107 protein-coding genes and 2 pseudogenes (2 of these 109 only partly in view) are annotated in these 113,828 nt (G+C 67.4%); 48 read left to right on the top strand and 61 right to left on the bottom strand.

Annotation, left to right across the window (positions count from 1 at the left end):
• The 3 genes from J8I35_RS01055 to J8I35_RS01045 all read right to left on the bottom strand — a co-directional run.
• Window positions 1-3,351 carry the 5' portion of a type I polyketide synthase gene (locus tag J8I35_RS01055; protein WP_209924238.1) on the bottom strand. The gene continues 528 nt to the left of window position 1, outside the view, so only the first 3,351 of its 3,879 coding nucleotides appear in the window; its start codon is at window positions 3,349-3,351; its stop codon lies beyond the left edge, outside the window.
• 32 nt (window positions 3,352-3,383) lie between these two features.
• A complete protein-coding gene (gene ccrA / locus J8I35_RS01050) occupies window positions 3,384-4,661 on the bottom strand; it encodes a crotonyl-CoA carboxylase/reductase (RefSeq protein ID WP_209924237.1) in 1,278 nt (425 codons plus the stop codon).
• A 74-nt stretch (window positions 4,662-4,735) separates the two neighbouring features.
• A complete protein-coding gene (locus tag J8I35_RS01045; protein ID WP_124555198.1) occupies window positions 4,736-5,494 on the bottom strand; it encodes a glucose 1-dehydrogenase in 759 nt (252 codons plus the stop codon).
• Between the two features lie 253 nt (window positions 5,495-5,747).
• On the opposite strand from J8I35_RS01045, the gene J8I35_RS01040 reads away from it, so the two are divergent.
• On the top strand, window positions 5,748-6,839 hold the full coding sequence (locus J8I35_RS01040) for a carboxymuconolactone decarboxylase family protein (RefSeq protein WP_209924236.1): 1,092 nt from the start codon (window positions 5,748-5,750) through the stop codon (window positions 6,837-6,839).
• Window positions 6,840-6,897: 58 nt separating this feature from the next.
• The gene (locus J8I35_RS01035) at window positions 6,898-7,368 is read left to right on the top strand and encodes a MaoC family dehydratase (protein WP_124555073.1); all 471 of its coding nucleotides are present in this window, start codon (window positions 6,898-6,900) and stop codon (window positions 7,366-7,368) included.
• Between the two features lie 251 nt (window positions 7,369-7,619).
• On the opposite strand, the gene J8I35_RS01030 is transcribed toward J8I35_RS01035, so the two are convergent.
• From J8I35_RS01030 to J8I35_RS00990, 9 genes are all read right to left on the bottom strand, one after another.
• On the bottom strand, window positions 7,620-7,934 hold the full coding sequence (locus J8I35_RS01030) for a high-potential iron-sulfur protein (protein ID WP_124630074.1): 315 nt from the start codon (window positions 7,932-7,934) through the stop codon (window positions 7,620-7,622).
• A 56-nt stretch (window positions 7,935-7,990) separates the two neighbouring features.
• On the bottom strand, window positions 7,991-8,332 hold the full coding sequence (locus J8I35_RS01025) for a cytochrome C oxidase subunit IV family protein (RefSeq protein WP_209924235.1): 342 nt from the start codon (window positions 8,330-8,332) through the stop codon (window positions 7,991-7,993).
• 8 nt (window positions 8,333-8,340) lie between these two features.
• Complete coding sequence (locus J8I35_RS01020; RefSeq protein ID WP_050013532.1) at window positions 8,341-9,060, bottom strand: heme-copper oxidase subunit III family protein; 720 nt, start codon at window positions 9,058-9,060, stop codon at window positions 8,341-8,343.
• The gene (locus J8I35_RS01015; protein WP_209924234.1) at window positions 9,057-9,668 is read right to left on the bottom strand and encodes a cytochrome c oxidase subunit 3; all 612 of its coding nucleotides are present in this window, start codon (window positions 9,666-9,668) and stop codon (window positions 9,057-9,059) included. The genes J8I35_RS01020 and J8I35_RS01015 overlap by 4 nt, the downstream gene beginning before the upstream one ends.
• Entirely contained in the window at window positions 9,665-11,419 is a 1,755-nt protein-coding gene (ctaD, locus tag J8I35_RS01010) for a cytochrome c oxidase subunit I (protein ID WP_209924233.1), read from the bottom strand. The genes J8I35_RS01015 and ctaD overlap by 4 nt, the downstream gene beginning before the upstream one ends.
• A 13-nt stretch (window positions 11,420-11,432) precedes the next feature.
• The gene (locus tag J8I35_RS01005) at window positions 11,433-12,584 is read right to left on the bottom strand and encodes a c-type cytochrome (protein WP_124592620.1); all 1,152 of its coding nucleotides are present in this window, start codon (window positions 12,582-12,584) and stop codon (window positions 11,433-11,435) included.
• A 104-nt stretch (window positions 12,585-12,688) separates the two neighbouring features.
• Window positions 12,689-13,204, bottom strand: a complete 516-nt coding sequence (locus J8I35_RS01000; protein ID WP_089490082.1) for a hypothetical protein — start codon at window positions 13,202-13,204, stop codon at window positions 12,689-12,691.
• Window positions 13,205-13,420: 216 nt separating this feature from the next.
• Complete coding sequence (locus tag J8I35_RS00995; RefSeq protein ID WP_124555199.1) at window positions 13,421-13,930, bottom strand: DUF1269 domain-containing protein; 510 nt, start codon at window positions 13,928-13,930, stop codon at window positions 13,421-13,423.
• Between the two features lie 148 nt (window positions 13,931-14,078).
• Window positions 14,079-14,294 carry a DUF3820 family protein gene (locus tag J8I35_RS00990; protein WP_050013538.1) on the bottom strand — a complete coding sequence of 72 codons (216 nt, stop codon included), beginning with the start codon at window positions 14,292-14,294 and terminating at the stop codon, window positions 14,079-14,081.
• 311 nt (window positions 14,295-14,605) lie between these two features.
• Between J8I35_RS00990 and J8I35_RS00985 the strand changes: the two genes are divergently transcribed.
• The gene (locus tag J8I35_RS00985; RefSeq protein WP_050013539.1) at window positions 14,606-14,794 is read left to right on the top strand and encodes a hypothetical protein; all 189 of its coding nucleotides are present in this window, start codon (window positions 14,606-14,608) and stop codon (window positions 14,792-14,794) included.
• 266 nt (window positions 14,795-15,060) lie between these two features.
• On the opposite strand, the gene J8I35_RS00980 is transcribed toward J8I35_RS00985, so the two are convergent.
• The 3 genes from J8I35_RS00980 to J8I35_RS00970 all read right to left on the bottom strand — a co-directional run bounded on the left by J8I35_RS00980 (window position 15,061) and on the right by J8I35_RS00970 (window position 20,715).
• On the bottom strand, window positions 15,061-15,378 hold the full coding sequence (locus J8I35_RS00980; protein ID WP_050013540.1) for a hypothetical protein: 318 nt from the start codon (window positions 15,376-15,378) through the stop codon (window positions 15,061-15,063).
• Window positions 15,379-15,694: 316 nt separating this feature from the next.
• Window positions 15,695-16,357, bottom strand: coding sequence for an OmpA family protein (locus J8I35_RS00975; protein ID WP_089490186.1), 663 nt, complete (start codon window positions 16,355-16,357; stop codon window positions 15,695-15,697).
• A gap of 131 nt (window positions 16,358-16,488) precedes the next feature.
• Complete coding sequence (locus J8I35_RS00970; RefSeq protein ID WP_209924232.1) at window positions 16,489-20,715, bottom strand: YadA-like family protein; 4,227 nt, start codon at window positions 20,713-20,715, stop codon at window positions 16,489-16,491.
• Window positions 20,716-22,184: 1,469 nt separating this feature from the next.
• On the opposite strand from J8I35_RS00970, the gene J8I35_RS00965 reads away from it, so the two are divergent.
• Both J8I35_RS00965 and J8I35_RS00960 read left to right on the top strand, forming a co-directional pair.
• Window positions 22,185-23,018 carry a response regulator gene (locus J8I35_RS00965; RefSeq protein WP_209924231.1) on the top strand — a complete coding sequence of 278 codons (834 nt, stop codon included), beginning with the start codon at window positions 22,185-22,187 and terminating at the stop codon, window positions 23,016-23,018.
• Window positions 23,011-25,362 (top strand): sensor histidine kinase, encoded by a 2,352-nt coding sequence (locus J8I35_RS00960; RefSeq protein WP_209924230.1) that lies wholly within the window; start codon window positions 23,011-23,013, stop codon window positions 25,360-25,362. The genes J8I35_RS00965 and J8I35_RS00960 overlap by 8 nt, the downstream gene beginning before the upstream one ends.
• Before the next feature lie 34 nt (window positions 25,363-25,396).
• On the opposite strand, the gene J8I35_RS00955 is transcribed toward J8I35_RS00960, so the two are convergent.
• The 5 genes from J8I35_RS00955 to J8I35_RS00935 are packed head-to-tail and all read right to left on the bottom strand — an operon-like array spanning window position 25,397 to window position 30,380.
• Window positions 25,397-25,702: a hypothetical protein gene (locus tag J8I35_RS00955; protein ID WP_348522246.1), complete on the bottom strand. Its 306-nt coding sequence runs from the start codon at window positions 25,700-25,702 to the stop codon at window positions 25,397-25,399.
• Between the two features lie 15 nt (window positions 25,703-25,717).
• A complete protein-coding gene (yjfF, locus tag J8I35_RS00950; RefSeq protein ID WP_209924229.1) occupies window positions 25,718-26,806 on the bottom strand; it encodes a galactofuranose ABC transporter, permease protein YjfF in 1,089 nt (362 codons plus the stop codon).
• Window positions 26,803-27,846, bottom strand: coding sequence for an ABC transporter permease (locus J8I35_RS00945; RefSeq protein ID WP_209924228.1), 1,044 nt, complete (start codon window positions 27,844-27,846; stop codon window positions 26,803-26,805). Before J8I35_RS00945 ends, yjfF begins: the two co-directional genes overlap by 4 nt.
• Window positions 27,843-29,357, bottom strand: a complete 1,515-nt coding sequence (locus J8I35_RS00940; protein ID WP_209924227.1) for a sugar ABC transporter ATP-binding protein — start codon at window positions 29,355-29,357, stop codon at window positions 27,843-27,845. Before J8I35_RS00940 ends, J8I35_RS00945 begins: the two co-directional genes overlap by 4 nt.
• 60 nt (window positions 29,358-29,417) lie before the next feature.
• A complete protein-coding gene (locus J8I35_RS00935) occupies window positions 29,418-30,380 on the bottom strand; it encodes an ABC transporter substrate-binding protein (protein ID WP_006481192.1) in 963 nt (320 codons plus the stop codon).
• 373 nt (window positions 30,381-30,753) lie between these two features.
• Between J8I35_RS00935 and J8I35_RS00930 the strand changes: the two genes are divergently transcribed.
• Together J8I35_RS00930 and proP are read left to right on the top strand one after the other, a co-directional pair.
• On the top strand, window positions 30,754-31,782 hold the full coding sequence (locus tag J8I35_RS00930) for a DNA topoisomerase IB (protein ID WP_209924226.1): 1,029 nt from the start codon (window positions 30,754-30,756) through the stop codon (window positions 31,780-31,782).
• Window positions 31,783-32,059: 277 nt separating this feature from the next.
• The gene (proP, locus tag J8I35_RS00925) at window positions 32,060-33,529 is read left to right on the top strand and encodes a glycine betaine/L-proline transporter ProP (protein ID WP_209924225.1); all 1,470 of its coding nucleotides are present in this window, start codon (window positions 32,060-32,062) and stop codon (window positions 33,527-33,529) included.
• Window positions 33,530-33,676: 147 nt separating this feature from the next.
• On the opposite strand, the gene J8I35_RS00920 is transcribed toward proP, so the two are convergent.
• Window positions 33,677-33,910 (bottom strand): flagellar transcriptional regulator FlhD, encoded by a 234-nt coding sequence (locus J8I35_RS00920; protein WP_050013549.1) that lies wholly within the window; start codon window positions 33,908-33,910, stop codon window positions 33,677-33,679.
• A 367-nt stretch (window positions 33,911-34,277) separates the two neighbouring features.
• Here J8I35_RS00920 and galU point away from each other — a divergent pair, with 367 nt between their 5' ends.
• The 4 genes from galU to J8I35_RS00900 all read left to right on the top strand — a co-directional run bounded on the left by galU (window position 34,278) and on the right by J8I35_RS00900 (window position 38,491).
• On the top strand, window positions 34,278-35,162 hold the full coding sequence (gene galU / locus J8I35_RS00915) for a UTP--glucose-1-phosphate uridylyltransferase GalU (RefSeq protein ID WP_050013550.1): 885 nt from the start codon (window positions 34,278-34,280) through the stop codon (window positions 35,160-35,162).
• Between the two features lie 23 nt (window positions 35,163-35,185).
• Window positions 35,186-35,773: a phosphatase PAP2 family protein gene (locus tag J8I35_RS00910; protein ID WP_050013551.1), complete on the top strand. Its 588-nt coding sequence runs from the start codon at window positions 35,186-35,188 to the stop codon at window positions 35,771-35,773.
• A gap of 325 nt (window positions 35,774-36,098) precedes the next feature.
• Window positions 36,099-37,292, top strand: a complete 1,194-nt coding sequence (locus tag J8I35_RS00905) for a hypothetical protein (RefSeq protein WP_089490090.1) — start codon at window positions 36,099-36,101, stop codon at window positions 37,290-37,292.
• Window positions 37,293-37,354: 62 nt separating this feature from the next.
• Window positions 37,355-38,491, top strand: coding sequence for a sialidase family protein (locus J8I35_RS00900; protein ID WP_209924482.1), 1,137 nt, complete (start codon window positions 37,355-37,357; stop codon window positions 38,489-38,491).
• Window positions 38,492-38,514: 23 nt separating this feature from the next.
• On the opposite strand, the gene J8I35_RS00895 is transcribed toward J8I35_RS00900, so the two are convergent.
• From J8I35_RS00895 to J8I35_RS00805, 19 genes are all read right to left on the bottom strand, one after another.
• Window positions 38,515-39,450 (bottom strand): KpsF/GutQ family sugar-phosphate isomerase, encoded by a 936-nt coding sequence (locus J8I35_RS00895; protein ID WP_124630067.1) that lies wholly within the window; start codon window positions 39,448-39,450, stop codon window positions 38,515-38,517.
• Window positions 39,428-40,234: a 3-deoxy-manno-octulosonate cytidylyltransferase gene (gene kdsB, locus J8I35_RS00890; protein ID WP_124630066.1), complete on the bottom strand. Its 807-nt coding sequence runs from the start codon at window positions 40,232-40,234 to the stop codon at window positions 39,428-39,430. The genes J8I35_RS00895 and kdsB overlap by 23 nt, the downstream gene beginning before the upstream one ends.
• On the bottom strand, window positions 40,218-40,757 hold the full coding sequence (locus J8I35_RS00885; RefSeq protein ID WP_175976062.1) for an HAD-IIIA family hydrolase: 540 nt from the start codon (window positions 40,755-40,757) through the stop codon (window positions 40,218-40,220). Before J8I35_RS00885 ends, kdsB begins: the two co-directional genes overlap by 17 nt.
• 8 nt (window positions 40,758-40,765) lie before the next feature.
• Entirely contained in the window at window positions 40,766-41,611 is an 846-nt protein-coding gene (gene kdsA, locus J8I35_RS00880; protein WP_050013557.1) for a 3-deoxy-8-phosphooctulonate synthase, read from the bottom strand.
• A gap of 101 nt (window positions 41,612-41,712) precedes the next feature.
• Window positions 41,713-42,795 (bottom strand): glycosyltransferase, encoded by a 1,083-nt coding sequence (locus tag J8I35_RS00875; RefSeq protein WP_050013558.1) that lies wholly within the window; start codon window positions 42,793-42,795, stop codon window positions 41,713-41,715.
• Between the two features lie 51 nt (window positions 42,796-42,846).
• A complete protein-coding gene (locus J8I35_RS00870; protein ID WP_209924224.1) occupies window positions 42,847-43,827 on the bottom strand; it encodes a glycosyltransferase in 981 nt (326 codons plus the stop codon).
• A complete protein-coding gene (locus J8I35_RS00865; protein WP_124651706.1) occupies window positions 43,824-44,354 on the bottom strand; it encodes a DapH/DapD/GlmU-related protein in 531 nt (176 codons plus the stop codon). The genes J8I35_RS00870 and J8I35_RS00865 overlap by 4 nt, the downstream gene beginning before the upstream one ends.
• A gap of 1 nt (window position 44,355) precedes the next feature.
• Window positions 44,356-45,555 (bottom strand): capsular biosynthesis protein, encoded by a 1,200-nt coding sequence (locus J8I35_RS00860; RefSeq protein ID WP_124651708.1) that lies wholly within the window; start codon window positions 45,553-45,555, stop codon window positions 44,356-44,358.
• A gap of 28 nt (window positions 45,556-45,583) precedes the next feature.
• Entirely contained in the window at window positions 45,584-46,816 is a 1,233-nt protein-coding gene (locus tag J8I35_RS00855) for an oligosaccharide flippase family protein (RefSeq protein ID WP_209924223.1), read from the bottom strand.
• A 63-nt stretch (window positions 46,817-46,879) separates the two neighbouring features.
• Complete coding sequence (locus J8I35_RS00850) at window positions 46,880-49,117, bottom strand: polysaccharide biosynthesis tyrosine autokinase (RefSeq protein WP_209924222.1); 2,238 nt, start codon at window positions 49,115-49,117, stop codon at window positions 46,880-46,882.
• 52 nt (window positions 49,118-49,169) lie between these two features.
• The gene (locus J8I35_RS00845) at window positions 49,170-49,604 is read right to left on the bottom strand and encodes a low molecular weight protein-tyrosine-phosphatase (protein ID WP_209924221.1); all 435 of its coding nucleotides are present in this window, start codon (window positions 49,602-49,604) and stop codon (window positions 49,170-49,172) included.
• Entirely contained in the window at window positions 49,601-50,770 is a 1,170-nt protein-coding gene (locus tag J8I35_RS00840; protein WP_245170042.1) for a polysaccharide biosynthesis/export family protein, read from the bottom strand. The genes J8I35_RS00845 and J8I35_RS00840 overlap by 4 nt, the downstream gene beginning before the upstream one ends.
• 167 nt (window positions 50,771-50,937) lie before the next feature.
• Window positions 50,938-52,014 carry a sugar transferase gene (locus tag J8I35_RS00835; protein ID WP_209924220.1) on the bottom strand — a complete coding sequence of 359 codons (1,077 nt, stop codon included), beginning with the start codon at window positions 52,012-52,014 and terminating at the stop codon, window positions 50,938-50,940.
• A 732-nt stretch (window positions 52,015-52,746) separates the two neighbouring features.
• A complete protein-coding gene (locus tag J8I35_RS00830; protein WP_209924480.1) occupies window positions 52,747-53,700 on the bottom strand; it encodes a helix-turn-helix domain-containing protein in 954 nt (317 codons plus the stop codon).
• 279 nt (window positions 53,701-53,979) lie between these two features.
• Window positions 53,980-54,219, bottom strand: a complete 240-nt coding sequence (locus J8I35_RS00825) for a hypothetical protein (RefSeq protein WP_124637467.1) — start codon at window positions 54,217-54,219, stop codon at window positions 53,980-53,982.
• 715 nt (window positions 54,220-54,934) lie between these two features.
• On the bottom strand, window positions 54,935-55,759 hold the full coding sequence (locus J8I35_RS00820; protein ID WP_124637466.1) for an alpha/beta fold hydrolase: 825 nt from the start codon (window positions 55,757-55,759) through the stop codon (window positions 54,935-54,937).
• Between the two features lie 142 nt (window positions 55,760-55,901).
• The gene (locus tag J8I35_RS00815) at window positions 55,902-56,891 is read right to left on the bottom strand and encodes a LysR substrate-binding domain-containing protein (protein WP_209924219.1); all 990 of its coding nucleotides are present in this window, start codon (window positions 56,889-56,891) and stop codon (window positions 55,902-55,904) included.
• Window positions 56,892-57,511: 620 nt separating this feature from the next.
• A complete protein-coding gene (locus J8I35_RS00810) occupies window positions 57,512-58,363 on the bottom strand; it encodes a ferritin-like domain-containing protein (protein ID WP_209924479.1) in 852 nt (283 codons plus the stop codon).
• A 29-nt stretch (window positions 58,364-58,392) separates the two neighbouring features.
• Window positions 58,393-59,328: a fatty acid desaturase gene (locus J8I35_RS00805; protein ID WP_209924478.1), complete on the bottom strand. Its 936-nt coding sequence runs from the start codon at window positions 59,326-59,328 to the stop codon at window positions 58,393-58,395.
• Window positions 59,329-59,755: 427 nt separating this feature from the next.
• On the opposite strand from J8I35_RS00805, the gene J8I35_RS00800 reads away from it, so the two are divergent.
• Genes J8I35_RS00800 through J8I35_RS00690 form a run of 23 tightly spaced genes read left to right on the top strand, consistent with a single transcriptional unit; the run spans window position 59,756 to window position 83,487 of the window.
• Complete coding sequence (locus tag J8I35_RS00800) at window positions 59,756-61,519, top strand: fatty acyl-AMP ligase (RefSeq protein WP_348522245.1); 1,764 nt, start codon at window positions 59,756-59,758, stop codon at window positions 61,517-61,519.
• A complete protein-coding gene (locus tag J8I35_RS00795) occupies window positions 61,516-62,226 on the top strand; it encodes an ABC transporter ATP-binding protein (RefSeq protein WP_209924217.1) in 711 nt (236 codons plus the stop codon). The genes J8I35_RS00800 and J8I35_RS00795 overlap by 4 nt, the downstream gene beginning before the upstream one ends.
• Entirely contained in the window at window positions 62,198-63,415 is a 1,218-nt protein-coding gene (locus J8I35_RS00790) for an ABC transporter permease (protein WP_209924216.1), read from the top strand. Before J8I35_RS00795 ends, J8I35_RS00790 begins: the two co-directional genes overlap by 29 nt.
• A complete protein-coding gene (locus J8I35_RS00785; protein WP_124555088.1) occupies window positions 63,412-64,155 on the top strand; it encodes an outer membrane lipoprotein-sorting protein in 744 nt (247 codons plus the stop codon). The genes J8I35_RS00790 and J8I35_RS00785 overlap by 4 nt, the downstream gene beginning before the upstream one ends.
• The gene (locus J8I35_RS00780) at window positions 64,145-65,482 is read left to right on the top strand and encodes a hypothetical protein (protein ID WP_209924215.1); all 1,338 of its coding nucleotides are present in this window, start codon (window positions 64,145-64,147) and stop codon (window positions 65,480-65,482) included. Before J8I35_RS00785 ends, J8I35_RS00780 begins: the two co-directional genes overlap by 11 nt.
• A 13-nt stretch (window positions 65,483-65,495) precedes the next feature.
• Window positions 65,496-66,578, top strand: a complete 1,083-nt coding sequence (locus tag J8I35_RS00775; protein ID WP_209924214.1) for a hypothetical protein — start codon at window positions 65,496-65,498, stop codon at window positions 66,576-66,578.
• A 58-nt stretch (window positions 66,579-66,636) separates the two neighbouring features.
• Window positions 66,637-66,891 carry an acyl carrier protein gene (locus J8I35_RS00770; RefSeq protein ID WP_006481176.1) on the top strand — a complete coding sequence of 85 codons (255 nt, stop codon included), beginning with the start codon at window positions 66,637-66,639 and terminating at the stop codon, window positions 66,889-66,891.
• Window positions 66,892-66,898: 7 nt separating this feature from the next.
• The gene (locus J8I35_RS00765) at window positions 66,899-67,774 is read left to right on the top strand and encodes a hypothetical protein (protein ID WP_209924213.1); all 876 of its coding nucleotides are present in this window, start codon (window positions 66,899-66,901) and stop codon (window positions 67,772-67,774) included.
• A 1-nt stretch (window position 67,775) separates the two neighbouring features.
• Window positions 67,776-68,402 (top strand): hypothetical protein, encoded by a 627-nt coding sequence (locus J8I35_RS00760; RefSeq protein ID WP_050013575.1) that lies wholly within the window; start codon window positions 67,776-67,778, stop codon window positions 68,400-68,402.
• Window positions 68,402-69,385, top strand: a complete 984-nt coding sequence (locus J8I35_RS00755) for a ferritin-like domain-containing protein (protein WP_050013576.1) — start codon at window positions 68,402-68,404, stop codon at window positions 69,383-69,385. Before J8I35_RS00760 ends, J8I35_RS00755 begins: the two co-directional genes overlap by 1 nt.
• Window position 69,386: 1 nt before the next feature.
• Complete coding sequence (locus tag J8I35_RS00750; protein WP_124592607.1) at window positions 69,387-70,376, top strand: 3-oxoacyl-ACP synthase; 990 nt, start codon at window positions 69,387-69,389, stop codon at window positions 70,374-70,376.
• The gene (locus J8I35_RS00745; protein WP_209924212.1) at window positions 70,366-71,541 is read left to right on the top strand and encodes a PLP-dependent decarboxylase; all 1,176 of its coding nucleotides are present in this window, start codon (window positions 70,366-70,368) and stop codon (window positions 71,539-71,541) included. The genes J8I35_RS00750 and J8I35_RS00745 overlap by 11 nt, the downstream gene beginning before the upstream one ends.
• A 16-nt stretch (window positions 71,542-71,557) precedes the next feature.
• Window positions 71,558-73,147, top strand: coding sequence for an acyl-CoA ligase (AMP-forming), exosortase A system-associated (locus tag J8I35_RS00740; RefSeq protein ID WP_209924211.1), 1,590 nt, complete (start codon window positions 71,558-71,560; stop codon window positions 73,145-73,147).
• Complete coding sequence (locus tag J8I35_RS00735; protein WP_209924210.1) at window positions 73,144-74,238, top strand: hypothetical protein; 1,095 nt, start codon at window positions 73,144-73,146, stop codon at window positions 74,236-74,238. The genes J8I35_RS00740 and J8I35_RS00735 overlap by 4 nt, the downstream gene beginning before the upstream one ends.
• Window positions 74,238-76,088: an acyl-CoA dehydrogenase gene (locus J8I35_RS00730; protein WP_050013581.1), complete on the top strand. Its 1,851-nt coding sequence runs from the start codon at window positions 74,238-74,240 to the stop codon at window positions 76,086-76,088. Before J8I35_RS00735 ends, J8I35_RS00730 begins: the two co-directional genes overlap by 1 nt.
• A 1-nt stretch (window position 76,089) precedes the next feature.
• Window positions 76,090-77,337: a citrate/2-methylcitrate synthase gene (locus J8I35_RS00725; RefSeq protein WP_050013582.1), complete on the top strand. Its 1,248-nt coding sequence runs from the start codon at window positions 76,090-76,092 to the stop codon at window positions 77,335-77,337.
• Between the two features lie 28 nt (window positions 77,338-77,365).
• Window positions 77,366-78,028: a class I SAM-dependent methyltransferase gene (locus tag J8I35_RS00720; protein ID WP_050013583.1), complete on the top strand. Its 663-nt coding sequence runs from the start codon at window positions 77,366-77,368 to the stop codon at window positions 78,026-78,028.
• Window positions 78,029-78,031: 3 nt separating this feature from the next.
• Window positions 78,032-79,105 carry a TauD/TfdA family dioxygenase gene (locus J8I35_RS00715; protein ID WP_050013584.1) on the top strand — a complete coding sequence of 358 codons (1,074 nt, stop codon included), beginning with the start codon at window positions 78,032-78,034 and terminating at the stop codon, window positions 79,103-79,105.
• Between the two features lie 11 nt (window positions 79,106-79,116).
• Window positions 79,117-80,130 (top strand): ABC transporter ATP-binding protein, encoded by a 1,014-nt coding sequence (locus J8I35_RS00710; protein WP_050013653.1) that lies wholly within the window; start codon window positions 79,117-79,119, stop codon window positions 80,128-80,130.
• Entirely contained in the window at window positions 80,123-81,202 is a 1,080-nt protein-coding gene (locus tag J8I35_RS00705) for an ABC transporter permease (RefSeq protein WP_209924209.1), read from the top strand. The genes J8I35_RS00710 and J8I35_RS00705 overlap by 8 nt, the downstream gene beginning before the upstream one ends.
• A 37-nt stretch (window positions 81,203-81,239) precedes the next feature.
• Window positions 81,240-81,782 carry a permease gene (locus J8I35_RS00700; protein WP_124555100.1) on the top strand — a complete coding sequence of 181 codons (543 nt, stop codon included), beginning with the start codon at window positions 81,240-81,242 and terminating at the stop codon, window positions 81,780-81,782.
• Window positions 81,783-81,784: 2 nt separating this feature from the next.
• Window positions 81,785-83,203, top strand: a complete 1,419-nt coding sequence (locus J8I35_RS00695; protein ID WP_209924208.1) for an FAD-binding oxidoreductase — start codon at window positions 81,785-81,787, stop codon at window positions 83,201-83,203.
• A 32-nt stretch (window positions 83,204-83,235) separates the two neighbouring features.
• Window positions 83,236-83,487, top strand: a complete 252-nt coding sequence (locus J8I35_RS00690) for a hypothetical protein (RefSeq protein WP_176015874.1) — start codon at window positions 83,236-83,238, stop codon at window positions 83,485-83,487.
• A 180-nt stretch (window positions 83,488-83,667) separates the two neighbouring features.
• On the opposite strand, the gene J8I35_RS00685 is transcribed toward J8I35_RS00690, so the two are convergent.
• The 5 genes from J8I35_RS00685 to J8I35_RS00665 form a co-directional block, all read right to left on the bottom strand.
• Window positions 83,668-85,227 carry a methyl-accepting chemotaxis protein gene (locus J8I35_RS00685; RefSeq protein ID WP_209924207.1) on the bottom strand — a complete coding sequence of 520 codons (1,560 nt, stop codon included), beginning with the start codon at window positions 85,225-85,227 and terminating at the stop codon, window positions 83,668-83,670.
• A 182-nt stretch (window positions 85,228-85,409) separates the two neighbouring features.
• Entirely contained in the window at window positions 85,410-86,501 is a 1,092-nt protein-coding gene (locus J8I35_RS00680; protein ID WP_209924206.1) for a lactonase family protein, read from the bottom strand.
• Between the two features lie 94 nt (window positions 86,502-86,595).
• Window positions 86,596-87,948 carry a TRAP transporter large permease gene (locus J8I35_RS00675; RefSeq protein ID WP_006481162.1) on the bottom strand — a complete coding sequence of 451 codons (1,353 nt, stop codon included), beginning with the start codon at window positions 87,946-87,948 and terminating at the stop codon, window positions 86,596-86,598.
• 4 nt (window positions 87,949-87,952) lie between these two features.
• On the bottom strand, window positions 87,953-88,531 hold the full coding sequence (locus tag J8I35_RS00670; RefSeq protein ID WP_050013591.1) for a TRAP transporter small permease: 579 nt from the start codon (window positions 88,529-88,531) through the stop codon (window positions 87,953-87,955).
• Window positions 88,528-89,514, bottom strand: a complete 987-nt coding sequence (locus J8I35_RS00665) for a TRAP transporter substrate-binding protein (RefSeq protein ID WP_050013592.1) — start codon at window positions 89,512-89,514, stop codon at window positions 88,528-88,530. Before J8I35_RS00665 ends, J8I35_RS00670 begins: the two co-directional genes overlap by 4 nt.
• A gap of 456 nt (window positions 89,515-89,970) precedes the next feature.
• Here J8I35_RS00665 and J8I35_RS00660 point away from each other — a divergent pair, with 456 nt between their 5' ends.
• Window positions 89,971-90,165 carry a hypothetical protein gene (locus tag J8I35_RS00660; RefSeq protein ID WP_050013593.1) on the top strand — a complete coding sequence of 65 codons (195 nt, stop codon included), beginning with the start codon at window positions 89,971-89,973 and terminating at the stop codon, window positions 90,163-90,165.
• A 35-nt stretch (window positions 90,166-90,200) separates the two neighbouring features.
• Here the strand turns inward: J8I35_RS00660 and J8I35_RS00655 are convergent, their stop codons facing one another.
• The 3 genes from J8I35_RS00655 to J8I35_RS00645 form a co-directional block, all read right to left on the bottom strand.
• The gene (locus J8I35_RS00655) at window positions 90,201-91,292 is read right to left on the bottom strand and encodes a helix-turn-helix transcriptional regulator (protein WP_050013594.1); all 1,092 of its coding nucleotides are present in this window, start codon (window positions 91,290-91,292) and stop codon (window positions 90,201-90,203) included.
• Between the two features lie 193 nt (window positions 91,293-91,485).
• Entirely contained in the window at window positions 91,486-91,737 is a 252-nt protein-coding gene (locus tag J8I35_RS00650) for a hypothetical protein (protein ID WP_089490112.1), read from the bottom strand.
• A 269-nt stretch (window positions 91,738-92,006) separates the two neighbouring features.
• Window positions 92,007-92,333, bottom strand: coding sequence for a hypothetical protein (locus J8I35_RS00645; RefSeq protein ID WP_209924205.1), 327 nt, complete (start codon window positions 92,331-92,333; stop codon window positions 92,007-92,009).
• Between J8I35_RS00645 and J8I35_RS00640 the strand changes: the two genes are divergently transcribed.
• Together J8I35_RS00640 and J8I35_RS34940 are read left to right on the top strand one after the other, a co-directional pair.
• Window positions 92,332-93,069, top strand: coding sequence for an NAD-dependent epimerase/dehydratase family protein (locus J8I35_RS00640; protein WP_245170039.1), 738 nt, complete (start codon window positions 92,332-92,334; stop codon window positions 93,067-93,069). The genes J8I35_RS00645 and J8I35_RS00640 overlap by 2 nt on opposite strands.
• Window positions 93,014-93,529, top strand: coding sequence for a helix-turn-helix transcriptional regulator (locus tag J8I35_RS34940; protein ID WP_348522248.1), 516 nt, complete (start codon window positions 93,014-93,016; stop codon window positions 93,527-93,529). The genes J8I35_RS00640 and J8I35_RS34940 overlap by 56 nt, the downstream gene beginning before the upstream one ends.
• A gap of 45 nt (window positions 93,530-93,574) precedes the next feature.
• On the opposite strand, the gene J8I35_RS00630 is transcribed toward J8I35_RS34940, so the two are convergent.
• Window positions 93,575-94,063: a RidA family protein gene (locus J8I35_RS00630; protein WP_050013597.1), complete on the bottom strand. Its 489-nt coding sequence runs from the start codon at window positions 94,061-94,063 to the stop codon at window positions 93,575-93,577.
• Window positions 94,064-94,289: 226 nt separating this feature from the next.
• Between J8I35_RS00630 and J8I35_RS00625 the strand changes: the two genes are divergently transcribed.
• Window positions 94,290-94,589, top strand: coding sequence for an H-NS histone family protein (locus tag J8I35_RS00625; RefSeq protein ID WP_050013598.1), 300 nt, complete (start codon window positions 94,290-94,292; stop codon window positions 94,587-94,589).
• A gap of 173 nt (window positions 94,590-94,762) precedes the next feature.
• Here the strand turns inward: J8I35_RS00625 and J8I35_RS00620 are convergent, their stop codons facing one another.
• Window positions 94,763-95,095, bottom strand: coding sequence for a cupin domain-containing protein (locus J8I35_RS00620; RefSeq protein ID WP_050013599.1), 333 nt, complete (start codon window positions 95,093-95,095; stop codon window positions 94,763-94,765).
• A 464-nt stretch (window positions 95,096-95,559) separates the two neighbouring features.
• Window positions 95,560-96,483, bottom strand: coding sequence for a LysR family transcriptional regulator (locus tag J8I35_RS00615; RefSeq protein ID WP_209924204.1), 924 nt, complete (start codon window positions 96,481-96,483; stop codon window positions 95,560-95,562).
• Between the two features lie 67 nt (window positions 96,484-96,550).
• Between J8I35_RS00615 and J8I35_RS00610 the strand changes: the two genes are divergently transcribed.
• Window positions 96,551-97,168 (top strand): LysE family transporter, encoded by a 618-nt coding sequence (locus J8I35_RS00610; RefSeq protein ID WP_050013601.1) that lies wholly within the window; start codon window positions 96,551-96,553, stop codon window positions 97,166-97,168.
• Window positions 97,169-97,204: 36 nt separating this feature from the next.
• Here J8I35_RS00610 and J8I35_RS00605 read toward each other — a convergent pair whose 3' ends face one another.
• Complete coding sequence (locus tag J8I35_RS00605; protein ID WP_050013602.1) at window positions 97,205-97,837, bottom strand: NAD(P)H-dependent oxidoreductase; 633 nt, start codon at window positions 97,835-97,837, stop codon at window positions 97,205-97,207.
• Between the two features lie 132 nt (window positions 97,838-97,969).
• On the opposite strand from J8I35_RS00605, the gene J8I35_RS00600 reads away from it, so the two are divergent.
• Window positions 97,970-98,848 carry a LysR substrate-binding domain-containing protein gene (locus J8I35_RS00600; RefSeq protein WP_175975996.1) on the top strand — a complete coding sequence of 293 codons (879 nt, stop codon included), beginning with the start codon at window positions 97,970-97,972 and terminating at the stop codon, window positions 98,846-98,848.
• 76 nt (window positions 98,849-98,924) lie between these two features.
• Here the strand turns inward: J8I35_RS00600 and J8I35_RS00595 are convergent, their stop codons facing one another.
• Both J8I35_RS00595 and J8I35_RS00590 read right to left on the bottom strand, forming a co-directional pair.
• The gene (locus J8I35_RS00595; protein ID WP_209924203.1) at window positions 98,925-100,175 is read right to left on the bottom strand and encodes a saccharopine dehydrogenase NADP-binding domain-containing protein; all 1,251 of its coding nucleotides are present in this window, start codon (window positions 100,173-100,175) and stop codon (window positions 98,925-98,927) included.
• A 43-nt stretch (window positions 100,176-100,218) separates the two neighbouring features.
• Window positions 100,219-100,599 (bottom strand): annotated as a pseudogene (locus J8I35_RS00590) (acetoacetate decarboxylase); the annotation flags it as partial.
• A gap of 343 nt (window positions 100,600-100,942) precedes the next feature.
• Between J8I35_RS00590 and J8I35_RS00585 the strand changes: the two are divergent.
• Window positions 100,943-101,350 (top strand): DUF3224 domain-containing protein, encoded by a 408-nt coding sequence (locus tag J8I35_RS00585; protein ID WP_209924202.1) that lies wholly within the window; start codon window positions 100,943-100,945, stop codon window positions 101,348-101,350.
• A 9-nt stretch (window positions 101,351-101,359) separates the two neighbouring features.
• Here the strand turns inward: J8I35_RS00585 and J8I35_RS00580 are convergent, their stop codons facing one another.
• The 4 genes from J8I35_RS00580 to J8I35_RS00565 all read right to left on the bottom strand — a co-directional run bounded on the left by J8I35_RS00580 (window position 101,360) and on the right by J8I35_RS00565 (window position 104,984).
• Window positions 101,360-102,925 (bottom strand): methyl-accepting chemotaxis protein, encoded by a 1,566-nt coding sequence (locus J8I35_RS00580; RefSeq protein WP_209924201.1) that lies wholly within the window; start codon window positions 102,923-102,925, stop codon window positions 101,360-101,362.
• 345 nt (window positions 102,926-103,270) lie between these two features.
• A complete protein-coding gene (locus tag J8I35_RS00575; protein WP_209924477.1) occupies window positions 103,271-104,116 on the bottom strand; it encodes an MBL fold metallo-hydrolase in 846 nt (281 codons plus the stop codon).
• An 18-nt stretch (window positions 104,117-104,134) separates the two neighbouring features.
• Window positions 104,135-104,461 (bottom strand): hypothetical protein, encoded by a 327-nt coding sequence (locus J8I35_RS00570; protein WP_124592592.1) that lies wholly within the window; start codon window positions 104,459-104,461, stop codon window positions 104,135-104,137.
• Complete coding sequence (locus J8I35_RS00565; RefSeq protein WP_050013608.1) at window positions 104,454-104,984, bottom strand: hypothetical protein; 531 nt, start codon at window positions 104,982-104,984, stop codon at window positions 104,454-104,456. The genes J8I35_RS00570 and J8I35_RS00565 overlap by 8 nt, the downstream gene beginning before the upstream one ends.
• 149 nt (window positions 104,985-105,133) lie before the next feature.
• On the opposite strand from J8I35_RS00565, the gene J8I35_RS00560 reads away from it, so the two are divergent.
• Window positions 105,134-106,027, top strand: a complete 894-nt coding sequence (locus J8I35_RS00560) for a LysR substrate-binding domain-containing protein (RefSeq protein ID WP_209924476.1) — start codon at window positions 105,134-105,136, stop codon at window positions 106,025-106,027.
• 57 nt (window positions 106,028-106,084) lie between these two features.
• On the opposite strand, the gene J8I35_RS00555 is transcribed toward J8I35_RS00560, so the two are convergent.
• Window positions 106,085-106,990: a LysR family transcriptional regulator gene (locus J8I35_RS00555; RefSeq protein WP_050013609.1), complete on the bottom strand. Its 906-nt coding sequence runs from the start codon at window positions 106,988-106,990 to the stop codon at window positions 106,085-106,087.
• Between the two features lie 116 nt (window positions 106,991-107,106).
• Here J8I35_RS00555 and J8I35_RS00550 point away from each other — a divergent pair, with 116 nt between their 5' ends.
• Together J8I35_RS00550 and J8I35_RS34935 are read left to right on the top strand one after the other, a co-directional pair.
• The gene (locus J8I35_RS00550; protein WP_209924200.1) at window positions 107,107-107,697 is read left to right on the top strand and encodes a flavodoxin family protein; all 591 of its coding nucleotides are present in this window, start codon (window positions 107,107-107,109) and stop codon (window positions 107,695-107,697) included.
• Window positions 107,698-107,869: 172 nt separating this feature from the next.
• A pseudogene (locus J8I35_RS34935) lies at window positions 107,870-108,118 on the top strand (aldo/keto reductase); the annotation flags it as partial.
• A gap of 16 nt (window positions 108,119-108,134) precedes the next feature.
• Here J8I35_RS34935 and J8I35_RS00540 read toward each other — a convergent pair.
• Complete coding sequence (locus J8I35_RS00540) at window positions 108,135-108,818, bottom strand: TetR/AcrR family transcriptional regulator (RefSeq protein WP_089490122.1); 684 nt, start codon at window positions 108,816-108,818, stop codon at window positions 108,135-108,137.
• Between the two features lie 53 nt (window positions 108,819-108,871).
• Here J8I35_RS00540 and shc point away from each other — a divergent pair, with 53 nt between their 5' ends.
• Complete coding sequence (gene shc, locus J8I35_RS00535) at window positions 108,872-110,932, top strand: squalene--hopene cyclase (RefSeq protein ID WP_209924199.1); 2,061 nt, start codon at window positions 108,872-108,874, stop codon at window positions 110,930-110,932.
• Window positions 110,933-110,996: 64 nt separating this feature from the next.
• On the opposite strand, the gene J8I35_RS00530 is transcribed toward shc, so the two are convergent.
• Complete coding sequence (locus tag J8I35_RS00530) at window positions 110,997-111,911, bottom strand: LysR substrate-binding domain-containing protein (protein ID WP_124637444.1); 915 nt, start codon at window positions 111,909-111,911, stop codon at window positions 110,997-110,999.
• Between the two features lie 149 nt (window positions 111,912-112,060).
• Here J8I35_RS00530 and J8I35_RS00525 point away from each other — a divergent pair, with 149 nt between their 5' ends.
• The 3 genes in view from J8I35_RS00525 to J8I35_RS00515 are tightly spaced (each overlapping or abutting the next) and all read left to right on the top strand, a layout consistent with a single transcriptional unit that may run on beyond the window.
• Window positions 112,061-113,185: an FAD-dependent oxidoreductase gene (locus J8I35_RS00525; RefSeq protein ID WP_209924198.1), complete on the top strand. Its 1,125-nt coding sequence runs from the start codon at window positions 112,061-112,063 to the stop codon at window positions 113,183-113,185.
• Window positions 113,178-113,477 (top strand): (2Fe-2S)-binding protein, encoded by a 300-nt coding sequence (locus J8I35_RS00520; protein ID WP_050013615.1) that lies wholly within the window; start codon window positions 113,178-113,180, stop codon window positions 113,475-113,477. Before J8I35_RS00525 ends, J8I35_RS00520 begins: the two co-directional genes overlap by 8 nt.
• A protein-coding gene (locus J8I35_RS00515; protein WP_209924197.1) for a (2Fe-2S)-binding protein crosses the window boundary here: on the top strand, window positions 113,474-113,828 show its start. 1,082 nt of this gene lie beyond the right edge of the window; only the first 355 of its 1,437 coding nucleotides appear in the window; its start codon is at window positions 113,474-113,476; its stop codon lies beyond the right edge, outside the window. Before J8I35_RS00520 ends, J8I35_RS00515 begins: the two co-directional genes overlap by 4 nt.

Below are 113,828 nucleotides of genomic sequence, written 5' to 3'. Positions count from 1 at the left end.
CTGCGCGGCCATTTCGTGCGCGACGATCCCGCCGAACGACCAGCCGCCGAGCAGATCGGGCTGCCTGCCGTGCGTCGCGAGCAGCGCCGCGCGATAGCGCGACGCCAGTTGCGCGATCGAAAGATACGCGGGCGCATGGCCCTGGTCCGCGTACGGATGACGGATCGCGACGACCGTCGGATCCCCCGGCCATGAGGCGGCCAGTTCCTGATAACACAGCACGTTTCCACCGACCGGATGCACGAGCGCCACGAGCGGCCCGCCCCCCTCGCGCAGCGTCACGACGAGGCCGACGTCACCGCCCGCTCCGGCCGGTCGTCGCGGATCGGTCGCGAGGACTTCGCGAGCAGGCGCGTCACCGTCCGTCGCGGCGAACCACGCCGCCAGCGTCTGGAGCGATGCGCCGCGCGCCAGCATGGCGATCGGCGGCATCTTGCCGAGCCGTTGATGCAGGCGGACCCGCAGCTCCGTCAGCGCCAGCGAGTCGAGCCCCTGGCCGACGAGCGAAAGCCCGTCGTCGAGCACGACGGTATCCGGGGCGACCGCTGCCGCGATCGTGCGCAGCGTCGCGACCATCTGCGCCGCGCCCGCCGGTGCCGCGTCGGCGCAATCGGCCGCGCTCGAATGCGGCGGCCGGGCCGCCTCGCTCGATGCGACGCCACTTCGTCGGCGCACCGGGCCGCGCCCCGCTTCGGCGAGATCGGGGAACGGCAGCTCGAAACGCTCGGTGTCGAACGCGTAACCCGGCGCTTCGGCCGGCGCAGGCGCATTGCCGTACAGCTTGTGCCATGCGATCTTCTGCCCTTCGCCGTAAAGACGTGCGCAGCCATGGGCAAAGCCGGTCGCTTCGGTTTCCTCATCGCCTTCCGGGCCGTCCGCGAGCGACGCGATCGCGCATTGCCATTCGCCGCCCGCGGCGGCGCGCGCGAGCTTCGACAGCGCCGCGCCGGGTCCCACTTCGACGAAGAGCGTCTTGCCGTCCGAGGCCGCGAGCAACGCGTCATGAAAACGCACCGGCTGTTCGACGAGATCGAGCCAGTGCTCGACGCCGGCGATCGCATCGGTCGCGACGGCGCCCGTGAGGGTGGAGACGAGCGGAATCGACGGCGGCGCGAACGTCAGCGGTTCGAGCGCACGCCGGAACGCTTCGCGCATCGAACGCAGCATCGGCGAATGGCCCGGCGTGTCGTAGGTCTTCAGCAGCGACACGCGTTTGCCCGCCGCGACCATCGCGTCGTGCACGCGCGCCACCGCTTCCTGCGTACCGCTCACGACGGTCTGCCCCGGCCCGTTGATGCCGGCGACGAACAGATCCGTCCCGAACGCGAAGCGCGTGGAGAGTTCGTCGGCCGCGGCAGCCACCGCGAGCATCGCGCCGGCCGGCGTCGCGGTGTCGAACAGTCGGCCACGTGCCTCCACGGCGGCGAGGCCGTCGGCGAGCGACATCACGCCGCCGATCACGGCGGCCACGTGCTCGCCGAGCGAATGCCCGATCAGCAGGTCGGGCTGTACGCCGAGTTCCATCCAGGTACGCGCGAGCGCATAGCACACGACGAAGTGGGCCAATTGCCCCGGATGATGACGCACCGCTTGCGCGCTGCGGCCGACGATCGCATCGAGCACGTCGCGCGCCGTCTCGCCGCCCAGCAGGCGCAGGCACGCGTCCGCGTGTTTGCGGAACAGGCCGTTGCCGTGGTAGAGATTCCCGCCGACGCCCGGCTGCCATGCGCCCTGACCGGGCACGAGAAACGCGACGCGGGGCTTGCGCGGCGGTTCGCCCGCATGCCAGTTCCCGGACGGATCGCCCGCGAGGAAGGCGTCGAGCGCGTCGATGAAATCCGCTTTCGTCGTGCCGACCAGCGCGACGCGATGATCGAAATGATCGCGCCGGACGTTCGACGTGTGACACGCATCGCGCAGCGGGACGGACGTGCCCGCAAGCCACGCCCGCCATGCCGCCGCGACACGCCGCCGCGCGTCCGGCGAGCGCCCGGAAAGCGTCAATACGCGTTCGCGCTCGATCGGCGCACCGGCGTCCGATACGAGCGCCGGCGCGGACAGAATCAGGTGGACGTTGGTCCCGGTGATGCCGAAACCGCTCACGCCGACCAGCGTCTCGCCTTCGCCGAGCGGCGTGCCTTCGCGCGGAATGGCGAGCTGCGCGCCTTCCCAGTGAAACCGCGGGTTCGGCGTCTCGAAGTTCACCTGCGCGGGCACGTGCCGGTGCCGCAGGATCAGCATCGCCTTGATGAAGCCGGCCATGCCCGCGGCGCCCTCCAGATGCCCGAGCTGCGACTTCACGGAGCCGACGAGGATCGGCTTGTCGCGTGCGACGGCACGCGCATAGACGTTACGCAGCGCGGAAAGCTCGATCGGATCGCCAAGCGCCGTGCCCGTACCATGCGCTTCCACGTACGCAACCGCTTCCGGCCGAACGCCCGCCCGCATCATCGCCCGGCGAATGACGGCTTCCTGGGCCGCGCCGTTCGGCGCGGTGAGACCGTTGCTCGCTCCGTCGCTGTTGACGGCCGACCCGATCAGCACCGCATCGATGCGGTCGCCATGCGCGAGCGCGTCGTCATGCCGCTTCATCACGATCACGCCGCCGCCTTCGCCGCGAATATAACCGTCGGCGCTCGCGTCGAACGGACGACATTGCCCGGAGATGGACATCGCCTGGAGCCGCGCGATGCCGATCGTTTCCTCCGGCCCGAGGATCAGGTTCACGCCGCCGGCGATCGCGACGTCGCATTCGCCGCCCTGCAGGCTCTGCGCGGCGAGATGGATCGCGACCAGCGACGACGAACAGGTCGTATCGACGAAGATCGCGGGCCCGCTCAAGCCCAGTATGTGCGCGACGCGCCCGGGGGCCATCGCGCGCAGGTTGCCGAGCTTCGAATAGGTGGTGATGCGCGATGGATCGCCGGACCAGACGGTGCGCCGGCCATAGTCGGCCTCGCCGATCGTCATGAAGACCCCGACGTTCCTGCCGCGCAGCCGGCCCGGCGCGATGCCCGCGTTCTCGAGCGCCGCCCATGCGAGTTCGAGCATCCAGCGCTGCTGCGGATCCATCTCCATCGCCTCGGCCGCCGAGGTGCGGAACAACTTACGGTCGAAGCGGAACGGATCGTCGACATAGCCGGCCACGCGCGAATACGTGGTACCGGGCTCGTCCGTATCCGGCGAATAGAACGCATCGACATCGAAGCGTTCGCGCGGCGTTTCGCGGATCGCCGTGCGTCCGGAATTCAGCAGCGTCCAATAGCTCGACGCACAGGACGCGCCGCCCGGAAAACGGCACGACATGCCGATGATGGCGACCCGTTGCGCTTGCGTGTTTGACTGGTTCATACCGTCCTCTCGGCGGGAAGGGTTCATCCGGCCTAGTGGCGGTTCGCCGCGGCGAGATCGTCGCTGCTGCTCGCCTGGACGAGCACGGCCATGTTGCCGGGCAGGTGCCGGTTCTCGCGGATCTTCGCGTGCGCGTCCGGCAGGCGGCTCCATGGAAACACTTCCGACAGGCACGGGTCGATCTTGCCGCTCATCACGAGCCGGTTGGCCTGCGACGCTTCCTTGAGGTTCGCGAAGTGGCTGCCCTGAATGCGTTTCTGGCGCATCCACACGTAGCGCGCATCGCAGGTCAGGTCGTAGCCGCTCGTCGCCGCGCAGAACACGACCATGCCGCCGCGTTTCACGACGTAGCAGGACGGGGCGAACGTATTGCGGCCCGGGTGCTCGAACACCATGTCGACGTCGCGCTTTTCGCCGAGTGCAACCCAGATCGCCTTTCCGAACTTCTTGACTTCATCGACATAGGCCGCGTACTCGGCCTTCGCATCGACGGGCGGCGGCGCGCCCCAGCACGAAAAATCCGAACGGTTGATCACGCCCACCGCGCCGAGCCGCTTGACGAACTCGGCCTTCGACGCATCGGAGACCACGGCGACGGGGCGTGCACCTGCCAGCGCCGCGAGCTGGATCGCCATCGTTCCGAGCCCGCCCGCCGCGCCCCACACGAGCACCGATTGCCCCGCGGAAAGCACGTGCGGCTTGTGACCGAACAGCATCCGGTATGCAGTCGCGAGCGTGAGCATATAGCAGGCGCTGGCGGCCCACGTGAGGTGTTTCGGGCGCGGCATCAGCTGCGTCGACTGCACGCGCGCGAACTGCGCGAACGAACCATGCGAGGTTTCGTAACCCCAGATGCGTTGCGACGGGGACAGCATCGGATCGCCGCCGTTGCATTCCTCGTCGTCGCCATCGACCTGGGAGCAGTGCGCGACCACCTCGTCGCCGACCTTCCACTTCTTCACGTTCGACCCGACGGCCCATACGATGCCCGCCGCATCCGAGCCGGTGATGTGATACGGATCGTCATGCAGGTCCAGCACCGAGAACGGCTGGCCGAGCGCCGCCCACACGCCGTTGTAGTTGACGCCGGCCGCCATCACGAGCACCAGCACGTCGTTCGGGCCGAGCGATGGCACGTCGACGATTTCGTTCGTGAATGCGTGCTGCGGCTCCCCGTGGTTCTCACGGCGAATCGTCCACGCGTGCATTTTCTTCGGCACGATGCCCAGCGGAATCGCGCTGCCGATGTCGAACAGTTCCGGCGCGTTCCTTCTCGTTTCGACAACCAGATCTATCGTTTTGGTATCCATAACAATATTCATGAAAGAGTTGATCCGATAAGCGTTGTACTCGCGCTAGGCCGCCCGTGACGCGGTCGTGCGCATCACGTCGCGGCCATCCCGCCGTCCACCGACAGCGCGGTGCCGGTCATGAACGAGGACGCGTCGCTCGCGAGGAACGTGACCGCCTCCGCGATTTCCTGTTCGGTCCCCAGCCGGCCGACCGGATGAAACGCCTTGATCTGGTCGGTCATGCCGGTTTCATCGAGAAACTTCTCCACCATCGCCGTCGCCACGAACGCCGGGCAGATCGCGTTGACACGGATATTCTGCTTCGCATATTCGAGCGCGGCCGCTTTCGTCAGCCCGAGGATGCCGGCCTTCGACGCGTGATAACTGCAACCACCGAATGCCGATGCCACGAGGCCATACGTGGACGACATATTGACGATCGCGCCGCCGCCCGCTTTCAGCATTTCCGGAATTTCGTATTTCATCGAAAGGAACATCCCTTTCAGATTGATATCCATCACGTAATCCCAGCTCGCCTCGTCGGTATCGGCCACGGCTTTGCCGAATGCCTCCACGCCAGCGTTATTGAACGCGATATCGAGCCGGCCGAATTCACGTACGGTCTGCGCGACCATGTGCGCGCAATCCTCCGCGCTGGACACGTCGGTCTTCACGAACAGCGCCTCGCCGCCCGCGCGGCGGATCTCTTCGACGACGGCCAGACCTTCGTCGATGCGGCGCGACGCGATCGCGACCCGCGCGCCTTCGCCGGCGAACAGCAATGCCGTGGTCCGGCCGATACCCGAACTTCCCCCGGTCACGAGGGCAACCTTTTGATGAAGCTTCAGCATCGTATTCTCCAGTCGCGTTGATATGCAGGCCCCGTCATCACCACCCCAATCTTTTTCAGATCGAATCGCAAATGAATCGTCGGTTCTTGACGGGATGGATTCTAGACGGCGAAAACCCTGCGCCGATGAAAAGTGAAAAAAGTTCAAATTTGATTGTCGGACGGACGAATATCATCGCTGACGTCACGACACTTCACCTTCAATTCATCGGCCTCCTATGCGCGCGAATACGATCACCCGGCATGAACTCGGCATGTCCGTCATTCACGCGATCGGCGACGAAGGCTTCGTCGACCTGAGCGCGGCGCTCGAGCGTCTCGACCCCGATTTCAAGCGATTGCTCATCGAGGGCGCTTATGCCGACATCATCGCGCGCCCCAACCTCTCGCTGAAGCATCGGGAACTCGTCACGGTCGCGGTGCTCGCGACGATGGGCAATACGGATGGTGCCCTGAAATACCACGCGGGCGGCATGCTGAATACCGGCTGGGCGCCGCATGCGGTGTTCGACGCGGCGTTCGAGACGCTCCATTACGCAGGCGTGCCGGTGGCCATGGCCGCGATGCGCCACATCGTCGCGTTGTTGCGCGAGCGTGACATCGATATCGGCCTCGACGTCGATCTTTTCAAGGATTCCGAAGCGGCGATCGCCACGCTGTTGCAACGCCGGCCACGGCCATTCAATGCGCTGACGCCGAAGGAGCGCCGCCTCACCGCGCTCGCGATCGTCATCGCGTGCGAAAACCGGCACGACGCGGTTCGTGCACATGTGAACGCCTGTTTGCACGCTGGCTGGACGCGCAGCGAGCTGACGGAGGTATTGATTCAACTGACCGGCTATATCGGCTGGCCGCTCATCCTGCCCGTGTCCCGCATCGTGCTCGACGTGTTCGATGCGTTCGGTGCGCTCAACGCCGCGCAGGGCGGCTCGGCGGAGATCCAGGCGAACGCGCCGGCCGAGCAGCATGCGCTGCAACGCGACCTGTGTCCGCCGCCAGCGGTAGGCGGCTTCGCGGACATGTCGTCTGCCATCGCGCGTGGCGTCGACCGGCTGGCCAGTGCGGCATCGGGCGACGAGCCGGTCGAGCATGCGAAAGCGCGCCACCTCACGTCAATCGCGTGCCTGACCTGCCTCGCGCGCAATGCCGATGCCCACTCGCTTACCACGCACATCGGCGACGCACGCCGGTCGGGCGCATCGCGGCACGAGATCGTCGAGACCATCGTCGGCGCACTGCCGCATGCCGGCGTGCTGGCCGTGCAATGGGCGCTCGCCGTGGCGCACCAGTCGTTCGCCTCGGCGGATCGGCACGCGGCGCGCGAGCACGGCAACGTGCTGGCCTGAAGACGAAGGCGCTCCGCCTCCCCCATACCATTCGGCACGAACGACACAGGAAACGACGATGAACGATGAAGGCGGATACGATCTCGAGGATCTCATGCCCGGCATGAACGCGTGCTTTTCGAAGACCCTTTCCGAGCACGACGTGCAGCTGTTCGCGAACGCGACCGGCGACCGGAACCCCGTGCATCTCGACGAGGCCTATGCGCAGCGAACGTTTTTCGGCGGCCGCATCGCGCACGGCATGTTGTCCGCCTCCGTGATATCGGCGGCGATCGCGACGCATCTGCCGGGGCCCGGCTCGATCTACCTGTCGCAGGATCTGCAATTCCGCCGCCCGGTCAAGCTGGGCGAAACGGTTCTCGCGACGGTGACGGTCAAGGAGATTCTCGCGAGCCGGCGTCGGGTCGTGCTGGAAACCCGTTGCGAAGTCGACGGCCTCGTCGTCGTGGAAGGCACGGCGGTGGTAATGCCCACGAATGCGGCGGCGCGCAGGAAGGACGCGGCGAGCGTGCAGGATCAGGCGGTTTGACGGCCGATCGAAGCGGGACTGCCGGCGTCGTCGCGCGCGCGACCCGCGATCACGCGAGCCCGCTTCGTCGCCGATGATCGACGCCTGACGTGCGACATGGGTACGCGCTCGGCCGGCCGCAGCGATCGCATGGGCGACGCACCGGCGGGCCAGCACGTCGCTCGGCATCGTCGTCGACGAGACGATGTTCGCCGGCGCCCCCGTCGACCACGACGATTCAGCCGCACGGCCGCCACGCCGTCCCTGCCGCGCTACGCCTTTTTCGAATAGGCGCTGCACCAGCCTTTAGCATTGACCTGCTTGCCGCCGAAAATGGCGCACGGCCCCATCCCGGCGCCGGCCTTGCCCTGGAAGAACTGGCAGTTCGAGCAGGTCTCGCCCGCCTGGAGTTTCGGGAACTTCGCATGGTCGACCCGGCTGGCATCCGTCTTGTAGCCGAGCGTCTGGGCATTTGCATCGGACTCCTTCACGGCACCGGCATCCGCCGCCGCCGCGCGGCGTCCCAAGGCCAGTGCGGATGCCAGAACGGTGGTGGTTGCGATAAAACGTCGGCGTGAAAACTTCATGGCGTCCTCCTCCGTGTTTGCGTGAACGGATGTCCGCGAATCGGCCGTCGAATGAATCAGTGGAAGAACAGCGCCCGCATCCCGAACGTGTGATGCGCTTCCGCCGCCATCAGCACCATGAGCACCAGCAGGCACAACGGCGGGATCAGGATCGCATACACGAGTGCCAGCCGCTCCCACATCATGTGCATGAAGATCGACACGATCAGCCCGGCCTTCGCGATCATCAGCACGACGATCAGCACCCAGCGCGGCAGGCCCTGCACGTTGAAGTAGTCGACCAGGTACGACAACGTGCTCAGCACGAACAGCAGGCCCCAGATCTTCAGGTAGAGGCCGATCGGATGCTGCTGGCCGTGTGGGGCGTCGGGTCGATCGGCGGGATCGGTGTGCTCCATGGCCTGCCTCACCACAAATAGAACAGCGCGAAGATGAACACCCACACCAGGTCGACGAAGTGCCAGTACAGGCCGGCGATTTCGACGATCTGGAAGTTGCCGTGTTCGGCGAAACCCGGCTGCCGGATCTTGCGTGCGATCAGCAGCAGGTAGATCACGCCGCAGGTCACGTGAAAGCCGTGGAAGCCGGTGATCGTGAAGAAGCACGCGCCGAACTGCGCCGCGCCCAGCGGGTTGCCCCAGGGCCGGATACCTTCGTGGACGATCAGCTTGGTCCATTCGAGGGCCTGCATCGACACGAAGCTCGCGCCCAGCAGCGCGGTCGCGAGCAGCAACGCGCCGGCGCGCCTGGCGTTGCGCCGGTAGCCGAAGTTGACCGCCATCGCCATGGTGCCGCTGCTGGTGATCAGGATGAACGTCATGATGGCAATCAGAAGCAACGGCACATCCAGGCCGCCCACCGTGAGCCCGAACACCTTGGACGTGTCGGGCCACGGCGCCGTGGTCGACATGCGCACCGACATGTAGCCGATCAGGAAGCTGCTGAAGACGAACGTGTCCGACAGCAGGAAGATCCACATCATCGCCTTGCCCCACGGCACCTTGAAGGCTTCGCGGTCGGCCGACCAGTCGGTGACGATGCCGCGCCAGCCGTCGGGCCGGGCGTCGGCGGGCCGGGCCGCCGGCGATTCGGCAGCGGATTCGGTGTGCACCGTGGGCGAGGTCATGGCGCGGCTCCATACAGCGGCCCGCAGATCGCGGCGACGATCCCGGGTGTAAGCCACCACATCGCCGCCAGCAGCACGAGCCAGACCGCAAGCAGGAAATGCCAGTAAAGCGCGCACAGCGCGATGGCGCGCCGGGCCCGGAATGGATCCGCGCGCCGGAGCTGCGCGATCGTCACGGCCCACGCCACGAGCCCGCCCAGCACATGCAACCCGTGCAGGCCCGTGAGCAGGTAAAGGAAGCTGTTGGACGGATTGACGGTGACGGTCTGCCCGGCCGCCGCCAGCATGTGCCAGGCGGTCAGTTGCCCGATCACGAACACGGCCGCCAGCACGCCGCCGCCCACCAGCCACGCCATGCGGTGCACGGCCGGTTGCCGGGCACGCTGCATCGCGACGCTTGCGAGCACCAACGCACCGGTGTTCCACCACAGCAGCGCCGGATGCGGGATCGGCTGCCAGTCGGGTTCGCGCATGCGCATCGCATAGGCGAGCAGCAGCAGCGAAAACAACGTCGTGGCGACCGCCATGAACACGATCAGACCGATGCGGCCCGCGTGCGGCAAGCCGGGCGGCGCGTCGGGAACGAAGGGGCGCGGCAGCGTGGTCATTCGCGGGCCTCGCCGGGGTGAAGCGTCGGATGGACCGGTTCAGGCGCCGTCGCGGGCGGCTGGTTTTGCGGCACGAAGTCTGCCCCTTGTCCCGGCGGACTGTATTCGTATGCCCAGCGATAGACGACCGGCAGCGCCGCGCCCCAGTTGCCGTGCACGGGCGGCGTCTGCGGCGTCTGCCACTCCAGCGTGGTGGCGCGCCACGGATTGCCGTCGGCACGCCGGCCGTGCACGAGGCTCCACGCGAGATTGAACAGGAACAGCAACTGCGCCGCCGCGACGATCAGCGCGACGACGGTGATGAACGTGTTGAGCGTCTGTGCCGAATGCGGAATGAAGCTGTAGCCCTGATAGGCGTAATACCGCCGCGGCATGCCAAGGATGCCGAGATAGTGCATCGGGAAGTAGATCGCATAGGTGCCGACGAAGGTGATCCAGAAATGCGCGCGCCCGAGTCTGTCGTCGAGCATGCGGCCCGTCACCTTCGGGTACCAGTGGTAAATGCCGCCGAACACCACCAGGATCGGCGACACGGCCATCACCATGTGGAAATGCGCGACCACGAAGTACGTGTTCGACAGCGGGATGTCGACGCTCACGTTGCCGAGGTAGAGCCCGGTCAGCCCGCCCAGCACGAAGGTGCTGACGAAGCCGATGGCGAACAGCATCGGCACGGTCAGGTGGATATCGCCGCGCCACAGCGTCAGCACCCAGTTGTAGACCTTGAGGGCGGTCGGGACGGCGATGACGAGCGTGGTCGTCGCGAAAAAGAAGCCGAAGTACGGATTCATGCCGGCGACGAACATGTGGTGCGCCCAGACCACGAAGCTCAGCGCGCCGATGACGACGATCGCCCACACCATCATCCGGTAGCCGAAGATGCTCTTGCGCGCGTGCGTGCTGATCAGGTCCGACGCGATGCCGAAGGCCGGCAGCGCGACGATGTAGACCTCCGGATGCCCGAAGAACCAGAACAGGTGCTGGAACAGCAGCGGGCTGCCGCCGGCATGCTTGAGCGTCTGCCCCATCGACACCACGGCCGGGATGAAGAAACTGGTGCCGAGCGTCCTGTCGAGCAGCATCATGACCGCCGACACGAACAGCGCCGGAAACGCCAGCAGCGCCATGATGGTCGCGATGAAGATGCCCCACACCGTGAGCGGCATGCGCATCAGCGTCATGCCGCGCGTGCGCGCCTGCAGCGTGGTGGTCACGTAGTTCAGGCCGCCCATCGTGGCCGCGACGATGAAGATCGCCAGCGACACGAGCATCAGCACGATGCCCCATTCGACGCCCGGCGTGCCCGGCAGGATGGCCTGCGGCGGATACAGCGTCCAGCCCGCGCCGGTCGGCCCGCCCGGCACGAAGAAGCTCGCCGCCAGCACCAGCACGGCCAGCAGGTAAACCCAGTAGCTCAGCATGTTGAGAAACGGGAACACCATGTCGCGCGCGCCCAGCATCAGCGGGATCAGATAGTTGCCGAAGCCGCCGAGAAACAATGCCGTCAGCAGGTAGATCACCATGATCATCCCGTGCATGGTGACGAACTGGTAGTAGTGGTTCGCGTCGATGAAAGCGAACTTGCCCGGAAAGCCGAGCTGCAGCCGCATCAGGTCCGACAGCACGAGGCCCACCAGGCCGATGGCGATGGCCGTCAGCGCGTACTGCACGGCGATGACCTTGTGGTCCTGGCTCCACACATAGCGGGTCCAGAAGCTGTGCGGGACATGGTCGAGGTGCGCGTAGGGCATGGCATCCGCTCCGTCAGGGTTGGGCTGCGCTGCTTGCGGGGGCCGGCCCGCCTTGCGCCTTGATATAGGCCACCAGCGCGGTCAGTTCCTGCTCGCTCAGGTCGAAGCGCGGCATGATCGGCGAGAAGCCCTTCACGACCCGGGCCGTCGGATCGCGGATAAACGCGCGCAGGTAGGCTTCGTCCACCTTCGCGGTGCTGCCGTCGGCCATCGTTTCGGTCTTGCCGTACAGGCCCTTCCACGTCGGGCCGACGCGCGGCGTGCCGTCCACGGTGTGACAGGCGACGCAGCCCTTGGCGGCCGCGAGCGTCTTGCCCAGGTCGGCAAGCGCCTGCGCGCTGCCTCCGGCCGCGGCGGGGGCGGCCTGCACGCGGGCCTGCTGCCGTTGGGCGAACGTGGTCTGCTGCGCCAGCCAGCGCGAGAACGCGGCTTCGTCTTCCACCACCACCACGCCGCGCATGGTCGAATGCCCGATCCCGCAAAGTTGCGCGCACAGGATGTCGTAACGCCCGGCCTTGGTCGGCGTGAACCAGAAGGTCGTCACCATGCCCGGCACCATGTTCATGCGCGCCCGGAACGGCGGGACGTAGAAGTCGTGCAGCACGTCGCGCGACCGTGTCAGGACCTGCACCGGCCGGTTGAGCGGCAGGTGCACCTCGGGTGTCTCGATCAGGTAGTTGTCGCGGCCGTTGGGGTCGGCGGGGTTCATGCCGAACGGGTTGTCGTTGCTCATGTAGCGCACGTCGGTCGTGCCCAGCTTCCCGCCGGGGCCGGCGAAGCGGAAGCGCCATTGCCATTGCTGGCCGAGCACTTCCATCTGCAGCACGTTGCGCGGCGGCCGGATGTAGTCGGCGTAGACGAACAGGCCCGGCGCCAGCAACGCCGCCACGCCGACGGCGGTCAGGCCGATCAGCCACCATTCCAGCGGCCGGTTGTGCGGCTCGTAGGCCGCGCGATGCCCGCTGCGGTGGCGATAGCGCACGAGCGCGACCACGATGAACAGGTTGATTGCGACGAAGAATGCGCCGGTGATGACGAGCGTGATCGTCAGCATGTCGTCCATGCGCACCCAGTTCGACGCGATGGGCGTGATCCACCACGGACTGGCAAAGTGAAACCCCACCGCCAGGATGACGATCAGGACCAGGGCAATCGCAAGGGTCATGGGCCACCTCGCTGCGTGTCGCTCTCCGGAGCCGCCGACACCGGGTTCCGCGTCTCCCGCGGGCGCCGCGTGTTCAAGGTCGGCGCGGCGGGAAACGCGATGCGTCAGTCGTCCACGTTCCGCTTGCGCAATCGTTCCAGCCTGCCGTAGGTGATGGCCGCAACCACGCCGAACAACAGGTTGGCCAGCAACGGCCCGGCCCCCCGCTCGGAGACGAACCACGGGAACACGGCCGTCATGACGTAGAAGTTCCACCCATACGCGACGATCCCGAACGCCAGCCCGATGGCGGCTTCCATGCCCACGCTCGAATCGAGGCGGAACGGCGCCATGACCGCGGCGAGCATCATCCCCATGATCGCGCCGAGCACGTAGTGCAGCAGCAGCGCCATCGCCACGATTTCAAGGTTGAATTGCGTCATCTGGCTGAGCGCGCTGCGGCCCATCACCATCGCCGCGATCTTGTGTGTCGGTTGCCAGGGGCTTGCGCCGAGCACGAGCGTCGACCAGACGAATTCCAGCGCGATCACCAGCGCACCGCCCGCGAGACCCGCCACGGCAGCGGCGACCCAGTCGGGCGTACGACGCGCCCAATGGTGCGATCGAATGTGCAGTTCCATACGACCTCCTTGTCGACGATTCGACGTCGACGCTTCGGTTCCGACGGCGTCACGCGCATCGGGCCGGCGTCCCTTGCGCGATTCGGCATGGCGGGCAGCGTTGCCGGCGCAACGTGCGAACGGCCCGCTCCGCGCGCGGCCCGCGGTGGCGGCCGTGCGTTCGACGCGACGCGTCGATGCACCCGCGTGTCGGGCGGGCCGGCCTGCTGTCGCGCGTCAGGGAAAGATCGGTGTCGTCGGCTCGGCGCCTTCCAGGTCCGCGTTCGGAAAATGCCGCGCGACCATCTCTTCGATTTCCTGCTCTCGCGATGCCGGCACGTCGGCCATGATCAGGATCTGGCCTTCCTGAATGGCGTCGCGAAATCGCTGGAGTCGCGCATTCGGCTCGGAGATGCCGATCATCGCGGCGGTCCACGCCCCGAAACCCGCTCCTGCCAACGTCAACCCGACGACGGCGCCGCCCGCGATCACGAGCTCCGCCGGCGGAAATACCAGCGCGACGAGGCCGATCAGCGCACCGGCCGCACCGCCGAGCGCGACGCCGCGCTCGAGCGCATGCACGACATCGCTGCTTTGCAGCAACGATGCTTCGGGCAACTGATCGAGTGTGACGCTGTGATTCGCGAGGACGTGGATGTGGCGCCAGATGATGCGCGCGCGCAGCAAGTCATCGACGATCGCCTTCGCCATCAGCGTATCGGGTACGAGGAAATAAAGGCGTCTCATGTTGACACCCCTTTTTGCAATCAATCGCACTTTCCATTCTATGTCAGCATCGGCGGCGCGCCAGGTGCGCGCGGGCCATACGGCGGCGATGCATGCGCGACGCGCCCGCGTGACATGCCAGGGCATGCGCCGCTGATTGAGAGGGGTGCTATCCGCGTTTGCGCAACGGCTCCAACAGGTGCCGCAAGCCGTTGTGATCGATTTCGTGCATCAACGCAAGCTGCCGGCCGATTTCGCCGTGCGGGAACCCTTCGCGGGCCAGCCAATTCAGGTAAGGCCCGGGCAGGTCGGCAATCGGCCGTCCCTTGTATTTTCCAAAGGGCATGGTGACGGTGACGAGTTGTTCAAGGTCTGGGGTTTGCATGCGGGTATTGTGCACGGCTTTCCGCTCGCGTCGGGGGCCGAGCGATCGAAGGCCGGATTCGACCCTTCACGGGAGGCCGAATCGTGACGCAGTTCCAGCGTGACGGCCATCGATCACCTCCGGCCGGCGGCGCCGGTTGCCCGTCGGATCAAGCCTCGGTGAATCCGGATGCGCCGGCCGGATTGACGCACGGACATTCGACGCGGCCGCCCTTTCGGCAACGACCTCACGGAAAGGCCGCTCCAAACCGCCCGCGCCCCGTTTCCGGCCTGCTAGACTGGAACTTCCCCCTGCAAACGATGGAGGGAATCATGTTGTCCGTCTACGTCGTGAAGACTGGCGAGCAATTCCTGTGTACCGCCGAGGATGGCGATATCGGCATGGCACCGGCGGTTGAAGATGCCACGTCGTTTCTTTCGTACGAAGAAGCGGAAAAGGCAGCGCACGCGCATGCCGATCCCGGATACGAAATCGTCGCCGTCTGCGTGCTCAGGCACTGACATGGCGCCCGCTTCCGGGCGCTCGGCGACGTGATGCGGCTGGCGGCTCCGCTGGCGCCATGTGACATCGGCGGCGCGATCGGCTGCGTACGAAATTCCCTGCGAACGGACGAATTGCGTGTCGTGATTCTCGCGATGGGGTCGCCCTGCGCATCAACAGTCCCACCGTGTACGGCGCACGCGCCTTTCCTGAAACGCCCGGCATCCGGCGCGCACGCCTCGTATGCGGCGCTGCCGGGAACCGGAGCGTCGTTGCTCCGATTTATCTATCGTCTGGGGCCTTTCATGCCCTCCGACTCCATGGCCGCATTCCACTCCTCATTCGCCTCGATCGGGTCCATCGCTTCGTCAACCGACGCCGTTGCGCGCTCGGCCGCCGCGATGGTTTCGTCTGCGTCGGAGGCGACATCGCTGTCGCCGTCGCCTGGGGGATGCAGCATGTCCTCGAGCATCGCGCTCAACTCCGACGTGTCCCATGGCAGCCCACGCCGGGTCCGATCCTTGATGTAGTGCCTCACTTCCGCGTCTTGCTCCACGGTCAGCGGCAGCCCTCGGAAGGTGCTTTGGGGGCCAGCGTCGATCATCGCATTCTCCTGTTTCTACGGCATCCTCAGTGTACTCGTCCATTGCGAACATGCGAGCCGCGATGGGTGCGCGCTTGCGGCGGATCAAACGTATGGGCTCGACAGGCGAACAGCGGCCTGGGTCGGTCATTCAGCGGCTCGGCCAGTTTGTCGGGGAGCCGCGAGCTGTTCATACCACTCATTTCCCATGGGGAAAACACGTGTCGCTGAACTGGAGAGCGTCGGGACTCACCCGCCTGCGTCTCCGGACGTCGCCTGCCGCAAGCGAGCCGTCCGGTTTCGACGGCCACGCCCGCAGCCATTCGCTGACGACCTCTCACTTCCGCAGCGAAATCTCCACGCGACGATTGCGCGCGCGCCCCTCCGCGGTATCGTTCGACGCCGCCGGATTGGCTTCGCCGTGACCGGTTGCGGCGAACGCATCCGCTTTCAGCCCGTGCTCGCGCAGATACCCCGCGACCGCATCCGCCCGGCGCTTCGACAGCGCCTGGTTGTGCGCGTCCGAACCGGTCGCGTCGGTATAGCCGTCCACTTCCACGCGCGAGAAATGCCGGTCGCCCTGCCGGTTCAGCAGCGTGTCGAGCGCGGCGGTGGCCGCGGGCGTCAGCACGGCCGAGTCGGTCGCGAAATACGCATCGCCGGTCAGGCTCACCTTCTCGGCCGACACGGGCGCCGGCGCAACGACCGCGGCGGCCGGCGCGGGCGCCGCACCGCACTGGAACACGATCGAATGCGGATCGGCGCCGTCGCGGTACGGCGTGGTGGTGTCGACCAGGCGCACCGGCTCGTTGCCGCACATGCGCGTCGCGACCTTCATGCAGGTCTTCGCGGTCGACAGGATGCCGTGACAGTCGACCTGGAACGTCCGGATGCCGTTTCGCGACTGCAGTTCGTACGCGTTGTACGTCGGCCCCGACGCACTCGAACAACCCGCGAGGGCAACGACGGACGTCAGCAGGGCAAGATGGATGTTTTTCACTTGATTACTCCGAGAATGCGATGGGCGCAGCGTGCGCGGCGCGATGACGCGACCGCACGCGCATGCATTTGCGTTTGCGTTCGGCGCGGCCCGCTCCGGCAACGCGTGCCGGAACGAACCGCTGCGCGCGATCACTTCCACTGATACAGCACGCCCGCGCCGACCACGCGCTGGCTGCCGGCGAAACCGCCGTTCAGCGTCGCCTTCAGGTTCTCCGTGACGCGCGCCTGCACGCCGACCGCCATCGCCTTCTGCCCCTGGAACGTCGCCGTGCCGACCCCCATCGCGAAGTTCGAATCGCGGTCCATGTGCGGGATCGACGCCATCGCGGCGGTCGCGGCGATCCCCTCGCGGGCCATCGAATCGGTCTGCTGGATCTGCTGCTGCATCTGCGTGAGCTGGTTGTTGACCGTGTTCAGGGACTGCGTGAACTGGTTCGATACCGCATTCAGCTGGTTCACGTTCACCGCGTCGGTGCCCTGCGTGCCGGCCGCGACGTTCACGACCTGCCGCGCCGAATCCGCCGAGCCGACCGCGACCACGTTCGAGCGGCCGCCGTCGTTGCTGCCCGCGCCGATCGCGGTCGAGTTGTTGCCCGATGCGGTCGACCCCACGCCGATCGCGGTCGAGCCGTTGCCGGACGCCGTCGAGCTGTTGCCGACCGCCGTGCTGTTCGAGCCCGACGCGACCGCCCCCGACCCGCCCGCCGACGAATTCGAACCGCTCGCCCCCGGCGGCACGTTGCCGCCGGGCGGGTTCGTCGTGTACTGCCCGCCGAGGTTGGTCGTGCGCTGGTCGATCAACGTCGTCAGCTGGTTCGCGACCGAATCGAGCTGCGACACGTTCACCGCGTCCGTGCCGTTCTTGCCGGCGGCCAGCCCGGTGATCTGCCGGTTGCCGACGTTCACTTCGCCGGCCGACGACTGCGGGCTGCTCAGCCCGTACGCGAAGTAGTTCGTCAGCGCGCCGACGGTGGTCAGCGAACCGGCGCCGAGCGCGACGCTGTTCGCGAACGTCGCCGAGGCCCCTGCGCCGAGCGCAAGCGCATCGGTCGCGCTGCCGCGCGCCCCCGAGCCGAGCGCGACGCTGCCCACGCTGACCGCCACCGCGTTGGCGCCTTGTGCGACCGACTGCGCGCCGGTCGCCGTCGCACCGCTGCCCAGCGCGATCGCATCGGCCTGCGCGGCACTCGCCGCCTGCCCGATCGCGATGCCGCCCGGCGCAGTCTGGTCGACGATCGCGCCGTTGCCGATGCCCACGCCGTTGTCGCCGTTGACGACCGTCGTCGGCCCGACCGCGATCGATTCCGCGCCGACGGCGAGCGAATCGCCGGCCGTCGAATTCGCGTGGAAATACTTCTGGCCCGTGACCGCGAACGACTGCAGCGCGCCGGTCAGCTGGCGCACCGTCACCGCATCCTGCTGGCCGGTGCCGTCGGCGACGTTGGTGATCTGGCGGTACGTCCGGTTCGTCGCATCGCCGACCGATACCGCGCCGAGCAGCGTCTGGTCGGTCGTATCGAACGGGATCGACGCGCTGCCGTTGCGGATGATGCCGGAGGCGGGCGCCGTCGCGCGGTCGGCCACCGAACCGGCGCCGAGCGCGATGCTGCCGTCCACGCGAGAAATCGCGTTCGGGCCGATCGCGACGCTGTCCAGGCCGAGCGCCTGGCTGTCCGGCGCGGTGGAGTTCGCGTGGAAGTACTTGATGCCGTTCGCGTTGATGTTGTCGATCGCCGAGCCGACGTTGTTGTTGATCGTGGTGGAGCCGTCGCTGTTGTACGTGACGTACGACGGTGACGAGATCGTGCCGGTGGTCGGATCGTAGGTGGCGCCGCCGCCGATCGCGCCGGCCGTGCTGTTGCCGAGGTTCGTGTTGTTGTTCGTGATCGAGCTCAGGCTGGTCGACAGCGAACCGATGCCGGTCGACGTGGCGGTGGACAGCGAAGTCAGGTTGCTGTTGGTCGAGCTCAAGCCGGTGGACAGCGAGCCGACGACGGTCGAGGTCGACGTGGACAGCGACGTGATCGTGCTGTTGGTCGAACTCAGGCCGGTGGACAGCGAGCCGACGACGGTCGAGGTCGACGTGGACAGCGACGTGATCGTGCTATTGGTCGAACTCAGGCCGGTCGACAGCGAGCCGACGACGGTCGACGTCGACGTGGACAGCGACGTGATCGTGCTGTTGGTCGAGCTCAGGCCGGTGGACAGCGAACTGATGCCCGTGGACGTCGACGTGGACAGCGATGTTACCGTGCTATTGGTCGAGCTCAGGCCGGTCGACAACGACGACACGCCGGTGGACAGCGACGTGATGCTCGATGCAGTCGACGTCGACAGCGAATCGAGCGCCGTGTTCGTCGCGGCGAGCTGCGACCCGTTGATCGCGTCCGTGCTCGACGCATCGACACGCCCGGCCGCGACGTTGGTGATCTGACGTTCGGCGTTCGGCGCGCCGACGCTGACGACGCTGGTCGGATTCGTGCCCTTGTAGTTGTAGATGACGCCGCCGAGCGTTCCGGTCGCAGTCGGATTCGGCGCGGCCGTCACCGACCCGGAGCCGAGCGCGACGTCGCCGGCACGGGTCGCCGCCGTCGCGCCGTCACCCAACGCGATATTGCCGGCCATCCCCGCCGCGCCCGCCGTCGAACCGTTGCCCAACGCGACGCTGCCCTGACCGATCGCCTTGTTGTTGTTGCCGATCGCCACCGCGCCATTGGCTTGATTGGTGACCGTCGCAGATGCGGTGCCGTCGCTATTGGCAATGTTGTTCGCACCACCCGTGAAAGCACCGGTGCCGCTGGCGTAGCTCGGATCGCCGATCGCTACCGCACCGTTGCCGACGGCAGTGTTGCCCGCGCCGATGGAAACCGCCGTGCCGCCCGTCGCGGTGGCGCCTGTGCCGATCGCGACGGCGTTGCCGGAATCAGCGGTGGCGCTGCTTCCCATGGCAATCGCGTTGGCGGCCGACGCACTGGCGGCATCGCCGATCGCCACGGCGGCAGTACCTGTCGCGACCGCGGTCGCGCCGAATGCGGACGAGAACTGACCTGTCGCCTGGCTGCCGGTACCGACTGCCGTAGCACGATAGGTTGGCGTGCCGGTGTTGTTGCCGGCGATCGACGAAGCGCCGATGGCAACACTGCCGTCGTCGATCGCGGAAGACGCAGCCCCCAAGGCGACCGTGTTCGTGGCGGCGGACGTGGCCTGCGTGCCCAAGGCGATCGCATTGGTGCCGGTCGCCGTGCTGGAGGTGCCGGCCGCGAACGCGTTGGTCTGCGATGCCGTCGCGCTGGAGCCCAGGGCGGTGCTCCCTACGCCGGTGGCGAGCGCGAGATTGCCCAACGCCAGGCCGAACTGCTGCGTCGCGCTCGATTGAATGCCCATCGCGATCGAACTGACGCCCGATCCAACAGTGTTCACACCGAACGCAAGCGCGTTGTTGGCGCTGGCCGTCGTATTCGAGCCCATCGCGATCGAATTGGTGCCGAGCGACTGCGTGCCCGAACCGGGCACGCCCGCCGTGCCGCCCCAGCCGATCGCGATCGACGCGGTGCCCTTCGCGCCGCTGTTGACGCCCATCGCCACACCCGAATTTCCGGCAGCCAGCGAGCCGCTGCCCACCGCGACGCCGGCCGCTCCCGAACTCGTCGACTGATTGCCGAGCGCAACCGAGCCCGTATTGATTGCATTCGACGCATAGCCGAGCGAGACGCTTTGTGCGCCTACCGCGCTCGCGCCGAGACCGAGCGCCGCGGCATACTGACCGGACGCCAGCGCATTGTTGCCGAGGCCGATGGCCGACACACCCGTCGCGACCGCACCGCTACCCATCGCCACCGATCCGCTTTGCGTCGCACTCGACAGGTTGCCGACGGCAACCGAAAAGGCGCCGCTGCCAATCGACTGCACGCCCATCGCCACACCGTTGAAGCCGGTGGCCTGCGAATTGATGCCGATGGCCGTCGCGCCGTCGGCCATCGCATGCGCGCCCGGGCCGATCGCCGTGGACGACTGACCAGCCGCCGTCGACAGATTGCCATAAGAGGTAGCATTCACCTGCGACGCTACGGAACCGTTGCCGATCGCCGTCGAACTGGCGCCACCGGTCGCGGAGCCGCCACCTGCCGAATATTGCGCATGCGCACTGGCCTGGAACAGCCCGAGATACGCGGCCGCCATCATCACGACGAGCCGTCTGGGCGAAAGCGTCGGGTTCGTCCCGATGCCCGCGTCTGCCGCATGCGCGGATGCTCTTCTCGACGACGCAACCCGCTTTCCGCGCGCACGATCGAGCTCCGACGCCGCAACCCAGGCGCCCAGTGCTTCGTTCCAGATCGACTTGAACGACTTGTTCATCTTGTTTTCCCTCGGTTCACATGTGCTGGATGACGCAGCAGCGGGCGCGGTGCCAGGCGAAGTGCTGACCGCTTTGCTTTCGCCTGTATCGCGACGTCCCGCCACTTACTTTGCATGACTAATCAAAACAACGTACGGCGGTGCCCGACACGCGCGACCCACGTCGCGATTGCACGATCGACCGCCGCGCATGCCCGTTCGGCGCGCTGCGCGATCACGATCGTCAGTTATCGATTGATGGACATCGACATCGCCGGCCCGACGGCGACATGACGCACGACGCAGCGCGCATCCGCACGTGCGTACACCGTCGCGCCAAACGGAAGGCGACTTCGACTCTCACTGGAAATGCGTCGCTCGGACGCTGGACGAACGGATACCGACCCGCGCCGCGGGTGGCCCGTCGTGTTTCATTCAGGCGGCGTAAGGCGCCGTGCCGTCCCCGGATCTGAAGCATGCGCCGCCGGATCGCTGACGCTGACAGCCGGCACCGGATCGATCGACCCGGTGCGCTGACCTGCCATGCTTGTCGTATTCATATTGTTCGTATCCGCCTGATTCGAAGAGCGCCGCGCGTGGCCGCCGGCTCGGTCGAACCGCCCGGCCGCCGACGCGAAGTCGCCCACCCCTTTTTCGTCCGACCGGCGACGGCCGTTCCGGATTTCCCCGAACAACCGGCCACGCGCCGAACGACCCCGGCATCGAATTAATCAATCGAATTTGTTTGACGATTTCTTGTTGCCCGATGCCTCAAACACCCGGAAAACCTCACCGCTTCGCGACTCGCCTTTCACATCGAGCGATGGCGCGAACGATGACGTTTTCATTACCTCGTGCCCATTATTTTCGTTGCCTCGTCCCATCATGCGGGAATGCCATTCTTCAATGAAACGTTGAATACTGGATGCCCGGACGGCGATGACAACCGCAATCTTTACAGCAGCCGACGTCCGTGAAAGAACCGATTCCAGCCGCGTCAGGGCTAGTTTGCCGACATTCCCTCAAAAAAACCTTTTCTGCGGCGGACAAACCCTTTTCCAGAGCGGACTGCATTTACATTCATACATATTGGAAGGCAACCCGATTTTCACGACAACGCAATATCGATCCCGAATCGGCCGGAAATTAATCGAACGATTCATGATTTAGCGAACGTCATTACACATCGCCATCGAATTTTCGATAATTCGAGTGCGAATTCATGATTCGGGCCATTTCAACTTCGACAATCATATAATCGGAAATAAAGACCGAAATCAACGAAGTCGACTCGGCATATTTTCCCTGCCCTTTTCCCGGAAAACGGACGACACCGCCGCATACTCGCGACGCCGTGCGACAAGCCCACACGCGCCGCACGGAATCCCGCCACCGGCGCTATTGTCGGCATATAATTTTTTGCAACAATCGTCCAGATAACGATGTTGACGATCTGATCGGCCCCCCTCCCTTCCAACGCGTTCGCAACCATGCCATCCCGCTTGCCCAGTCCGGCGCCGCCTCGCACCACGCCGGATCTCGCTGGCGCACATATTCTGATCGTCGACGACCGCCCGAACGACCTGCGGCTCCTGACCGAAATCCTGCGCACCGCGCAATGCCGGATCAGCGTCGCGTTCGACGGGCTGCAGGCGTACCACCGTGCACAGGCCATCGCGCCCGACCTGATCCTGATGGACGTGCGCATGCCGCGCATGGACGGTTTCGCCGCGAGCCGGCTGCTGGCGTCGACGCCGTCGACGCAGTCCATTCCGGTGATCATCCTGACGGCTGCGGGCGATCTCGACGATCGCATCGCGGGGCTCGAAACGGGGGCGCTCGACTACATCGTCAAGCCGTTCGAACCCGCGGAAGTCATTGCGCGGATCCGCAATCACCTGAAGCGCGTGCGGCGCAGCCAGCCGTTCGCGCACCTGCCCGAACTGCCCGACAGTCCCGACGCGGCCCTCGTGCGCGCGGCGAGCGACGTGCTGCTGCGCGACCTGCGCCATCCGCCGGCGCTGGAGGATCTCGCCAAACAGGTCGGCACGCACGAAAAGCGGCTGTCGCGCGTGTTCCGCGATCATCTCGGCCAGACCGTGTTCGAGTATCTGCGGGACACGCGGCTGCGCGCCGCGATGCACTTCCTGTCGGAAACGTCGATGGGGATCGGCGACATCGCGGAGGAAATCGGCTTCTCCACGCCCGGCAACTTCGCGACGGCGTTTCGCGAGCGCTTCGGCATCACGCCGTCCGACTGGCGACGCCAGCGCCACGCGCTCGACGCGCCGGCCGCACCGGGCGGGCGCCACGGCGATGCGTAGGCGCGGCGCGGCATGGGCGGCGGGTTGTCGCGCGGCGCTCCTGCTTCTGGCGGCGCTGGCCGCCACGTGCGTCACGTACGCCACGGCCCGTGCCGCAACGGCGCCGAATCCCGCGCAACTCGAAGCCGTATCGGTGTTCGAAGACGCCGGCGCGACGATGTCCGCCGCCGAGGTAGCCGCGCAGCTCGCCGAGCCGTCGCGACGCGCGGCCCCGACAACCGCGACCGCGTTCAACGTGTCGTTTTCGCGCTCGGCGTGGTGGGTTCGCGCGACGCTGGTCAACCGCGACAGCGAGACGCGCCCGCTGGTGCTCGCGATTCGCGACGCGCGCGTCGATCGCGCCGACTTCTATGTCGACCGGCACGGCCAATGGATGCTCGAGCGCAGCTTCCCGGCCGACCGCGGCGACGCGAGCGGTGCGCCGGCGCGCTACCCGACCCTCGACGTCACGCTGCGCGCGGGCGAACGACTCCCCGTGCTGATCCGCATCACGTCGCGCAAGGAAATGCGGCTTGCGCCGGTCGCGTTCACCCGCGACGCGTGGATCGCGCAGGAGTTGCACGCGTCGATGTGGAATTTCGGATTCTTCGGCGGGCTGCTCGCCCTCGTCTGGTGTGCGCTGCTGATCGGCTTCTTTTCGCGCAGCGGCGTGTTTCACGTGCTGGCCGCGCTCACCCTGAACACCGCGCTGTTCGAAGCGGCGTACCGCGGCTATCTCGCGATGCTCCTGTCGCCCGGCGCGCGCGAGTGGTCGACGCGCGGCGAAACGATCTTCGTGTACCTGTCCGTTGCGTGCTTCATCGCCTTCATCCTGATGGTCTCGCATCGCGAGAAGGCGAACATCCCGATGCGCGCGGTGTACATGGTGTTTCTCGCGCTCGAATGCGCGGGGATGACCGGCGCGGCATTCGGCGATCTGGCGACCTTCGCCCGGTTCTGCCTGTGGCTGAACACCGTGCTCGCGCTCGTCAACATCAGTCTCGCACTGATGCTCGTGATCCGGCGCACCCCGACGGCCCGCGTGATGCTGATTGCGGTCGGGTTCGCGACCTTCAACATGCTGATCCGCATACTCGACGGCCGCGATGCGTTGCCGTCCGTGCTGTCATGGATCCACTCCGACGTCTTTCCGAACCCCGTCATCGCGATCATCGGGCTGGCGACGCACCTGCTGGTGCTGGCCGCGTGGATCCACCACGTGGGCCGGCAGCGCACCGAGGCGCGCAAGCGGCTCGAACACTGGCAGCTCACCGAGCAGGACCGGCTGCGCGACGAGGTCGCGCGGCGCACGGTGGCGCTCAACGAAGCGTTGCAGCAATCGAAGACGCACATGCAGCAGAAGATCGAGACGCTCGGCTATGTCAGCCACGACCTGCGCGCGCCGCTGTCGACGATCAACGGCTACGCGAAGCTGCTGCTGCAAGGCGCGACGCGCGGGCAGGCGCGGCTGATCCGGTCGATCGACCGCAGCATCCGCTATCAGCTCGCGTTGATCGACGAATTGCTCGCGTTCACGAAGGCCGAACTCCAGCCGCTCGGCGTCGTGCCCGATCGCACCGACCTGCCCGGGCTGCTGGACGACATCGGCCACTACGCGGCCGCGCTGTGCGAGCAGCAGCACAACCGGTTCGTCTATCGGCCGGTCACGGCGCTGCCGCGCACGGTGCGGATCGACGGCATTCGCCTGCAACAGGTATTGCTGAACCTGCTGTCGAACGCATCGAAATTCACGCGCGACGGCACGGTCGCGCTGTCGGTTCACGCGTCGCGCGAAGGCGATGCATGGCGCCTGCTGTTCGAGGTCGCCGATACGGGCATCGGCATCGACATCGGCGCGACCGATGACATCTTCCGCGCGTACCAGCAGGTGCAGGCGGTGAACGGCGGCACCGGGCTCGGCCTGTTCATCGCGCAGCGCATCGTCGCCGCGATGGGCGGCGAGCTGGCCGTCGCGAGCCAGCCGGGCGTCGGCACGACGTTCTCGTTCGCGGTCGTCGCGCCGGCCCTCGGCCATGCGCTCGCGCCGGCGTCGGGGCTCGTCAGGCGGTTTGATCCCGCCGTCGAAGCGGAACCGGCCAGCGCCGCGCCCGCGATGCGCTGCCCGCCCGCCGACGCGCTCGCCGAGCTGATCGCGCTCGCCGGCGAGGGCCGGCTGACCGATATCGAGGAATGGCTCGGCCAGTATGCGGACGAGCCGGACCATGCGCCGTTCGCGCAGGAAGTGCGCGCGCACCTCGATGCGCTGGACTTGCCGGCGATCGAAAGACTGGCCGGCTCGCTGAAACGCACGCGCGTCGCGGATACGTCGTTCGACACCGAGGCGGACACGACCGGGCCGGCGTGACGGCGCGGACGCAGGCGGCATGCGGCCGCGCGCGTCACTCCACCGCGATTCCCGCGCGCCGCCGATCGGCCCGCTCGACCACGCGGGCCAGCCGAATGATGTCGGTCAAGCCGAATTCGCCGGCATCCGGACGCGGGCGGCCATGCTCGTCCGCCACGCGCATCGAGAACGCCAGCGCTTCCGAGCGCTCGCGCAGCAGCACCCGCAGCGCGTCGGCCACGATCCGGCAATCGCGCGCGTCGCCCAGGTCGAGCAGCGGCCGACGGCCATGCTCGACGGCCAGCGCATCGGCCATGCCCGTCGTCAGATCATCGCGCTTCATCGTGTTCTCCTCGCGCACGGGTAGTCGGTCGCACTACGATCGCCGCATCGTCGATACCAGCCCGATGTCCTCCTTGGGCGGCGCCGGCCGCGCGGGCGCGGCAGCCTGCGTCGGCCGCCGCGCGCCGAGCCCCGTGCCGCCGGTGCGGCGCCGCGTCGCGTGCCGCTCGATGACCCGCTGCAGCACGCAGAACACGCACAGCAGCGCGCCGATCACGATCCGCGTCCACCACGAACTCAGCGTGCCGTCGAACGTGATCAGCACCTGGATCGTGCCGAGGATGCCGACGCCGAACACCGAGCCGATCACGTAGCCCACGCCGCCCGTCAGCAGCGTGCCGCCGATCACGGTCGCGGCGATCGCGTCGAGCTCCATCCCCTGCGCCTGCAGCCCGTAGCCCGACAGCACGTAGAGCGTGAACACCACGCCGCCGAGCGCCGAACAGAAGCCGCTCAGCGCATAGACGCAGACCTTCGTGCGCGCGACCGGCAAGCCCATCAGCAGCGCCGAGCGTTCGTTGCCGCCGACCGCATACACGTTGCGGCCGAAGCGCGTGAAATGCGCGACGTAGATCGCGACGGCGAGCGTCGCGAGCGCGATCAGCGCACCGGCGCTCAGCATGCCGCTGCCGAGCGGCACGCTGATGCCCGCGATCGCATGGAACGCCGGCGCATTGATCGTGATCGACTGCGTCGTGATCAGGAAGCACGCGCCGCGCGCGAGAAACATCCCGGCGAGCGTGACGATGAACGGCTGCAGCTTGAAGTAGTGGATCAGCGCGCCCATCGCCGCGCCGTACAGCGCGCCGAACGCGAGCACCAGCGGCACGATCACCCACACGGGCCAGTGCAGCCGTTCGGCGCCGACCGCGCAGAAGATCGTTGTCAGCGCAACGACCGAGCCGACCGACAGGTCGATGCCGCCCGACACGATCACGAACGTCATCCCGATCGCGACGATCAGCAGGAACGCGTTGTCGACGAGCAGCCCTGTGAGCACCTGCATCGAGAAAAAGCCCGTGTACATCACGGACCCGAAGCCGAACAGCGCGGCGAACAGCACGATCGTCACGACGATCGGCAGCGTGCGCGGATCGGCGAGGCGGCCAAGAAAACGGGTCATCGCGGCGTCGCTCCGGTGGTGGTGGCGCGCGATCGCGCGGAAGGCAGCAGCCGCGACGCGCGCCGCACCAGCAGCGCACGCGCCGCGTCCGACTGGATCAGCGTCACGACGATCACGACGACCGCCTTGACGACGAGCGTCGCCTCCGGCGGCACGCCGATCGAATAGGTCGTGTAGGTGAGCGTCTGGATGATCAGCGCGCCGAGCACCGAGCCCGCGAGGCTGAAGCGGCCGCCGAGCAGCGACGTGCCACCGAGCGTGACCGCGAGGATCGCGTCGAGTTCGAGCAGCAGCCCCGCGTTGTTGCCGTCGGCGCTGCGCACGTTCGAGCTCGCGAGGATGCCCGCGAGCGCCGACATCACGCCCGAGCACAGATATACGCCAAACACGATCGCGCCCGAGCGCAGCCCGACGAGCCGCGTCGCGACCGGATTCACGCCGATCGCGCGAATGAACAGCCCGAGCGCCGTGCGGTTCACCAGCAGCGCGATCGCGCCGATCGTCGCCAGCGCGATCCACACCGCGCACGGCACGGTCGCGAGATAGCCGCCGCCGAGTGCGAGGTAGCCGGGCGCCCCGATCGGGATGATCTGGCCGCCCGTCAGCAGTTGCGCGATGCCGCGCCCGGCCACCATCAGGATCAGCGTCGCGATGATCGGCTGCATCCCGACGAAGGCGACGAGCAGCCCGTTCCACGCGCCGGCCAGCAGCCCGACGCCGAGCGCGGCGACCAGCGCCGTGCCGACTTGCGACGGGTCCGCCTCCAGCACGGTCGCGGCCGCCGCGCCGGCGATCGCGACGATCGCGCCGACCGAGATGTCGATCCCGCGCGTCGCGATCACGAGCGTCATGCCGAGCGACACGATCACGAGCGGCGCCGCGCGATTCAGGATGTCGATCGGCGCGCCGAACAGATGGCCGTCGAGCAGCGCGATCGACAGGAAACCGGGACGATGCGCGACGTCCAGCGCGAACAGCAGCACGAGCGTCAGCACCGGCCACGCGAGCGAATGACGAAACAGCGTGCGTAGCCACGTCATGACTGGCCTCCTGCGATCAACCGGTAAACCTGTTCCTCGGACGCATCGGCGCCGCTCAGCTCCGCGACCTTGCGCCGGTCGCGCAGCACCGCGATCCGGTGGCTCACGCGCACGACCTCGCCGATCTCCGACGAGATGAACAGGATCGCAAGCCCCTGCGCGCACAGCGCGAGCACGCGCTCCATGATGTCGAACTTCGCGGCGACGTCGATGCCGCGCGTCGGCTCGTCGAGAATCAGCAGCTTCGGGTCCGTCGCGAGCCAGCGCGCGAGCAGCACCTTCTGCTGGTTGCCGCCCGACAGCAGCCCGATCGGCTGTTCCGCGTCGCGCGCCTTGATGCCGAGCCGCGCGATATACGTGTCGGCAATCTCGCGCTGGCGCGCCCGACCGATCAGCCGCCACCAGCCGCGCCGCGCCTGCAGCGCGAGCACGATGTTCTCGCGGATCGACAGTGCGGCGACGATACCCTCCTTCTTGCGATCCTCCGGGCAGTACGCGATCCCGTTGCGCACCGCGTCGTGCGGCGACGCGAGCCGCTTGCGCGCGCCGTCGATCTCGATCGCGCCGGTATCGGGGCGCGCGGCGGCGAACGCCAGTTGCGCGGTCTCGGTGCGGCCCGAGCCGAGCAGTCCGGCCAGCCCGACGATCTCGCCGGGGCGCACGTCGAGATCGAGCGCGCTCATCATCCCGCGCCGGCCGACCTGCTGCATCGACAGGAACGGCGCATCGGCCGCGGCGGTACGCTCGACCGCGGCGGCGCCGGCCTGCAACGTGTCGGACATGCGCTCGCGGCCGGTCATCTTCGCGACCAGCACGTCGACCGGCAGGTCGCGCGCGAGGTACTCGCCTTCGCGCTCGCCGTTGCGCATTACGGTGATCCGGTCGGACACCGCATAGGTCTGCTCGAGAAAATGCGTGACGAACAGGATCGCGATACCCGACGCCTTCAGCCGGCACAGCACGTCGAACAGCCGCGCGACCTCGCCGTCGTCGAGGCTCGACGTCGGTTCGTCGAGAATCAGCACGCGCGCGTCGACCGACACCGCCCGCGCGATCGCGACCATCTGCTGCACCGCGATCGGATACGAATCGAGCGAACGCGTGACGTCGAGCGCGAGATCGAGTTCGGCGAGCGCGTCGCGCGCCCGTGCGTGGATCGTCTTCCAGTCGATCGCGCCGCGCCGCATCGGCTGCCGGCCCGCGAAGATGTTCTCCGCGACCGACAGGTTCGCGCAGAGGTTCACTTCCTGATACAGCGTCTGGATCCCGGCCGCCTCCGCCTCGCGCGGCGCGGCGAAATTCACCGGCGCGCCGCCGACGCGAATCTCGCCCGCATCGTGCGCATGCACGCCGGTGAGCACGTTGATCAGCGTCGACTTGCCCGCGCCGTTCTGGCCCATCAGCGCGTGGATCTCGCCCGGAAACAACCGGAAGTCCACGCGCTGCAGCGCGCTGACGCCCGGAAACGACTTGTCGATGCCGATCATCTCGACCACCGGCGGACTCTGCATGCATCCTCCCTCGAAGCGTCGCCGGACGGCGGCCGCGACGCCGCCGTCCGAGCGGACAGGTCAGTACTTGCGGGTCGGCAGCACCTGCGCCGCGACGTTCATCGGGAACACCGTCTCGTTGGTCACGATGCGCTTGGGCAACTGCTTGCCGGCGACCACGTCCTTCACCGCGGTCATCAGTTGCGGGCCGAGCAGCGGGCTGCATTCGACGTCGACGTTGATCTTGCCCGCGACCATCGCCTGAAAGCCGCCCTTGGTCGCGTCGAACGACACGACGCTGACGTCCTTGCCGGGCTTGATGCCGGCCTCTTCCATCGCCTGGATCGCGCCGAGCGCCATGTCGTCGTTGTGCGCGTAGACGACGTTGATCTGCTTGCCGTAGGTCTTCGCGAACGCTTCCATCACCTGCTTGCCGCCGGCGAGCGTGAAGTCGCCGCTCTGCGATGCGATGACCTTGAATTTCGGATTGTTCTTGATCACTTCGAGCAGGCCCGCGCGGCGGTCGTTGGCCGGCGCGGAGCCGACCGTGCCCTGCAGCTCGACGATATTGATGGGGCCCGCATCGTTCTTGTAGCGCTCTTCGAGCCAGTGGCCGGCGCGCCGCCCTTCCTCGAGGAAGTCGGAGCCGATCATCGTCACGTACAGCGACGGGTCCTTCACGTCGACGCCGCGGTCGGTCAGGATCACCGGGATATGCGCGGCCTTCGCTTCGGTCAGCACCGGCTCCCAGCCCGATTCGACGACCGGCGAGAACGCGATCACGTCGACCTTCTGCGCGATGAACGAGCGGATCGCGCGAATCTGGTTCTCCTGTTTCTGCTGTGCGTCGGAAAACTTCAGGTTGATGCCGGCGTCCTTCGCCGCGCCCTTCACCGATACGGTGTTCGCGGTGCGCCACGCGCTTTCCGCGCCGACCTGCGAGAACCCGAGCGTGATCGGCTTTTGCTGCGCGTGCGCGCCGCCTGCCAGCACCGTCGCCGCGGCGACGATCGCGCCGGCCGCGAGCTTCCTGATGAATGTCATGGTCCGTCTCCGATGATGTCGTTGTGTGCCGCGGCGCTGTTGTGTTTCTGCGTGGCGCTGGCGCGGATCGGGCTGCCCCGGCCGGCGTGTCGTGCCGGCGCGGTATACAGACCCCGCATCAGTTTAGGAACAAGTCCGATAACCTTCCAATGAAATATTGGATTGGGGCGATGTCGGAATCGGCATGCGTATAAACACCTAACCACGCGAGCGAGGCCGGGCGCGGCGGCGCACGGTTCTTGCTCCGTCGCAATGGCTGTTCGCACCCCATGCCAGGCGAGCGCCCTTCACGCGAACCCAAGGAGACAAGCATGATCGCTGCCCGTGAGCGCGGGTCGCCGCGCACCGCCGCCGCCGGCCGGCGCGTCGCGACATGAAGCGGCCCGCTTCGAGCGCCGTCGCGGCGCTGCGCCATGTCGACGACCGCCAGCCCGGCTACACGCGCCGCCGGCTGCGCAACGGCTTCGCGTACTACGGGCCGGACGGCATGCGGATTCGCGATGCCGCGGAAATCGCCCGCATCGACGCGCTCGCGATCCCGCCCGCGTACACCGACGTGTGGATCTGCGCCGACCCGCTCGGCCACTTGCAGGCGACGGGCCGCGACGCGCGCGGCCGCAAGCAGTACCGCTATCACCCGCAATGGCGGGAAACCCGCGATGCGAACAAGTACGCGCGGATGGCCGCGTTCGCGCGGGCGCTGCCGCGCATCCGCGCCCGCGTCACGCGCGATCTGGCGCTGCCGGGCATGCCGCGCGACAAGGTCGTCGCGACGATCGTCCGCTTGCTCGATACGACGCTCGCGCGGATCGGCAACGCGGAATATGCGCGCGAAAACGGCTCGTACGGGCTGACGACGCTGCGCAAGCGCCATTTGAAGATCCAGCCCGGCCAGGTGCGGCTGCGCTTCGCCGGCAAGAGCGGGATCGAGCACGACGTGACGGTCGACGACGCGCGGGTCGCGCGGATCGTGCGGCGCTGCGCGGAGCTGCCCGGGCACGAGCTGTTCCAGTATGTGGACGACGACGGCGTACGCCATCCGGTCGGGTCGTCCGACGTGAACGACTACCTGCGCGAGGCCGGCGGCACCGATTTCACCGCGAAGGATTACCGGACCTGGGCCGGCAGCGTGCATGCGCTCGGATTGCTGCGGCGCATCGAGCATCGCGGCGTCACGCATGCGCGCAAGCAGATCGTCGAGACCGTGCGCGCGGTGGCCGACCTGCTGCGCAACACGCCGGCCGTGTGCCGGCGCTGCTACATCCATCCGGCTGTACTCGACGCGTTCGAGGCGGGCACGCTCGCCGCGCTCGCGGTCCGGCGTACGCCGCGCGGCCTGCGCGCGGACGAAGCGGCGTTCGTCGCGTTGCTGGTCTGCGCGAGCCGGCGCCCGGCGAGATGACCGTCCACGCCGCGCCTGCGCCCACCGGGGCGCGATCGGCATCGCTTCTTCCCCGCGTGTCGTTTACCACCGGGTTCCGGGCGCATGACCGATAGCCGCTCGCGCCCGTTTCTCTAAACTGGTTCGCACAACACACCTGCCCGGTGTCGTCCGCCGCGCGCGTCACGCCACCGGCATCGAGGCATCCCCGAGACATCCGCCGTCGCTGTCCGTCGGCCCGCACGCCCCCGCTGCATTCCCGCAGGCCGCGCCGCCAAGGCCATTCCAGGAGAGATCATTGAGTTCATCGCAAGCGCGCCCCGCGAAAACCCGGTCTTCGCGCCAGTCCATCAAGCTGGATGACATCACGATCGTCGACCCGGCCGTCCTCAAGCGCGCGGTCGGCGCGATGGCGTTCGGCAATGCGATGGAATGGTTCGACTTCGGCGTCTACAGCTATATCGCCGTCACGCTCGGCAAGGTGTTCTTCCCGTCGAGCAGCCCGTCCGCGCAGTTGCTCGCGACCTTCGGCACGTTCGCGGCCGCGTTCCTCGTGCGTCCGCTCGGCGGCATGGTGTTTGGGCCGCTCGGCGACCGCATCGGCCGCCAGCGCGTGCTCGCCGCGACGATGATCATGATGGCCGTCGGCACCTTCGCGATCGGCCTGATCCCGAGCTACGCGTCGATCGGCATCCTGGCCCCGATCCTGCTGCTCGTCGCGCGCCTCGTGCAGGGCTTCTCGACCGGCGGCGAATACGGCGGCGCGGCGACCTTCATCGCCGAGTTCTCGACCGACAAGCGTCGCGGCTTCATGGGCAGCTTCCTCGAGTTCGGCACGCTGATCGGCTATACGCTCGGCGCGGCCACGGTCGCGCTGCTGACGGCCACGCTGTCGCAGGAAGCGCTGCTGTCATGGGGCTGGCGCGTGCCGTTCTTCATCGCCGGCCCGCTCGGCCTCGTGGGCCTCTACGTGCGGCTCAAGCTCGAGGAAACGCCGGCCTTCCAGAAGGAGGCCGAAGCACGCGAAGCGGACGAGCGCGCGCGGCCGAAGCAGCGCTTCGCGACGCTGCTCGTCGAACAGTGGAAGCCGCTGCTGCAATGCGTCGGCCTCGTGCTGATCTTCAACGTGACCGACTACATGGCGCTGTCGTACCTGCCGAGCTACCTGTCGGCGACGCTGCACGTGCGCGAATCGCACGGCCTCTTCATGGTGCTGCTCGTGATGGTGCTGATGATGCCGATGACGCTGTACGCCGGGCACCTGTCCGACAAGATCGGCCGCAAGCCGGTGATGATGGCCGGCTGCGTGGGCCTGCTCGCGCTGTCGGTGCCGGCGCTGATGCTGATCCGCACCGGCGGCATGCTGCCGATCTTCGGCGGGATGCTGATCTACGGGATCCTGCTGTCGACGTTCACGGGCGTGATGCCGTCGGCGCTGCCTGCCCTTTTCCCGACGCGGATCCGCTACGGCGCGCTCGCGATCGGTTTCAACGTGTCGGTGTCGCTGTTCGGCGGCACGACGCCGCTCGTCACCGCGTGGCTGGTCGATCGCACCGGCGACCTGATGATGCCCGCGTACTACCTGATGGGCGCGTCGTTCATCGGCATCGTGTCGGTGCTCGCGCTGCGCGAAACCGCGCGCCAGCCGCTGCTGGGCTCCGGGCCGTGCGTCGCGAGCCGCGCGGAAGCGTTGAGCCTCGTGCACGGCGGCGCCGACGAAGCGCGGGTGCGCGACCGCAAGTTCACGGCGATCAGCGAGCGCGCGTAACGCGGGCCTCTGCGGGCCGATGCGACGCCGCGCGGCTTGCGCGGGCGTCGCCGTTCGCGCGATCGTTCGAATGGGCAACGGGCTTGCCACGACGCCTCCGCTTCGCGGACTGGGTCGGACGCCCATGCGCGAAAACCGGACGATGGATCACGCGCGCCCCGGCGCGTTTTCGGCGCGAAATTCGCAGACAAGTTCGCCGCCGACCGCGAGTTCGTCGATCTGATCGGCCGTCAGCGCGACGATCGTTGCGGCACTTTCATCCGAGATGCCCAATTGCCGCTTGCCCTGCTCGTAGTGGACACGCAGTATGCGTTGGGCCAGCACGAGATACGCGCGATTGAATTCCGCGATTGCATCGAAGATATCGCCCTGTTCGGTCATGACCGCTCCTGAGCCGACGGCGGGTCTTGCGGGGCCGCGCGCGGCCCCGCGACCGGCCGTGCAGTAATGAATCCCTGAATCTATGTCAGGCGACGCGCATCATGCGGACAATTCCCAGGTCTGATCCGACATACGCGAAATCGCCGCTTGCAAAGCGATGATTCGCGATTCGCCATGCGTCGCTGTCGGATTCGGCCTAGATTCGGTCACCCCCGGAAAGCGGAACACCCCTACGATTTTCGGACGGCGCGCGGGGCCGGTTGCGCGAGCGCGCACGGTACCGTGCCAACGACGATGGCATTCGCGCATCGTCGCCCTCTATCGGCATCGTCGATGCCTGAACCCGAACGAGTGGAATCCGAAAACCATGTTGAAAGTGACGAAAGCCGTCTTTCCGGTCGCCGGTCTCGGCACGCGATTTCTACCGGCGACCAAGGCCAGCCCGAAGGAAATGCTGCCGGTCGTGGACAAGCCGCTGATTCAATATGCGGTCGAGGAAGCGATCGACGCCGGCATCACCGAAATGATTTTCGTGACCGGCCGCAGCAAGCGCGCGATCGAAGACCACTTCGACAAATCCTACGAGATCGAAGCCGAGCTCGAGGCGCGCGGCAAGGAAAAGCTGCTGTCGCTGGTTCGCAGCATCAAGCCGAACCACGTGGACTGCTTCTACGTTCGCCAGGCCGAAGCACTGGGGCTCGGCCATGCCGTGCTGTGCGCGGAGAAGCTGGTCGGCGACCAGCCGTTCGCCGTGATCCTCGCGGACGACCTGCTCGACGGTCCGACGCCCGTGTTGCGCCAGATGATCGACGTGTTCGATCACTATCACGCGTCGGTGATCGGCGTGGAGGAAATCGCGCCCGAGGCATCGACGTCGTATGGCGTGATCGACGGCAAGCGCTGGGAGGACAACCTGTTCAAGGTGTCCGGCATCGTCGAGAAGCCGGCGCCGGCGAACGCGCCGTCGAATTTCGGCGTGGTGGGGCGTTACGTGTTGAAGCCGAAGGTGTTCGAGCATCTGCGCGCGCTGCGGCCGGGGGCCGGCGGCGAACTGCAACTGACGGACGCGATCCAGTCGCTGCTGACGGACGAACAGGTGCTCGCCCATCGCTACGACGGCACGCGTTTCGATTGCGGCAGCAAGCTCGGGTATCTGAAGGCGACGGTCGAGTTCGCGCTGCGGCACCCGGAGGTGGCCGCGGACTTCGAAAGCTATCTGGCCGCGCGCATGTCGACGCTGCTGGCCGCCTGACCGGCCACACGACGCACCCGGTCATGTGGACGGCCATCAGCGATCTCGGCGACGCGGCGATGACGTTGCCGCTTGCGCTCGTGTGCATCGGCTGGTTGACGTGCTCGGCGACCGGGCGACGTTACGCGGCGTCGTGGGCGCTAATGCTCGCGGCCGGCATGGCGCTGGTCGGCGCCACGAAGATGCTGTACGCCGGCTGCGGGGTCCAGATCCGCGCGATCGATTTCCGCGTGATCAGCGGACATACGATGCTCGCATCGGCGGTCTGGCCGATGACATGCGTGCTGGCACTGAGCAGCGGAACGTCATGGCGGGCGAACACGTCGCTGTCGCTCGGGCTCGCGCTCGGCGCGCTGATCGGCGTGGCGCGCGTGTTCGACGACGCGCACACGCCGGCGGAAGTCGTCGCCGGCTGGCTCGTCGGCTCGGCCGTCGCGCTGGCGTTCGTGCGGCGGCATGGCGCACCGCGTGTCGATGCGCGGTATCGCGCGCTCGTCGCCGGGTCGCTATTGGCCGTGTCGGCCGTCGCCTATGGTCGACACGCGCCGATTCAGGCGGCGATCGACAACTATTCGCCGTTTTTGTGCGGGCGGTTCGCGCTGCGGCCCTGACGGGCGCGGGTCGGACGACGCGGCGTGCGATGGCCGGCGCTGCCCCTCGCCGGCGCCGGCGCGCGCAGACCGCTTCGTCGACCCCGCCGGAAAAAGACGGAATGCCGCCCGGATCGGACAACGCCGTTCGCCCGCCCGTCCGACCGCCTATGCTTGATCGCCGGAATCGAGTCGTCCCGAACGACGACCCCGTATTCCTCGTGCGAACCGGCGAGCAAGCGAGCCCTGCCCGACAGGCACCTTGCCCGCGTCGCGACGCATCTCGCCGTACGGCGCCGGAACGGCCGGCGCGTGGCGAATCCGGAGTCTCCGATCGGGCGCACGCATGTCGACCTTGCTCTTTTCAGCCAGCGTACTGTTCTTCTCCCTCAACGCATTCAGCGTACGGGCAACCTTCGCCGCCTATTTCCTGCTCTGCGCGCTCGCCTTTCTTCGCGCGCCGACGCTGATGAACCGGCAGCGTCACCTGTTTCCGGTCTGCGCATACTGGCTGATCAGCATCAGCATCGCGTTCGTTCTGTCCGCGTTTGGCGACTTCTACGTGAACTTCTACGTCAAGTTCATGCTGATCCAGACGTATATCGCGCTGTGCTACTGGATGTTTGCCGGCGGCGTGCTCACGCGGGATACGCTCGACACCGCATGCCGGATGCTCATCTACGTCCACGCCGCGTTCTTCACGTTTCAGCTCGTCTATTACCTCGGCACCGGTACCTTCATCGATTTCGACAGCTACGTGCGCGAAGCCGACTCCGAAGCGCTCTACGCCACCAAGGCGCTGACCGACAGCCTGATTTCGATTCGTGCGCTCGGCCTGTATTCCGAGCCGTCGTTTTACGCGATGACGGTCGTGCCGAGCGCGGTGGTCCTGCTGCTGTCGCAGCGGCGCATGACGCTCGCGCCCGCGGTCGGGTTCGCGACGGCGCTGCTCAGCTTCTCGGTCGCGTCGATGGCCGTGTGCGCCGCGTTGTGCGGGCTGCACGTACTCATCGGGCGCGGTCGGCTGCGGACCCGGATCGCCGTCGTCGTCGTCGCGCTCGCCTGCGTGCCCTGGCTTTACAGCGTGTACGACCAGCGGGTGAACCAGTCCGTCGACTACGATGCGGTCGGCAGCCGTACGCTCGTGCTGACCGAGCTGACCGAGCGCGACGTCGTCGCGGGCGCGTTCGGCGACGGCCTCTTCTGGGACGAGCGCAACAACGTCGGCAAGACGCACCTGCGCGGCTATCAGGTGCGCGACAGCTCGTTCTACATCTACCTCGTATTCGCCGCGGGCGTCGCCGGTTTCATCGTGTTCTTCGGTACGCTGGTCATGCTGTTTCGCCGCAAGGGTCGACGCAAGTATCTGCTCTATCTGCTGCCGATCCTGCTGTTCAAATATCACGTGCTGTATGGCATGCTCTGGCTCACCATTCTGCTGTTCGTCGTGCTGGCCGACCAGGATGCGCCGCGGCGGCGCGCGGTCGTCCGCCCGCTTCCCAACCTGTCCGGCGACGAGCCCGTCGCGCATCCGACATGACATCACTCCGACATGCGTCGACGTTTCGCACGTTGAAACGATTGCTTATCGCGGCGCTGTGCATGACCTGCGCGATGACGGCAGCGAACGCCGACTCCGTACCCCCGCCGCCCGGCGAAGTCATCGCGCACAGTCCGGCCGCCACGCGCGTGTATCTCGGCTCCCCGTCGCTCGCCCTGCTGCCGAACGGCGACTATGTCGCGAGCTTCGACACGTTCGGCGCCGCAGCGGCACAGAACCGCGTGTCCGTGTTCGCGTCGCACGACAAGGGCGCGACCTGGTCGCGGCTCGCGGACGTGCCGGACCAGTACTGGTCGTCGCTGTTCGTGCTGAACGGCGCGCTGTATCTGATGGGCACCAACCGCTCGATGGGCACACCGTCGATTCGCCGCTCCGACGACGGCGGTGCGTCGTGGACCACGCCGGTCGATGCGTCCACCGGTCTGCTGCCGTATTCCGGGCGGTTCATCACCGGGCCGGTTCCGGTGCTCGTCGATCGCGGGCGCGTCTGGCGCGCGTATGAAAGCGTCGACGGCGGCGACCTGCGCGCGACGGTGCTGTCCGCCCCCGTCGACCGCGATCTGCTCGACGCGCGCAACTGGCGCATGTCCGCGCATCTGCCGTCGGACAAACGCTGGCTCGACGGCACATTCCAGTCGTGGGAAGAAGGCAATGTCGTCGGCAGGCAAGGCGCCGCGCCCGTCGTCATGCTGCGCGTGAATACGGAGAACGGCCCGGAGAAAGCCGCATTGGTGACGACGAGCGACGACGGCCGAACGCTGTCGTTCGACCCGACGCGCGATTTCGTCGACCTGCCCGGCGCGGGCAAGAAGTTCACGATCCGCTTCGATCCCCAGTCGAAGCAATACTGGACGATCACGAATGCAGTGCCGAAGAGCGTCGGGCCGATGAACCTCGAGCGCGTGCGCAACACGCTGGTGCTGCTGTCGTCGCCCGATCTGCGGCGGTGGACCGCGCGGCGCATCCTGCTGCAACACGCGGACAAGAAGCGGCACGGCTTCCAGTACGTCGACTGGCAATTCGACGGCAGCGATCTCGTTGCCGTGCTCCGCGTCGCGTTCGACGACCCGGAAGGCGGCGCGGCCAGCCAGCACGACTCGAATTTCATCACGTTCCTGCGCGTACGGCGGTTCCGCGACAACGCCGCATCCACTGCGCTGACACAAGAGTTGCAGTAGCCCCGGCCGAGGCCGCGGCCCGTCTATTTCTTGAACACGCCGACGACGTCGCTGCCGTCGACCACCAGCAACGCGCCGATGCGCTGCGTCTGCATCAGCAGCAGCGCATCCTCGACCCGCGTACCCGGCCGTACCGTACAGGGCTCGATCGACATCATGTCGGCTGCCGTGCGCCGCAATACGCCGTCGCCATACCGCTCGATCGCGCGGCGGATGTCGCCGTCGGTCACGATGCCCCAACCCGTGTCGCGCTTCACGATCGCGAGCCCGAGACGCCCGCGCGTCATCGCGTCCAGCACGTCGAGCGTCGACATGTCTTCCGTCACGATCGGCAGGTCCCGGCGCGCCATTTCGTCGTCGACCGTGGACAGCAGCCGGCGGCCGAGCGAGCCGCCCGGGTGGAAGCGTGCGAAGTGCTCCGGCTGGAAGCCGCGCGCCCGCATCAGCGTGACCGCCAGCGCATCGCCCATCGCGAGCGTGGCCGTCGTCGACGCGGTCGGCGCGAGTTGCAGCGGGCACGCCTCGCGTTCGACGCCGACGTCGAGATGGACCCGCGCGGCGCGTGCGAGGGTCGACGCAGGATCGCCGGTCAGCGCGATCAGGTCGTTGCCGTTGCTGCGCAAGAACGGGATCAGCTTGATCACCTCGTCCGTTTCCCCGGAATTCGAAATCGCGAGAAACGTGTCGTCCGGCGTCACCATCCCCAGATCGCCGTGATAAGCCTCGCCCGGATGCATGAAGAAGCCGGGCGTGCCGGTGCTCGACAGCGTCGCGGCGATCTTCCTGCCGACGATCCCGGACTTGCCCATCCCGCACACGACGACCCGCCCGCGCGAGCCGAGCATGATCTCGATCGCACCGTCGAAGTTCGCGTCGAGCCGCGCGGCCACGCTGGCCAACGCCCGCGATTCGATCTCGAAGACCTGCCGGGCGGATTCAATATGGTTCTGTCGCATCATCAGTTTGCCGTTTGAGAAGGGAGACGACGCGCGCGACGTCGTCGGGCGTATCGATGCCGGCCGGCGGCGCATCGGGCCATTGCATCACGTCGATCGGCATGCCGAGCCAGAGCGCCCGCAACTGCTCGAGCCGCTCCAATCGTTCGAGCTCGCACGGCGCCGCGGCCGCCAGCGACTGCAACGCCGTATTCGCGTAGCCGTAGAGGCCGATGTGCCGCAGAAAACCGCCGCCGTTCGGACCGCTCGTTTGCGCGGGCCGGCCGTCGCGGCAGAATGGAATCGCCGCGCGCGAGAAATACAGCGCACGGCCGCGGCCGTCGACGACGAGCTTGACGATGCCCGGCTCGTCGAGCAACGCGGTGTCGCCGACCGGGCAGGCCACCGTCGCGACACCGAGGTCCGGCGCCGCGCTGCAGAAGCCGGCGAATGCCCGCAGCAGCGCCGTGGGCACGAGCGGTTCGTCGCCCTGTACGTTGAGCACGGCATCGGTGTCGCGCCAGCCGAATGCACGCGCGACTTCCGCCGCGCGATCGGTGCCGGACTCATGCCCGGCGTCGGTCATCGCGAAACGGATGCCGCGCGCGGCGAGCACGTCGGCGATACGCGGATCGTCGATCGCGACGACGATGTCGGTATCGGGCAGCGCACGGCTCACGCGCGCGTGCACGCGGACGATCATCGGTTCGCCGTCCAGATCGACGAGCGGCTTTCCCGGCAGTCGCGTCGAGCCGTATCGTGCCGGAATCACGACGTGCACCGGCCGCCCGTTATTGAATGACGTCATGGCTGCTCCATGCTTCGAACAACGGCCGGTACGCGTCGTCGAGCGACAGCCCGGCGCCGGTCAGCAGATGCTCGGCCACCTCGCGCGCCACGCCGCGGCCTCCGACCGTGCGTACGACATGATCGACGCGTGCGCGGACGAGCGGATGCGCGTCGGCCGGCGCATACGACACGCCGACGCGTTCGATGACCGCGAGATCGTTCACGTCGTCGCCGACGTACGCGATTTCGGGGTCGCCCATCCGTTGCCGCGCCTTGATGTCCGCATAACCGGCGGCCTTGTCGTCGCAGCCGGTCACCAGCACGTCGACGCCGAGCTGGGCCGCCCGCCACGCCAGCGCGCCGCTATGCTTGCCCGACAGGATGCCGACGCGGATCCCGTGCGCGCGCAGCAGTGCGACCGCGACGCCGTCGTGCGCATGAAAGCTCTTCATGAACTCGCCGTCGGCCGTCACGTGGAGCAGGCCGTCCGTCAGCACGCCGTCGACGTCGAACAGCACCAGGCGCACGGGCCCGCGATACATCGCGCCGCTCACCGGATATCGAGCGGCGCGAGCCGCTTGACCAGATCGTCCACCGCCTTCGTCTGCTGCAGGAACGCGTCGAGCAACGCGAGCGGCAGCGCACTCGGGCCGTCGCAACGCGCGTGGTCGGGATCCGGATGCGCTTCGAGGAACAGCCCGGCCAGCCCGACCGCCATCCCGGCGCGCGCGAGATCGAGTACCTGACGCCGCCGGCCGCCCGACGCGGCGCCGTGCGGATCGCGCATCTGCAGGCTGTGCGTGACGTCGAAGATCACCGGGCAGTCGCCCGTCGCATCGCGCATCTGGCGAAAACCGAGCATGTCGACGACGAGATTGTCGTAGCCGAATGAGGAACCGCGCTCGCACAGGATCACGCGATCGTTGCCGGCCTCGCGGCATTTCGATACGACGTGCTCGATCTGCGTCGGGCTCATGAACTGCGGCTTCTTGATATTGACCACGTTGCCGGTCTGCGCGATCGCGACCACGAGATCGGTCTGGCGCGCGAGGAATGCCGGTATCTGCAGGACGTCGACGACCTGCGAGACCGGCCCGACCTGCCACACCTCATGCACGTCCGTGATCACGGGCACGCCGAACCGGTGCCTGACTTCGTCCAGGATCCGCAGTCCCACGTCGAACCCCACGCCGCGATACGAGTGGATCGACGAACGGTTGGCCTTGTCGAAGGACGCCTTGAACACCAGCGGAATGCCGAGGCGGCGCGTGACCTCGACGAACGTGCCGCAGACGTCGAGCGTGAGCCCGAGGCTTTCGAGCACGTTGAGGCCGCCGAAGAGGACGAACGGCAGGTCGTTGCCGACCGTGACGTCCGGCGTGATGGTTACATTCATATGGATCTCCACGAAATGAGGACGATGGTGTTCGCGTCGTGCTGCGGCCGCGACCGCCGCTGCGCGAAACGCGGAGGTCGACCCGCCGCTGCTTGACGACGTCAGCGCTCCCCGCTCGTCGCATAGAGCGGCGCAAGCTCGCCGAACAGGCGTTCCTCGCCGAAACGCTGCCGCGCCTCGCGGTTCGCCCGCCGGCCCAGTTCTGACCGCAATGCAACGTCGCCAGCGAGGCGCTGCAGCCACGCGGCCGCGTCGGCTGCCGTCGCATAGATCACGCCGGTCTGCAAATGACGGACGACATCGACGTTGCCCGCACAGTCGGACACGACGACGGGTCGGCCGGCCAGCATCGCCTCGATCACCGACACCGGCATCCCTTCCCACGACGAGGTCGACAGGTACACGTCCGCGCATCCGAGCCGACGCTCGACCTCGTCGCGCGACAGCCATCCGGTCACTTCGACGCCGGCCTTCGCCAGTTCCGCCTTCGCACCATCGTCGCCGTCGCCGATCCAGACGAAACGCGTACCGCGCGCGCGCATGCCGTACGCGATCTGCGCGAACAGGCCCGGATTCTTTTGCGCGCGGATGCCGCCGACCGTCACCACATAGGCGGGACCGTCCGCGGGCCGCGCGGCGTCGCCCGAATGCGCGGTCGACGCAGCCTCGACCACCGCATTCTCGACCACCACCACCGGCTGACGAAGCCAGGTGCGAATCGCCCGACCTTCACTCTCCGAGCACGCGACGTAAAGGCACTTCCGCACGCACGCGATTCTCTCCAGGCCGACGAACGCCAGGCGCTTCACGCGCGAGATGTCGCGACGCATGAAAGAAATGCAGTGCGGACTGTAGAAGAACGCCGCCTTCGGCAACGCAAACAGCGTCGACAGCCGCCCTAAAAAACCGGCAAACGACGAATGCATGTGCACGACGTCGGGGCCGATCCCGTTGAGTGTCGCGCGCAGGCGCATCACGGTCTGCAACAGGCCCGCGCCTTTCATCTGGAGGTGGCGCAACGACACCCTCGCGTCGAACATCGCGGCCAGACCCGGCGGCGTATCGGGCCGCACCGAATAGACGACGTGCACGTCGTGCCCTTCGCGAGCGAAGCGATTGGCAATCAGGCACACCATCGACAACGTGCCCGTCGCGCTGGATTCGACTATGTGGACGATTTTCATCGGGTCCGTTCCATGAAAAATGAGCCGTCGCGCACCGACGCCGAACGACCGTCAAACACGCGGGCCGCGCCCCGCGACCGCATCGATATACGCGAGCACGCCGGACCCTTCGATTACGCGCCCCCATTCGAGCGACTTCATCGCAGCCGGATCGGGACGACGCGCACGGATCCGCGACAGCGGAAACACTTCGTCGAAGATCGCCGCGCCGGTGACGTGACACGGGATACCGAGTTCTTTCGCGGTGCGTACGTTCGACGGCGCGTCGTTGCAGACGATCTTTTTTCCGAGCGACGCGTATTCGAGCAGCTTCGTCGGCGTCTGGAAGCAATGCGGCCGGTGATACGGAAAGAAGCACACCGCGTATTCGCTGTCGCGCACGATCCGCAGCGCGTCGCGTTGCGGTACGCGGCCGACGAAGCGGATGCCCGGCGTGTCGGCGAAAGCCGCGCGGATTTCGGGCTCCGGATGGCCGACCAGCACGAGCGTGTCCGCTGCGTCGCGCCGCGCGTCGCGGTAGGCGGCGAGCACCTTGTGAAAGCCGCGTTCTCGGCTCATCTCGCCGATATAGCAGAACCTTCCGGACGGCATTTGCACGGTATCGGCGTCACCCGCGGCCGCGACGTCGGCACCGGCACCGGCACCCACCGGATCGAAGATCCAGTCCGGCACGCCCATCGGCAGCAGCAACGCGCGTACGCCGTCGCCAAACGCCATCGCGTCGCGCATCCGCGCGTTCTGGAAGATGCGCAAATCGGGCCGTACGTTCAACACGCGCTTCACGCGGTCCTTGACGGCCGCGAGCCGGCCCACCGACAGCGACCGATAGTCGTGAATCACGAACCGCGCGGGCGGCAATGCCCGATAGAAACCCATGATGCACCACAGGATGCAGACGTCCCGGTCCGGAAAGCGCACATACGCATCGAGATCGCCGTCGAACACCTCGAACCCGTGCGCTCTCAGCCGACGGCCGTAGGCGGCGATCTCGGGATAGTTCGCCTTGCCGGGATGCAGAATGAACACTTTCATTTCGATTCCTGTCCGTTGTCGACAACGCGCGCCGGCACACCGACCGCGACGCCGCCGTCGGGCACGTCGGTCAGCACGACCGCCCCGGCGCCAATCCGCGCGCGGTCGCCGATGCGAACCTCGCCGAGCACGACGCTGTGCGCGCCGAACTCGACGTGATCGCCGATCGTCGGCACGCCGCCGAGCGTGCCGTCCTTCCGGATCGTGTTGCCGACGGTCACGCCGTGCCGCAGCGTGCAGTACGCGCCGATCGTCGCGTATCCGTTGATCACGAGGCCGGTGCCGTGATAGATCGCGAGCCCCTTGCCGATCTTCGTCTTCGCCGGAATCTCGATGCCCATCAGCCAGTCGCACAACACGATGTACAGCAGGATCAGCGGCGCGCCGGCCAGCAGCGTGAACCGGCTCCGGCACGCGAGGTAGTGCACGATGCGGTAGAAGATCACCACGCTGCGCGTCTTCACGAACGCATTGCGGCGGCAATCTTCGGCGATCGCGTCGGCGGTCTGTCGCAACGTGACGGTCATGTCAACGCTGCCCCGCGAAAACGCGCCGCGCCGCATCGGCCGGGATACGCGCGGTGCCGAAGTAGTCGATGCCGTCGACCAGAAACGAATGGATGTACTTCAGCAGGCGCTCGCGGTCGAACTCCTTGTAGAAACACCGGCCGAGCGACACCACGCGCTTGCCGTACAGCATCGCCTCCAGCCCGACCGTCGAATTGATCGTGACGACCGCATGCGCATGCCGCAGCAGCTCCGTGGTCGGCGTCGTGACGATTTCGAAGTGATACGTCTGCTGCAGGCGCACGATCGCGTCGATCTCGGCCGCATCGGTTTCCGCCGGATGGAGTTTCACGAACAGGTCGGCGCTCTCGTTCGCCGCGAACTCGAACGCATGGCGAATCGCGTCGAGATTGCCGACGTCAGAGTGCAGCTTGATCTGCGTATCGCCGGCCACCTGAAGCGGCAGGAATACATAGCGGCAGGTCGACAGCGTGTCGGGCGACATATAAGTGGCCTGGCGCGGCGCCGGCATGCCGTTGCGCGCGCGCACGCTTGCCAGACGCCGCCGGCCGACACCGCGGCTGACCAGCTTCAGCACATAATTCGTCGCGGACGTCGCCTTGCGTCCGAACGACGTCCGCGCCTGCGGCAGCGGCTTGCGCTTGTCTCGTTCATAGGTCGACAGCCAGCGCGCATGCGTGTCCTCGTCGGGCAGCGGCAGGCGATCGATGACCTCGGGGTTGCGGCTGATCGTCGACAATGCATTGACGCCCAGCGAATCGACGAACAGCTTGCCCGGCAGATTCGAGATCTCGATGAAGCGGGTCGCCACGCCCTGCACCGTGCACGCCTGCCGCACCGCGCGGCACACGAGCTGCTGCCCGTTCCACATCACGCACTGCTCGACCCGCAGGCCGCGCAGCACTTCCGACGCGATATGGAAGATCGCCGCCGACTCGCGCTTCGCACGCGCCTCGGTCATCTGCCCGTTCATCACTTCGATCGACAGTTGATACGGCGTGCGGTCGGCCGCGCCGCCGTCGGACACGTCGATCGGCATCAGCCGGTTCAGGTACACCGACCGGAAGCCGCCCAGCAGCAGGCCGAGATGCGCGACCGGCTCGCTCGTCAGGAATGCGAACTCGTATTCGTGCCGGACCCCGCTCACCAGACGGGTGGCGAAGTAGTAGCGCTCGAGGGAGTCGATGACTATCAGGATCATGGTGTACTCGTTCGTCGTATCGGCGTTCTCACGCCAGCGCCCCCGACCGGGACAGGTTCGCGTCGAGGACCCGGTACGTCAGCGCGATGCCCGCCGCCATCAGCGCCGCGCCGGTCAATGAAAAAATCAGGACGCTCGTCGGGGCCGACAGGTTCGTCAGCCGCGCGACGCCCAGCGCACCGACGAGGCCCAATCCGCAGGTCAGCTGAAACAGGAAATCGGTGCGCTGTGCGCGCGTGGCCAGGAAGATCTGCGACAGCGGCACGTAGATCAGCTGCAGTGCGAACAACGGCATCAGGCTGTAATAGAAGCCGACCGAGCCGCGCCAGCTTGCGCCGAAGAACAGGTCGACGAGCGGCGCGAACAGCAGCAGCCCGCCGGCCATGTACGCGACGGCGAGGCCCGCGAGTGCACGCGCGTAGGTGCGGTACACCCGATGCACCGCCGAGCCGCCATCCGGTCGTGCCATCGCGCCGATTGCGTCGCGCCGAAACACGCCGCCCACGCTCTGCGCGATCAGCGAAACCGGAAAGAAACCGAGCCGGTAAGCCGCGGCGAAGTAGCCGGCACTCTGCGCATCGAACCAGTGCGGAATGGCGATCGCCAGCGCGTAGGTCAGCACCGACGCGCACAGCGTCGACGGCAGGATGTACAGCGCGAACCGGCGATTCCTGACGAAGAAACCCGGCGACAACCTGAACGCATACCCTGCGCGATAGCCGCTCAGCACGATCGCACCCGCCATCGCGATCGACACTGCGGCGGTCACCCACGCGTACAACGCGAATACGTCGACCTTGCCGCATGCGGAGCAGGCGAGCGACAGCACGAGACCGATCAGGAACGCACCGTTGACGACCATGCGCGACAGCGCGATCCATCCGTAGCGCCTGAGGCTGTTCAGGTAGGCGCCGGCAGCCAGCTGGATGAACGATGCCAGCGCATAGACGGCGACAGGATAGAGGTCCGCCCGGCCGGCGATCGCGATCAGCATCCCGCCCGCGGCGGCGACCATCAGGCCCAACGCCGTCACGTTGACCAGCGCATTGAACGATTCGCGCGGCGAATCGTCGACGCACGCGAGCTCGTAGCGCAATGCGAGCAGCGTGCCGACGAAAGACGCCAGCGCGAGCAGATAGTTGAAGTGGCCGAGCGACTCAGGCCCGAACCGACGTCCGATCACGAAGATGCAGACGAACAGCGCGATCTGCCCCATCACGACGCCGGCCAGCGAAACGATCGAATCCCGCGGATTGATCATCGCGCCTCCGTGCGCCGCGCGCGACCGGATTCGCATGCCGGGACGCCGGCTGCGCTGGACATATCACGCATCCTGCGCTCCGTACTCGTAGGCGACATAGCGATAACCGCCGTACTTCGAACCGTAGCCGTACTGTCCGAGCCGCGGGTTGACGCCGTTGAAGATGACGCCGTTCAGGCGAACGCCGTTTTGCGCGAAGCGCTTCGCTGATTCGTCGATCTCGCCGAGCTTTGTCTTGCCCGCCATCGTGACGAGCAGCGCGGTACCGGCGAATGCACCGAGAATACCGGTATCGGGCACGGCGAGCACCGGCGCCGAGTCGATCACGACGATGTCGTAACCCGACGACAGGCCGTCGACCAGCGCCGCGAGATTGCGGTTCAACAGCAGTTCCGCGGGATTTTTCGGCATCGTGCCGGTCGAGATGAAGTCGAGACCCTCGACCACCTCTCGGTGAATCACGTCCTCCACGCGTGCGCTGCCGGCGATCAGCTCCGTGAAGCCGCGGCCGCGCGGAAAGCCGAGATAGTCATGCATCCGCCCCTTGCGAATGTCGCCGTCGATCAGCAGCACACGCTTCCCGGCGCTGGCCATCACGACCGCGAGGTTCGACGAGATGAAGGTCTTGCCGACGCCCGGCGCGGGACCAGCGATCAGCACGATGTTGTTCTTCGCCTCGAGCATCGCGAACTGCAGGGCGGTGCGCAGGCTCCGCAGGCACTCGACGGCCGGCTCGTTCGGGAAATCGATCGACAGGATCGACTTGTGGCCGCTCTTGCGCGCGGCTTCTTCGGCCAGGTCGCGCTGATGGTCGCTGATCGGGACCGTCGCGTACACCGCGAGGCCGAGGCGGCGCTCGATCTCGTTGTGATCCGAGATGCCGTGGAACAGCATCGAGCGGACGATCGCGGTGCCGCTGCCGGCGAGCAGCCCGAGCAGCAGCGACGCCAGCGCGACGAGCACCTTCTTCGGCCGCACCGCCACTTCCGGCACCGCGGCCGTGTCGACGAGACGCACGTTGCCGACCTTGCCGGCCTGCACGAGTTGCAGTTGCTGCATGTTGTTCAGCAATGCCGTGTAGAGGTCGGTGTTGACCTTCACGTCGAGCATCAGCCGCACGGCTTCCTGCTGCAGGTCCGGCAGGCGCCTGATCTGCAGCTCGGCGGCGTTCCGATAGCCGTTCAGCGCGGCGATCTGCTCGTCGATCACGGCCACGCTCGGGTGCCGTTCGGTGAAACGGGACATCAACTCCTGCCGCTTCTGCTGCAACTCGAGCAGGCGCGTCTTCGCGTCCGCGGTCTGGGCCAGCGCGAGCTTCGCCTCCTCGGTGAGGTCGACCGTGCCATGCTCGTCTCGCAGTTTGGTCAGGCGTGCTTCGGAATCGGCCAGTTGCTGCTTGAGCTGCGGCAATTGCGCGGTCAGGAATTCAAGCGACTGCGCGGCCTCCGCCGATTTCCGCTCGATGTTCTGCCGCACGTACTGACGGCCGATTTCGTTCATCGTGTCGCTGACCCATTTCGGATCGGTATCCTGAAGACTGGCGACGACGACGTCCGATTGCTTCACGCGCTCCTGCACGTTGAGGCGGTCGCGGATGTCCTCGATCGTCTTCAGCCGCGAGTGGCGAACCAGCACGAATGCGGCGCCGGGCTTCGCGGCGATCGACGCGACCTGCAGCACGATCGGGCCGCGCGGCGAGTCGAAGCGCTCGAGCGCGCCGACGGTGCCCTCGACCGGCGCATCGAGATCGCCGCCGTCGAGCCGATAACGCTTGCCCCCGAGGCTCGTCAGCGTGAACGCGTCGCCTTCGTTCTTGCGCGGCACGTCGAAACGCCGCACGTCGATGCGTTCGCGGCCCCACGCGTAGCCGCCCAGGCCGGCGAGGCCGGGTTCGGACAAGCCATCGCGATGGCGCGCGATCCAGTCGCCAATCAGCGGAAATCGCTTCGGCTCCGCGTCGATGAACAGGTTGAGCTTGTCGACCGCACGTTCGACGACGAGGCGCGACGCGAGGATCTGCTGTTCCGCGGCGGCCGACGACTTGACGTCGAACAGCGCCGATACGTCGCCGAGCAACGACTTGGCGGCCGACGTGTCCGGACTGTCCTCGACCTGGACCATGATGTTGGCTTCGAACACGGGCTTGCCGAGCATCGCGTACGCGAGGCCGGCCGCCAGCAGCACGCACGTGATGGACGCGATCAGCCAGCGGCTTTCCAGCAGAATGTCGAGCACCGCGACGAAATCGGTCTCGCTGCCGTCTTCGGCGGCTTGCTGCGGCGGGGCGGAGGGTTGGGTCATGGCAACGATATGAGGCGTAGGGGTTCCAGTGGAGCGTCGGCCGACGGCGGCTTCAGACGATACGAAGGCGCTTCGACCACTCGGACACGCCGAGTTCGATCAGTCGCGCGCAGCGTTCGAATACGAACCTGGGCTGCCGGTAAGGGTCGTGCACGTCGAAGTCCGTGTATTCGCCGAGACGGAACACGCGTCCCCGCACGAACGGAAACCGGTTCTCGAGCGACGTGCGCTGTCGACGGTCCATCACGAGGATCAGGTCGGCGTCGGTACACAGCGCGCGGGCAACCTGCCGGGCGCGATGCGGCGACACGTCGAACCCGCGCAGGCGCATGACGTCCAGCGCATACGGCGCGGCCGGCATGCCGACCAGTGCGTTCAGGCCGGCGGACGTGACGCGGCGCCCCGGCATCGACTGACGCAGCATCGCTTCGGCCATCGGGCTGCGGCAAATGTTGCCTTCGCAGACGATCAGGATGGACTCCATCATTTGGTCGCGATCGCCGCGGTCAGGCCGGCATTGATGGCCGGCAGCAACAGGCTGAGCACGCGGCTGAAGCGGACGAGCCCGTTGCCGTCGACGTAGACGACGTCCTTCGGCTTCAACTGGAATTGATTGGCGAGCACCATCGCGACCGGCGAGCGGGCATCGAGGTGATAGACCTGCGGTTGCGCGTCCTGCATCCCGCGCACCACGTAGAGCTGCGCGGCGTCGGCCGTGTTCGCGTTCAGGCTGCCTGCCTGCGCGATCGCCTCGCTCAACGTCAGCCGGCCATTGCGCATCGGCAACGCCGTGACGGGCTTGTTGACCTCGCCCATCACGAATACGCCGCTCTCGTCGCGTGCCAGCACGCGCACGAGGTCGCCGTTGCGCAGCACGATCTTCGACGGATTGCGTCCTTGTTCGGCCATCCCGGTCAGATCGATCCTGCGCTCGACGCCGTCGCGCACCAGCACGATGCGACTCCGGTCGGCCGCCGCCGAGAATCCCCCTGCCCGCCCTATCGCGTCATACAGCGTCATCGGGATGTCGTTCACCGGCTGCGAGCCCGGCGTATGCACCTCGCCCTCGATATACACCTGCTTCGCACGGAACGATGCGATCCGCACCGTGACCTGCGGATTCCTGAACGTCTTGTCAAGACGCCGCGCAAGCTGCGTTTGTACCTGCTCGGCCGTCAGCCCGGCGACCGGCAACCGGCCCGCGTAAGGAAACTGCAGCGTACCGTCCTGATCGACGACGAAACCCGGCGGCGCATCCGCGGCACGCGGCGCGGACTGTGCCGGCGCGCCGAGCGCCGCCGCCAGTTCGGGGTGATCCCACACGGTGATCTGCAACACGTCGCCGCGGCCGAGGGTGTATGCGTCCGGCGACGAGGCGATATCGCGGAGCTCGCCGGGCACACTGCGTTCCGTATCGCGCATGCGCCGGATCAGCGACAGGTCGATATTCGTCACCGGAACCGGCAGCGTGGCGTTGCCACCCGGCGTCGTGCCGCTTTGCAGCGGAATCGACGCCGGCTGCTGCATGCGCATGCCCGGCGCGATACCGCACGCGCCCAGCAACGCACACAGCGGCAGGATCATCACGAGTCGACCGACACGCGATCGTCGGCGCGGCGCGCGCGCCGGCTCCATTTGACGCAACCTCTGCATTACAACCTCGCTCTTTTTTAGTCTGAAATTGCTTCGGTCGCCTCGCGTCGTGTCGACCGCGAGTACAGCACCCCTGTCGAGACCGGACATGCCTGCTGCCACACGGTACCGTTGCGCCGCCTTCCGCCACGCGCGATCGCACCGCCTTCACATGCGGGAGGAAGCGACTAGTACGCGCCCGAGCCGCGCACCACCACGGTGATCGTCCTGAACAGAATGCCGATGTCGCGGCGCAGCGACCAGTCGCGCACGTAGGACACGTCGAGCGACACGCGCGTCGAATAGTCGGTGTCGTTGCGGCCGCTGACCTGCCAAAGGCCGGTCATGCCGGGCTTGGCCATCAGGTAGTAGCGCACGTCGGCGCCGTAGCGTTCGAGCTCGGCCTCGACGATCGGGCGCGGCCCGACCAGGCTCATGTCGCCCTTCAGCACGTTCAGCAACTGCGGCAGTTCGTCGAGGCTCGTCTTGCGGAGCAGGCGGCCGATCGGCGTGATGCGGACATCGTTCTTCAGCTTGAATTCGCGCGCCCATTCCGCCCGGGCGTCGGCGTCGCGCTCCAGCAGCGCCTTGAGCACCACATCGGCGTTCGTCACCATCGAGCGAAATTTCAGGCACTTGAAGCGCTGGCCGTTTCGGCCGACACGCTCATGCCCGAAGATCACCGGACCGCCGTCGCGCCTCACGGCCCATGCGATGCCCAGCAATGCCGGCGCGAGCACGACGAGCAGCACCGACGCGCCCACCAGGTCGAAGCTCCGCTTGACCGTCCGCTTGACGCGTCCGACCGTCCGGTGGCCGATCTCGAACTGGCCGCGCCGGTCCGCGTGCGCGATCGCCGCCGCGCGCACCTGACCGCCCGCACGCTCGATCGCACCAAAGATCGCGAGCGTCAGCGCGCGGAATGCGATCAGGCCGATCCCGCTGGCGAGCGTCCAGCACACGAACCACTCGCTCGACAGCACATGCGCACGATGCAGCACGTAAAGCAGCGCGGTGCTCATGCCCTGCACGACGATCCATGCCAGCACCGTGCGCCCGAGCAGGTGCAGCGCCGATTGCGTCCGCACCTTCTCGTAGATGCCACATGCGGGAAATACCGACAACGCCAGCGCGGCGGCAAACGCGACGAGGGCACCGTCGAACAGGGTGCCGCGCGCACCGCCGGTCGCACCGATCAACGCGGGGATGAACGCGCCCAGCACGATCATTCCGATATCGGTCGCTCGATTGATCAACGAATTCATTGATATGAACTCCTAATTCATAACCCAATATCCATTCACGACGCAGCGCGGCATCACATCACGCGGAACGCTGGTTGCGGCGCCTCTGCTTCAACGTTTCCGCAGTGCATCATATTCGCCGCGACTTGCGCCTTTATCGATTGCGTCCGAATCCGCCTTGTTGATGGCGGAACAAATCAAGGCCGATTTCCCGAGCGAATTATTCGATCCATTTCTCGAATCGAGCGATGCACGAATAACGTGCGTTCGCACCCATTCATGCCCGGATTCGGATCGGATGTACGACATGAATTTCATGTCGATTTGCAATTCGTCGCGGCCGCCGTGCGCGCGCGCGGGGCATGCGCATGCATCGCCTGGTGCGTCCTGGCCTACGAGCGAGCATCGGCCGAACGACGGCACTCGATGCTCGCCCAACGAATAAAAAGGCCTGCACGGTGCGCTCACGACGACACGGCAGGCAAAATTCCGAGGAGTACCGGGGTGCCGACTCCTCGAAAGGCCAGTCGATAACTTAATCAGTGGAAATATGCGTGGGTTGATCGATGTCCGACCGCGCCACGATTGTGGCCGAATCCGCCTTCGTCAAATCAGAATTACCGATACCACTGATTTGCATTCCAAATTATAAGACCGTCATGCTGACTGAACATCGATATCCAGGCATGGATTTGAATTCGGGTAAAGCGACTTCGCCGATGGGTGTCCGATGGCGAATTGCGATCGCCCGCTCTAGGACGATGCGCCGCTCATCCAGTCGCCCAAATCCGACGCGTACAGCGTGTCCGTCGACGCGTCACTGTCTTTTCGTGCAGCCGCCCGAAATTCGGTCGGCGATGTCTGCAAGTGCTGGCGAAACAGTTTTGCCATCCGGTCGCCGCTGCCGAGGCCGGTGCGCCGCGCGACCTTGTCCGCCGGAAGATCCGTCTCGATCAGCATGCGGCATGCCTTTTCGAGGCGTATCCTCAGCACGAACTCGGTAGGCGTGACACCGATTTCGTTCTTGAAGCGCCGCAAGAAATTGCGCTCGCTCATCGCGGCGGCCTGCGCGGCATCGGCGATCGAAATGCGGTTCTCGCTATTGACCCGCAGATGATGCGCGGCCATCCGGATCAGCGTGCTCGCACGGGCGACGCGTGCGCCGAACAACACGTCGGTCAGTTTGCGGTTCGCGCCGGACACCATGCACATCACGATTTCCTGCGCGATTTCGTAACCCATGTCCACCCGGACGATCGACAACGCATCGGAGAAAGGCCCGTCGTCTTCGTCGCCGGCGGCTTCATCGTCCGACGCGCCGCCGTCCGTTCCCGGCGCTGCCTTCTCTATCTCCTTCTGCCCCAGGCGAATCTGCGTCAGCAATCTCCGGCCGCCATGGCTGCCGCGCACGACCCGCGCCCGCTGATGGACATGCCGGACCCACGCAATAAACTGTTCGTCGAGCTCGTCGGTCCCGCCTTGACCGCTCAACACGAACATCGCGTGCACCCTGCTGGCTTCGAGTGTGCGCGCCGCTTCCGTCCAGATGCCGACGCCCGACGACGAACGAACCGGGCCGCCATGCACGGAATACAGGCGCAATTCGTAACGGTCGACGAATGCGCCATCGACCCGTCCGAGCTGATTCGCCAGTTCGAAAACGGCGGCTAGCTTGCCCATCTGCATAATGGAAAAACCCTCGAGCAACAGGACGATTACGCTTGCCCGTTGATGTTCGTTGCCGGCGCCTCTTCCCCGATTCACGCTTGACCCCGTCGATGAATGATTCGGCACTGTTTGCATCCTGCGGCCCTTTAACAATTTCTTACATTTGTTGTTTTCTGCGCCGCATCATAAGGGGCGCTCCTCGCCCGCCGATTTGTCAATGTCTGTTTTCGCCGTGTTGTTGTCGGATTCAATCAAGCCAATGATATGGACCTATTTATTGAAATTCATCAATTTCGGTGGAAATACGATCACGCCATTTCATTGAAAATTGACGTGCATCAATGCCAGGAAATATAAATCGCGATAACGCAGGCGGGGGAAATCACCGGTAATGAAGAGAAACCGAAATCGATCGAATGAGCCGTCTTTTTCGAGTGCCGCCGCCGCAATGGGCGAACGGGCCGCATCGCGGCGACCCCGCGTGGGCGCTGGTGAGAGCCGTTCAGGCAGCATGGTCGAATGTCGCTCAGGGCGGGTGAAACCGGCGATTTCGCGCAAACGTCATCCCGGGATTTTGGCCAGGCATTTAAGGAAAATTCAGATCGTGCGTGACCTCGGATCGGTAATGAAATACCGGCTCCATCGTCGAATCTTTCGGTATAGCGGCACGCAAACGTTTGTCGTTGAAGAGACCGAAACCTATGGGCGATACACGGGATCACACGGTATGACCAAGGATTACATGCGATTACGATCAATTACACGAGGCGATTCGTTCGCGTGCCGGATCCTATGCCGTTTGTCGGACTTGTCGGTATCGATCCGTCATAGGGCAGTTCGTCCGGCGCGCGCTCATCGAATTCGGATCGACTCGTTTTGATGGGCGTTCGCGTCGGTCGAATGCGGCGCGTGCGATATGCGCGTTGCCCTGCCCGCACCGCCGGCCCGGGTCAGGAAAGGAGGAAACGGTTGCGGGCGACCCCGCCCGGTGCGTTTTAAACTTTCGTTCGTACTGCAGATTTTCGTGTGTCGACAGGCAACCCCAATGTCCAACCGAATCGGTAGTATTCCGGAAGATCGGTGGTCGATCGCAACCATTCGGCCGCGCGACCCGAGGGCGGCGCTCACGCCCACGTCCACGCCCACGCAATCAGGATCGCTAGAAACCCGGCAGCCGCCCATGCCCGTCCGACCGCTGCGCTGCGGCGGCTCGCCACCGGAAAAACCGATCTGCGCGGCGCCGGGCACGCGGGCGTCGCCGTTCGCGCGATCGTCAGTTCGACGGCAGTGACTGCGCGTCGAACCAGTCGAGCAGCGTGCGCGTGACGAACGCCGGATTTTCCAGGTTCGAGATATGGCCAGCGTCGGGCACCAGCGCATGCGCGCAACCGATCACGCTCGCCATCTTCACGGTTTCCGACGGCGGGCGCGCCATGTCGCCCGCGCCGCACATCAGCAGCGTGCGTGCGGCATCGAGGTCGGCGAGTGTCGCGAGTGTGTCGGGCCGGCCGAAAATCAGCCGGCCGAGCGGCGCGATCGATTGCCGCAGCCGGTCGGCCGGCAGGTTCGCGAGCGCATCGCGAAACGCCGTCGGCACCGGGTCGTCGAGATTGACGTCCGGCCGGAAGAACAGCGGCACGATCGCGTCGAGCAGCGGCGGCGCGATGCGGCCCGCTGTCTCGATCGCGTCGAGCATCCCGAAGTAGCGGGCGCGCGTCGCATCGGGTTCGGCCTCGAGCGACGCATCCATGATCACGAGCGAGCGCACGCGCTGCGGCTCGCGCAACGCGAGCCGCGCGCCCCACATGCCGCCGACGCTGAGCCCGACGATCGCGCACTGTTCGATCTCCAGCGCGTCGAGCAGCGCGCTGGCGTGCGCGGCGAGATCGTCGAGCGTGTGCGTGCCGTCCGGCAGTGCGCCCGATTCGCCATGCCCCCACAGATCCGGCACGATCACGCGATACCGGCGCGACAGTGCGTCGATTTGCGGCGCCCACATCGTCGCGTCCCACAGATAGCTGTGCCCGAGCAGCACCGGAAAACCGGCGCCGTGATCGAGGTAGTGCAGGGTACTGCCATGAATAGTGTGTGCGGGCATGCTGTCTCCGGATGTGAGGACGCGGCGATGGCCCGGAAACGGGTGCCGCAGTCGGCGGCGTTCTGCGACGAACGCGAAGCGGCGCATCATCGCACAGGTTGCAGGCGTCGTGCATGACGCCGCGCACGACGTATTCGCCGCGCTATCCGACGCGGTACATCGGCAGCACGTTGCTGCCGGCGATGCCCGGCTCCTCCTCGAGCGAATGACACGCTTGTTCGAGCAACCAGTTGGTCAGCACCGCGATATCGAATTCGTTGCACGCATCGGGGTTCTGCACGAGCACGTAGCTGCCCGATGCAACGGTGCAGTGCGGGAACAGCTCGACGAGCCGCCCCTGCTTCAACAGCCCGTCGACGAGGGGCCGCCTGCCGATCGCGATACCGTGGCCGTCGACCGCGGCCTGGACCAGTTGATCGTACTGGCTGAAGTGCAGCGCGCCGGCCGGCCGCAGCCGCGGCACGCCGAGCGCCTTCAGCAAATGGCTCCAGCCGTGCCACGGCCATTCGCCGCGCGGGTCGTCGAGATGCAGCAGCACGTGCTTGTCGAGGTCGGCCGGCTTCATCGACGCGGCGTCGCCCGCCGCCACCAGGCTCGGGCTGCACACCGCGACGACACGCTCGCGAAACAGCACGTCCGTATCGTCGGTCGACGTATACGGGCCTGCATAGCGCACGGCCAGGTGCAAACGTTTGCGTTTGAGATCTTCGATTTCGCTCGTGGCCGACACGCGCACGTCGATGTCCGGATAGCTGGCGCGAAACGAACCGAGGCGTGGAATCAGCCACAGCGCGGCGAACGAGACGGTGGTCGACAACGAGATGGCGCGCTGGCCGACACTCGACGACAGCTTACCGACCACCGATTCCAGGTCGGACAACGCGAACGAGATCGCGTCGTACAGCTCGCGCCCCTTGTCGGTCAGCGTCAACGAACGAATGTGCCGATGGAACAGCTCGATCCGGAGCTGCTCTTCGAGCGCCTTGACCTGCCGACTCACGGCCGATTGCGTGACGTTCAGTTCCTGCCCCGCCCGCGTGAAGCTCAAATGGCGCGCCGCGCATTCGAAGCCTCTCAGGAAATCCAGCGAAGGCAGACTTCTCAATCGCTTTGCCAATCTCACATTAGCCATACCGCCGCCTCAAAGTTGCACCCATCGACCGATAAGTCGCCGTTCGCCTCCCTGAATCGTCTCTCCCATTTGGATTCGGAAACGATTTTATATTGAATCATGGATGCACATCATTCTTATTTTCAATCGTGACACTTGTATTTATCTATCGATTTTGATCGCAATCATATTCTTACATTAACATTATCCAGGTAGTGATTTTGTAAATTAATACGAGAACGAATCCAGCACTTCAACCAGCCGATAAACTCCTTCAAAAACAGAGGATTGCCGCCAGAATTCGACGCTATCACGTCGATCTCGTCGCACAATCAGATGCATCACCCGATTCCTACAATTCAATTTCAATCAGCCAACTTTTAAATTCATTTTTCCCGGACTGCGAAAGACAACCGGTCGGTAACATACACGAAAATGCCATCTAAATCCGGAATTCCGTGTTTACATAAATATGCTAAACGAATGAATTTCAAAGCTGCCATGCAATTTCAAGCAACTGATGCGCCGATTATGTCTGGAATAATTAATTCGCCTGCCGGTAGCGCCGTTCGGCCGCATGGCGTTCGGATGTCGGCCGGATTTCGGCCCGCACCGCGCGGCGGGCTGCCTGTATCGATCCGCTACGGGCGGCCCAACGCGCCATTCGTCCGCGCGGTCACTTCGCGGCGATAGCGGTTCAGTTCCTGCGCGCTCGCGAACGTGCGCTCGAACAGGATCGACAGGTTGTGCAGGATCCGCTCGACGACCTTCTTCTCCCACTCGCCGTCGAAACGGATCTGCTCGTCGAGCCAGCGCTCGAGCCATTCCGGATCGGGCAGGCGCGACTGCACGGTGTCGCGCGGAAACAGCGCCTGGTTCACGTGCAGGTTGGTCGGGTGCAGCGGCTTCTCGGTGCGGCGCGCCGACGCCATCAGCACGCCGATCTTCGCGAAGGCGGCACGCGCGACGTCGCCGTGGTCGTTCAGCGCCTTCTTCATATAGCGCAGGTACGCGCCGCCATGACGCGCTTCGTCGCGCGAAATCGTTTCGTAAATCTGCTTGATGACGGGCTCGGTGTGCCAATCGGCCGCGCAGCGGTACCAGTGGTTCAGGCGGATCTCGCCGCAGAAGTGCAGCATCAGCGTCTCGAGCGGCGGCGCCGGATCGAACTCGAAACGCACCGCGTGCAGTTCCGCCTCGGTTGGCACCCGCTCCGGCCTGAAGCGGCGCAGGTATTCCGTCAGCACGAGCGAATGCTTCTGCTCCTCGAAGAACCACACGCTCATGAACGCGGAGAAGTCGCTGTCGTGCCGGTTGTCGCGCAGGAACATTTCCGTCGCGGGCAGTGCCGACCATTCGGTGATCGCGTTCATCCTGATCGTCTCGGCCTGCTCGTCGGTGAGCAACGCGGCATCGAACCGGTTCCACGGAATGTCCTTCTCCATGTCCCAGCGAACCGCTTCGAGCGATCTGAACAGTTCCGGATAGAGCATCGTCGTCCCAAGATAGTCGGCAGCGGTAGTCATGCCGATTGCGTGGACGCCGGCGCAACCGCTTCGGCATCGTCCCGATCGTCGTCCACCGAGCGAGGCGTCAGCCGGCCGCGCAGCAACGCGTAGTAGAACTGCCGGTACGTGCGGTGGTAATAGCGGATGCGCGGCGCGATCGCGCCATGCAGATCGTGCAGGCGCTCGATCGGCAGGTTCGGCATCATGTGATGCTCGACGTGATAGTTGTTGCCGTTCGTGAACCATGTCATGAACGCATTGCTCTCGATCGTCCTCGTGTTGCGGAACGGGTCGGTGCTCGTCAGGTCGCAGCGGTAGTGCTCGGGCATCTCGACCAGCGCATGCACGGGCGCCGCGACGCACACGAGCGGCACGACCCACACCCAGACGACGCACCACGAGTGCAGCGCGAACGACAGCGCGGCCAGCAGCGCGATCGCCGCCGCCATCAGCAGGTAGTCGCGGCGGATCGCACGCGACACGAGCGCGTTGTCGCCGAAGCGCGCGCCCGGCACGACGAGCTTCGCAACGCTCTTCGCGAACTGGATATAGTGCGCGGCCATCGACAGCCGCCACGCCCACAGCCCGACATTGACGACGGGGCGCGCGCCGTACTGGTCGCCGTAGTCGAAGAACTCCTTGTTCTCCGGCGTGCCGAGCAGCCGGTGATGGCGCAGGTGGCTGTCCTGGTACGCGTGGAACGACACGAGCATCGGCATGCCGAGCAGCACGCCGAACACCATGTTCAGGCGCTTGCTGCGGAACCCCTGGTAATGCAGCGCCTGGTGCTGCAGTTCGACGCCGTGCGCATACATCGCACCGATCAGCAGGATGCCGAAGATCTTCAGGATCACGAGCGCCGACAGCGCGAACATCATCCCGTGCGCGATGAGCGCGACGTACACTGCCAGCTTCAGCGAGAAGACCACGCCGCTCGGGCGGCTCTTCATGTCTGCAACCGATTTCGTGCGGGCGACCAGCGATGAGGTGACGGACAAGACGCTCTCCTTGAGCCGGGCCCCGCCCGGCACGATGACGCGGCGGCGCTGGCGCGCTGCCGGGATGCAATTCTTCTGTGAGTCGATGTTTCGGACAAACGAATTTTCCGAACGCATTGCATGACGCCTGCGCATGAGCGCACCACATCGTGAACTAGACGACCGGTCGGTTGAGACAGACCAGTCACCTAGCGCGTATTCATCGTTCACGCTGATAACGAATGTGCGCTGCCCCGAGTGGATGCGCTCCGCTCATGCATAGCCTGCATAGATTCCGTTTGTCGCGGCCGATCGATCCGGCAAGAATCCACCTCACTCGACGAACGGCGCCGCCGGCACCGTGGCGCGAGCGGCCGTGTTCCGCAACGGGAGAATCCTCGTGACGAAGTACGCATCGACCATTCATCGCCTGATCGAATCGCTCGAGGACGTCGCGGGCGCCATGCATCGCATGACGTTCGTCGACGATGCGGGCAACGAAGCCGGCGTCACGTACCGGCGCTTCGCGGAAGCGGTGTTTCATCAGGCCGGCGCGCTGCGCGAGCTCGGTGTGCGCGAGAACGATCTGGTGATGCTGGCGCTGCCCGCGTCGGTCGAGCATGCGGTCGCGATGATGGCCTGCGTGATGACCGGTGCGCTGCCCTGCACCGTGCCCGTTCCCGCACGGCGCGCGGCGGCCGGACGGCAGGTGATCGACGTCGCGTGCGAGCTGTACCGGCCGCGCATCGTCGTCGCCGCGGATGCGCAGGCCGCGGCGTGGCGCGACGACGCGTTTCCCGCGGCCTCAACGCGCGTGGTCGATCTCGCGACGCTGGCGAATGCCGCCGACGCCGGCGCGCGCGCACTGATCAGCGCGAAGAGCGGCAGCGATCCGCATCATGTGCAGCTCACGTCCGGTTCGACGTCGCATCCGAAGGCCGCGGTGCTCAGCCACGAGAACGTGATCGCGAACGTGCTCGGCATCGGCGGCTCGGTGCGCTTCGATATCGCGGCCGGCGACGGCACCGCGTCGTGGCTGCCGCTCTATCACGACATGGGGCTGCTCACGCTGCTGTCGAACCTGCATTACCGCGCGCCGCTGCTGATGATGCAGCCGAACAGCTTCATCCGGAATCCGCTCGGCTGGTTGAAGCGCATCGCGTCGGCGCGCGCGACGACGACGTCGGTGCCGACCTTCGCGCTGCGCTACTGCGTGCGCCGCTTCAATGCGGCCGCGATGATCGGCGTCGATCTGTCCGCGTGCCGCAACATCTTCATCGGCGGCGAACGCGTCGACGACGCGACGCTGCGCGATTTCGCCGCGACGTTCGCGCCGTACGGCCTGGCGGCATCGGCGCTGCAACCGTGCTACGGGATGGCCGAATCGACGCTCGCGGTATCGATGCATCGCGCGTGGCACGAAGGCGCGGTCGACGGCGCGCCGTACGTGATCGCCGACACGCTCGACCGGCGCGCGCTGATCGAGCGCCGCGACGCGCAGCCGGCCGCCGCGAACGACGGTCGCGAGACGGACACCGAAACGGTGCTCGCGATGGGCACGCCGATCGACGGGATGGCGTTCCGCATCCTCGACGACGGCGACCACGCGCTGGCGAACCGCGCGGTCGGCGAAGTCGCGATCCGCGGCACGTCGGTGATGCTCGGCTACCTGAACCCCGACGACGGCACGATCGCCGCGCCGCTGACGGCCGACGGCTGGTTCCGCACGGGCGACATCGGCTACGTCGCGGACGGCCAGCTGCATATCCTCGGCCGCAAGAAGGAAGTCATCATCATTCGCGGCAGCAACTATTTCCCGCACGAGATCGAGGAAGCGCTGGCGTCGCACAGCGCGCTGCGCAAGAGCACGTGCATCGCGTTCGGGCTGCCCGATCCCGAAACCGGCACCGAGCGGCTGGTCGTCGCGATCGAGGCGCGGCCCATCGACGCGACGCCGCAAACCCGCACCGAGTGCCAGCAGCTGCTCGCGTCGCGCATCGGCTTCGCCGCGCAGGATCTGTGTTTCGTCGAGCCCGGCTCGCTGCCGCGCACGACGAGCGGCAAGCTGCAGCGCGTGAAGTGTCGCGATCTCTATGCGAACGGCGCGCTGCCCGTCATCGCAGCACCGGTTGCCGTCGAAGCGGGCCAGGGAGCATTCGCATGACGGCCGCGCCCCTGGCCCCGGTGCTCGAGCTGCGCGACGTCACACGCACGTACGAAGGCGCGGGCCGCGTCGTCGCGGTGCGCGACGCGACGATCTCGATCGCCCGGCGCGACGTCGTCGCGCTCGTCGGTCCGTCGGGCAGCGGCAAAAGCACGCTGCTCAACCTCGCCGGCTTTCTCGACGTGCCGACGAGCGGCGAACGCTGGCTCGAAGGCCGCCGCATCGACGATGCGCCGGACACGCTCGAACGGATTCGCCGCGGACGCATCGGCTTCGTATTCCAGCAGTTCAACCTGATACCGGTGATGTCGGCGCTCGAGAACGTCGAGCTCGGCTGCTTCGCGTGGGGCACGCCGCGCACGCGGCGCGAACGCGCGCGCGCGATGCTCGACGCGGTGGGGCTCGCCGCGCGCGAACGACATCGCCCCGGCGAGCTGTCCGGCGGCGAACAGCAGCGCGTCGCCCTGGCCCGCGCACTCGCCAAGGAGCCGGCGATCGTGATCGCGGACGAGCCGACCGCGAGCCTCGACAGCACGAATGCGCGGGCGGTCGCCGAGCTGATCCTCGACACCAATCGCACGCTGGGCACCGCCTTTCTGATTGCGTCGCACGACGATCGTCTGTGCGCGCACCTGCCGCGCCGCATCGAGATGCGCGACGGCGTACCGGGAGTGAATCGTGAACTGGTCGACGTTTGCGTGGCGTAACCTCTGGCGCAACCGGCGCCGCACCGTGCTGACGATGGCGATGATCGGCGTCGCCGCGTTCGCGTCGAGCCTCGCGCTCGGCTACGTGATCGCGACGTTCGATGCCGTGCGCGAAGGGTCGATCGACAGCGGCGTCGGCCACGTGCAGGTGCTGCATCACGGCTACCTCGACCTGATCGGCGAACGGCCGCTGCAATACGGGCTGACCGCCGACGAACAGGCCGCCGCCACGCAGGCGATTGCAAAGGTGCCCGGCGTCGCGACGACCGCGCGCGGCATCGACTTCGACGGGCTCGTATCGAACGGCGATCTCAGCTACGGCTTCGTCGGCGAAGGAATCGAACCGAACCGCGAGCCGCCCGGCTTCTTCGACTATCACACGGTACTGTCGGGCCGCTATCTGTCGCCGACGAACGCGGGGACCGAAGTCGTCGTCGGCGCCGAACTCGCACGCAAGCTCGGCGTGCACGTCGGCTCGGTCGTGCAGCTGATGGCGTCGACCGCGCACGGCGGCATCAACGCGACCGACGCGCAGATCGTCGGCGTGATGAGCACCGGCAACAAGGACGTCGACGAACGGATCGTCAACGTGACGTTTACGGCCGCGCAGGCGCTGCTGCGCACCGACCGCGCGTCGCGCATCGCGGTGTTCCTCGAGGACACCGCCGGCACGACGGCCGCCGCTGCGACGCTGCGCACCGCGCTGCCGACGCTCGACGTGCGGACCTGGGACCAGCTCGTGTCGCTCTATCACCAGGTCGTCGCGCTGTACAAGAACCAGTTCTCGGTGTTCGGCGCGATTCTGTGCGCGACGATCCTGCTGTCGATGAGCAACTGGATTTTGATGAGCATCGTCGAGCGGCGCCGCGAGATCTCGACGCTGCGCGCGCTCGGCGTGCCGGCCGCGACGGTGCGCGGCGTGCTGATCCAGGAAACCGCGCTGCTCGGCCTGCTCGGCGCGGCCGCCGGCATCGCGCTCGCGCTGTTGACGATGGTCGCGCTCAATCACGCGCAGATCCACCTGCCCGCGCCGCCCGGCCGCGTGAAACCGATCCTGCTCGAATTCGCCGTATCGCCCGTCGCCGTGGCCGCCGTCGAAGCCGCGTTCGTCGTGCTCGGCGTGGCCGCGGCGCTGCTCGCGACGATCGGGCTCGCGAAACGCAACATCCTCGAAGGACTCGCCCCATGAACCGCATTCGCCTTACGTTCGCCGCGCTCGTCGCGTGCGTGCCGCTCGCCGCGCACGCGGCCGACACGCCGACGGCCCAGACCATGCTCGCCCGTGCCGACGCATACCGCAGCACGGCCGCCGATACGCAGACGAACATCCGGATCACCAACGAGGTCGGCGGACAAGCCGGCGACGCGACGCGCTATCTCGTCTACACGCGCGGCAACGGCGACACGCTCGCGCTGACGCGCAGCGGCGAGAACGACGGCCAGAAATACCTCGCGACGACGCGCGGGCACTGGTTCTACGTGCCGAACACGCGCAGCGCGGTGCGCATCAACGGGATGCAGCGGCTGCAAGGGGAAGTCGTGATCAGCGATATCACGCGCACGCACTGGGCGGACAGCTATCGCGCGACGGCCGTGCCGGGCACGACGCCGATCGCCGGCAAGCCGGCCACCGAGCTCGACCTGAGCGCGACCGATCCCGACAACGTGTACCCGACGATCAAGCTGTGGGTGACGCCCGACACCGACGTGCCGGTGCGCGCGCAGTTCTTCCTGGCGAGCGGCCTGCTGTTTCGCAGCGCCGACTTTTCGGCTCCGGTCGACGCGAACGGCCGCAAGGTGATCCGCAAGATCACGTATCGCAACGAGGTCGAGAAGCAGCGCGCGAGCGTCGTCGACATCCTCGACGGCCAACCGCGCACGATTCCGTCGGGCTGGTTCAATCCCGACACGCTCGCCGATGGCCAGTGAGTACGCCGCCGATGCCGACGCTCATCGTGACCGCCTCCGTTCGTCGCCCGACCGCGCAAACCGCACGCCCCGCGGCTGGCCCGGCGTCGCGCTCGCAATCCCGCTCGCGCTCGGTTGCACGCTCGCGCACGGAGCATCGCTGATGGATCAGCTCGGCACGCTCAACGGTATCGGCTACGCGCGCTCCGTCGACAGCATGGACGGCCGCGCGCTGCTCGGCCGCCTGATCGGCGATTCGCCGCGCAACCAGCAGGAAGCCGGCCTGCTCGCACGCATCGACGGCGAGAACCTGTTCGTGAACGCGCGCGTCGTCGCCAGCAACCATTCGCTCGGCGCGCAGGCGAGCCGCTTCAACGAAGCGGGCGTGCGCTACGCGTTCGACAACGGCATCACGCTGACGGCCGGCAAGCGGATCGATACGCTCGACACGTCGCAGGCGTTCTTCCCGCTCGGCTTCTTCCAGAAGCGGGCCGCGACGGCCGACATCTACGATCGCTACGGCGACGTCGAAGGCACGCCGCTCGTCGAAGCGAAATGGGCCGGCGAACAGACCACGCTGCAGTTCATCGCCGGCGAGAACCGCACGTTGCGCAACGACGTCGACAACCGCGACGTGCAGGGCGCGACGCAACTCGTGCGCGGCGCGTACAACGGGTCGGGCGGCTCGGCCGCGCTGCTCGCGGGCCGTCACGCGGGCCGCGGCGGCGCGGGCGCGACGCTGTCGTTCGACGTCGCGCGCTCGAACACCGTCTATGCGAGCGCGTGGCTCGAGCGCGGCACGACGCGGCCGCTGCCCGCGTTCATCGCGAACGGCACGCCGCTCGATTCGGCCGCCGCGTACGACGCCGTCGATCGCCGCAACGATCGCCAGTACATGTGGCGCAGCGCGGTCGGCATGCAGAGCGCGCTGCCCGGCAATCTGTCGCTGATCGTCGAGTGGTCGCACGACGAAGCGCGTTACGACGCGAGCCAGTGGCGCCGAATGGTCGGCGCGGTGCAGGCGAACAACGCGCTGCTGCCCGTCGCGCCCGGCGCCGCGCTGGCCGGCCTCGGCGGCACGGCCAACTTCGTCAGCGTCGACGGCAGCCTGCGCGACTACCTGTTCGCGCGGCTCGGCAAGAAGGTCGGCCGCGTCGAGTATTCGCTGCGCGGCGTCTATTCGCCGCAGGACAAGGGCCTGCTCGCGATCGCGCAGGTCGTCGCCGACGTGAACACACGCGTGAGCGTCGATGTCGCGCTCACCCACGCCTTCTCCGACAGCCAGTCCGAGTACCGGATGGTCGGCCTCGGCACCCGCATCGACGCCGCCGTGCGCGTGCGTTTCTGACAGGAACCCTGCCATGTCCACGCTTTCCGCCCCCGCCCCGATCGCACCGCCGCTGCTGCGCGTGGCCGACCAGGCTGCGTATCCGGTGCTGCGCCACCTCGACGCGATCGGCACGCCGCCGCGCGCGGCGGCCCGGCTCGTCGAAGCCGCCGCCGTGCGGCTGCTCGACAGCGAGATGGTGATCGCGCTGCGCGCCGCCACGCCGGACGTGCTGCCCGACGCGTCCGCGTCGACACCGCTGCGGCACGACGAGGCGCCGCTCACCGAAGCGCTGCTCGAGCAGATCGACCGCGAAGGGTTTCATCAGCTGTTCAAGCCGTTCATGCGCGCATTCATCCGCATCATGTTCGGGCTGTTCTTCTCCGACGACCAGAACCGCCGTGCATGCGCGTGCATCGACGCCGGCCACAACTTCGCGTTCCTGATGAGCGACGGTGGCGGCCCGACGCTGGCCGCCTGGCGCACCGTCGTACGTAGCGACGACAACGGGCTCGCGCTGACCGTCGACAAGGTATGGGGCATCGAGGCGCATCGCGACTGCATGGCCGTCGTCGCCGCGCGCCTGCCGGGCGTGATGTTCCCGGCCGCCTATCTCGTGTGGCCCGACGAGTATCGAAAACTGAAACGCACGACCTGCGGCGCGCCGTTCCTCGCGGGCAACCTGCAGCTCGCAAACGTCGGCGGCCAGGTGCGCGTCGCCGCCGAGGATCGGCTGCGGATCGGCGGGCCGACCGTCTTCAACAAATACCTGACCGTGGTGCGACCGTACTTCGTCCGCGCGCTGATGGCGCACGTCGGCTGGCTCGAACGGACCGGCCGCGTCGAACTCGATGCCGACGCGCGCGCCGTGCACCGCTTCATCGCGGACGCCGCGCGCACCCAGACCGACGACGCGCACTACAGCTTCGGCAAGGTGCAGCGCGTGCTCGCGATCAAGCTGCTGTCGAACGAGTTCCTGAGCGCGCTCGTGCGCGACGGCAAGGTGCCGCTGTTCGACGACCAGCGCGACCTGCTGGCGTTTTCGAAGATGGAAGGCAGTTCGTACCGTTGTTATCACGAGCTTCGCAAGAGCCTGCGCTGCGAAGCCGGCAGTTGATCCACGCGACAGGCCGATCGATCCCGATCCATTCAACTCAACTCCAGGAGCTCCCCTCATGACGACCCAGAACGTTCCGGCCGACGCGCTCGACATCCTGTCCCGCGAAGTCGCGAAGATCCTCAACGTCGAAACCGTCGACACGGACGCCGGCATCGGCGAACTCGGCATCGATTCGCTGAACATCGTCGAGCTGATCGTGTTCTGCGAACAGCTTTACGGTTCGATCGATCCGGAAGCGCTGAACATCACGCAGTACACGACGCTGCAGCAGCTCGACGCGCAACTGCGCAGCCAGCAGCACGCGGCCTGATACGGCGATGCTCGCGCCCCTTGCCCCCGTGGCGACCGCCGCCGTCGAGCCGGCCCCGGCGACCGCGCTGACCGTGCAGGCGCTCGCGTACCGGCGCGTCGCGCCGTCGCGCGACGGCGCGGCGGTGCCGCTCGACGACACGGCGCGCGCGATCGGCACGCTCGCGTGCGCCGAGCGCGAGCGGCTGTGCGGCGCGGTCGGCGCGGACGACTACGTGGTCAGCTCGACGATCCTGTCGATGCTGCTGATGAACGATTCGCCGCAGCATCGCGTGTTCGCGCAGGCGCTGGCCGGCGCGAACGACTACACGCCCGACTGGATGACCTGCTCGTACGAATGCGCGGGCTGGGGCTACGTGCTGCGCCGCACGCTCGCGACCGCGGCCGAGACCGGGCCGCGCACGCTGCTGCTGCAGATCGTCGACATCGACGTGCACGGCTATACGTACTGGCACGGCAATCCCGCATGGGGGCGCTCGGGCTTCGGCGTCTGCACGCTGCTCGTCGACGTCGGCCGCGAACCGGCGCAGTCGGTGATCGCCGACGCCGCGCCGCCGTCCAGCGCGGTCGTGCGGCTCGGCCGCGACATCCGCACGTTCTGCGCGGCGCGCCCGGGCCTGCACGCGGCGTTGCCGTTCTTTCCGGCGACGTCGCGGCGCGCGCTGCGCGCGTCGGTCGGCAAGACGCCGCTGCTGCCGGACGGCCACGGCGTGTTCGGCCATGCGTTCGGCAGCGACCCGTGGCTGTCGGTGCTGCTCGCGCGGCGCGACGGCGACACGCCGCGCCGCGCGGCCGTCTGCTCCCTCGCGCTAAACGGCTATTACGTGATCGCGGACGTCGCGTTCGCGCCGGACGCGACGTTCTCTCTCGACGGCGAGGCGTGACATGGTGCGACCCGTTCACTTCACCTACCGGATCGAGCGCGATGCGCGCCAGCCTGTCGCGGTCGCGGCCAGCGCATACCGGATGCCGCTCGACACGCCCACCGACTACGCACGCGCCGCGCTCGCGGAAGCGGCCGGCGATGCGTACGACGCGGGCAATACGTCGGACGCGGCCGACGGCGAACGCCGCGTGCTGCTCGACCACGTGCAGTATTTCGCATTCCTCGCGGAAATCACCGCGCGGATTCGCGACGCGGTGCACCCGGACGCGCGCCTGTTCATCGAAGTGTGCGCGCCGTATTTCGGCGCGCTGCCGGCCGAACTGCTCGCGCCGCACGTGCTGCTCGGCGTGCACCTGTACGACGAAGCCTTGCGCGATGCCGCGCGCGGCGCGCCGGTCGTCTGGATCGGCGACCGCATCCTGCGCGATGCGGAATTCGCCGGCGACAACCGCGTGTGCTGCGCGATCTGGCCCGCGCGGCTCGCCGATGCGTTCGACGCGCAACTGCGCGGCGCGTGGCCGGCGTTCGCGATCCGGCTCGAACCGCACCCTGGCGCGTCGCGCGCCGCCCCATTCACCGATTCCGCCCATCATTCCGGCGCCGCCGCGCGGCCGGGGAGACCCTGATGAACGACACGCTTACCGTGATGCAGGACACGGCCGATATCCGCTGGTCGATGCCCGTCGATGCGCTGATGTCGAACGACTACGCGCTGCGCGAAGAGGCGCTGAACCGGCTGTACGAGAAGGCTAAGGCCGCGCAGTGGGACGTCGCGACCGACGTCGACTGGCGCCACGACCTCGACCCGGCGAACCCGCTCGGCATGCCCGACCCGACGCTGCTGATCTATGGCACCGAACTGTGGGGCAAGCTGGCCGACGCCGACAAGCGCGAGGTACGCCACCACGCGCAGGGCTGGCTGCTGTCGCAGATCCTGCACGGCGAGCAGGCTGCGCTGATCTGCGCGTCGAAGCTCGCGTCGGCCGAGAACGGCCTGAGCGCGCGGCTGTGCGCGGCCGCGCAGATGATGGACGAAGCGCGCCACGTCGAGGCGTACGCGAAGCTCGTCAACGAGAAGCTCGACGTCAGCTACCCGATGAGCCGCTCGCTGAAGGGGCTGCTGCACGACACGATCACGAGCAGCGCGCTCGACATGACGAACCTCGGGATGCAGGTGCTGGTCGAGGGCATCGCGCTGTCGATCTTCCAGAGCGTCGTCGCGTACAGCACCGACCCGTTCATCAAGGACCTGTTCCTGCGGATCCAGCGCGACGAAGCGCGTCACTTCGCGGTCGGCCGGATCACGCTGTGCCGCGTGTACGCGGAGATGAGTTCGCACGAGCTGCGCGAGCGCGAGGAATTCATCTGCGAAGGCGCGGCCGTGCTGTACGAGCATCTATGCGCGGACGACATCTGGGAGCCGATGGGACTGTCCAAGCGCGAATGCAGCGCGATGGTGCGCGAGTCGCCGGTATCGAGCTCGATCCGCCGCTCGATCTTCCGGCGCCTGGTGCCGACGATCCGCGAGATGGGCCTGCTCACGCCGACCGTGCAGGCGACCTTCGAAAAGCTCGACGTCCTCGACTACGCGGCGATGCCGCTCAACTGACATGACGATGCCCTCCCCCCACGCATCCCGCGACGCCGGCTTCTGGATCGGCATCGACGCGGTGGCCTACGAGCTGCCGGGCCCGCCCGTCGATATCGAAGCCTGGGCCGCCGAACGCGACTATCCGGCCCAGCGGGCGGCCGCGATCGCGCAGTCGGGCAGCCGCTATTTCCACATGGCGCTCGACACGAGCGAGACCGATCTCGCGATCGCGGCGGTCGGCCGGCTGCTCGATACCGCGCGCGTGCCTCCGTCCGACGTCGGCGCGATCGTGCACGTGCACACGCAGCAGTTCAGCGTGCCGCCCGCGCCGCGCAGCCTGCCGCACGAAGTGGCCGCGCGCTTCGGCATCGAGCCGCTGTGGCTCGGCTCCGTCGCGCAACTGAACTGCGTATCGGTCGCGGCCGGCATCGAAACCGTGCGCGCGCTGATGCGCCGCCATCCGCAGATCGACGCGGCGCTCGTCGTGTCGTCCGACCGCGTGTACGGCGAGGATTACCGGATGCGGCAGATGACGGGCGTGCAGTGCGACGGCGCGGCCGCGATGCTGATCGCGCGCAACAGCACGAAGAACCGGCTCGGCGGCATCGCGATCGAAACGCATGCGAAATGGCACCGCGGCTCCGACACCGTCGCCGCGAACGAGGCCGACCTGATCATGATGGAGTGGCCGTACACGCGCCGTGCGATCGACGCGGCCGTCGCGCTCGAGCCGCATGCGCTCGACGCATACGACCTCGTGCTGCCGCACAACGCCGACCTGCCCGGCTGGAGCGCGCTGTGCCGCGCGATGCGCGTGCCGGCCGAGCGGCTCTATGCGGACAACATCCATGCGCGCGGCCACGCGTGCTGTTCGGATTTCCCGATCAACCTGGCCGACGTCGGGCTCGATGCGGTCGCGCACGGCCGGCGCGTGCTCGGCGTGATGCAGTCGAACTGCGGCGCGTATGCGGCCGCCACGCTCCATCCGGTGAGCCGCCATGACGCCTGAGCGCCCGCTTCCCGCCGCCGCCGATCAGGCGTGGATCGCCGATCTGCGCACGCCGTGCTACGTGTACGAGCCCGAGATCGCGATCGCCCGCTACCGGTCGCTGAAGGCGCGACTCGGCACGCGGCTGATCGTGTCGCTGAAGGCGAATCCGAACCAGGACATGCTCGCGCGTTGCGCGCATGCGTACGAGGACGGCGTCGAACTCGCGAGCCGCGGCGAACTCGACGCGGTGATCGGCCGGATCAAGACGCCGCGCTACCTGAACAATCCGTCGATGGACGAGATGTTCATGCGCGCGGGGCTCGCGTCGCGCTGCCATTTCGTGCTCGACAACCCGGACGCGATCGCGCGCTTCGTGCCGCTCGCCCGCGAAGCGGCGGCCGGCGGCAGCACGCCGGGCGCCGTGCTGCTGCGCGTGAACGCCGGCGCGCTGGCAGGTGAACACGCGCGGGCGCTATGGCACGACCACTTCGGGATGACGCCGAACGAGGCGCACGACGCGGTGCGCACGCTCGCGGCCGCCGGCCTGCCCGTCGCCGGGCTGCATGTGTTCTCCGGCCCGCATTCGTTCATCCGCCAGGACCGGACGCAGCCGGACACGCTCGTGTTGCCCGAACGGCTCGCGGCGCTGGCGCGCGATCTCGCACCGGCCAACGGTGCGCCGCTCGCGTCGCTGAGCCTCGGCGGCGGTTTCGCCGACGATCATCCGGGCGATGCCGCGTTCGAACGCTATGCCGCCGCGCTCGCGCCGCTCGCCGGCCAGTATTCGCTCGCCCACGAATCGGGCCGCGCGATCTTCGCGGATGCGGGCGTGTTCGCGACGCGCGTCGTCGCGGTCAAGACGTGGCAGGACCGCACGATCGCGGTCTGCGACGGCGGGCTGTCGCATGCGTTCCTGCTCGCGCAGACCGAAACGATGATGCGCCGCCTGGCCGCGCCGTCGCTCGTGCGCCGCACGCCCGCGCCGCCGCCCCGTGGCGTGCCGACGCTCTACGTCGGCAGCACCTGCAGCCGCGCGGACGTGATCGGCCGCGACGACACGGGCGCGCCGCCCCAGGTCGGCGACATCGCGGTGTTCGAACGCTGCGGCGCGTATCACCGCACGTACTCGATGGCGCATTTCCTGTCCCACGAAGCCGCGCACGTGTACGTGCGGCCGGCCTGAACCCGAGGAGCCGATCATGAACGCATTGATCAGCATCGCCGACCTGCTCGAACACGGCGCCGAGCGCTGGCCGCATCGTCCGGCGTATGCCGACGGCGGCGGCACCCTGACTTACGACCAGCTCGCGCGCGCGGTCCGGCGCGCCGCCGCCGCGCTCGCCTCGCGCGGCGTGCGACCCGGCGAACGCGTCGCGATCTACGCGCCGAAGCGCATCGAAACCGTGGTCGCGATGCTCGCGGCCAACGCACTCGGCGCGATCTTCGTGCCGGTCAATCCGCAGTTGAAGGAAGCGCAGATCGAACACATCGTCGCCGACAGCGGCGCCGCGCTGTTCGTGACCGGCGCGCAGCGGCTCAAGCGCCTGCCAACACTCGCCGCGCTCGTCGGCGAACGCACGCTGCTGATCGAGGAATTGGCCGATGCGATCGAAGCGGCCGACACCGACGCGCCGGCGTCGGCATCGGCAGCGCCCCCCTTCGGCCGCCCGGTCGACGACGATCCGGCCGCGCTGCTCTACACGTCGGGCTCGACCGGCAAGCCAAAAGGCGTCGTCGTGTCGCATCGCAACCTGGTATCGGGCGCGTTCAGCGTCGCCGCGTACCAGCATCTCGCCGAAGACGACGTCGTGCTCGGCGTGCTGCCGCTCAGCTTCGACGCGGGCCTGAGCCAGCTGACGACCGCGCTCGCGTCCGGCGCGTGCTACACGCCGCTCGACTTCCTGCAGCCGGCCGAAGTGCCGCGCCATTGCGAAGCGTTCGGCGTCACGTCGATCACCGGCGTGCCGCCGCTGTGGATGCAGCTGACGTCGGCCGGCTGGAGCGACAGCACACGCACGCGGGTCCGCCGCTTCGCGAACACCGGCGGCCATCTCGCGACGCCGCTGCTGCATCGCCTGCAAGCGCTGTTCACGCAGGCGTCGCCGTACCTGATGTACGGGCTGACCGAAGCGTTCCGCTCGACCTACCTGCCGCCCGCGGACGCGGCGCTGCGCCCGACGTCGATCGGCAAGGCCGTGCCGAACGCGGAGATCCTCGTGCTGCGCGCGGACGGCAGCGAATGCGCGGCCGACGAGCCCGGCGAACTCGTGCATCGCGGCGCGTTCGTCACGCTCGGCTACTGGAACCGGCCGGAGCTGACCGCGCAGCGCTTTCGGCCGCTGCCGCGCCGCCACGGCGAAATCCCCCGCCCGGACGTCGCCGTGTGGTCCGGCGACATCGTGCGGCGCGACGCGGACGGCTACCTGTACTTCGTCGCGCGCGGCGACGACATGATCAAGACGTCCGGCTATCGCGTGAGCCCGACCGAGGTCGAGGACGTGCTGTTCGCGCTGCCGCACATCCGCGAGGCTGCCGTATTCGGCGTCCCGCACCCGGCGCTCGGCGAGGCGATCGCCGCGTGCGTCGTGTCGACGCTCGACGCCGACGCGTGCCGCGCCGACATCGCCCGCGCATGCCGCGACGCGTTGCCCACCTACATGAACCCGCTCGTCGTCGAGCCGCTGCCCGCGTTGCCGCGCAACCCGAACGGCAAGATCGACCGACCGGCGCTGAAAGCGCAGTATCGCGACGCGTTCGCGCGCCCGAACCTCGAGGAGACCGCCGCATGACCCTGTCGACGCTCGATGAAACCTGTGTCGGCGCGCCGCGCGTCGCCGCGCCCGGCATGCTCGCGCTGTCCGGCGGCGTCGTGGTGCTGCCGCCCGCCGTCGTGTTCAGTGCGATCCAGGCGCAGGAACGCCATCCCGGCTACCGGCACCTGCTGCTGCCGCAGGCGCGCTTTGCGCGGCCGCGCGGCCTGGGCGCGCTGACGCCCGACGAAGGCACGCGTCTCGCGCCGGGCGGCCGGCCCGCGCTGCGCGTCGCGCCGCCCGGGCGCAGCCTCGCCGATCTCGCCGCCGATGCCGCGCTCGACCTGCGCGACCAGCTCGGCTCCGGCGCGCTGGCCCGCACGACGCATGTGATCGTCGCCAGTTGCGCGCTCAACGAAGGCATCGGCGACTCGGTCGTCGGCCGCATGCAGTACGAACTCGGGCTGCAGCGCGTGACGCCGTTCGCGCTCGGCCAGAACGGCACGCTCGGCTGGTATTCGGCGCTGATGCTGCTCGACGGGCTGCTGCGCGACGAAGGCGACCAGGCGCTCGTGATCCTCAGCGACAAGTGGCTCTACCCGTTCTTCCGCCAGTTCGGCGACCTGGTCGGCTACGGCGACGCGGCCGCCGCGATGCTCGTGTCGCGCGCAGGCCCGTCGCCCGAGCCGGCCGCGTGGGGCGGCGTGCGGTCCGTCGCGCTCGAATTCGGGCCGTCGATCGCCGATCCGTGGGCCGATGCGCCGGCCACGCTGCGCGACGCGCTCGCGCCGGTCGCCGCACGCGCGATCCGCCGCGCGCTCGACCAGGCCAACCTGCGTGCGAACCAGATCGACTGGTGCGTGCCGCCCGGCTTCGATCCCGGCTTCGCGGCGCGCGTGGCCGACGCCGCGTCGATTCCGGTCCCCGCGCGCATCCAGCACGACGGATCGGGCCATCTGTCGTCGGCCGAATCGGCCGCCGCGCTGATCCGGCTCGCGGGCGCGCTCGACGAAGGCGAACGCCGCACGGTGCTCGTATGGGATGCAGCGCTGCATGGCGCGGCGGCAGCAGCCGTCGTCGACCTGGCCGGCGGGCTCGACGCCGCACTCGATATCGAAGGAGACGCATGATGAGCGCCTACAAGGTCAGCCTGCGCGAGCTGCGCTTCTTTCTGTGGGAACTGTTCGAGGCCGACAAGCGGTTCCTGTCGGAACACGGCCTGTACGGCACGCACGATCGCGCGTCGATCGATGCGCTCCTCGAACGCGCACGCGATTTCGCGCTCGACCTCGGCCGCAGCTACCAGCAGGCGGACGTCGAGGGCTGCACGCTGCTCGACGACGGCCAGGTACGGATTCCTTCGCATTTCCACGCGTTGTGGGCGCGCTTTCGCGACGAGTGGTCGAACACGCTGTTCGGCACCGCGCACGGGCTGCCGCCGATCGTCACGCAGATGATCTACGAGATGTTCATGGGCGCGAATCCGTCGTTCATGACGTACGGCGGCTTCACGCGCCCCGCGGTCAAGCTGCTGCAGATGCACGGCACGCCGCACCAGAAGGCGCTGATCGCGCCGCTCGAAGCATACCGCTGGGATGCGTGCTTCTGCGCGACCGAACCGCAGGCCGGCACCGACCTGACCGCGGTCGCGCTGCGCGCGACGCCGCTCGAACGCGACATCTACGCGATCGACGGCGAGAAGGTCTATATCTCGGCCGGCATGCACGAGCTGACGGAAAACACGCTGTACTTCGTGCTCGGGCGCGTCGACACCGCGTCGCCGGATTCGTTCTCGCTGTCGTGCCTCGTCGTGCCGCGCTTCTGGCCCGACGAAACCACCGGCGAGCTGCAGCCGAACCACGTCGACTGCATCGGCCTGCCGCGCAAGATGGGGCTGAAGGGCTGCGCGAACACCCATCTCGTGTTCGGCTCGAACGGCACGACGAAAGGCTGGCTGCTCGGCGGCCGCCGCAACGTCGGCCTGCTGCAGCTGATGCCGCTGATGAACCAGGCGCGGATGAGCACCGGGATGTTCGGCGTCGGCGTCGCGTCGAGCGCGTACCTGCACGCGGTCGAGTATGCGGGCCGCCGGCTGCAGGGCCGGCCGATCGAGCGCGCGTCGAACACGAACGCGGCACGCGTCGCGATCGTCGAGCACGCGGACGTGCAGCGCATGCTGGTCGACATGAAAAGCCGCGTCGACGGCTGCCGCGGCCTGCTCGGCAAGCTCGCGGCGACCGCGACGCGCGCGGCGATGCTCGAGGCGACGCCGGACGCCGACCCGGCCGAGATCGAGCGTCATCGCAAGCTGCAACTGCTGCTGACGCCGATCTGCAAGGCGTTCATCTCCGATCAGGCGTGGCGGATCTGCGAAACGGCGATCCAGGTGCACGGCGGGCTCGGCTATACCGATGCGAGCCCGGTCGAGCAGAACGCGCGCGACGTGAAGATCCTGTCGATCTGGGAAGGCACGAACTACATCCAGGCGCAGGATCTCGTGCGCGACAAGCTCGGCTTCGGTCGCCATTCGCGGCTGATCCAGTACTACCGCGACGAACTCGACGCGTTCCTCGCGCAGCAGCATCAACCCGGCACGCATGTGGAATTGCGGCCGCTGTTCGATGCGCTGCGCGCGGGCGCCGACCGCATCGCCGCCGCGCTCGACGACATCGCGCGCGACGTGCAGGACGGCCATACGCATCGCAGCAGCCAGTTCTACACGCGCTTTCTGGAGATGTTCGGCGTGGTCACGTCGGCATGGGTGCTGCTCGAATCCGCGACGATCGCCGCGCGCCGGCTCGATGCGCCGGAAACGGCCGACGCGCCGGCCGAACTCGCGTTCTATCGCGGCAAGCTGAAAAGCGCGCGCTACTACTTCGCGAACGTGGTGCCCGTCGTCGACCAGCATGCGGCCGTGATCGCCGCGATGGCGCACGCGGCGATCAGCGTCAGCAGCGACGAACTCGCCGCGGTGGAATGACATGGACACGACGCTCGATTACGGCACCTCCGCCACCATCGCCGCGACCGACGATGCGCCGCGCAACCTGCTCGGCCGCCCGGCGACGCGCCATCGCGGCACCGACATCGACGGCGCGACGCTCGACCCCGAAGCGCTGCGCGTGCGCGATCTCGACCTGAACGCGCTGATCGGCGCGACGACGTTCGAAGGCGCGCTCGCGCATCTGTGGTTCGACGTCGCGCCCGGCAGCACCGACCATCGCGCGCACGAGGCGACGATCGGCGCGCGGCTCGCCGCGTTCGCCGACGCACTGGCGCCCGGCTCGGTCGCGCAGTCGGTCGCGGCCGAGCTCGGCGCGGCCGGCGTCGCTCCGGTGTTCGCGGCCGCGTCCGGCCTGCTGCGCGGCCTCGACGACGTGACCGCACGCGTACATGGCGCGGCGCCGGACGATGCCGATCTCGACACGATGCTGCGATGCGCGGCCGCCGCACCGTTTCTACTGCATGCGGCGATCGAGGGCCGGCCGTTCGCGGCAGGCGCGGGCGCTGGCAGCACGGCGCTCGACGCAGCGCAAACACAAGCGCAACGCATGCTCGTGCTGACCGGCGCGACGCGCCACGACGCACCGGCGCAAGCGGCGATGGACATGCTGCTCGTCGCGTGGCACGCGGGCTTCGGCTACATCACGCCGACCGTGCTCGCGCCGCGCGTCGCGATCGGCACCGGCGTCACGCTGACCCAGGCCGTCGCATCCGGCTTTCTCGCGAGCGGGCCGTCGCACGTCGGCGCGGCGCTCGAAGCGATGCAGTGGCTCGCCGCGCTCGCGCAGTCGGTGCCGGGCGGCGCCGGTGCGCGGGCCGCGGCGCTCGATACGGCCGGGCGCGCGGCGATCGACGCGGCGGTCGACGCGAAACGTACGCTGTACGGCTTCGGCCATCCGCTGTTCGTCGCCGATCCGCGTCCGCCGCACATACGTGGCCGGTTGACGGAAGCACGCTTCGACGGCCGATACATGACGCTGTTCGACGCGTGCTGCGCGCAGGCCGACGCGCGCCGCGCGCTGCGGCCGAACATCGATTTCCTGACCGCCGCGACGCTGCTCGAACTCGGCGTCGCCGCGCCGTCATGGGGCGTCGGCGTCGGGCTCGGCGCACGCATCGCGGCGATGGCCGCGCATGCCGTGGAACGGCGCCGCCGCCCGGCGTTCGGCGTCAACAGCGCGACCGCGCGACGGCTGCTGGCCGCCGTGCCGGTCGGCTGGCTGTGAACCCTCACCCTTTCGCACAAGGAACGTCATGCTGCTCAAGAACCTGCGCCCGGCGAACGACTACGATCGCTTCGCCACCGAAACGCTCGAACCGTGGGACCTGCTGTTCATCAGTCGCATCCGCCAGCTCGCGCGCGGGATGACGGCCGGCACGATCGCCGATATCGGCACGGCCACCGGCGTCGTGCCGGTGCGGCTCGCGACCGATCCGGCGATGCGCGGCTGGCGCTACGTCGGCATCGACCTCGATCCGGCGATGCTCGACGAAGGCCGCCCGCGCATCCGCGAACTGGGGCTCGCCGACACGATCGAGATGCGCGTCGGCGACGCACTCGCGCTGCCGTTCGACGACGGCACGCTGACGATGGCGGTCGGCCGCGCGACGCTGCACCACCTGCCCGACAAGGCGCTCAGCCTGACCGAGATGTATCGCGTGCTGGAGCCGGGCGGCATCGCGCTCGTGCACGACATGCGCCGCGACGCGCCGCAGCACCTGCTTGACCGCTTCACCGAGATGCGCGCGGCCGCCGACTATCCGCCGACCCACGTCGAGGAAAAGATCACGCTCGACGAAGCGCATGCGCTGGTGGCCGAAGCCGGCCTGACTGCCGTTGCGTCGATCTACAGCCCGAGCATGGGGCTCGGCGCGCTGGGCTTCGAAATCCTGCTGAAGAAACCGGCGCTGGCCTGAGCGATGACCGATCTCGCCTTCCTCGCCGCGCATGCGGCCGTGCGGCTCGGCGCCGACGACGTGCAGTGCGCGCCGGTCGCGCCCGGCGCGACGCTGCCGCTGTGCGTGACGCCGCGCAGCGCCGAACTCGCGACGTCGCCGGAGATGTTCGTCGCGTGGTACCGCTCGCGGCTCGACACGATCGACACGCTGCTCGATGCATGCGGCGCGCTGCTGTGGCGCGGCTTCGCGGTGCCCGACACCGCCGCGTTCGGCCGCCTCGGCGCGCTGTATCCGGCGCACGCGAACGGTTATACGGCAGGCGCCGCCCCGCGCCGGCAGATCGACGGCCAGGTCTATGAATCGACCCGCATGCCGCCGCCGTTCAGGATCGGGCTGCATCAGGAGATGGCCTACATGCCCGCGTTCCCGCGCCTCGTCGCGTTCTACTGCCGGCAACCGGCCGACGCGGGCGGCGAAACGCCGATCTGCGACATGCGGCGCGTGACCGCGCGCGTGCCGGCCGCGCTGCGCGCGCGGTTCGCCGAGCGCGGCGTGATGTATCTGCGCAATTTCGCGGCGCCGGGCGACCGCGCGGACGGCCTCGCCGCGAACCCGAACCTGCCGTTCGCCGCGTACCACCGGCCGTGGGACGACGCGTTCGGCACGACGGCGCGCGACGAGGTCGAACGGCTGTGTGCGGAACGCGGCGTCGGCTGCCGCTGGCTCGACGACGGCAGCGTGACCGTGTCGCACGTCGGCAGCGCGCTGCGCACGCATCCGCGCACCGGCGAGACGGTGTGGTTCAACCAGGCGAGCGCGCAGCACCCGAACCCGCGTTCGATGGGCGAGCTCAGCTATCGCTACCTGCAGCGCATCTACGGCGCGCGCGCTGCGTTCCCGTACGAGATCCGCTACGGCGACGGCGCGCCGATGCCGTTCGACGATCTGGCGGCAATCTACGACGCGCTCGACGACGAGGAATGCGCGTTCCCGTGGCAGGCCGGCGACGTGCTCGTCGTCGACAACATGCTGGTCGCGCACGGCCGCAACCCGTACCGGGGCGCGCGCGACACGCAGGTCATGCTGTTCGACTGAGGATGCCGACGATGAGCGTTTCGTTTCTTGCGTCCGTGCGCGCGATGTTCGGCCCGCCCGCCGCGTTCGACCGGCCGCAGCGCGCGGGCACGCCGCCGCTGCCCGACGCGCATGCGCCGGGCGCGGCGCTCGGCGCACGCGCGATCGACGTCGCGGCCGGCGACTTTCGCTTGTCCGCGCGCCACGTGCGGTTCCGGCTCGGCGCGATCACCGCGATCGTGGGGCCGAACGGCTCGGGCAAGACCACGCTGCTCGAGACGCTGCTCGGCTTCCGGCGCGGCGGCAGCGACGTGCGCGTGCTCGACGTGCCGGCCGAACGCTTCATGCGCGATTCGCGGTCGCTGCGGCGGCTCGGCGCGCAATTGCAGAAGGTCGAGTATCCGGACCATCTGCGTGTGTCGGAGATCGTCGCGCTGCACCGCGCGATGTACGCGCACACCGATGCGGCGATCACCGACGCGCTCGGCATCGCCGAACTGCTCGACAAGCCGTGCCGCGCGCTGTCGAAGGGGCAGCGCCAGCGCGTGGACCTGTACGTCGCGCTCGCGCACCGGCCGGAGCTGGCCGTGCTCGACGAGCCGTTCACGGGGCTCGACCGCCGCTATGCGGGCGTCGTGATCGACCTGCTGCGCCATCGCGCGAGCGGCACGAGCGTCGCGATGATCTGCCATTCCGACGAAGAGCTGAGCGTGGTCGACGATCTCGTGTGGGTGCGCGACGGCGGCGTGCGCTACCAGGGCGACCAGGACACGCTGCGCGCCAGGCTCGTCGGCGATGCGCGCGCGGTCCTGCATTGCCGCGACGAAGCCGACGCGCGCGCGCTGCGCAAGCGGCTCGCGGCGCTGCCCGGCGTGACCGGCGTGCGCGTATCGGCCGCGCATGTGGTCGAGGCGTTCGGCGATGCGACGCTGCATCCGAACGTGCACCGGATCGTCGGCGAACAGGGCATCCAGCATCTCGCGCTCGCGCCGAGCACGCCGGGCGACCTGCTGCGCCTGTGCACCGAGGGCCCGACCCATGACTAAGGTGTTCCTGATCCTCGTGCGCAACGAGCTGCTCGGCTATCTGCGCAGTCGCTCGTCGCTGTTCTGGACGCTCGTGTTCCCGGTGTTCCTGCTGAGCGTGATGCTGTTCGCGTTCGGCGGCTCGGGCTCGCTCGGCACGGCCGACCTCGCGTTCGACCTGCCCGGCGGCGCGACACCGTACAACCAGGCGTGCCAGGCGCAGATCGTCGCCAGCCTGTCGCACAGCGACACGGTGAAGGCGACCTTCGGCGGGCGCGGCGCGCCGGCCGATCGCGTGACCGTCGTGCTCGGCGCGGACGAACGCACGCCGGCGACGATCCGCTACGACTTCAACGGCTCGCTCGCGGTAAAGGCCGCGTCGCGCGTCGTCGAGATCGCGCTCGCGCGCTGCGCCGCGCAGCGGCTCGGGCTGCCGGCCGCGCAGGCGCGCTTCGAGAACGCCGCCCCCACGCGCCGCCCGTTCGACTATGGCGCATTCTTCGCGACCGGCATCCTGGTGATGGCGTTCATGGCGATCGGCCTCAATTCGACGACCACCGCGATCGCCGCGCTGCGCGAGCGCAATACGTTCAAGCTCTACGTGTGCTTCCCGGTGTCGCGCGGCGTGTTCCTCGCCGCGCTGATCGTCGCGCGGATGGCGATGATGGCGCTGTCGGCGCTCGTGCTGCTGACGGTCGCGCGCGTCGCGTTCGGCATCGCGCTGCCGATCGCGACGCCGGACGGGCTGCGCGCGTTGCCGATCGTGCTGCTCGGCGCGGCGATGGTGCTGAGCATCGGCGTGCTGCTGGCGAGCCGCACGCGGTCGCTCGCAGCCGCCGAACTCGCGTGCAACGTCACCTACTACCCGCTGCTGTTCTTCAGCGACCTGACGATCCCGATGCACGACGCGCCCGCGTGGCTGAAGGCGGGGCTCGCGTTCCTGCCGACCAACCAGTTCGCGGTCGCGCTGCGCGGCGCGCTGGTCGACGGCGCGTCGTACGCGCAGCTCGCGCCGCAACTGCTCGGCATGGCCGCGTGCACCGCGCTGTTCCTGTTCGCCGCCGCGCGGCTGTTCCGCTGGCACGACGCGTGACGCGTCGCCACGCTGTTTCGACGAAGGAGAGACACCGATGAAATCGAACCATCCCATAACCGACTACCTGCTGCACGCGAGCAACTTCCTGCCGGCGATCGTGTTCCTGTTCTACGGCCGGCTCGGCCCCGAGCAGCCGGACCTGCGCTGGACCCATGCGTTCCTGATCGGCGGCGTGCTCGCGCTCGTGCACGGCGCGTGGCTGATGCGCCGCGCGGAGCGCAACAGCATCGCGATCGGCGTCGACCTGTTCCTCGTGATCGGCGCGGTGCTCGCGCTCGTGTCGCCGACAGGTAGCCGTCTGTGGGGCGAGGAACTCGGGCCGGCCGCGATGCTCGTCTGCGTGCTGGTGGTCGGCATCGTGCATACCGCTTGGTCGGACGGCGGCTTCGTCGACGGCACGTTCGTCGACCATGCGCGCACGCGTTCGCTGTCGCTCGTGCTGCTTGCGGTTACCGTCGTCGCGCTCGCGGTGTCGATTGCGATGCGCCACAGCCCGCTGTGGGGCGGCGTCGTGCCGCTGATCGCGCTCGTCGTCGTGCGCGGCCGGCTGCGCAAGCAGCTCGCGCGAGCACGCTGACGATGAACGCGTTGCCCGCACTCGCGGCACACGCCGCGCAACGGCACGCGCTCGCCGCGGCGCTCGGCGACGGCTGGCTCGAAGGCACGGCCTGCGAGCCGTATGCGGCCGACGTCATGCAGCACGGCGGCGTGCCGCTCGGCGTCGCGCGGCCGGCATCGACCGCCGACGTGCGCGCGCTCGCCCGCGTCGCCGTCGCGCACCGGATCGCGCTCGTCGCCCAGGGCGCACGCAGCGGGCTCGTCGGCGCCGCCGTGCCCGATCGCAGCGGCACGCAATGCGTGGTGTCGTTCGAGCGGATGCGCGCCGTTCGCGCGTTCGATCCGGCCAATCGCAGCATCACGGTCGACGCCGGCGTGCGGCTGTCCGACCTCAATCGCGTGGCGGGCGAAGCCGGCCTCTGCGTGCCGATCGATCTCGGCAGCGATCCGGCGGCCGGCGGCCTCGTTGGCGCGAACGCGGGCGGCAGCCGCCTGGTCAAGTACGGCGATGTGCGCCGTCACGTGCTCGGCGTCGAAGTCGTGCTCGCGGACGAAGCCGGCACCGTGATCGACGCGCTCGCGCCGCTGCGCAAGCGCAACGCGGGCTTCGACGTCGCGCAATGCTTCATCGGCGCGAACGGTGCGAACGGGCTGGTCACCGCCGTGTCGTTCGCGCTCGCGCCGCTCGAACGGTCGTCGTGCGCGGCGTTCGTCGCGTTCGCGTCGTACGACGCCGCGCTCGCCGGCCTGCTCGCGTTCGAACGCGCATTCGGCGAGATGCTGTCCGCGTTCGAGTTCATGTCGGCGGCGACGGTCGGCTGCGTCGCCGCGGCGTTTCCGGCATTGCGCGTGCCGTTCGAGCCCGGTGAAGCCGGATGCTACGCGCTCGTCGAAATCGCGACCGGCATGCCGGGGCTCGATGCGCTGCTCGAGGAACGCACGGTCGCGACGCTCGATGCGCTCGCGAACGAACGCGTCGTACTCGACGCGGCGTGCGCGCCGGCCGAACGGTTCTGGCGGATTCGCGACGCGCTGCCGGCCGCGGTCGCGCTGGACGGCCTGCCGCTGTCGTTCGACGTGTCGTTTCCGCGCGGCGCGCTGGCCGGATTCGTCGCCGATGCCGAGCAGTGGCTCGCCGCCGCGCATCCGGCGCTGCGCTGTCATGCGTTCGGCCATTTCGGCGACGGCGGCTGCCATCTCGTCGTGTCGATTCCGCCTACCGCGGCGCAACGCTACGGGCCGCTGCAGCAAGTGGCGCTGCGCGGCGCGCTGTACGACCGCGTCGTGCAGGCAGGCGGCTGCTTCAGCGCGGAGCATGGCGTCGGGCCGGTCAATATCGCGTACTACCGCAAGCACGTGCCGGCCGCGCAACGGCAACTCGCCGGCGCCGTCCAGCACGCGATCGATCCGCTCGGCCTGGTCGGGCGGGTCCGTTACTGATGCACCGCTTCGACACCCCACGGAGAATTCGCATGATGTCGCCCCGCCCGCCCAGCCCCGCCGTCGCCGTCGAGCCGGACGACGATCCGTCGTCCGCGGGCATTTCCACGCTGCCCGACTCCGGTGCGATGGTCAACGTGCGCGGCGTCGCGTATGTCATTGAATTGCCGCCGCGTGACCATGCGCGGCCGGCGCTGTGGCGCGAGCTTGCGCACTGGCGCAACGATCGGTCGGGCGATCACGCATCGGATGGCGACGCCGAGCGGGATGCACCGCAGGGTTAGGTGAGCGTTCGCGTCGCTCCGTGCGGCCGTGACGAGCGGCCGCGCGCGGTCGTCGATGTCGATGTCGATGTCGATGTCGATGTCGATGTCGATACAAGTGGGACGGCGGCTACCGGTGCCGACTCCGGTGACCGCAACGCTTCGCGCGGCATGCCGAACACGGCAGCTTCGGCCGACGGCTCACCCCGCCCGCGCCACCCGGAAGACCGACATCGCGACCTGCATCGAACCGGCCTGCTGCTCGAGCGCCGTCGCGGCCGCACTGGCCTGTTCGACCAGCGCGGCGTTCTGCTGCGTCATCTGGTCCATCTGCGTAACGGCCTGCCCGACCTGGTCGATGCCCGCGCTCTGCTCGACGGTGGCCGTCGTGATCTCGGTCATGATCGTCGCCACGCGCCGCACCGACGACACGATCTCTTCCATCGCGTGCCCTGCCTGCGTCACGAGCGCATTGCCGTCGCGCACGTCGTCGATCGACGCGCCGATCAGCTGCCGGATCTCGCGCGCGGCGCCCGCGCTGCGTTGCGCGAGCGTGCGCACCTCGCTGGCGACGACCGCGAAGCCGCGCCCGTGTTCGCCCGCCCGTGCCGATTCGACCGCCGCGTTGAGCGCGAGGATATTGGTCTGGAAGGCGATCCCGTCGATCATTCCGGTGATTTCCGCGATCTTCTGCGAGCTCGTGTTGATCACGCCCATCATGTCGACCGCGCGGCCGACCAGTTCGCCGCCGTGCTGCGCGAGGTCCGCCGCGCTGGCCGCGAGCGTGCTCGCCTGCTGCGCATTGTCCGCGTTCTGGCGCACCGTCGACGTCAGCTGCTCCATGCTCGCGGCCGTTTCCTCGAGCGACGCCGACTGCTGCTCGGTACGGCTCGACAGGTCGAGGTTGCCGGCCGCGATCTCGCGTGCGGCCGTATGAATCGCATCGCTGCTGTCGCGCATGCCGGTGACGGTCGCCGCGAGCCCCGCCTGCATCCGCTTCATCGCCGCGAACAACTGGCCGATTTCGTTGCCGCCGGCATCGGGCACCGTCACGGTCAGGTCGTTCGACGCGATGCGGTCGAGCAGCGCGGCCGCGTTCGCGAGCGGCCGCGACACGATCGCGCGCAGCGCGAAGTGCGTCGCGATGATCAGCGCGAGCGCCAGCGCGACGCCGATCCCGACCATCGCGATGATGCGCGTATAGGCGGCGTTGTCGGCGTCGATCGTGTCTTCCGCCAGTTGGTTGGCGGTGCGCTGGAATTTCTCGACGTTCGCCGAATACACCTGGCCGGCGAGCGTGATTTCCTTGTCGTTGATCGCCGCATACGCGGCGGTGTCGCCGTTGCGCAGCGCATCGGCCGCCCGCGCGAGCACGCTCGCGAGATGCGTCGACGACTCGACGAGCGCCTGCTTCAGGTCCGCGCCGAGGCTGCCGACCGGCGCGGCATCCTTGAACGCCTGCGTTTCCTTCGCGGACAGGTCGAACGTGCGTTGCGCGCTTTGCAGCGCCGAGTCGCGCTGGGCCGGATCGTCGTGCTCCTTCAGCGCCGAATACGCGCGGACGAGCGCCGAGCGCGTACGCGTGCTGTCCTTGTAGGCGTCGTTGACGAGCGACGTCTGCGCCGCGATTTCGTGCAGGCGCTTCGCGTTCGTGTTCGCGCCGCCGAGCGCGACGATCCCGACGATGCCGCCGACGACGATCATCGCGGCAAATGCAGCGAGCACGGCGAGCAAACTGCTTTTCACTTTCAGATCGCGCATGGCGAATCGACTCCCGAAGTTATCCCTTGTCGGTTAACGACGGCAATTACGCCAACTTGAGCCGATTGACCGGAATTTCGCCGCGCGATCGTGCGGCGCGCGCAAGCGCGCGCGTGCGTGTGCATCCGGTTCGCGCAACGAGCGGCACGCGATCGACGCCGCCCGTTGCGCCGCCCGCCGAATCAGTTCGTCCCGTCGTACGTGACGATCTCGATCCAGTTTGCGCCCTTGCCGACCGGATACTTGCCGATCGCGTCGAGATGCCCGGTATCGCGATCGATCCGGTACACGGCCAGCGTCGGCGACAGTTGCCCCGCGGCGAGCAGATACTTGCCCGACGGATCGATCGCGAAGCCGCGCGGCTGCCGCTCGGTCGCGAACGTGCCGATCCGCGCGAGCCTGCCCGACTTCGCGTCGACGCGATACGCGGCGAGCGTGCTCGACGTGCGCTCCGATGCATACAGGAATTTGCCGTCGGGCGTGAGATGCAAGTCAGCGCCCCACGGCTTGTCGCCATGGAAATCCGGCGGCAGGATCGACACGGTCTGGATCGGCCGCGCGTCGGCGCCGCCGCGCGACAGCGCGAGCACGTGCAGCTTGCCGTCGAGTTCGTCGATCAGGTAAGCGAAGCGCCCATTCGACGAGAACACGAAATGGCGCGGGCCCGATTTGTCGGGCAGCCGGTACGCGGGCGTCGTATCGTCGGTCAGCGTTCCCGTCGACGCATCGAACGGCAAACGCAGCCACGCATCGGCGCCGAGCACCGACGCGAACGCATAGCGGCCGTCCGGCGACTGGCGGATCGCGTGCGCCATCGGGCCGGTCTTCACCGTCTGCTGCACGTCGCCCGCGACGCCGTCCGCGCCGATCCGGTTCACCGCGAGCAGGTTGCCGCCGTACGACGCCGAGAGCAGGTAGCGGCCCGACGCATCGGTCGACACGTACGCCATGCTCTCCGCGAGCGGCGCGCGGCCCAGCTCGATCAGCCGCCCGTCGAGCGGATTGATCGCGAAGCTGACGACGCGATACGGCGTCGAGCGCAATGCCGCGTACAGGCGCCGATGATCGGGCGACAGCGCCATCGGCATCACGGTGCCGCCGACCGGCACCGTCTCGATCGCGGTCAGCGCACCGTTCGACGTATCGACGCCGAACACCGAGATGTCGCGGCTGTCGCTGTTCGACACGTACGCATACGTCGCCGCGTGCGCGAGCGACGCGGCCATCGTCAACGCAGCCGCCGCAACGGCGCGCCGCAGGAAAGTCGTTTTCATGGGAGGGGCGTGAAGTGAAGAAATAAAACCGCGGATGCGAACGCGGCGCCGGACCACCTCGGTCGTCCGGCGCCGCGAACGGCAAAACATCCGGTCAGAACACCGCGTGCCCGCTGATCAGGCTCGGCAGCCACGTCGAGAAGAACGGCATGTACGTGACGATGTTGATCGCACTGAAGATCGCGAGGTAGTACGGCCACGCCATCTTCGTCGTCTCGCCGATCGACACGTTGCCGATCGCGCAGCCGACGAACTGCACCGACCCGATCGGCGGATGCACGAGGCCGAGCGAGCAGTTCAGCAGCAGCATGATCCCGAACTGCACCGGCCCGACGCCGCACGCCATCGCGATCGGCAGGAACAGCGGCGTCGTGATCAGGATGTGCGCGGCCATGTCGACGAACGTGCCGAGGAACACCTGGATGATGTTGATGTACAGCAGCATCAGCCACGGCGCCGCGGTCGACTGCTTCAGCAGCCCTTCGATCGCATCCGGAATCTCCAGGTACGACATCTGGAAGCGCAGCATGTTGGACACCGCGATCAGCAGCAGCACGACACCCGTCGTGCGCGCCGCATGCGACAGCGCGCGGCGCAGCTTCTCGGCCGTCAGCGTGCGGTAGACCACCGCGGTCAGTACGAGCGAGTACACGACGGCGATCGCGGCCGCTTCGGTCGCGGTGGCGATGCCCTTCGCGACGCACACGAGGATGATCGCGATCACCATCAGCCCGGGCACCGCGCCGACGAAGCTGCGCAGCACCGCATACCAGCCGGGAAACCGCGGCAGCGCGGACGAGCCGTCCTCGCGGCGCGGATAGCCGTGACGCACGGCCTGCCAGTACGCGGCGGCGAGCACGAAGCCCATCACCCACAACACCGGCAGGAGCCCCGAGAACAGCAGGTCGCCGATCGACACGCCGCTCACCGGCTGGCCGTGCAGCATCCCGGTGATGCCCTGCGCGGCGAACGCGTAGATGATCATGTTGGTCGACGTCGGCATCAGCGCGCCGGCGAGCGATGCGTGCGTGGTCACATTCACGGCATACGCGGCGCTGTAGCCTTCGCGCTTCATCAGCGGAATCACCACGCCGCCCATCGCCGACGTATCGGCGGTCGGCGAGCCCGACACGCCGCCGAACAGCGTGCACGCGACGACGTTCGCCATCCCGAGGCCGCCGCGGAAGTGGCCGACGGTCGCCTGCGCGAAGCGCAGGATCCGGTCCGCGATGCCGCCATGCAGCATCAGCTCGCCGGAGAAGATGAAGAACGGCACCGCGAGGAACGAGAACGCGTTCATCCCCGAGATCATCGCCTGCATCGCGGTCGCGATCGGCAGGCCCTCGACCATGTAGGTCAGCACGCACGCAATGCCGAGCGCGAACGACACGGGCACGCCGAGCACGAGGAATATCAGAAAACTGACGGACAGGATCGCGAGTTCCATGGCGTTATTGTCCCGACGAAGAACGACGAAGCGCGAGCAGGTGCTCGAGCGAGAAGAAGATGATCGCAACCGCCGCGGGCATCGTGATCAGGTAGCGCACGCCTTCGGGCAGCCCGATGATCGGGATGCGGTCGCCCATCGTCTCGGCGGCCATGCTGCCGCAGCCGATCATGATCATGATCGCGAACGCGATCAGGCTCAGGTGCTGGATCGCGATGACGACCGTGCGCGCCTTCGGCGACAGCCGGCGCACCAGCGAATCGAGGCCGATGTGGCCGCCGTCGCGCACCTTCATCGCGGCGCCGAACATCGCGATCACGATCACGAGCAGCAGCGCGATCGGCTCGACGAAATCCGGCGCGTTCTCGAACACGTAGCGCATCACGACCGCGTAGAACACCAGCACCGTGAGCACCGCGAGGCACGCGGACGCGATCACGGCCAGCACGCGGAACAGCACGTCGTTCACGCAGCGCAGCAGCGGCGCGGCCGCGTGCGGCCGGCACGGCGTCGCGCCGTCGGCGGCCGCCGCGTCCGGCGAGCCCACGGTCGCGGCGCCATTCAGCGAAGTGCGACGCGTCACTTGGTGGCCTCGATCTCGTCGACGATCTGCTTCATCTGCGGCGTCTTTTCATACTTGGTCCACAGCGGCTGCATCGCCTTCACGAACGCCGCGCGGTCGATCTGCGCGGCCGGCAGGATCTTCGCGCCGCCCTTCGTCACCAGCTGCTGCGCGGACGCCTCGCGCGCGGTCCACAGCTTCTGGTAGTACGGCACCGAATCGGCCGCCGCCTTCCGGATCGCCGCCTGCTCCTGCGGCGACAGCGTGTCCCAGATCTTCTTCGAGAACACCAGCACTTCCGGCGTCATCGCATGCTGCGTTTCCGAGTAATCGGGCGCCACTTCGTAGTGCTTGGTTTCCTCGTACGACGGCAGGTTGTTTTCCGCCGCATCGACGAGGCCCGTCTTCAGGCCCGTGTATACCTCGGCGAACGGCATCGGCGTCGGCGTGCCGCCCATCGCGCGGATCTCGTCGACCATCAGGTCCGACGGTTGCACGCGCACCTTCAGCCCCTTCATGTCGGCCGGCGAGCGCACCGGGCGCTTCGCGTAGATCGAGCGCGCGCCGCTCTCGTAGAACGTCAGCGCGATCATCCCCTTCGCGGTAAACGCATCGAGGATCTTCTGGCCGGCCGGGCCGTACATCGCCTTGCGGAAATGGTCGACGTCGCGGAACAGGAACGGGAACGACGGGATCAGCGATTCCGGCACGATCTCGTTGAACGACGCGCCGTTCACGCGCGCCATGTCGATCGCGCCGATCCGCACCTGGTCGACCGTGTCCTTCTCGGAGCCGAGCGCGCTGTTGCCGAACACCTTGATCGAGTCCTTGCCGCCCGTCTGCTTCGACAGCGCGTCGCCCATGAACTTCACGGCCATGTTGGTCGGAAAATTGTCGCCGTGCACGTCCGCCGAGCGGAACACACGCGCCTGCGCGGACAGCGCGAAGCCGGCCATCAAGGCAACGGCCAGGGCGGTACGGGAGCCGGTGAATCGGTGCTTCATGGTGAGTCTCCTGGATGGTCGATCGTTGTTGTGCGGCGATCCGGCGGCCCGCGCGGACTTCCCCGACGCGCTTCCCCGAACCGCAGAGTCATACGTCGTATGACGTGTTGGGCAAATGTACGTCGGTTAATCGTTTAACTCACTTGGTGCATACCCCTATAACGGCTTTCATCAAGCGCTTACGGGGCGATCCGAAAGCTGGATGCTCCGTTTTCGTACTTTTTTGCGAAACGTTTTCCGGAAACGCTCGGCGAGCGGATTGGCCGTCGACGTCGCCGTTTCCACCCGCCTGACGGCCTTCTTTCGCTTCATCCATTGTTGTCATGCGATGACTGACAACAATATTGCCGCGCCGCCGCGATAACCCGCGCGATCGATCCGTGGTCGACGGGCGCGCCGCCTGACAGGCACGCGCGATGCGCGCCGCCACCGCGTGAAACGCGAAAGGAGCCAGTCATGTCGATCACGAAGCGATCAGCGCCGCCCGACCCGGCTACCCCGCCGAACGCCGGCGACGAAGGCCCTGCCGACGCGCCGGGCATCGGCGAGGACACGTGCCGCGTCTGCCGCGGCACCGGCATGGTGGAGGGACAGGCGTGCACCGTCTGCGGCGGGACCGGCAAGATCCTGCAGGGAATCGGCGGCGGATAGGTAAAAACGCAGGCGCGCCCGCGCGCATCGATCGCTCAGGTCTGCATGACCAGCGACGTCAGCTGCGCGGCGCGCGCCACGTCGGTCTTCGTGTAGATCGACTTGATCTGCGCGCGGACCGTGCCGATCGACACGCCGCGCAGCGCCGCGCATTCCTGCGGCGAGCGCCCGTCGCAGCACAGCAGCACGGCGAGATCGGCTTCCGCCGACGACAGCCCGTAGAACACCCGCAAGCGCTGCGCGCGCGCCGATGGCGAACGCAGGTCGGCGGCCGTCATCAGCGCCGCGACGCCGGGCCGTTCGCGCGCGAGGCGCGACTGTTCGGGAACGGGGATCAACGCAAGCGGCAGCGGCTCGCCGGTCGCACGACGCAGCAACAGCCCGCCGCGTGCGAATGCATGCCGCCATTGCGCATCGTCGACGCAGCCTTCCGGCGCGAAACGGCCGTTCAGGATCCGCAGCGCGGGTTCGGCGGCGATCAGCTGCTCGGCCGCGCGGTTCGTATAGCGCAGCTCGCGCTGCGCGCCGAGCAGGAATACCGGCACGGGCACCGCGTCGAGCGCCGATTCCGCGGCGGCCACGCGTGCTTCGAGCTCGCCGATGCGTGCGTGGATGCGCAGTGCGCGGCTGATGTGGGCGCCCATGATTTCGATGGTGCGGCGCTGCTCGTCGGACAGCCCTTGCGATTCGAGGCCGCTCTGTACGCTGAGGAAAGCGCTGGCGCCCTCGCCGCGATGGATGTACAGGCCCGAGATGCTGCCAAGCCCGAACGGCTGCAGGAATTCCCGATAGAACACGCCATGTGTGCGCTGCCGCACCGACAAGTGCCTGACGTCCTCGAACCAGCGCCCTGCCTGCCAGTCGGCGGCAACCGGCACGACCGGGTCGTACAGGTAGAACTCGGTGTTGTAGCGGCGGTGGCACGCGGCGACCCATGACGGATCGTCGCCGGCCGCCCGCTCGATCGCCGGCAGCCGCGCCGCGTCGTCGAACGACAGCAGCGTCGCCATGCGGACGCCGACGGACAAACGCAGCCCGTCCAGCACCGCTTCCCATCGCTGGTCGCCCAGCGCCGCAGCGTAGACGTCATCGATCCATGTCGATGGAACCACCCCGTTCATCTGCATCTGGCCACCCCGTGCCGTGCGTTTTTATCGAACGCCGTTCGGGCATCTTACTCAATCGGCCCCATTGTTCAAATTGCCGATGCAGGTTTGATCGAAATACCACGCTTATTACCGGTTCTCGTCAGACGTAACGCTCGTTTTCGACCGGGCGACGCGACGGGAACGCGTTTGGCCGCCCGGTCCGACGAGGCACTTACTTCATCGCGGTGAACCGCGCTTCCATCTCGTCGATCTTCGCGAGCACCGCTTCGCTCAGCTTTCTGACGTGACGCGGCACGTCGGGCGTCGACAGCAGTTCCTCGATACGCCCGCGCCAGTATCTCGGATGCCGGACGCGCCCCGCGCCCGACATCGACACATCGACGACGGCCGTCTCGCTGTCCAGCAGCGCCACCATTCTCTGGATGTGAGAGAGCTCACGTTCCACATAGTCTCGTGCGAGCATATCGATTGAAATTCCCCGAAATACGACATCAGGCCTTCCGTCACCCACGCGCGATCGTCCGCGGCGCCGACGACGCACCGCATACGTTGCGCATCAGCGTACGCGCCGATCATGTCAATCGATTGTGCGGACGCACACAGCGATCGACAAAGGAACGACAGGCCTGTCCGATTGTCCTGGCGACATCCGGTCGCGATGCCCCGTTGACCATCGTAGGCGCACCGTTCGGCGCCGGCATCCCCAAAACTGGGGATGCCGGTTGATATGGGTCAGGCGATGACTTCCGGAAAGGACGGGGTAAAAACGGCCGGCTGGCGCGGCGGCTCGTTGCGCAGCAGCACGACGGCGAGCATGCCGGCGAAGCGTGCGCTTTCACGTCTGACGAATCGGCCGCAGGCAGCGACGTGCGGCTTCGTCGCACGCCTTGCGATGTTCCAACGCACGGCATCGTCGTTCCAGTCGTAGCCCCTTCGACTGGAAGCCGGGCATGGTGTGCCAGTCTCGCGCCGCCTGTCGCCCCTGCATGTCGATTGGCGCGCTTTGCGAGTGAAGCGGCGCGCAAATGGCGCATCCCCTCTGCAACGGAATCCCTTCATGAATATCGATACCGACCTTCCCGTCATGGTCACCGGCGCGACCGGGTACGTCGCGGGCTGGCTCGTGCAGCGGCTGCTCGAAGCCGGCCTGACGGTCCATGCGGCCGTCCGCGACCCCGACAGCCCGGACAAGCTCGCGCACCTCCAGCGCATCGCGGCCGGCAAGCCCGGCACGATCCGCTATTTCCGCGCGGACCTGCTCGAACCCGGGTCGTACGCGGACGCGATGGCGGGTTGCGGGACCGTGTTCCACACCGCGTCGCCGTTCACCGTCACCGTTCGCGATCCGAAGAAGGCGCTGGTCGATCCGGCGCTACTCGGCACGCGCAACGCGCTCGAGACGGCAAACCGCACGCCGTCGGTGCGGCGCGTCGCGCTGACCCGCAGTTGTGCGGCGATCTACGGCGACAACGCCGATCTCGCCGCGACGCTCGATGGTGTGTTCACCGAAGCGGTCTGGAACACCAGCTCGTCGCTGACCCATCAGCCCTATTCGTATTCGAAGACCGTTGCCGAGCGCGAAGCGTGGAAGATTGCCCGCCCGCAGCAACGCCGGGATCTCGTGACCATCAATCCGTCGCTCGTGATCGGGCCGGGCATCAATCCGTACGCGACGTCGGAGAGCTTCGAGATCGTGCGGCAAATGGGCAACGGCACGATCCGCCGCTGTTCCCCGCGTTCTGCAGCCCGAACCTGGAGATCGCGCTCCGGCGCATCGGCCAGTTCAAGCCGCTGATCGGCCCGGTCCGGTTGCGCGTGTCGCACGAGGCCGACGCGCTGACTCTCGCCGTCGATTTCCTCGAGCGCGACATCCCGCCGCCCGGCATGCTGGTCGCGGCCGAACTCGGCTTCTTCGTGAAACTCGCGCGGCTGGCGACCCGCACCGAGCTGTCGGCGCGCGCCGTCACGCTGCCGCGCGACGTCAGCCCCCAGCCACCGCGGACAGCGTCGCGCAAACGCTTGCGATCAGCAAGCGGACGCTGCAGCGGCGGCTCGGCGACGAAGGCGCGAACGTCAAAACCCTGCTGGCGGAAGTCCGCGAGAAGCTCGCGTGGCATTACCTCGATCGCTCGGACCTGCCCTACAGTCAGATCGCGTTCCTGCTCGGTTACCAGGATCCGAATTCGTTCTTCCGCGCATTCAACGAATGGACCGGGATGACGCCCGACGCCGCCCGCTCGCGCACGGCGCACTGATCGATACAACGCGGGCCGCTGTCCCGTCGCCGCGGTGATCCCGAATCAAGCGGCGACGCCGCCGCGAGTCAGCCCGAAAATGAAATCGGCTTCGACCGACGCACCCTTCGGCAATTGCAGCACGCCGACCGACGAACGCGTATGGACGCCGGCGTCGCCGAGCACCGCGACCAACACGTCCGACGCGCCGTCGGCCACTTCGCTTTGCATCGTGAAGCCGGGCGCGCTTCGCACGTACACGGTCATGCGCGGCACCGTTGCGATCGCATCGAGCGTGCCGCACTGCTTACGGATCAGCGCCAGCGCGCGCAGCGCGGAAATGCCGGCCGCGCGGCGGCCGTCTTCGAGCGAAACGGATTCGCCGACGATACCGACGAAATGCACGACTTCCCCGATTCGCGGCACCTGGCCGGCAATGTAGGCGGTGCTTCCGTCGATCACGACCGGCGTGTACTTTCCGCCGATCCTGATCGTTTCGTCCGGATCGAATCCGAATTCGGCTGCGACCTGTTTCAGCTTTTCATCCCTGTTCATCAGTGAATTCCCCAATCCCTCTGAAAAAAGATAAAGAATAATTGAGTCTCCGAAGCTTGTCCCGCACGAGAAGATCGGATGCAAACGATCCCGCCGAGCCACTTCTCAGGTGTTCGAAGCAGTCATCCATTGCGATATCGACAATGGAATTCGTAGTCGGAGCAATTTTCTTCATTATTTCAGCTGAAACCGCTATCATGTATGGACACAACCTGAAGAGTGATATATGGCAACTTACAAGGAACTGAAAGCCCAAATGGATGCTTTGGCCGAGAAAGCCGAAGCAGCGCGCGCCGCTGAATTCCAGGCGATCGTCGACGACATCCGCACCAAAGTCGCGGAATACGGCATTACCGAAAAAGACATTTTCGGTACGCGCCGCGGTCGGCCGGCCAAACAGGCGGGCGCCCCCGTGCAGGCCAAGTATCGCGATCCGAAGACCGGGGCCACCTGGTCGGGCCGCGGTCGCGCGCCCGCATGGATCAAGGATGCGAAGAATCGCAATCGATTCCTGATCCAGGAATAAGATTCCCCGCATGGGCCGGCGCGTGATTCAACACGCTGCCCGGCAAGTTGGGCATTGATTGGGGGCATCGATACCGGCGGTATTCCATGGCCGCTCCGGTTGACGAGGTTTTGCCCGATCGGCGTGTCGTGCACGGATTGATCCACCGACCGTGCCGCACGCCCATCCTTTCTTCAGCGTTCGTAATAGATCGCAAGCCAGACGGTTTGCAATTCGTCATGCGTCCATGCGACACGATGACGGCAATGCGGCTCGATCAGTACGTAATCTCCGGCGCGCATATCGAGCCGCGTCGCATTCTCTTCGAATTCGAGCACGGCCGCGCCGGATAGCAGCACGACCCATTCGGCCCGCGGGTCGTCATACCAGAACCCGGCCGGGCTCGCATGCCCCATCGACACGATTCGCTCGACATTCACGCGCGAGTTCTCGACGAGCATGTCGATTCGCTCGTCGCCGCCGCGCCGCCCTTCGACGCTGAATAAATTACCGGTTTGAAGTTGCATGGCTTCGCCTCGTCGTTGACCTTCGGGTAAAGGATGCAGATTTAAACGCGACGGGGAAATAGTCGCTGCAGCCTGACGTCGCCCAGGTTTGCGCGTGCATCGTTAAAAACCGTATCAAAAAGATGAAGAATGACGGCGACTTCATCGGCGCAGATTCGTTGCGGCGGTAAAGCACGCATCGGGATTCTTTTAGCGACGTGCGCGCGCCGGGACACGTCATTTCGATAAAAGCCGGTCGACATCCTGCCGCCCTATGCAGCGTCGGGCCAGGGCCTGTTCACGCTAATGGCGGGCTTGCGAACGCGTCTCCGCCAACGCATTTTCCGTTCGCTGGCTGGCATGAGCAAGCATCGGCAAGACCATGCATTCTCTATTTCGATTCGAGATGGCGCCTGCCCCATAAGCGACAATATCGTCTTGGGCGTCGATATCGATAGCGAGCGTCGACGAAGTACCGGCCCCCGTCAAACCCGCCCCCTCAACCACCCCAACAACGCCGCCTGCGCACTCCCGTCCGCCACCGGCGCCGGCGTCAACAGGTAGTAATCCGATCCATCCTCGACGAACCCCATCGGCGCAACCAGCACGCCGCTTTCGATGTCGTCGCGCACCAGGTGCCACGGCCCGATCGCTACCCCCAGCCCCGCGACGGCCGCTTGCAGACTGAAATAGAAATGATCGAACTGCTGCCCGTGCCCGTTCACGGCCGGCTGATTCGCCGCCCCCGCCCACGCGTTCCATGCGTCCGGCCGGGTCCGCGTATGCAGCAGCGCAGCGTCGGGCTTCAACGTGCGGCCGCCGCGCCGCGACGCAAACCATGCACCGACCTTGTCCGGCCGGCAAACCGGCGCCACCCGCTCGGCGAACAGATGCTCGGCGTGATATCCCGCCGGCCACGCGAAATCGTTGCGACGAATCGCCATGTCGACACCGCTGTCGAACGAGAACGGCCCGCCCGCGGCGGCCAGATGGATATCGACGCCCGCGTGCCGCGCCTGGAAATCCGGCCAGCGCGGGATCAGCCAGCGCATCAGGAGCGTCGGCTCGCACGACAGCACCGAACGCCGCGCACGGGCGGCCTCGGCGCGCAACGCGTGGGCGGCGTGACGCATCAGGCCCAGGCCGTCATGGACGGCCTGCCCGAGTGTGCGGCCCGCTTCGGTCAGGAACACGCGACGGCTGCGACGCTCGAACAGCGCCACGCCCAGATCGTCCTCGAGCAAGCGCACCGCGCGGCTGACCGCGCCATGGGTCACGCACAGCTCGTCGGCCGCGCGACTGAAATGCTCGTGACGCGCCGCGGCCTCGAAACAGCGCAGCGCCATCAGCGACGGCAGGTTCGTCCGAATCGATAGTGATTCAGACTCACCATTCTGGTCAGAAATCATCGTTTTTCCTGATGAAGCACGATCGATACGATTGTGCCATCAACCTATCCTTCGCAGGAACAACGCCATGACCGAATTGATAGTCGTAGTCACCATTACGCTGCTCGCCGTCGTCAGCCCGGGGCCGGACTTCGCGATGGTCACGCGCAACAGCCTGATGCTGTCGCGTCGTTCCGGCGTGCTCACCGCATGCGGGATCGGGCTCGGCGTGACGGTCCACGTGAGCTACACGCTGCTGGGCGTCGGGCTCCTGATCCGTCAGTCGCTGTGGCTCTTCGATGCCGTCAAGCTGATCGGCGCGATCTACCTGGTCTACCTCGGTGCAAAGATGCTCATGACGAAAGCCGGCAGCGTGCAAGCCGACACGAGCGGCGCGCCGCTGTCCGATCTCGCCGCGCTGCGCACGGGCTTCCTGACCAATGCGCTGAACCCCAAAACCACGGTGTTCATCGTCAGCCTGTTCATGCAGGCAGTCCGGCCCGACACGCCGTTGATCGTGCAGATCGGCTACGGCGCGTTCATCGCGGCCGCCCATGCCGGCTGGTTCAGCCTCGTGGCGATCTGTTTCTCGGCCACGGCTGTCCGCGATCGCCTGCTGTCGCTGCGGCACTGGATCGATCGCACGTTCGGATGCCTGCTGGTGGGCTTCGGCGTCGCGCTCGCCGTCGCACGCGGCGGGCGCTGACGCTCGACCCGCGCCGGGTGCCCCACGCCAGCAACGTCAGAACGTCGGTGCGATCGCTCGTGCTTCGTCGATCGCCCGGCTCCGGTCGACCCGCCCGTCCGGACCGAACAACGTGCGCTCGACGACGATCCCCGTGATGTCCGTCACGCCCACGAACTTGAGCCACGTTTCCATGTAAGGGCGCTGCAGATCGAATTCGGCGGCCGGCGTAAACGAACCCGGCGACTGATAGGCAAGCCCGCGCGCGTAGACCACCGCCGCCTTTTTCCCGACCAGCTTGCCGGTGAAACCCGTTCCGTCGAACGTGAACAACACATCCTTCTGCGAGATCACGTCGATCAGCTGCTTGAGCTTGTACGGAATGCTGAAATTCCACAGCGGCACGCCGAACAGGAACTTGTCCGCTTCGTGGAACGGCGCCGCGAGCCGCTCGATCTGCTGCCACGCCGCCGCCTGCTCCGACGTCAACGCCGTGCCGCTCAGTCCGGCATATTTCGCGGCCAGCGCGGCGCCGTCGAATTCGGGCATCGGCAGATCCCAGATATCGAGCGTCCGGATCTCGTGATCGGGATGGGCCTGCCGGTACGCGTCGAGAAATGCATTGCACACCTCGATGGACGCCGAATAGGCCTTGTTGGGTGAGCCTTCGATATAGAGCACGCGCGTCATGGCGTCGGTCCTTGCCAAGAGTGACGACGGCGCGCCGGATGCGCGCTCGCCCACTTCGCTTCGCAGCCTATCGGGTCGTCCTATAATCCGGAAACGATATTAATTGATCAGATTAACCCGGATTGGTGATAAATGAATGCTCCCCTCGACACGGCGCTGCTTCATACATTCGTTGCGGTTGCCGACGTGCGCAGCTTCACCGGCGCCGGGCGTCGGCTGAACCTCAGCCAGTCCGCGGTCAGCGCGCAAATCCTTCGTCTCGAGGAACAGGTCGGCCAGGCGCTGCTCGTGCGCAACACGCGCAGCGTCACGCTCACCGGGCATGGCGAGACGCTGCTCGGCTACGCGCGCGCGATGCTCAATCTGAGCGAGGAAGCGCGGGCCAGGCTGGGAACGGGTGACGCCACCGACGTCAAGCTGCGGATCGGCGTGTCGGAGGACTTTGCAGGCGGCTGGCTGCCGGACCTGATGCGCCGCCATGGCGCCGCGCGGCGTGGCCTGCGGCTGGATCTGGTCGTCGACATCGGCGACAGCCTGTTCCGGCGGCACGCCAACGGCGAATTCGATCTCGTGATCGGCAGCCGGTGCGCGCACGCGGGCCACGGCGCGACGTTATGGCACGAGCCGCTCGTCTGGGCGTTCGCGCGCCACGAGCCGCTTCCGGAAGGCGACGTGCCGCTCGCGTGTTTCCCCGATCCGTGCCCGTATCGCGGCGCCGCCATCACGGCGCTCGCGCTGGCCGGCATGCGCTACCGGATCGCGTGCGAAAGCCCCAGCGTGACCGGCATCCGCACCTTCGCACGCGCCGGCATCGCGATCGCGCCGGTGCCGCGCAGCGCGATCGACGACACGCTTCGCGAACTGGGGTTGCCCGAAGGCTTGCCGGAACTGCCGGAGATGGAATTCGTGATGATGCACGACGCGCGGATGCCGGCGGCCGTCGAATTCGCGGCGACGATTCTGGACGAAACCGCTGCCCGCACGGGCGCGGGCAAGCGCAACCGGGTGTAGCGGTAGCGCCCGCGAGCGTATTACCGGGACGGGTACCGCGCCCCTCCGGGCTCGAATGGTTGCTGACGTGCTCCGTTCAAATCACCTCGAAGCGCAACCCGGCATGGCGCACCAGACGCTCGATATAGCGTTCGTCGAACATCGTCGCAGGTGTCCAGAACCCGCCACCGCGTCCGGTCTTCACGCCGTCACGGCTGCAATCGAGTGCGAGACTGATCGCGGCCTGGCCGAGCATCTTGCCGGTGGAGCCATAGCCCGGATCGCGATCGCCGGTGACTTTCACACGCAAGGTTCGGCCGTCGTCGGCGCGGCCGAAGAAGCGCAAATCGTAGCGGCCGGCCTGCTGGGCATCCACGCTCGGCCCTTCGCCGGGCTTCGGCAGCAGGAAGCGCTCCATCAGGCCGCGCACCGGCCCGACGAGGACGCCGACCATGAATGCACCGAGGCCCGCCACCATCGTCAGCGCGGTCATGCGCCCCTTCAGACCCGTGCCCGTCATCACGGCTTCGTCATAGGTAAAGCGGCTGCCGTACGCATGGCCGGCCAGCGCATTGGAGCGATGCACGACACGCTCGTTGATCGCCGCCATCACGAACGGCGCGATCCACGCATCGCAGTCGCGATCGAATTCGGCGGATCGAACCGCATGCTGCCGCACGGTGAAACCATGCCGTTGCGGGCACAACGAATAAGGATCGAGCAGTTCGCGGCGCAATGCCGGATCGGCCGCCGCTTCTCGCACCACGTTGATCACGCTGGCCACGGTGCCGCCCGATGCACCACCCTTCAGCGTTTTCACGCGCATCTTCACGTGAGCGGCCGGCACGCCCCACTGCTGCCGAGCCTGTTGCTGCAGGAAAAACACGCCCATGTCGGACGGCACCGAGTCGAAGCCGCAGCAATGCACGATGCGCGCGCCCGATTGGCGAGCCGCGGGCTCGTACTTGTCGATCATCCGCTTGATCCACTGCGTTTCGCCGGTGAGATCGCAATAGTCGGTGCCGGTCTGCGCGCAGACCCGGACCAGCGGCTCGCCGTACAGCGCGTAGGGGCCGACCGTGGACACCACCACCCGCGTTTGCGCGCACAGCGCCCGGAGTTGCGTCTCGTCGGCCGCGTCGGCGACGATGATCGGCACCGACTGCGCGGCCGCGCCGAGCGTATCCCTGACCTGCCTGAGCTTCGCGTCGGATCGTCCCGCGATCGCCCACCGCAGCGTTTCGCCGGCACCGGCGTCCGACAGATAGTCGGACAGATAGCCGGCCAGGATCTGCCCGACGAAACTGGTGGCGCCGAATACGACGAGATCGTAGGTCGGTTGCGGCATGGACGACTCCTTCGGTGCGCGCACGTCGCACGCATCCGTATCGTTAGCGTGGCTTTCCGGGTTCATCGAAGGCCGTCAACGACGTCGGCAGATTGAGCACCAGTTGCGCATCCTTGACCACGTCGAGACGCATGATTGTGGATGCGCCGAGCCCGTCGAGCAACTGGCTGAGCGGCCCACCGTGCCGCACGAGTTCGACGTTGCGCGGCAACAGGCGCTGCGCGAACGACAGCATGTTGGTCTGCACCGACGCCTGATGCCATGCGCCGTCGATGCGGTTGACCATCGTCGTCGTGCCCATGTGCGATTGCGACGGCACGCTGGTCAGCACCGGCAGCGGCACGCTCAGGCTCAGATCGGGTCGGCCGCCCGGCCCCGCGACACGCGCGCGCGCCGTGGCGCCGATGTTCACGTCGGTATCCGCAAATCGGTCATAGTACCCGCCCTCGGGCACGTCGACCGTGTGCGGCCCGAATTCGACCTGTGTAAAACGCCTGTCCATGTTCGTTGTCTCCCGTCGATGGTCGACCAGTGACAGGCGAGATCCGAAGCCTGCCGATTCACTGTCGTCGGCAAGCACTCTAAGCTTCAAGTCGACTTCAAGGTCAAGGCGACGAGTAGAGGAACCTGTCGAACTACGGGGGCGCACCTTTCAAGTCGGTCCTTTCGCGTATCAAACAGGACGATCATCGCGCATAGGGACGATCAGCCACCGTCGGCAGCGTTGGCTTATAGTGCCGCTTGCCCATTCAACGAGGAGAACAGTCATGAAACTGCAGGCCAGCGGTCCGTTCGAGGTGAAGCTGAATCCGGAACCCCTGAGTCACGTCGCGGAAAGCAGCGGGCTCGGCCGCATGTCGCTGGACAAGCATTTTCACGGCGATCTGGAAGCCGTCAGCCAGGGCGAAATGCTCGCGTTTCGCAGCAGCGTTCAGGGTTCGGCCGGCTACGTGGCGATGGAAACCGTCAAAGGCGTGCTCGGCGGACGCAAGGGCAGCTTCGTCCTGCAGCACAGCGCCACCATGACGCGCGGGCAGCCGACGCAGTCGATCACGGTCGTGCCCGATTCCGGCACGGACGCATTGCTCGGGCTGTCCGGCGCGATGCTCATCGATATCGATAACGGCCAGCACGCGTATCGCTTCGACTACACGTTGCCGGACGCACCGCAATAAGCGCACCCGTCACGCGAGCGCCGCTTCGCGCAGCCGGAACTGCGCGACCGCCGCGCTCAGCCGCGCGCCCTGTTCGTCGAGCGACAGTGCCGCGGCCGCCGCCTCCTCGACCAGCGCGGCATTGCGTTGCATCGTCTGCTCCATCTGGATCACCGCGGCGTTCACCTGCTCGATGCCCGACGACTGCTCGTCGAATGCCTGGCTGGTTTCGCCCATGATCGCATTGACGCGCTCGACCGCCGCGACGAGCTCGGCCATCGCCGAGCCGGCCCGTGCGACGAGGCCGCTGCCGTCTTCGACGCGTCGCGCGGAATGACCGATCAGCTCGCGAATTTCCTTCGCCGCCGCGGCACAGCGCTGGGCCAGCCCGCGCACCTCGGTCGCGACGACCGCGAACCCGCGCCCCTGCTCGCCCGCGCGCGCGGCTTCGACGGCGGCGTTCAACGCGAGGATGTTCGTCTGGAACGCGATGCTCTCGATCACGCCGACGATGCCGGAGATGCGCGTGGAGCTGGTCGAAATTTCCGACATCGTCTCGACGACGCGCTGCATCGCTTCGCCGCCGCGCGACGCGATGCCGGCCGCGCCCTCGACGTACGTGCGCGCATCGCGCGCGTTGTCCGCGTTCTGGCGCACGGCCGCCGTCAGTTGCTCGACGCTCGCGGCCGCCTGCTGCAGCGACACGGCCTGCTGCTCGGTACGCGCGGACAAATCGACGTTGCCGCTCGCGATCGTGCGCACGTCGCCGACGATCGTCTCGGTGCTCGCGCGCACCTGGCTCACGGTATCGACGAGGCCGTCCTGCATCCGCTTCAGCGCATTCAGCAGATACGCCATTTCATTGGCGCCCGGGACGACGACCGCGCCGGTCAGGTCGCCCTTCGAGATTTTCTCGAACTGGTCGACCGCGAGGTTGATCGGCTCGATGATCGCCTTCGCGAGTACGCGTTGCGCCACGAACCCGACGACGAGCGCCAGCGCCGCGACCGCGCCCATCCCCCACACGATCCGGTGGAAATTGACGCCGGCCGCCTCGTAGCGCGCCTTCTGGCGCGTGACCTGGAACGATTCGAGCGCATCGATCGCCGCTTGGTATGCGGCGAACAACGCAGGCGGCGCCGTGCGCTGCGTGTCGAGGAAGTTGAACGCGTCGTCGCCGTCGAGCTGCGACAGCGCCTTCAGGAACACGCGGTCGAGCAGCGCGCGACGGTGGTTCTGCAGCGTGTCGAACAGCGCCTGCTCGCTGGCGTCGCGCGCGTGCAGACGCGTGTACGCGTCCAGTTCGTCGTTGCTCTGCTTGAGCAGCGCGTGAAGTTGCGCGACTTCGTCCTTCGCGGGCTGGCCGGCACTGATGATCTGCGCGACGTCGCTCATGCGTTCGCGCAGCACCAGCATTCGCTCGGAGCTGGTCTTCAGGTGCAGCAGCGACGCGGTGTCGTCGCGGTACATCGCCTCGAGCGAGCCGTTGCCGACGTAGAGCGCCGCGATGCAGGCGCCGACCACCAGCACGAGCAGCACGGTATAGCCGGCGATGGTCGCGACGAGGCCACCACGGATAGTGAGTTGTTTTCGCATGACGTTCCCTTGAGCCGGCCTGGCACGGCCGGCGGCGGATGTGAATTCCGGAACACGAACGACGCGCGCCATCACGCAGTACGCGGCGCGGGGGCTGCGAACGGGTTAACGGCGCAGGGGACGGGCGGCTTTTATCCGCAAGCGACGCGAATCTTGACGATTGCGACAGGGGAAGGGGGAAGCAGCGCGGCTACCGGCCGCCGCCGAGCCTGGAGCGAATCTGCCGACAGGTCGCGCTGGTGCGTGGCGATCTGCCAAACGTTTCCGCACGCGTACTACCCCATTGCCCGCCTGTCGCCGTAGGGCATGTCGGCAGGCGGCTCCAGCGGGATCACCGGCATCGCGTCACGCGTCAGTCTCGTAAAACAGCCCGTATTCGCCGTTCGTTCGCCTGATTCGCGCGAACCCGAGCTCGCCCAGATGCATGCCGGCGATCAGCCACCCTTCCGCGCTGACCCGATCCAGCAGCCGCGAACGCGTGGTCGCCGCCTGCGATGCATCCTGGTCGAACGCAATCGACACATCCGGCCGCTTGATCTGGATATGCGGAAAATGCACGATATCGCCCCACACGAGCAGGCCCTGATCGCCGGATTCGAGCAGGTAGCCGGTATGTCCGTCGGTATGCCCCGGTAGCGGTATGGCAGCGATTCCGGGCAGCACCTCGCCTTCATCGAAGGTCCGCAGCGCGTCGCCGTAAGCGTCGAATGCGTGACGCGCGATCCGGAAATTGCCGCGCGCGCGCTCGCTGGCGCGGCTCAGGTTGCCGTCGTCGCGCCAGAATTCGACCTCGCGTCGATGCGCGACCAGTTCCGCATTCGGAAACGCCGCGTGTCCGGCCGCATTCACCAGCCCGCCGACGTGGTCGGGATGGGCGTGGGTGAGCAGGACGGTGTCGATCGCGGCAGAATCGATACCGGCGAGCCGCAAATTGCCGTGCAGGCGGCCACCCCATTCCTTGATGCCGCCCGCTCCGGCATCGATGAGAATCGTGCGGCCCGCGCCGCGCACCACGTAGCAGTTGATATGCACGGCGGACGGCTGCTGCTGCCCGGCCGCGCGCTGCATCCCGGCAGCGTCGGTCGCGTCGATATTCGACAGGAAATCGAGGCTGGCCGTGAGGTAGCCGTCGCTGATCGCGGTGATCGTGAAATCCCCGACACGCCGGCCGGGAAACGTAACGTGGGACATCATGCTTCTCCGCAGCGACTAGTTACGGGCGTGAAGGTCCGGCGCGGCATGACCGAAGCAACGGATGCGCGCCGTCAGCCCCGTGCGGCGAACGATTGCGCGATCCAGCGCTTCCATGAACGCGTTCATGACCGCGGGCGGGCGAAACGACGCCACGCGATAGCGGATTTCCGCGAAAACGGGATGCCCGCAGCCGTGCCGGACCGCCACGTAAATGATGTGGACATTCCGCTGTTCCGCCTGAAGGACATCCGTACAGAGTTCGATGCAGTCGCCGGACAGTTCGGCGAGGCTTGCGTCAGGCGGCATGCGTTCCGCATCGATATGGAAAGTCACGTTAGGCATCGCGGGCGGCCTTCGTCAGTTGCTCGGTCATCGGTGCGTACAGATCGAGGTCGGCCGGCACGTTCCCGGCAAGCGGCGCATCGCTGTGCCGCAGGACCGCGAGCCAGCGGCGCGCCGGACACTGCTCCAGCGCGACGGCCTGCATGGCCAGCGGCTTCAGGCCCAGTTGGATCAGCGAGTCGGGCCCGCTGGCGCTCAGCACGAGCAGTTCGTCGGCATTGACCGCCGGCGCACGACCGATATCGCTATAGAGGTTGCGGTGCCAGTCGGTGATGTGCTGCTGCCACCGCGCGAAATTGCCGCCGCCCTTCTGCCGATATTCGTCGCCGGTCAGTACGTCGAGGCCGTCGATCGTGTGAACGGCCAGATAGACGGGGCAACCGTCGCTGATCGCGCTAAAACGCTGCGACGTGTGAAAACCGGCCACCGAGATGAGCGCCGGCAGCTTGTCGAGGTTGTAGAAGTCGTTCCATTCGGCTTCGCTGGCAGGGTCGGCGAAGCTGCATTCCACGGTGTAGATCATCGGCTTGTCCTTCGCTTCGAATGCGGGATATTCAGTGCAGTGACGTAATGCTAATCTGCGGTTTCCCGCGTAGATATCGACTTAAAGTCAGCCTTCAGTGATATTTGATCAAGCTGACGGTCGAACGCGCTCCGACCGGCGAGACCCCGATGCGACGCAAGATCCCGAGCAATTCCGCGCTCCTGGCCTTCGAGGCCGCGGCCCGACACGGCAGCTTCGCCCGCGCCGCCGACGAGCTGGCGCGCACCGAGGGCGCGGTCAGTCGCCAGATCGGCCGGCTCGAGGCGTTCCTTGGCGTGACGCTGTTCGAGCGCGTCGGCAACCGCGTGCGGCTGGCGCCCAACGGCACGCGATACGCGGTACAGGTGCGCGAGATTCTGGATCGGCTCGAACGGGACAGCCTGTATCTGATGGGGCAGCCCGTCGAAGGCGCGAGCATCGATATCGCCGCGATTCCAACCTTCGCGACCCGCTGGCTGATCCCGCGGCTGAAGCGCTTTCAGGCGCGCCATCCGAACGTCACCGTGCATATCGCCGAACGGATGGAGCCGTTCCTGCTGGCCGGCAGCGGATTCGACGCGGCCATTCACTTTGCGCATCCGGCCTGGGCCGGCATGCATCTGCATCCGCTGCTGGAAGAGGTGCTGGTGCCCGTCTGCAGTCCGGCGCTGCTCGAACGTGCCGGCGCCAATCCGTCGCTGGATGCGCTGCCGCGCCTTCACCGGCGGCAGAATCCGGATGCGTGGCAGCGCTATGCGCAGGAGACCGGCATCGTGCTGACCAATTCGGCGGTCGGCCCGCGATACGATCTGCATTCGATGCTGATCGAGGCCGCGCTGGCCGGCCTCGGCGTCGCGCTGGTGCCGCGCCTTTACATCGGGGCCGAGCTTGAACAAGGGCGCCTGGTCGCGCCCTGGCCGGACGGCAAGGCGGTGACGAAAAACTTCTGCCTCGTGCTGCCGGAGCCGATCGAATTGAGCGCGGCGCCGGTGCGGGCGTTTGCGGAGTGGGTGCTTGACGAGGCGCGGGATTCGGCGTGTTGATGCAGTGCCCGACGTTCATCGCCACACGGATTCGGAAAATCCTGCAGCCCTCCTCCGCTAATCGAGGTACGGCTCCAACACGCCCCCGATCCAGTCCATGAAAGCCCGCACGCGCGGCGAAAGATTGCGCCGATGCGCGACGACGAGCGACGCGGCAAGCGGCTCGGGCCGCAAGTCGGGCAGCACCTCCACGAGCGCGCCGCTTTCGATGTGATGCGCGAGCGCCGAATAGCCGGCCTGGATCAGCCCGATGCCCGCCAGCCCCGCCGCGTGATAGGTCTGCACGCTGTTGACCTGCATCGCGCTGGGCAACGGCAGCCACGCATAGCCGTCGCCGTCCGGGTATTCCCATCCGGGATGCCGCGCGCCGAGCGTCAGCGTGTAGTGAATCATCTTGTGCCCCTGGCTGCGCAGATCGGCGAGCGTATGCGGCACGCCATGCCGCGCGAGATAGTCGGGGCTCGCCGCATTCGTCATGCGCAGCCTGCCAAGCGGCCGCGCGATCAGCGTCTCGTCGGCGATCGGGCCGAGCCGGATCACGCAATCGAACCCTTCCCGAACCAGATCGACACGCCGGTCAGTACTGGAAAGCTCCAGCTCCAGATCCGGATGCGCGGCCATCAGTTGCGGCAGCGCCGGCACCACGACGCTGCGCGCGAGTTCCGTGGGCATGTCCACGCGCAACCTGCCGCGCAGCGAGGTACCGCGCCCCGAGAACATCGACTGCAATTCCTGCACTTCGGCGAGCAGATCGGTTGCGCGCGCATAGAACGCGCGTCCGTCTTCGGTGAGCTGCACGCGCCTCGTGGTCCGATGCAGCAGTGCGACACCCATGTCCCGTTCGAGCGCACGGATAACCGTGGATACCCGTCCTTTCTGAATGCCGAGGCTTTCGGCGGCACGCGTGAAGCTCGCCATTTCGGCGACACGGGCAAAAATCAAAAGCGCGTCAAGGTTCTGCATTGTTCATCCGGAAAGTAACAGAACGTTCAATCTGTCGTCGTTTATCACCGGATTGCGGCTCGGTAGAGTGGCTTCCCACGTCGTCTGAACGACAACCCGAACGAAAGGAAACCCTCATGGATCAACGCAACCCGCCGGTGAAAACGGTCGTCGTCTACCACTCCGGCTACGGCCATACGCAGCGAATGGCCGGCGCCGTCGCGGACGGCGCCGGCGCCGCACTCGTCGCGATCGATGCCGACGGCAACCTCGCCGACGACGCGTGGCACACGCTGGCCGCCGCCGACGCAATCCTGTTCGGCTCGCCGACCTACATGGGCGGCCCGAGCTGGCAGTTCAAGAAGTTCGCGGATGCATCGTCGAAGGTCTGGTTCGAAAGCGGATGGCGGAACAAGATCTTCGGCGGCTTCACCAACAGCGCAAGCATCAACGGCGACAAGCTCAATACGCTCGAATACTTCTTCCTGCTGGCCGGACAGCACGGCGGCATCTGGGTCAGCATGGACATCAAGCCGGCGAATCTGAAAGCGTCGACGCGCGACGACCTGAACCGCATGGGCGCCTACATCGCGCCGATGGCGCAGACGCCGGCCGATGCGTCGCCGGAAGAGATGTCGCCGGGCGATCTCGAAACGGCCCGACGCTATGGCGCGCGCGTCGCGGGGATTGCCGGGCAGTTGCGGGCCGGCCAATCACGCGCCAACTAACATCCCGACGTTCATGCGGGGCGCCACCGGCCGACGCCCCGCATCGGGTCCGGCCGATTCTGAAGGGCGCTGCAATGAAATACAAGCAATTGGGCCGCACCGGCCTGTATGTGTCCGAGCTGTGCCTCGGCACGATGACGATGAGCGGCAACGCGGATGCCGGCATGTGGGCGGCGTGTCGGTCGCGCGGATCGCGCTCGCGTGGTTGCTCGTCAAGCCGGCGGTCACGAGCCTCATCATCGGCGCGAAGCGGATCGACCAGCTCGACGACAATCTCGGCGCGGTCGACGTCGTGCTGACCGACGATGAACGGGCGCGTCTCGATGCCGTGAGCGCGTTGCCGCTCTGCTATCCCGGCTGGATGATCGCGCGTCGGGAAGCCGGCAGGGTTCCCGCGCCGTTCACGCGCGGCGCGGCGCAACAGGATCGGCGGCGCATCACTTCGGAAACACGCCCTTGCTCATCGCATCGAGCTGCCGAACGATCTCAGCGCGCAATTCGGCCGATACGTCGACGCTGTCGAGCAACTCCGAAATCCACAACCCGTCGGCCGCGAGCCGGCAGATCATCAGCGTCGCGGCGCGCTCGAGCGGCACCGGGTCGGGCCGCGTCCATTCGCGCATCGGCACCGACCAGCGCGCGCGCGTGTCCTGCTCGGTGATCATCGACGCGACCAGCACGCGCAGCACCTCGATACTCGCGGCGGGATTGGCCGCATCGAGCACCGCATGCAGATATGCGCGCGCCGCCGCGCCGTCGCCGCGGAAATCGGCCGCCAACCGCGCGGCCAGTTGCGCGCCGAACCGCTCGGTCGCCTGCCCGAACAGCGCATCCAGCAGCCCTTGCTTGTTCGCGAAGTGATATTGCAGCGCGCCCTTCGTCACGCCGGCACGCTCGGCCACCGCGTCGAGCGTCAACGCGGCCACGCCGTGATGCGTCGCGATCTCCGACGCCGCCGCCAGCAATTGCGCGCGCACTTGGTCCGGCGCTTTTTTTCGCCGCACGCCGGCCACAGGTACGGCCGGCGCCGATGATCCTTCAGGCGCCCGTGCGTCGGGTGTTCCAGCCGGTTCGACGGGCGCGGACACGTCGCGCGGCGCGGGTTCGAGGCGTTTTTTCATGGTGCGGATGGTAGCACCCAGGCGTGTCGATATAAACATTCCGGCTGGATGGTATGATCCGCCGCATGAACAAAATGGCCCCCTCTCCCTGGTCCGCGCTCGACACTGCAATCGCCCGTGGACGCGACGCACTCGTACGCCTTCAGCAGCCCGACGGCAGCTGGTGTTTCGAACTCGAATCCGACGCGACGATCACCGCGGAATACATCCTGATGATGCATTTCATGGACAAGATCGACGACGTGCGCCAGGAGAAGATGGCGCGCTACCTGCGCGCGAACCAGCGGCTCGACACGCACGGCGCATGGGATCTGTACGTCGATGGCGCGCCGGACGTGTCGTGCAGCGTGAAGGCGTACTTCGCGCTGAAGGCGGCCGGCGACAGCGAACAGGCGCCTCACATGACCCGCGCGCGCGACGCAATCCTGAAGCTCGGCGGCGCGGCACGCTCGAACGTGTTCACGCGCATCCTGCTCGCGACGTTCGGCCAGGTGCCGTGGCGCGCGGCACCGTTCATGCCGATCGAATTCGTGCTGTTCCCGAAGTGGGTGCCGATCTCGATGTACAAGGTCGCGTACTGGGCGCGCACGACGATGGTGCCGCTGCTGGTGCTGTGCTCGCTGAAGGCGCGTGCACGCAATCCGCGCAACGTGTCGATCCGCGAGCTGTTCGTCACGCCGCCGGAACAGGAGCGCGAGTACTTCCCGCCCGCTCGCGGCATGCGCCGGCTGTTCCTCGCGCTCGACCGCATGGTCCGCCCAGTCGAGCCGCTGCTGCCGAAGCGCTTGCGGCAGCGCGCGATCCGGCATGCGAAGACGTGGTGCGCGGAACGGATGAACGGCGAGGACGGCCTCGGCGGCATCTTCCCGCCTATCGTGTACAGCTACCAGATGATGCAGGTGCTCGGCTACCCGGACGACCATCCGCTGCGGCGCGATTGCGAAAACGCGCTGGAGAAGCTGCTGGTCACGCGGCCGGACGGCAGCATGTATTGCCAGCCGTGCCTGTCGCCGGTGTGGGACACCGCGTGGAGCACGATGGCGCTCGAACAGGCGCGCGGTGTCGCGGCGCCGGAAGCCGGCGAAGCGCCCGGCGCGCTGCGCGAGCTCGATGCACGCATCGCACGCGCGTACGACTGGCTCGCCGAGCGGCAGGTGAACGACCTGCGCGGCGACTGGCTCGAGAACGTCCCGGCCGACGTCGAACCGGGCGGATGGGCGTTCCAGTATGCGAATCCGTACTACCCGGACATCGACGACACGGCGCTCGTCACCGCGATGCTCGATCGCCGCGGCCGCACGCATCGCGATGCGGACGGCACGAACCCGTATGCGGCGCGCGTCGCCCGTGCACTCGACTGGATGCGCGGGCTGCAATCGCGCAACGGCGGCTTCGCGGCGTTCGATGCGGACTGCGACCGGATGTACCTGAACGCGATTCCGTTCGCCGATCACGGCGCGCTGCTCGATCCGCCGACCGAGGACGTATCGGGCCGCGTGCTGCTGTGCTTCGGCGTGACGAAGCGCGCGGACGACCGCGCGTCGCTCGCGCGCGCGATCGACTACGTGAAGCGCACGCAGCAGCCCGACGGCAGCTGGTGGGGCCGCTGGGGCACGAACTACCTCTACGGCACGTGGAGCGTGCTGGCCGGCCTCGCGCTCGCCGGCGAGGACAAGTCGCAGCCGTATATCGCCCGCGCGCTCGACTGGCTGCGTACGCGGCAGCATGCGGACGGCGGCTGGGGCGAAACGAACGACAGCTACCTCGATCCGAAGCTGGCCGGCACGAACGGCGGCGAGAGCACGTCGAACTGCACCGCGTGGGCACTGCTCGCGCAGATGGCGTTCGGCGACTGCGAATCCGATTCGGTGAAGCGCGGCATCGCGTACCTGCAGTCGGTGCAGCGGGAAGACGGCTTCTGGTGGCACCGCTCGCACAATGCGCCGGGTTTTCCGCGCATCTTCTACCTGAAGTATCACGGCTATACCGCGTACTTCCCGCTGTGGGCGCTCGCGCGTTATCGGCGGCTGGCGGGCGCGAAGGATGCGGGCGCAACCACGTCGTCCGCGTCCGGCGCACCCGCCGCACGCGCAACGGACAGCGCGCTCGCCTGAGCCGGAGCGCCGGCACGCGTGACGGCGTCCGGCGCGCTCAAAACGACTCCCGTCCCCTTCCTGCCTACGCGTCGCGCGGCGCCCGCATCCTCGCGAACGCATCGCGCAAATCCGCGCAAAACGCGTCGCCGATCATCGACAGCGGCTGCGACGCGGACGTCACCAGGTAGAAGTGATCGGGCACGGCCGGCTCGAACGGCTTGACGACCACGCGCTGGCCCGCGTATGCGGCGGTCACCGGATCGATCAGCGCGACGCCGGCGCCGTTCGCGACGAACGCGACGATCGTCCGCGACAGCTGCGCCTCGATCGACAGCACGCGCGACACGCCGGCTTCGACGAACACGCGGTCGATCGCGCTGCGCGCCTCGAAACTCGGCGGAAACGAGATGAACGATTCGTCGCGCAGGTCGGCCGGCTGCACGACGCGCTTGCGCGCGAGCCGATGCCCGCGCGGCACGACGCAGCACATCGCGCTTTCCGCGAGCCGCTCGCCGCGCACGGCCGGATGCGGGACGGGTTCGGCGATCAGCCCGACGTCGCATTGCCCCGACGCGACCTTGTCGACGACGGTGGACGCACTGTGCGCGAGCAGCGTGATGTCGACACCCGGATGCGCGTGCGAGAAGCGCGTGACGAGTTCCGGCAGCAGGTCGAGCGCGACGGCGGGCGAACCGGCCACGCGCAGCGTGCCGCGCCGCATCGCGCGGATCTGCTCGGCGGCCTGCGCGACGCGGTCGAGGCCGACGAACGCGCGTTCGACCTCCTCGTACAGCACGCGCGCCTGCGCGGTCGGCGTGAAGCGCCCCTGCTGCCGCTCGAACAGCACGAAGCCGATCCGCGCCTCGAGATCGGCGATCAGCCGGCTCACGGCCGGCTGCGAGATATGGAGATCGCGTGCCGCGCGCGTGACGGTATGGCGCTGCATCACCGCGCGAAACGCTTCGATCTGGCGAATCCTGAGCGAAGGCGTGGTCATAACACTGGATTATGGGTCGTTGATCAAGCTGTATTGGACAGCCCATTTTGCCTGTCCGAACATCGGTTCCGCAACGTACTGAAAGCAAGGAGCCGCGCCGCCATGGGATATAACACGCAACCGCCTCGCCCGCGACGCCGGAGCCGCGCATGACCGTGCGCTGCTTCGACGTCGTCGTGGCCGGCGGCGGTCTCGTCGGCATGGCCATCGCGTGGGGCATCGCGCGTCTTGGCCAGCGCGTCGCGGTGTGCGACGGCGACGACATCGCGTTTCGCGCGGCGCGCGGCAATTTCGGGCTCGTGTGGGTGCAGGGCAAAGGCGGCCGCTGCCTGCCGTATGCGCGCTGGTCGTGCGAATCGTCGGCGCGCTGGCATGCATTCGCTGCGCAGTTGCAGCGCGAAACGGGCGTGGACTGCGCGTTCGAACGCCCGGGCGGCGTCGAGCTGTTCGAGCATCGCGCGGAGCTCGACGGCGCGACCGAGCTGCTCGAATCGCTGCGCCGGCAGGACGCCGCGCTGTCGTACGAGGTGCTCGATCCCGCGGCGCTGCGGCGGCGCATTCCCGCGGCGTCGCCATCGCTGGCCGGCGCGCTGTGGTCGCCGAACGACGGTCACGCGAATCCGCTCTACACATTGCGCGCGATGCTGCACGCGTTCCAGCAGCGCGGCGGCGTCTATCTGCCGCGCAGCGAAGTCACGGAGATCCGTCCGCGCGCCGGGCGCTTCGAGATCGACACGCGCGACGCGCAACTCGAAGCCGGGCGCGTGGTGCTCGCGGCCGGCCTCGACAACGCGCGGCTCGCGCCGATGGTCGACCTGCGCGCACCGATCTCGCCGTTGCGCGGCCAGATCATGGTCACCGAACGCCTGGCGCCGTTTCTCGACTATCCGACGCTCGTCGTCCGCCAGACATCGGAAGGGTCGGTGTTGCTCGGCGACTCGGCCGAAGACGTCGGCTTCGACGACGGGCAGACGCGGCCCGCAATGGTCGACATCGCGCGCCGCGCGCGCACGGCATTCCCGGCGCTGGCCCATGCACGCATCGTGCGCGCATGGGGCGCGCTGCGCATCATGACGCCCGACGGCCTGCCCGTCTACGAGGCGTCGGCCACGTATCCCGGCGCGTTCGTCGCGATCTGCCACAGCGGCGTGACGCTCGCGGCAACCCACGCCGATCTCGTCGCGCCGTGGATCGCCGGCGGCGCCGCGCCGGCCGACCTGTCCGCCTTTACCACCGCGCGCTTCGCCGCGCCCACGGAAGCCCGGCATGTTTGAATCCCTCGTTCCCGCCGCCGCGACGCTCGAACGCGTGCGCATCCATATCGACGGCACGCCGCACGACGTGCCCGCGCACGACAGCGTCGCGGCCGCGATGCTCGCCGCCGGTTCGGCCGCGTGCCGCACGAGCGCGGTAAGCGGCGCGCCGCGCGGCCCGTTCTGCATGATGGGCGTGTGCTTCGACTGCCTCGTCGACGTCGACGGCGTGCCGAACGTGCAAGGCTGCATGACGCCCGTCGCCGACGGCATGCAGGTGCGCACGATGCACGGCAAGGCGAGGCTCGCATGACGCGCCGCCAGTGCGACCTGCTGATCGTCGGCGCCGGGCCGGCCGGGATGGCGGCGGCGACTGCCGCGCGTGCGACCGGCTTGTCGGTGGTCGTCGCGGACGAAGGGCGCGCGCCCGGCGGCCAGATCTACCGCAACGTGGCCGACGCGCCGGCGCCGCTCGCGCAATGGCTCGGCGCCGACTACACGGCGGGCCGCCCGCTCGTCGACGGCCTGCTCGCGAGCGGCGCGCATTACCTGCCGCGCAGCGTCGTGTGGCAAATCGCGTTCGAGCCGGAACCCGTCGCGATGCTCACGCAAAGCAGCCCGTCGCGCGGCACGCTCGAAATCGGCGCACGTGCGGTGTTGATCG

Source organism: Burkholderia sp. CpTa8-5, from assembly GCF_017815045.1.
Taxonomy (GTDB): Bacteria; Pseudomonadota; Gammaproteobacteria; order Burkholderiales; family Burkholderiaceae; genus Burkholderia; species Burkholderia sola.
This window is presented reverse-complemented; position numbering and strand designations above follow the sequence as displayed.

Coding starts and splice junctions, on each gene's coding strand:
- J8I35_RS00630 (WP_050013597.1), bottom strand. CDS start 94,063: ATGAACAGGGATGAAAAGCTGAAACAGGTCGCAGCCGAATTCGGATTC.
- J8I35_RS00700 (WP_124555100.1), top strand. CDS start 81,240: ATGAAATCGAACCATCCCATAACCGACTACCTGCTGCACGCGAGCAAC.
- J8I35_RS00875 (WP_050013558.1), bottom strand. CDS start 42,795: ATGAAAATCGTCCACATAGTCGAATCCAGCGCGACGGGCACGTTGTCG.
- J8I35_RS00815 (WP_209924219.1), bottom strand. CDS start 56,891: ATGGCTAATGTGAGATTGGCAAAGCGATTGAGAAGTCTGCCTTCGCTG.
- J8I35_RS00740 (WP_209924211.1), top strand. CDS start 71,558: ATGAACGCATTGATCAGCATCGCCGACCTGCTCGAACACGGCGCCGAG.
- J8I35_RS00725 (WP_050013582.1), top strand. CDS start 76,090: ATGGACACGACGCTCGATTACGGCACCTCCGCCACCATCGCCGCGACC.
- galU (WP_050013550.1), top strand. CDS start 34,278: ATGTTGAAAGTGACGAAAGCCGTCTTTCCGGTCGCCGGTCTCGGCACG.
- J8I35_RS00760 (WP_050013575.1), top strand. CDS start 67,776: ATGGTGCGACCCGTTCACTTCACCTACCGGATCGAGCGCGATGCGCGC.
- J8I35_RS00640 (WP_245170039.1), top strand. CDS start 92,332: ATGAATATCGATACCGACCTTCCCGTCATGGTCACCGGCGCGACCGGG.
- J8I35_RS01020 (WP_050013532.1), bottom strand. CDS start 9,060: ATGACCTCGCCCACGGTGCACACCGAATCCGCTGCCGAATCGCCGGCG.
- yjfF (WP_209924229.1), bottom strand. CDS start 26,806: ATGACCCGTTTTCTTGGCCGCCTCGCCGATCCGCGCACGCTGCCGATC.
- J8I35_RS00565 (WP_050013608.1), bottom strand. CDS start 104,984: ATGATCTACACCGTGGAATGCAGCTTCGCCGACCCTGCCAGCGAAGCC.
- J8I35_RS00555 (WP_050013609.1), bottom strand. CDS start 106,990: ATGCAGAACCTTGACGCGCTTTTGATTTTTGCCCGTGTCGCCGAAATG.
- J8I35_RS00680 (WP_209924206.1), bottom strand. CDS start 86,501: ATGAAAACGACTTTCCTGCGGCGCGCCGTTGCGGCGGCTGCGTTGACG.
- J8I35_RS00795 (WP_209924217.1), top strand. CDS start 61,516: ATGACGGCCGCGCCCCTGGCCCCGGTGCTCGAGCTGCGCGACGTCACA.
- J8I35_RS00775 (WP_209924214.1), top strand. CDS start 65,496: ATGTCCACGCTTTCCGCCCCCGCCCCGATCGCACCGCCGCTGCTGCGC.
- J8I35_RS01035 (WP_124555073.1), top strand. CDS start 6,898: ATGAACGATGAAGGCGGATACGATCTCGAGGATCTCATGCCCGGCATG.
- J8I35_RS00720 (WP_050013583.1), top strand. CDS start 77,366: ATGCTGCTCAAGAACCTGCGCCCGGCGAACGACTACGATCGCTTCGCC.
- J8I35_RS00855 (WP_209924223.1), bottom strand. CDS start 46,816: ATGATCAATCCGCGGGATTCGATCGTTTCGCTGGCCGGCGTCGTGATG.
- J8I35_RS00520 (WP_050013615.1), top strand. CDS start 113,178: ATGTTTGAATCCCTCGTTCCCGCCGCCGCGACGCTCGAACGCGTGCGC.
- J8I35_RS00645 (WP_209924205.1), bottom strand. CDS start 92,333: ATGAAGGGATTCCGTTGCAGAGGGGATGCGCCATTTGCGCGCCGCTTC.
- J8I35_RS00900 (WP_209924482.1), top strand. CDS start 37,355: ATGACCTGCGCGATGACGGCAGCGAACGCCGACTCCGTACCCCCGCCG.
- J8I35_RS00570 (WP_124592592.1), bottom strand. CDS start 104,461: ATGCCTAACGTGACTTTCCATATCGATGCGGAACGCATGCCGCCTGAC.
- J8I35_RS01030 (WP_124630074.1), bottom strand. CDS start 7,934: ATGAAGTTTTCACGCCGACGTTTTATCGCAACCACCACCGTTCTGGCA.
- J8I35_RS00655 (WP_050013594.1), bottom strand. CDS start 91,292: ATGCAGATGAACGGGGTGGTTCCATCGACATGGATCGATGACGTCTAC.
- J8I35_RS00710 (WP_050013653.1), top strand. CDS start 79,117: ATGAGCGTTTCGTTTCTTGCGTCCGTGCGCGCGATGTTCGGCCCGCCC.
- J8I35_RS00690 (WP_176015874.1), top strand. CDS start 83,236: ATGATGTCGCCCCGCCCGCCCAGCCCCGCCGTCGCCGTCGAGCCGGAC.
- J8I35_RS00785 (WP_124555088.1), top strand. CDS start 63,412: ATGAACCGCATTCGCCTTACGTTCGCCGCGCTCGTCGCGTGCGTGCCG.
- J8I35_RS00625 (WP_050013598.1), top strand. CDS start 94,290: ATGGCAACTTACAAGGAACTGAAAGCCCAAATGGATGCTTTGGCCGAG.
- J8I35_RS00920 (WP_050013549.1), bottom strand. CDS start 33,910: ATGACCGAACAGGGCGATATCTTCGATGCAATCGCGGAATTCAATCGC.
- J8I35_RS00585 (WP_209924202.1), top strand. CDS start 100,943: ATGAAACTGCAGGCCAGCGGTCCGTTCGAGGTGAAGCTGAATCCGGAA.
- J8I35_RS00930 (WP_209924226.1), top strand. CDS start 30,754: ATGAAGCGGCCCGCTTCGAGCGCCGTCGCGGCGCTGCGCCATGTCGAC.
- J8I35_RS00990 (WP_050013538.1), bottom strand. CDS start 14,294: ATGCAAACCCCAGACCTTGAACAACTCGTCACCGTCACCATGCCCTTT.
- J8I35_RS00810 (WP_209924479.1), bottom strand. CDS start 58,363: ATGCTCTATCCGGAACTGTTCAGATCGCTCGAAGCGGTTCGCTGGGAC.
- ccrA (WP_209924237.1), bottom strand. CDS start 4,661: ATGGATACCAAAACGATAGATCTGGTTGTCGAAACGAGAAGGAACGCG.
- J8I35_RS00960 (WP_209924230.1), top strand. CDS start 23,011: ATGCGTAGGCGCGGCGCGGCATGGGCGGCGGGTTGTCGCGCGGCGCTC.
- J8I35_RS00660 (WP_050013593.1), top strand. CDS start 89,971: ATGTCGATCACGAAGCGATCAGCGCCGCCCGACCCGGCTACCCCGCCG.
- ctaD (WP_209924233.1), bottom strand. CDS start 11,419: ATGCCCTACGCGCACCTCGACCATGTCCCGCACAGCTTCTGGACCCGC.
- J8I35_RS00835 (WP_209924220.1), bottom strand. CDS start 52,014: ATGAATTCGTTGATCAATCGAGCGACCGATATCGGAATGATCGTGCTG.
- J8I35_RS00970 (WP_209924232.1), bottom strand. CDS start 20,715: ATGAACAAGTCGTTCAAGTCGATCTGGAACGAAGCACTGGGCGCCTGG.
- J8I35_RS01015 (WP_209924234.1), bottom strand. CDS start 9,668: ATGACCACGCTGCCGCGCCCCTTCGTTCCCGACGCGCCGCCCGGCTTG.
- J8I35_RS00910 (WP_050013551.1), top strand. CDS start 35,186: ATGTGGACGGCCATCAGCGATCTCGGCGACGCGGCGATGACGTTGCCG.
- J8I35_RS01005 (WP_124592620.1), bottom strand. CDS start 12,584: ATGACCCTTGCGATTGCCCTGGTCCTGATCGTCATCCTGGCGGTGGGG.
- J8I35_RS00840 (WP_245170042.1), bottom strand. CDS start 50,770: ATGCAGAGGTTGCGTCAAATGGAGCCGGCGCGCGCGCCGCGCCGACGA.
- J8I35_RS00745 (WP_209924212.1), top strand. CDS start 70,366: ATGACGCCTGAGCGCCCGCTTCCCGCCGCCGCCGATCAGGCGTGGATC.
- J8I35_RS01025 (WP_209924235.1), bottom strand. CDS start 8,332: ATGGAGCACACCGATCCCGCCGATCGACCCGACGCCCCACACGGCCAG.
- J8I35_RS00685 (WP_209924207.1), bottom strand. CDS start 85,227: ATGCGCGATCTGAAAGTGAAAAGCAGTTTGCTCGCCGTGCTCGCTGCA.
- J8I35_RS00715 (WP_050013584.1), top strand. CDS start 78,032: ATGACCGATCTCGCCTTCCTCGCCGCGCATGCGGCCGTGCGGCTCGGC.
- J8I35_RS00750 (WP_124592607.1), top strand. CDS start 69,387: ATGACGATGCCCTCCCCCCACGCATCCCGCGACGCCGGCTTCTGGATC.
- J8I35_RS00550 (WP_209924200.1), top strand. CDS start 107,107: ATGGATCAACGCAACCCGCCGGTGAAAACGGTCGTCGTCTACCACTCC.
- J8I35_RS00525 (WP_209924198.1), top strand. CDS start 112,061: ATGACCGTGCGCTGCTTCGACGTCGTCGTGGCCGGCGGCGGTCTCGTC.
- J8I35_RS01000 (WP_089490082.1), bottom strand. CDS start 13,204: ATGGAACTGCACATTCGATCGCACCATTGGGCGCGTCGTACGCCCGAC.
- J8I35_RS00615 (WP_209924204.1), bottom strand. CDS start 96,483: ATGATTTCTGACCAGAATGGTGAGTCTGAATCACTATCGATTCGGACG.
- J8I35_RS00905 (WP_089490090.1), top strand. CDS start 36,099: ATGTCGACCTTGCTCTTTTCAGCCAGCGTACTGTTCTTCTCCCTCAAC.
- J8I35_RS00650 (WP_089490112.1), bottom strand. CDS start 91,737: ATGCTCGCACGAGACTATGTGGAACGTGAGCTCTCTCACATCCAGAGA.
- J8I35_RS00935 (WP_006481192.1), bottom strand. CDS start 30,380: ATGACATTCATCAGGAAGCTCGCGGCCGGCGCGATCGTCGCCGCGGCG.
- kdsB (WP_124630066.1), bottom strand. CDS start 40,234: ATGACGTCATTCAATAACGGGCGGCCGGTGCACGTCGTGATTCCGGCA.
- J8I35_RS00780 (WP_209924215.1), top strand. CDS start 64,145: ATGGCCAGTGAGTACGCCGCCGATGCCGACGCTCATCGTGACCGCCTC.
- J8I35_RS00870 (WP_209924224.1), bottom strand. CDS start 43,827: ATGAAAGTGTTCATTCTGCATCCCGGCAAGGCGAACTATCCCGAGATC.
- J8I35_RS00885 (WP_175976062.1), bottom strand. CDS start 40,757: ATGTATCGCGGGCCCGTGCGCCTGGTGCTGTTCGACGTCGACGGCGTG.
- J8I35_RS00865 (WP_124651706.1), bottom strand. CDS start 44,354: ATGACCGTCACGTTGCGACAGACCGCCGACGCGATCGCCGAAGATTGC.
- J8I35_RS00755 (WP_050013576.1), top strand. CDS start 68,402: ATGAACGACACGCTTACCGTGATGCAGGACACGGCCGATATCCGCTGG.
- J8I35_RS00675 (WP_006481162.1), bottom strand. CDS start 87,948: ATGGAACTCGCGATCCTGTCCGTCAGTTTTCTGATATTCCTCGTGCTC.
- J8I35_RS00770 (WP_006481176.1), top strand. CDS start 66,637: ATGACGACCCAGAACGTTCCGGCCGACGCGCTCGACATCCTGTCCCGC.
- J8I35_RS00695 (WP_209924208.1), top strand. CDS start 81,785: ATGAACGCGTTGCCCGCACTCGCGGCACACGCCGCGCAACGGCACGCG.
- J8I35_RS00610 (WP_050013601.1), top strand. CDS start 96,551: ATGACCGAATTGATAGTCGTAGTCACCATTACGCTGCTCGCCGTCGTC.
- J8I35_RS00730 (WP_050013581.1), top strand. CDS start 74,238: ATGAGCGCCTACAAGGTCAGCCTGCGCGAGCTGCGCTTCTTTCTGTGG.
- J8I35_RS00560 (WP_209924476.1), top strand. CDS start 105,134: ATGCGACGCAAGATCCCGAGCAATTCCGCGCTCCTGGCCTTCGAGGCC.
- shc (WP_209924199.1), top strand. CDS start 108,872: ATGATCCGCCGCATGAACAAAATGGCCCCCTCTCCCTGGTCCGCGCTC.
- J8I35_RS01045 (WP_124555198.1), bottom strand. CDS start 5,494: ATGCTGAAGCTTCATCAAAAGGTTGCCCTCGTGACCGGGGGAAGTTCG.
- J8I35_RS00620 (WP_050013599.1), bottom strand. CDS start 95,095: ATGCAACTTCAAACCGGTAATTTATTCAGCGTCGAAGGGCGGCGCGGC.
- kdsA (WP_050013557.1), bottom strand. CDS start 41,611: ATGAATGTAACCATCACGCCGGACGTCACGGTCGGCAACGACCTGCCG.
- J8I35_RS00940 (WP_209924227.1), bottom strand. CDS start 29,357: ATGCAGAGTCCGCCGGTGGTCGAGATGATCGGCATCGACAAGTCGTTT.
- J8I35_RS00530 (WP_124637444.1), bottom strand. CDS start 111,911: ATGACCACGCCTTCGCTCAGGATTCGCCAGATCGAAGCGTTTCGCGCG.
- J8I35_RS00845 (WP_209924221.1), bottom strand. CDS start 49,604: ATGATGGAGTCCATCCTGATCGTCTGCGAAGGCAACATTTGCCGCAGC.
- J8I35_RS00860 (WP_124651708.1), bottom strand. CDS start 45,555: ATGATCCTGATAGTCATCGACTCCCTCGAGCGCTACTACTTCGCCACC.
- J8I35_RS00895 (WP_124630067.1), bottom strand. CDS start 39,450: ATGATGCGACAGAACCATATTGAATCCGCCCGGCAGGTCTTCGAGATC.
- J8I35_RS00580 (WP_209924201.1), bottom strand. CDS start 102,925: ATGCGAAAACAACTCACTATCCGTGGTGGCCTCGTCGCGACCATCGCC.
- J8I35_RS00665 (WP_050013592.1), bottom strand. CDS start 89,514: ATGAAGCACCGATTCACCGGCTCCCGTACCGCCCTGGCCGTTGCCTTG.
- J8I35_RS01040 (WP_209924236.1), top strand. CDS start 5,748: ATGTCCGTCATTCACGCGATCGGCGACGAAGGCTTCGTCGACCTGAGC.
- J8I35_RS00985 (WP_050013539.1), top strand. CDS start 14,606: ATGTTGTCCGTCTACGTCGTGAAGACTGGCGAGCAATTCCTGTGTACC.
- J8I35_RS00965 (WP_209924231.1), top strand. CDS start 22,185: ATGCCATCCCGCTTGCCCAGTCCGGCGCCGCCTCGCACCACGCCGGAT.
- J8I35_RS00805 (WP_209924478.1), bottom strand. CDS start 59,328: ATGAAGAGCCGCCCGAGCGGCGTGGTCTTCTCGCTGAAGCTGGCAGTG.
- J8I35_RS00575 (WP_209924477.1), bottom strand. CDS start 104,116: ATGTCCCACGTTACGTTTCCCGGCCGGCGTGTCGGGGATTTCACGATC.
- J8I35_RS00735 (WP_209924210.1), top strand. CDS start 73,144: ATGACCCTGTCGACGCTCGATGAAACCTGTGTCGGCGCGCCGCGCGTC.
- J8I35_RS00605 (WP_050013602.1), bottom strand. CDS start 97,837: ATGACGCGCGTGCTCTATATCGAAGGCTCACCCAACAAGGCCTATTCG.
- J8I35_RS00540 (WP_089490122.1), bottom strand. CDS start 108,818: ATGAAAAAACGCCTCGAACCCGCGCCGCGCGACGTGTCCGCGCCCGTC.
- J8I35_RS00945 (WP_209924228.1), bottom strand. CDS start 27,846: ATGACGTGGCTACGCACGCTGTTTCGTCATTCGCTCGCGTGGCCGGTG.
- J8I35_RS00765 (WP_209924213.1), top strand. CDS start 66,899: ATGCTCGCGCCCCTTGCCCCCGTGGCGACCGCCGCCGTCGAGCCGGCC.
- J8I35_RS00995 (WP_124555199.1), bottom strand. CDS start 13,930: ATGAGACGCCTTTATTTCCTCGTACCCGATACGCTGATGGCGAAGGCG.
- J8I35_RS00820 (WP_124637466.1), bottom strand. CDS start 55,759: ATGCCCGCACACACTATTCATGGCAGTACCCTGCACTACCTCGATCAC.
- J8I35_RS00980 (WP_050013540.1), bottom strand. CDS start 15,378: ATGATCGACGCTGGCCCCCAAAGCACCTTCCGAGGGCTGCCGCTGACC.
- J8I35_RS00595 (WP_209924203.1), bottom strand. CDS start 100,175: ATGCCGCAACCGACCTACGATCTCGTCGTATTCGGCGCCACCAGTTTC.
- J8I35_RS00850 (WP_209924222.1), bottom strand. CDS start 49,117: ATGACCCAACCCTCCGCCCCGCCGCAGCAAGCCGCCGAAGACGGCAGC.
- J8I35_RS00600 (WP_175975996.1), top strand. CDS start 97,970: ATGAATGCTCCCCTCGACACGGCGCTGCTTCATACATTCGTTGCGGTT.
- J8I35_RS00705 (WP_209924209.1), top strand. CDS start 80,123: ATGACTAAGGTGTTCCTGATCCTCGTGCGCAACGAGCTGCTCGGCTAT.